At 74.0% G+C, this 82,396-nt stretch carries 78 protein-coding genes, 4 tRNA genes and 1 pseudogene; 42 read left to right on the top strand and 41 right to left on the bottom strand.

Annotation, left to right across the window (positions count from 1 at the left end; all coding sequences use genetic code 11):
• Positions 1 to 214: 214 nt before the first annotated feature.
• A complete protein-coding gene (gene hisS, locus KOV94_RS19070; protein WP_218052890.1) occupies positions 215 to 1,582 on the bottom strand; it encodes a histidine--tRNA ligase in 1,368 nt (455 codons plus the stop codon).
• Between the two features lie 107 nt (positions 1,583 to 1,689).
• Complete coding sequence (locus KOV94_RS19065; RefSeq protein ID WP_218052889.1) at positions 1,690 to 2,415, bottom strand: MBL fold metallo-hydrolase; 726 nt, start codon at positions 2,413 to 2,415, stop codon at positions 1,690 to 1,692.
• A 152-nt stretch (positions 2,416 to 2,567) separates the two neighbouring features.
• On the opposite strand from KOV94_RS19065, the gene KOV94_RS19060 reads away from it, so the two are divergent.
• Positions 2,568 to 3,341 (top strand): peptidylprolyl isomerase, encoded by a 774-nt coding sequence (locus KOV94_RS19060; protein ID WP_124343191.1) that lies wholly within the window; start codon positions 2,568 to 2,570, stop codon positions 3,339 to 3,341.
• A 353-nt stretch (positions 3,342 to 3,694) separates the two neighbouring features.
• Positions 3,695 to 5,377, top strand: a complete 1,683-nt coding sequence (locus KOV94_RS19055; protein WP_218052896.1) for a DUF349 domain-containing protein — start codon at positions 3,695 to 3,697, stop codon at positions 5,375 to 5,377.
• Positions 5,378 to 6,020: 643 nt separating this feature from the next.
• On the opposite strand, the gene KOV94_RS19050 is transcribed toward KOV94_RS19055, so the two are convergent.
• The 20 genes from KOV94_RS19050 to KOV94_RS18955 all read right to left on the bottom strand — a co-directional run bounded on the left by KOV94_RS19050 (position 6,021) and on the right by KOV94_RS18955 (position 26,035).
• Positions 6,021 to 8,354 (bottom strand): RelA/SpoT family protein, encoded by a 2,334-nt coding sequence (locus KOV94_RS19050; protein WP_218052888.1) that lies wholly within the window; start codon positions 8,352 to 8,354, stop codon positions 6,021 to 6,023.
• A gap of 148 nt (positions 8,355 to 8,502) precedes the next feature.
• Positions 8,503 to 9,084 carry an adenine phosphoribosyltransferase gene (locus KOV94_RS19045; protein ID WP_218052887.1) on the bottom strand — a complete coding sequence of 194 codons (582 nt, stop codon included), beginning with the start codon at positions 9,082 to 9,084 and terminating at the stop codon, positions 8,503 to 8,505.
• Positions 9,084 to 10,184 carry a protein translocase subunit SecF gene (gene secF, locus KOV94_RS19040; protein WP_124344102.1) on the bottom strand — a complete coding sequence of 367 codons (1,101 nt, stop codon included), beginning with the start codon at positions 10,182 to 10,184 and terminating at the stop codon, positions 9,084 to 9,086. The genes KOV94_RS19045 and secF overlap by 1 nt, the downstream gene beginning before the upstream one ends.
• Positions 10,184 to 12,109: a protein translocase subunit SecD gene (gene secD / locus KOV94_RS19035; RefSeq protein ID WP_218052886.1), complete on the bottom strand. Its 1,926-nt coding sequence runs from the start codon at positions 12,107 to 12,109 to the stop codon at positions 10,184 to 10,186. The genes secF and secD overlap by 1 nt, the downstream gene beginning before the upstream one ends.
• 82 nt (positions 12,110 to 12,191) lie before the next feature.
• Entirely contained in the window at positions 12,192 to 12,623 is a 432-nt protein-coding gene (yajC, locus tag KOV94_RS19030) for a preprotein translocase subunit YajC (protein ID WP_268904344.1), read from the bottom strand.
• Between the two features lie 99 nt (positions 12,624 to 12,722).
• Positions 12,723 to 13,778 (bottom strand): Holliday junction branch migration DNA helicase RuvB, encoded by a 1,056-nt coding sequence (gene ruvB / locus KOV94_RS19025; protein WP_218052885.1) that lies wholly within the window; start codon positions 13,776 to 13,778, stop codon positions 12,723 to 12,725.
• Positions 13,771 to 14,376, bottom strand: a complete 606-nt coding sequence (ruvA, locus tag KOV94_RS19020; RefSeq protein ID WP_218052884.1) for a Holliday junction branch migration protein RuvA — start codon at positions 14,374 to 14,376, stop codon at positions 13,771 to 13,773. Before ruvA ends, ruvB begins: the two co-directional genes overlap by 8 nt.
• Before the next feature lie 76 nt (positions 14,377 to 14,452).
• Positions 14,453 to 15,019 (bottom strand): crossover junction endodeoxyribonuclease RuvC, encoded by a 567-nt coding sequence (gene ruvC / locus KOV94_RS19015; protein ID WP_124343892.1) that lies wholly within the window; start codon positions 15,017 to 15,019, stop codon positions 14,453 to 14,455.
• Between the two features lie 54 nt (positions 15,020 to 15,073).
• On the bottom strand, positions 15,074 to 15,829 hold the full coding sequence (locus KOV94_RS19010; protein WP_124343893.1) for a YebC/PmpR family DNA-binding transcriptional regulator: 756 nt from the start codon (positions 15,827 to 15,829) through the stop codon (positions 15,074 to 15,076).
• 9 nt (positions 15,830 to 15,838) lie between these two features.
• Entirely contained in the window at positions 15,839 to 16,444 is a 606-nt protein-coding gene (gene pdxT / locus KOV94_RS19005; protein WP_162352088.1) for a pyridoxal 5'-phosphate synthase glutaminase subunit PdxT, read from the bottom strand.
• 11 nt (positions 16,445 to 16,455) lie between these two features.
• Positions 16,456 to 17,700 (bottom strand): pyridoxal phosphate-dependent aminotransferase, encoded by a 1,245-nt coding sequence (locus KOV94_RS19000; RefSeq protein ID WP_124343895.1) that lies wholly within the window; start codon positions 17,698 to 17,700, stop codon positions 16,456 to 16,458.
• Positions 17,701 to 17,814: 114 nt separating this feature from the next.
• The gene (locus KOV94_RS18995) at positions 17,815 to 18,504 is read right to left on the bottom strand and encodes an NUDIX hydrolase (RefSeq protein WP_218052883.1); all 690 of its coding nucleotides are present in this window, start codon (positions 18,502 to 18,504) and stop codon (positions 17,815 to 17,817) included.
• Positions 18,501 to 19,424 carry a pyridoxal 5'-phosphate synthase lyase subunit PdxS gene (gene pdxS / locus KOV94_RS18990; RefSeq protein ID WP_124344150.1) on the bottom strand — a complete coding sequence of 308 codons (924 nt, stop codon included), beginning with the start codon at positions 19,422 to 19,424 and terminating at the stop codon, positions 18,501 to 18,503. Before pdxS ends, KOV94_RS18995 begins: the two co-directional genes overlap by 4 nt.
• 123 nt (positions 19,425 to 19,547) lie before the next feature.
• Entirely contained in the window at positions 19,548 to 20,243 is a 696-nt protein-coding gene (locus KOV94_RS18985; protein WP_218052882.1) for a hypothetical protein, read from the bottom strand.
• Positions 20,240 to 21,469 (bottom strand): glycosyltransferase family 4 protein, encoded by a 1,230-nt coding sequence (locus KOV94_RS18980; RefSeq protein WP_162352092.1) that lies wholly within the window; start codon positions 21,467 to 21,469, stop codon positions 20,240 to 20,242. The genes KOV94_RS18985 and KOV94_RS18980 overlap by 4 nt, the downstream gene beginning before the upstream one ends.
• Positions 21,466 to 22,428 (bottom strand): phosphatidylinositol mannoside acyltransferase, encoded by a 963-nt coding sequence (locus KOV94_RS18975; protein ID WP_124344147.1) that lies wholly within the window; start codon positions 22,426 to 22,428, stop codon positions 21,466 to 21,468. Before KOV94_RS18975 ends, KOV94_RS18980 begins: the two co-directional genes overlap by 4 nt.
• On the bottom strand, positions 22,425 to 23,036 hold the full coding sequence (gene pgsA / locus KOV94_RS18970; protein ID WP_124344146.1) for a phosphatidylinositol phosphate synthase: 612 nt from the start codon (positions 23,034 to 23,036) through the stop codon (positions 22,425 to 22,427). The genes KOV94_RS18975 and pgsA overlap by 4 nt, the downstream gene beginning before the upstream one ends.
• A gap of 7 nt (positions 23,037 to 23,043) precedes the next feature.
• The gene (locus tag KOV94_RS18965; RefSeq protein ID WP_308160664.1) at positions 23,044 to 23,691 is read right to left on the bottom strand and encodes an HIT family protein; all 648 of its coding nucleotides are present in this window, start codon (positions 23,689 to 23,691) and stop codon (positions 23,044 to 23,046) included.
• 3 nt (positions 23,692 to 23,694) lie between these two features.
• Entirely contained in the window at positions 23,695 to 25,707 is a 2,013-nt protein-coding gene (gene thrS / locus KOV94_RS18960) for a threonine--tRNA ligase (RefSeq protein WP_218052881.1), read from the bottom strand.
• 253 nt (positions 25,708 to 25,960) lie between these two features.
• Positions 25,961 to 26,035 (bottom strand) — tRNA-Val (locus KOV94_RS18955).
• Positions 26,036 to 26,284: 249 nt separating this feature from the next.
• Here KOV94_RS18955 and KOV94_RS18950 point away from each other — a divergent pair.
• Positions 26,285 to 26,713, top strand: coding sequence for an SsgA family sporulation/cell division regulator (locus KOV94_RS18950; RefSeq protein WP_124344144.1), 429 nt, complete (start codon positions 26,285 to 26,287; stop codon positions 26,711 to 26,713).
• A gap of 147 nt (positions 26,714 to 26,860) precedes the next feature.
• Here the strand turns inward: KOV94_RS18950 and KOV94_RS18945 are convergent, their stop codons facing one another.
• Complete coding sequence (locus KOV94_RS18945; RefSeq protein WP_218052880.1) at positions 26,861 to 27,721, bottom strand: aminotransferase class IV; 861 nt, start codon at positions 27,719 to 27,721, stop codon at positions 26,861 to 26,863.
• A gap of 40 nt (positions 27,722 to 27,761) precedes the next feature.
• Positions 27,762 to 28,838: a chorismate-binding protein gene (locus KOV94_RS18940; protein WP_372449507.1), complete on the bottom strand. Its 1,077-nt coding sequence runs from the start codon at positions 28,836 to 28,838 to the stop codon at positions 27,762 to 27,764.
• 145 nt (positions 28,839 to 28,983) lie between these two features.
• Between KOV94_RS18940 and KOV94_RS18935 the strand changes: the two genes are divergently transcribed.
• The 3 genes from KOV94_RS18935 (at position 28,984) to KOV94_RS18925 (ending at position 29,275) form a co-directional block, all read left to right on the top strand.
• A tRNA-Gly gene (locus KOV94_RS18935) sits at positions 28,984 to 29,055 on the top strand.
• 56 nt (positions 29,056 to 29,111) lie between these two features.
• Positions 29,112 to 29,182, top strand: a tRNA-Cys gene (locus KOV94_RS18930).
• Positions 29,183 to 29,200: 18 nt separating this feature from the next.
• Positions 29,201 to 29,275: transfer RNA gene (locus KOV94_RS18925), tRNA-Val, on the top strand.
• A 111-nt stretch (positions 29,276 to 29,386) separates the two neighbouring features.
• Here the strand turns inward: KOV94_RS18925 and KOV94_RS18920 are convergent.
• The 3 genes from KOV94_RS18920 to KOV94_RS18910 form a co-directional block, all read right to left on the bottom strand.
• Complete coding sequence (locus tag KOV94_RS18920) at positions 29,387 to 29,554, bottom strand: hypothetical protein (protein ID WP_160142931.1); 168 nt, start codon at positions 29,552 to 29,554, stop codon at positions 29,387 to 29,389.
• Positions 29,555 to 29,884: 330 nt separating this feature from the next.
• Positions 29,885 to 30,937, bottom strand: a complete 1,053-nt coding sequence (locus KOV94_RS18915) for a zinc-dependent alcohol dehydrogenase family protein (protein ID WP_218052879.1) — start codon at positions 30,935 to 30,937, stop codon at positions 29,885 to 29,887.
• 135 nt (positions 30,938 to 31,072) lie between these two features.
• Entirely contained in the window at positions 31,073 to 31,645 is a 573-nt protein-coding gene (locus KOV94_RS18910) for a M15 family metallopeptidase (protein WP_218052878.1), read from the bottom strand.
• Between the two features lie 196 nt (positions 31,646 to 31,841).
• On the opposite strand from KOV94_RS18910, the gene KOV94_RS18905 reads away from it, so the two are divergent.
• Positions 31,842 to 33,293, top strand: a complete 1,452-nt coding sequence (locus KOV94_RS18905) for a peptidoglycan DD-metalloendopeptidase family protein (protein ID WP_308160663.1) — start codon at positions 31,842 to 31,844, stop codon at positions 33,291 to 33,293.
• On the opposite strand, the gene KOV94_RS18900 is transcribed toward KOV94_RS18905, so the two are convergent.
• Positions 33,265 to 34,371 carry an FUSC family protein gene (locus tag KOV94_RS18900; RefSeq protein ID WP_218052877.1) on the bottom strand — a complete coding sequence of 369 codons (1,107 nt, stop codon included), beginning with the start codon at positions 34,369 to 34,371 and terminating at the stop codon, positions 33,265 to 33,267. The two genes, KOV94_RS18905 and KOV94_RS18900, sit on opposite strands and share 29 nt — an antisense overlap.
• Before the next feature lie 146 nt (positions 34,372 to 34,517).
• On the opposite strand from KOV94_RS18900, the gene KOV94_RS18895 reads away from it, so the two are divergent.
• Entirely contained in the window at positions 34,518 to 34,877 is a 360-nt protein-coding gene (locus KOV94_RS18895; protein ID WP_218052876.1) for an ArsR/SmtB family transcription factor, read from the top strand.
• The gene (locus KOV94_RS18890; protein ID WP_218052875.1) at positions 34,874 to 36,538 is read left to right on the top strand and encodes a SulP family inorganic anion transporter; all 1,665 of its coding nucleotides are present in this window, start codon (positions 34,874 to 34,876) and stop codon (positions 36,536 to 36,538) included. Before KOV94_RS18895 ends, KOV94_RS18890 begins: the two co-directional genes overlap by 4 nt.
• 67 nt (positions 36,539 to 36,605) lie before the next feature.
• On the opposite strand, the gene KOV94_RS18885 is transcribed toward KOV94_RS18890, so the two are convergent.
• On the bottom strand, positions 36,606 to 37,811 hold the full coding sequence (locus KOV94_RS18885; RefSeq protein ID WP_218052874.1) for an AI-2E family transporter: 1,206 nt from the start codon (positions 37,809 to 37,811) through the stop codon (positions 36,606 to 36,608).
• 206 nt (positions 37,812 to 38,017) lie between these two features.
• Between KOV94_RS18885 and KOV94_RS18880 the strand changes: the two genes are divergently transcribed.
• Complete coding sequence (locus KOV94_RS18880) at positions 38,018 to 39,862, top strand: bifunctional metallophosphatase/5'-nucleotidase (RefSeq protein ID WP_218052873.1); 1,845 nt, start codon at positions 38,018 to 38,020, stop codon at positions 39,860 to 39,862.
• Between the two features lie 381 nt (positions 39,863 to 40,243).
• Here KOV94_RS18880 and KOV94_RS18875 read toward each other — a convergent pair whose 3' ends face one another.
• Positions 40,244 to 40,414, bottom strand: coding sequence for a hypothetical protein (locus KOV94_RS18875; protein ID WP_218052872.1), 171 nt, complete (start codon positions 40,412 to 40,414; stop codon positions 40,244 to 40,246).
• A gap of 186 nt (positions 40,415 to 40,600) precedes the next feature.
• Here KOV94_RS18875 and KOV94_RS18870 point away from each other — a divergent pair, with 186 nt between their 5' ends.
• Together KOV94_RS18870 and KOV94_RS18865 are read left to right on the top strand one after the other, a co-directional pair.
• Positions 40,601 to 41,134, top strand: a complete 534-nt coding sequence (locus tag KOV94_RS18870; protein WP_218052871.1) for a hypothetical protein — start codon at positions 40,601 to 40,603, stop codon at positions 41,132 to 41,134.
• A gap of 391 nt (positions 41,135 to 41,525) precedes the next feature.
• Positions 41,526 to 41,792 (top strand): nuclease, encoded by a 267-nt coding sequence (locus KOV94_RS18865; RefSeq protein ID WP_124342449.1) that lies wholly within the window; start codon positions 41,526 to 41,528, stop codon positions 41,790 to 41,792.
• A 46-nt stretch (positions 41,793 to 41,838) separates the two neighbouring features.
• Here the strand turns inward: KOV94_RS18865 and KOV94_RS18860 are convergent, their stop codons facing one another.
• On the bottom strand, positions 41,839 to 42,240 hold the full coding sequence (locus tag KOV94_RS18860; protein WP_124342448.1) for a four-helix bundle copper-binding protein: 402 nt from the start codon (positions 42,238 to 42,240) through the stop codon (positions 41,839 to 41,841).
• A 132-nt stretch (positions 42,241 to 42,372) separates the two neighbouring features.
• On the opposite strand from KOV94_RS18860, the gene KOV94_RS18855 reads away from it, so the two are divergent.
• The 9 genes from KOV94_RS18855 (at position 42,373) to KOV94_RS18815 (ending at position 50,254) form a co-directional block, all read left to right on the top strand.
• Positions 42,373 to 42,822, top strand: coding sequence for a MarR family winged helix-turn-helix transcriptional regulator (locus KOV94_RS18855; protein WP_162352105.1), 450 nt, complete (start codon positions 42,373 to 42,375; stop codon positions 42,820 to 42,822).
• 18 nt (positions 42,823 to 42,840) lie between these two features.
• The gene (locus KOV94_RS18850) at positions 42,841 to 43,815 is read left to right on the top strand and encodes a hypothetical protein (protein ID WP_218052870.1); all 975 of its coding nucleotides are present in this window, start codon (positions 42,841 to 42,843) and stop codon (positions 43,813 to 43,815) included.
• A gap of 32 nt (positions 43,816 to 43,847) precedes the next feature.
• On the top strand, positions 43,848 to 45,287 hold the full coding sequence (locus KOV94_RS18845; RefSeq protein WP_308160662.1) for a PP2C family protein-serine/threonine phosphatase: 1,440 nt from the start codon (positions 43,848 to 43,850) through the stop codon (positions 45,285 to 45,287).
• Positions 45,288 to 45,360: 73 nt separating this feature from the next.
• Positions 45,361 to 45,708, top strand: coding sequence for a hypothetical protein (locus tag KOV94_RS18840; RefSeq protein ID WP_218052869.1), 348 nt, complete (start codon positions 45,361 to 45,363; stop codon positions 45,706 to 45,708).
• A gap of 163 nt (positions 45,709 to 45,871) precedes the next feature.
• Positions 45,872 to 46,924 carry a glycosyltransferase family 2 protein gene (locus KOV94_RS18835; RefSeq protein WP_218052868.1) on the top strand — a complete coding sequence of 351 codons (1,053 nt, stop codon included), beginning with the start codon at positions 45,872 to 45,874 and terminating at the stop codon, positions 46,922 to 46,924.
• Positions 46,925 to 47,219: 295 nt separating this feature from the next.
• A complete protein-coding gene (locus KOV94_RS18830; protein WP_218052867.1) occupies positions 47,220 to 48,119 on the top strand; it encodes a hypothetical protein in 900 nt (299 codons plus the stop codon).
• Complete coding sequence (locus KOV94_RS18825; protein ID WP_218052866.1) at positions 48,116 to 48,523, top strand: phage holin family protein; 408 nt, start codon at positions 48,116 to 48,118, stop codon at positions 48,521 to 48,523. Before KOV94_RS18830 ends, KOV94_RS18825 begins: the two co-directional genes overlap by 4 nt.
• The gene (locus tag KOV94_RS18820) at positions 48,520 to 49,164 is read left to right on the top strand and encodes a DUF3618 domain-containing protein (RefSeq protein ID WP_124343106.1); all 645 of its coding nucleotides are present in this window, start codon (positions 48,520 to 48,522) and stop codon (positions 49,162 to 49,164) included. Before KOV94_RS18825 ends, KOV94_RS18820 begins: the two co-directional genes overlap by 4 nt.
• 127 nt (positions 49,165 to 49,291) lie before the next feature.
• On the top strand, positions 49,292 to 50,254 hold the full coding sequence (locus KOV94_RS18815; protein WP_124343107.1) for a manganese catalase family protein: 963 nt from the start codon (positions 49,292 to 49,294) through the stop codon (positions 50,252 to 50,254).
• Between the two features lie 6 nt (positions 50,255 to 50,260).
• On the opposite strand, the gene KOV94_RS18810 is transcribed toward KOV94_RS18815, so the two are convergent.
• A complete protein-coding gene (locus KOV94_RS18810) occupies positions 50,261 to 53,050 on the bottom strand; it encodes a cation-translocating P-type ATPase (RefSeq protein WP_218052865.1) in 2,790 nt (929 codons plus the stop codon).
• A gap of 155 nt (positions 53,051 to 53,205) precedes the next feature.
• Here KOV94_RS18810 and KOV94_RS18805 point away from each other — a divergent pair, with 155 nt between their 5' ends.
• The 3 genes from KOV94_RS18805 to KOV94_RS18795 all read left to right on the top strand — a co-directional run bounded on the left by KOV94_RS18805 (position 53,206) and on the right by KOV94_RS18795 (position 54,669).
• Positions 53,206 to 53,727 (top strand): hypothetical protein, encoded by a 522-nt coding sequence (locus KOV94_RS18805; protein WP_235843454.1) that lies wholly within the window; start codon positions 53,206 to 53,208, stop codon positions 53,725 to 53,727.
• Between the two features lie 134 nt (positions 53,728 to 53,861).
• Positions 53,862 to 54,308, top strand: a complete 447-nt coding sequence (locus KOV94_RS18800; RefSeq protein ID WP_235843455.1) for a DUF6325 family protein — start codon at positions 53,862 to 53,864, stop codon at positions 54,306 to 54,308.
• Positions 54,309 to 54,345: 37 nt separating this feature from the next.
• Positions 54,346 to 54,669, top strand: coding sequence for an SHOCT domain-containing protein (locus tag KOV94_RS18795; RefSeq protein ID WP_124343110.1), 324 nt, complete (start codon positions 54,346 to 54,348; stop codon positions 54,667 to 54,669).
• 127 nt (positions 54,670 to 54,796) lie between these two features.
• Here KOV94_RS18795 and KOV94_RS18790 read toward each other — a convergent pair whose 3' ends face one another.
• Complete coding sequence (locus tag KOV94_RS18790; protein ID WP_218052864.1) at positions 54,797 to 56,386, bottom strand: MFS transporter; 1,590 nt, start codon at positions 56,384 to 56,386, stop codon at positions 54,797 to 54,799.
• A 143-nt stretch (positions 56,387 to 56,529) separates the two neighbouring features.
• Between KOV94_RS18790 and KOV94_RS18785 the strand changes: the two genes are divergently transcribed.
• Complete coding sequence (locus KOV94_RS18785; protein WP_124343112.1) at positions 56,530 to 57,357, top strand: alpha/beta fold hydrolase; 828 nt, start codon at positions 56,530 to 56,532, stop codon at positions 57,355 to 57,357.
• Positions 57,358 to 57,403: 46 nt separating this feature from the next.
• Here the strand turns inward: KOV94_RS18785 and KOV94_RS18780 are convergent, their stop codons facing one another.
• Positions 57,404 to 57,625 (bottom strand): CDGSH iron-sulfur domain-containing protein, encoded by a 222-nt coding sequence (locus KOV94_RS18780; RefSeq protein ID WP_168677083.1) that lies wholly within the window; start codon positions 57,623 to 57,625, stop codon positions 57,404 to 57,406.
• Entirely contained in the window at positions 57,622 to 58,647 is a 1,026-nt protein-coding gene (locus KOV94_RS18775) for an iron-containing redox enzyme family protein (protein ID WP_124343114.1), read from the bottom strand. Before KOV94_RS18775 ends, KOV94_RS18780 begins: the two co-directional genes overlap by 4 nt.
• Positions 58,648 to 58,864: 217 nt before the next feature.
• On the opposite strand from KOV94_RS18775, the gene KOV94_RS18770 reads away from it, so the two are divergent.
• From KOV94_RS18770 to KOV94_RS18760, 3 genes are read left to right on the top strand one after another with little or no spacing between them, the layout of a single operon-like run.
• Positions 58,865 to 59,242 (top strand): SHOCT domain-containing protein, encoded by a 378-nt coding sequence (locus KOV94_RS18770; protein WP_124343115.1) that lies wholly within the window; start codon positions 58,865 to 58,867, stop codon positions 59,240 to 59,242.
• 11 nt (positions 59,243 to 59,253) lie between these two features.
• Positions 59,254 to 60,012, top strand: coding sequence for a potassium channel family protein (locus KOV94_RS18765; protein WP_225916995.1), 759 nt, complete (start codon positions 59,254 to 59,256; stop codon positions 60,010 to 60,012).
• A 54-nt stretch (positions 60,013 to 60,066) separates the two neighbouring features.
• On the top strand, positions 60,067 to 61,143 hold the full coding sequence (locus KOV94_RS18760; RefSeq protein ID WP_218052891.1) for a carboxylate-amine ligase: 1,077 nt from the start codon (positions 60,067 to 60,069) through the stop codon (positions 61,141 to 61,143).
• 65 nt (positions 61,144 to 61,208) lie between these two features.
• Here the strand turns inward: KOV94_RS18760 and KOV94_RS18755 are convergent, their stop codons facing one another.
• Positions 61,209 to 61,388 carry a chromosome partitioning protein gene (locus KOV94_RS18755; RefSeq protein WP_124343116.1) on the bottom strand — a complete coding sequence of 60 codons (180 nt, stop codon included), beginning with the start codon at positions 61,386 to 61,388 and terminating at the stop codon, positions 61,209 to 61,211.
• A gap of 9 nt (positions 61,389 to 61,397) precedes the next feature.
• On the opposite strand from KOV94_RS18755, the gene KOV94_RS18750 reads away from it, so the two are divergent.
• The 3 genes from KOV94_RS18750 (at position 61,398) to KOV94_RS18740 (ending at position 62,787) form a co-directional block, all read left to right on the top strand.
• On the top strand, positions 61,398 to 61,889 hold the full coding sequence (locus tag KOV94_RS18750) for a flavodoxin family protein (RefSeq protein ID WP_308160659.1): 492 nt from the start codon (positions 61,398 to 61,400) through the stop codon (positions 61,887 to 61,889).
• A gap of 120 nt (positions 61,890 to 62,009) precedes the next feature.
• A complete protein-coding gene (locus KOV94_RS18745; protein ID WP_124343118.1) occupies positions 62,010 to 62,240 on the top strand; it encodes a hypothetical protein in 231 nt (76 codons plus the stop codon).
• 1 nt (position 62,241) lies between these two features.
• Positions 62,242 to 62,787, top strand: coding sequence for a hypothetical protein (locus tag KOV94_RS18740; protein ID WP_218052862.1), 546 nt, complete (start codon positions 62,242 to 62,244; stop codon positions 62,785 to 62,787).
• 16 nt (positions 62,788 to 62,803) lie between these two features.
• On the opposite strand, the gene KOV94_RS18735 is transcribed toward KOV94_RS18740, so the two are convergent.
• Both KOV94_RS18735 and KOV94_RS18730 read right to left on the bottom strand, forming a co-directional pair.
• The gene (locus KOV94_RS18735; protein ID WP_200829722.1) at positions 62,804 to 63,565 is read right to left on the bottom strand and encodes a deoxyribonuclease IV; all 762 of its coding nucleotides are present in this window, start codon (positions 63,563 to 63,565) and stop codon (positions 62,804 to 62,806) included.
• 67 nt (positions 63,566 to 63,632) lie between these two features.
• A complete protein-coding gene (locus KOV94_RS18730; RefSeq protein ID WP_218052861.1) occupies positions 63,633 to 64,868 on the bottom strand; it encodes an NAD(P)/FAD-dependent oxidoreductase in 1,236 nt (411 codons plus the stop codon).
• Positions 64,869 to 65,023: 155 nt separating this feature from the next.
• On the opposite strand from KOV94_RS18730, the gene glgX reads away from it, so the two are divergent.
• Genes glgX through treZ form a run of 3 tightly spaced genes read left to right on the top strand, consistent with a single transcriptional unit; the run spans position 65,024 to position 71,592 of the window.
• Positions 65,024 to 67,276: a glycogen debranching protein GlgX gene (gene glgX / locus KOV94_RS18725; protein ID WP_218052860.1), complete on the top strand. Its 2,253-nt coding sequence runs from the start codon at positions 65,024 to 65,026 to the stop codon at positions 67,274 to 67,276.
• Positions 67,273 to 69,798 carry a malto-oligosyltrehalose synthase gene (gene treY, locus KOV94_RS18720; RefSeq protein WP_218052859.1) on the top strand — a complete coding sequence of 842 codons (2,526 nt, stop codon included), beginning with the start codon at positions 67,273 to 67,275 and terminating at the stop codon, positions 69,796 to 69,798. The genes glgX and treY overlap by 4 nt, the downstream gene beginning before the upstream one ends.
• 3 nt (positions 69,799 to 69,801) lie before the next feature.
• A complete protein-coding gene (treZ, locus tag KOV94_RS18715; protein WP_218052858.1) occupies positions 69,802 to 71,592 on the top strand; it encodes a malto-oligosyltrehalose trehalohydrolase in 1,791 nt (596 codons plus the stop codon).
• 61 nt (positions 71,593 to 71,653) lie between these two features.
• Here treZ and zapE read toward each other — a convergent pair whose 3' ends face one another.
• Complete coding sequence (zapE, locus tag KOV94_RS18710) at positions 71,654 to 72,745, bottom strand: cell division protein ZapE (RefSeq protein WP_371852365.1); 1,092 nt, start codon at positions 72,743 to 72,745, stop codon at positions 71,654 to 71,656.
• A gap of 368 nt (positions 72,746 to 73,113) precedes the next feature.
• On the opposite strand from zapE, the gene KOV94_RS18705 reads away from it, so the two are divergent.
• The 8 genes from KOV94_RS18705 to KOV94_RS18670 all read left to right on the top strand — a co-directional run bounded on the left by KOV94_RS18705 (position 73,114) and on the right by KOV94_RS18670 (position 80,681).
• Entirely contained in the window at positions 73,114 to 74,775 is a 1,662-nt protein-coding gene (locus KOV94_RS18705) for a nitrite/sulfite reductase (protein ID WP_124343125.1), read from the top strand.
• The gene (locus KOV94_RS18700) at positions 74,772 to 74,963 is read left to right on the top strand and encodes a hypothetical protein (RefSeq protein WP_124343126.1); all 192 of its coding nucleotides are present in this window, start codon (positions 74,772 to 74,774) and stop codon (positions 74,961 to 74,963) included. Before KOV94_RS18705 ends, KOV94_RS18700 begins: the two co-directional genes overlap by 4 nt.
• Positions 74,960 to 75,679 carry a phosphoadenylyl-sulfate reductase gene (locus KOV94_RS18695; RefSeq protein ID WP_124343127.1) on the top strand — a complete coding sequence of 240 codons (720 nt, stop codon included), beginning with the start codon at positions 74,960 to 74,962 and terminating at the stop codon, positions 75,677 to 75,679. Before KOV94_RS18700 ends, KOV94_RS18695 begins: the two co-directional genes overlap by 4 nt.
• The gene (cysD, locus tag KOV94_RS18690) at positions 75,676 to 76,626 is read left to right on the top strand and encodes a sulfate adenylyltransferase subunit CysD (protein ID WP_218052857.1); all 951 of its coding nucleotides are present in this window, start codon (positions 75,676 to 75,678) and stop codon (positions 76,624 to 76,626) included. Before KOV94_RS18695 ends, cysD begins: the two co-directional genes overlap by 4 nt.
• Entirely contained in the window at positions 76,626 to 78,062 is a 1,437-nt protein-coding gene (locus KOV94_RS18685) for a sulfate adenylyltransferase subunit 1 (protein ID WP_218052856.1), read from the top strand. Before cysD ends, KOV94_RS18685 begins: the two co-directional genes overlap by 1 nt.
• A gap of 35 nt (positions 78,063 to 78,097) precedes the next feature.
• Entirely contained in the window at positions 78,098 to 79,324 is a 1,227-nt protein-coding gene (cobA, locus tag KOV94_RS18680) for a uroporphyrinogen-III C-methyltransferase (protein ID WP_225916994.1), read from the top strand.
• 62 nt (positions 79,325 to 79,386) lie between these two features.
• Positions 79,387 to 80,199: a dihydrofolate reductase family protein gene (locus KOV94_RS18675; protein ID WP_308160657.1), complete on the top strand. Its 813-nt coding sequence runs from the start codon at positions 79,387 to 79,389 to the stop codon at positions 80,197 to 80,199.
• Positions 80,196 to 80,681: a hypothetical protein gene (locus KOV94_RS18670; protein WP_124343132.1), complete on the top strand. Its 486-nt coding sequence runs from the start codon at positions 80,196 to 80,198 to the stop codon at positions 80,679 to 80,681. Before KOV94_RS18675 ends, KOV94_RS18670 begins: the two co-directional genes overlap by 4 nt.
• A 153-nt stretch (positions 80,682 to 80,834) precedes the next feature.
• On the opposite strand, the gene KOV94_RS18665 is transcribed toward KOV94_RS18670, so the two are convergent.
• Positions 80,835 to 82,121: a carboxylate--amine ligase gene (locus KOV94_RS18665; RefSeq protein ID WP_218052853.1), complete on the bottom strand. Its 1,287-nt coding sequence runs from the start codon at positions 82,119 to 82,121 to the stop codon at positions 80,835 to 80,837.
• Positions 82,118 to 82,396 (bottom strand): annotated as a pseudogene (locus KOV94_RS18660) (NADP-dependent phosphogluconate dehydrogenase); the annotation flags it as partial. The gene KOV94_RS18665 and the pseudogene KOV94_RS18660, both read right to left, overlap by 4 nt.

Raw genomic sequence — 82,396 nt, 5'->3', positions numbered from 1 at the left:
GGTCCGCGCACCCCGATGACGCAGGGACCGGCGGTCTACGAGGTGACGTTCCGCGACGACACGCTCGCGTACACGGTCGTGCGCGTCTGGTGAAGCGGGACGGGCCGCGGCGCGCCCTCGCTGACGCGGCCCGTGCCGCATCCCGGCGCGGGCCGTGCGTCACGACGGCGCCGGTCCGTGCGGCACGGCGACGCACGGACCGGCGCCGTGCGCGTCAGGCCTCGGCCGGGACCACGCGGGGCCACAGGTCGTCCGCCGGCGGCGCCCACGACGCGGCGTCGGCGGGCACCTGCTCGCCCGAGCGGATGTCCTTGACCTGGTCGCCCTCGTCGCCTCCCGGCTGCCCGAGGAACCACACGAAGGGGATCCCACGACGGTCGGCGTGCCGGATCTGCTTGCCGAACTTCGCCGCCGACGGCGCCACCTCGACGGGGATCCCGCGCGACCGCAGCGCGGTGGCGACCGCGTCCGAGCGCGACCGGTCCGCCTCGTCGGTCACGGCCACCAGCACGGCCGACGGCACCGAGCGCGTCGCGCGGACCAGCCCCGCGCCGAGCAGGCGCGACACCAGACGCGAGACGCCGATCGAGAGACCGACGCCGGGGTAGGTCGTCGCACCGTCGGACGCGAGCGTGTCGTAGCGCCCGCCGGAGCAGATCGACCCGAGCTGCTCGTGCCCGACGAGCACCGTCTCGTACACGGAGCCCGTGTAGTAGTCGAGCCCGCGCGCGATCTTGAGGTCCGCGACGACGACGCCCGGGGCCCGCTGCGCCGCGGCGCGCACGAGCGCGCCGAGCTCGTCGAGGCCCTCGTCGAGCAGCGTGTGCTCGGCACCGTGCCGCGCGGCGACCGCCCGGACGGCGTCGACGACGGACTCGTCGTCGCCCTGCACGGACGCGAGCTCGAGGCACGCCTGCGCCTGCTCCGGGGTCGCGCCCGCCTCGGCGACGAGCAGCTCCGCGACCGCCGCGCCGCCGATCTTGTCGAGCTTGTCGATGCCGCGCAGCACCGCGTCGACGTCGGTCAGCCCGAGCCCGCGGTAGAAGCCCTCCGCGACCTTGCGGTTGTTCACGAGGATCCGCACGGGCGGCAGGCCGATCTCCTGCAGCGCACCGAGCGCGTCGGCCATGACGAGCGGCAGCTCGACCTCGTAGTGGTACGGCAGGTCGCCCGCCGCGACGACGTCGATGTCCGCCTGGACGAACTCGCGGAACCGGCCGTCCTGGGGGCGCTCGCCGCGCCACACCTTCTGGATCTGGTAGCGCCGGAACGGGAACGCGAGGTGCCCGGCGTTCTCGAGCACGTACCGCGCGAACGGCACCGTCAGGTCGAAGTGCAGCCCGAGGCGTCCGCCGCGGTCCGGGTTCGCCGCGTCCTCCTGGAGCCGCGACAGGACGTAGACCTCCTTCGACGTCTCGCCCTTGCGCAGCAGCTGGTCGAGCGGCTCGACCGCACGCGTCTCGATGCCCGCGAACCCGTGGAGCTCGAACGTCCGCCGCAGGACGTCGAGCACGTGCTGCTCGACCATGCGGCCGTCGGGCAGCCACTCGGGGAATCCGGACAGGGGTGTGGGTCGCGCCATGGGGTGGAAGTCTTCCAGACCTGCCGCGGGGGTCGCGTCCGCATCCCGCGGCCGGTGCACCGTCCCGCTGTCGGCTCCCCGGCGGGGCCGTCGGGAGGTCGCCGCGGTCAGCCGCGCGCGAGGAACGGGTTCGTCGCGAGCTCCGTCGCCATGTCGCTCGTCGGGCCGTGCCCCGGGACGACGACGGCACGCGGGTCGAGCCGCGCGACGACGTCGCGCAGCGTGCGCGCCATGGTCGGTCCGTCCCCACCGGGGAGGTCGGTGCGGCCGATCGTCCCCGCGAACAGCACGTCGCCCGTGAGCACGACCGGCTGCCCGTCGCCCGCGTCGAGGAGGTACAGCGTCGACCCCTCCGTGTGCCCGGGCGCATGACGCGCGACCACCGTCACCTCGCCGACCTGCCACGTGACGTCGGCGCTGCGCGGGTCGGTCGCGTCGGCGCCGAACGGCTCGAGCCGCGCCGGCCGGTGGTACGCGTGCACGTCCACCCCGGCCGCGGTCAGCGCCTGGCCGAGCGGACCCGACGGGTCATGCGCGGCGCCGCCGAGCGCGCCGAGCGTGCCGAACGGGTCCGCGAGGCGGTACGCGTCGGCCGCGTGCACGCGGACCGGGACGTCCAGCGTCTCCGCGAGCGCGCCCGCGTCCCACGTGTGGTCGGCGTGCCCGTGCGTGACGAGCACCGCAGCCGGCCGCAGGCCGCGCGCCGCGATCTCCGCGGCGACCGCCGCGGCGACGCCCGCCCCGGGGTCGACCACGACGCAGGCGCCGTCCTCGGCGACGACGACGGTGCACCGGGCCGCGAACACGGGGGCCACGAACGAGAGAAGATGCATGGCCCGCACCGTAGCCCGCGACGCCCGTGGCGCGTCCGCGCGTCGGTCGTTGCCTCGACCAGGGCCCGGGCTGCCTAGACTGTCCGGGGTTCCTTCGTGCGGTGCGGCAGGTCGACGCCTGTCGTGCCGCACCGTCGACGCGAGGAGTGTGCGTGTCCAGCAAGCGCGAGCGCGAGTACGAGCGCCGCCGGTACGAGAAGTGGCAGGAGCGTCAGACGCAGGCGCGGGCGCGCCATCGTCGTCAGCGCGTCATCGCGGGATCCGTGGTCGGGGTGCTGGTCCTCGGCCTCGGCATCGGTGCCGCGGTCGCCCTGACACGCGACGACGCCCCGCCCACCGCCGACGCCACGACACCCCCGGCCACGACCCCGGACCCGGGCGCGACGTCACGCACGGGCAACGGCGGCGTGGTCCCCGACCCCGCCGCGGCCGAGGGCCGCACGTGGACGGGCGAGCTCGCGCTGTCGCAGGGCACCGTCGGCTTCGAGCTCGACGGCGCCGCCGCGCCGCAGGCGGTCGCGAACTTCGTGACGCTCGCCGGCGAGGGCTACTTCGACGGCACGTCGTGCCACCGCCTCACCACGCAGGGCATCTACGTGCTGCAGTGCGGCGACCCCACGGCCACCGGGACCGGCGGCCCGGGCTACTCGTGGGGCCCGATCGAGAACGCGCCCGCCGACGACCTCTACCCGGCGGGCACGATCGCGATGGCCCGCCAGGGCGGCAACGGCGAGTCCATGGGCAGCCAGTTCTTCCTCGTGTACGAGGATTCGCAGATCCCGTCGGACTCGGCGGGTGGATACACCGTGTTCGGCCACATCACGTCCGGCATGGACGTGCTGCAGGCCATCGCTGACGCGGGCACCGTGGAGGGGTCGGAGACCCCGGTGGACGCCGTCACCATCGAGGGAGTGGAGACCCAGTGACCGAGACCCCCGCATCGACCTCCTCGCCGGAGGACCCGACGCCCACTCCCCCGACCTCCTCCCCTGCCGTCCCCCAGGACGCGACGACGGACACCGCTCCCGCGGACACCGGCACCGCCGACGAGGCCACGACGACCGACGACGCGACCGACGCCGGGTCCGCCACCGACGCCACCGAGCCGCCCGACGACCCGACCGCCGGCGACGTGCCGAGCACCGACACCGCCGACGCGGCAGCCACGACCGACGCCACCCACGAGGCGGCCGAGGTCGCCGCCGACGACGCGGCCGAGACCGGTGCCGACGAGACCGGGACGACCGGCACGGCGGACCCGACGGTCGACGCGATCGAGATGACCGGCTCGGCGGACGCGACCGAGGCGACCGGCCCGGCGGAGGCGACCGGGGCGACCGCCACGGGCGACGCCGCCGACCAGGTGACCGCAGCGGAGACGACCTCGGCCGCGACCGCCGACGAGGTCGCCACCGCCGAGGCCGCCGACGAGGCGAGCACGACGGAGAACGCCGACGAGGCGAGCACGGCGGAGGACGCCGACGAGGCGAGCACGGCGGAGGACGCCGACGAAGCGGCCGGGACGACCGACGAGGCCGCGGCCACGCCGTCGCCCTCGACCGCGGTGCCGACGCCGCGTCCGACGCCCGCGTCGGCGCGCCCTGGCCCGCGACCGCGTCCGGTGCCGCACCCGCCGGCCCACCCCGCGGCCGCTCCCGCCACCCCCGCACCGGCCCCGGTCGCCGCCCCCGACGACAGCGCCGAGGCCGCGCACGCCGCGACGTTCGGCTCGGTCGACGCGGACGGCACGGTGTCGGTCCGCGAGGCCGCGGGCGAGCGCGTGGTCGGGCAGTTCCCGGGCGCGTCCAGCGAGGAGGCGCTCGCGCTCTACGTGCGCCGCTACCTGGACCTCCAGGCGAAGGTCACGCTGTTCGAGGCGCGGCTCCAGGCGACCGACCTGTCGGTCAAGGAGATCGACCAGACGCTCACGCGGCTCACGGAGGAGCTCAAGGAGCCGGCGGCTGTCGGTGACCTGGACGGGCTGCGCGAGCGCCTGGAGTCGCTGCGCGGCGTCGCCGCCGAACGTCGGGCCGCGGCGGACGCCGAGCGGCAGGCGGCACGGCAGGCGGCGCTCGAGGCCCGCACGGCGATCGTCGAGCAGGCGGAGAAGATCGCCGGCACGGATCCGGCGCGGATCCAGTGGCGCCCGGCCGGCGAGCAGCTGCGCACGCTGCTCGAGGAGTGGAAGACCGCGCAGCGCAGCGGCCCGCGCCTCGACCGTCCGACGGAGGAGTCGCTCTGGAAGCGGTTCAGCCACGCGCGCACGACGTTCGACCGTGAGCGCCGGCACTTCTTCGCCGAGCTCGAGGCGCGCAACGCGGGTGCGAAGGCTGCGAAGGAGCAGCTCGTCGCCGAGGCGGAGAAGCTCCAGGACAGCACCGACTGGGGGCCGACGGCGGGCGCGTTCCGCGACCTCATGACGCGCTGGAAGGCCGCGGGTCGCGCGAGCCGGGCGGACGACGACGCCCTGTGGGCCCGGTTCCGGGCCGCGCAGGACGCGTTCTTCGCGGCCCGCGACGCGCACTCGGCGGCGACGGACACGGAGTTCCGCGCGAACCTCGACGTCAAGGAGGCGCTGCTGGTCGAGGCCGAGGCCCTGCTGCCGGTGCGCGACCTCAACGCCGCCAAGCAGGCCATCCGCTCGATCCAGGACCGCTGGGAGACCGCGGGCAAGGTCCCGCGTGCCGACATCCAGCGGGTGGAGGGCCGGCTGCGCGCGGTCGAGTCGGCGATCCGTGACGCGGAGCAGACGCAGTGGCGCCGCACCAACCCGGAGACCCGCGCTCGTGCCGAGGGTGCGGCGGCGCAGCTCGAGCAGGCGATCGCGGGTCTCGAGGCCGACCTCGAGCGCGCGAAGTCGGCGGGCGACGCGCGCCGGATCGCGGACGCGCAGGCCGCGCTCGACGCACGCCGGTCGTGGCTCGAGCAGGTCCAGCGGGCCGCGGAGGACGCGCGCGGCTGATCCGCCGCGACACACCGTCGTCCACAGCCGGAGCCGGGCCGCCCCCACGGGGTGGCCCGGCTCCGTCATGCTGACGCGCGTGACGAGCCTCGACGACCTCCGCCCGCGGCCGCGCGCGCTGCCGACCGTCGTCCGGCGCGGCGACGTGGGCGCGGCCGCCTGGTTCGCGCTGGTCCGCGACGGCGTGCTGCGACCCGTGTGGGGGGACGTCGCGGTCGTCGCCGACCTGCCGTCGTCCCCCGCACTCCGAGGTGCGTCGCTGCTCGACGAGGTGCCGCGCGGCGGGGTCGTCGGGCGCGGGAGCGCGGCGTGGGTGCACACGGGCGGTGTGCCGCCGCCCAAGGTCGAGGTGCTCGTCGCCAGCGGCCGGCGTCGAGTCTCGCCCAGCGAGCGGCGGACGTCCGCGGAGGCGTCGCTCGTGCCGTCCGACGTCGAGGTCGTCGGCGGGCTTCGCGTGACCACGGTGCACCGCACGGGTACCGACGTCGCCCGGTTCGTCGCTCCGGCCCGCGCCCGTCGACTGCTCGTCGACCTCGTCTCCGCAGGCTTCGACCCGGACGCGGCGCTGCGGGAGCTCGACGCGCTGCGCGGACGTCGCGGCGTGCGCCAGGCGCGCGCGCTGCTGCGCGGCCTCGACGACGCGTCAGGCGCGGATGACGGGCTCCTCGGCGGCCTTCGACCCGGTGATGCGGTACACGTCGAACACGCCCTCGACCTTGCGGACGGCGGCGAGCACGGACGCCAGGTGCGACGGCTCGGCCATCTCGAAGACGAACCGCGACAGCGCGACCCGGTCGCGTGACGTCGACACGGACGCCGACAGGATGTTGACGTGGTGGTCCGACAGGACGCGCGTGACGTCGGACAGCAGCCGGCTGCGGTCGAGCGCCTCGACCTGGATCTGCACGAGGAACAGCGTCGAGCTGGTGTGGCTCCACTCGACGTCGACGAGGCGCTCGGGCTGCGACCGCAGGGAGTCGACGTTCACGCAGTCGGACCGGTGCACGCTGACCCCGGCGCCGCGCGTGACGAAGCCGACGATGTCGTCGCCCGGGACGGGTGTGCAGCACTTGGCGAGCTTGACCCAGATGTCGTCGACGCCCTTGACGACCACGCCGACGTCGCCCGTCCGCACCCGACGGGCCGTCGGCCCGGGACGGGCGGTCTCGGCGAGGTCCTCCTCGGCCGCGGGCTCGCCGCCGAGGGAGTGGACGAGGCGCTGCACGACGGTCGCCGCGGACACCTGGCCCTCGCCGATCGCCGCGTAGAGGGCGGACACGTCCTGGTAGCGCATCTCGTTCGCGAGGGCGACGAGCGACTCGTGGGAGAGCAGGCGCTGGATCGGCAGGTTCTGCTTGCGCATCGCCTTCGCGATGGCGTCCTTGCCGTGCTCGATCGCCTCCTCGCGGCGCTCCTTCGAGAACCACTGGCGGATCTTGTTGCGTGCACGGGGGCTCTTGACGAACCCGAGCCAGTCGCGCGACGGCCCGGCCGTCTCGGACTTGGACGTGAAGACGTCGACCACGTCGCCGTTCTCGAGCGCCGAGTCGAGCGGCACGAGCCGCCCGTTGACGCGTGCGCCCATCGTCCGGTGGCCGACCTCGGTGTGCACCGCGTACGCGAAGTCGACGGGCGTCGAGCCGGACGGCAGCGCGATCACGTCGCCCTTGGGCGTGAAGACGTAGACCTCGGAGCCGGCGATCTCGAACCGCAGCGAGTCGAGGAACTCGGTCGGGTCGGCCGTTTCCTTCTGCCAGTCGACGAGCTGGCGCAGCCACACCATGTCGTTGCCGGCGGCGTCGGTCTGCCCGCCCGCGGCGTTCTTCGCCGTCTCCTTGTACTTCCAGTGCGCGGCGACGCCGTACTCGGCCCGGCGGTGCATGTCGTGCGTCCGGATCTGGATCTCGACGGGCTTGCCGCCGGGGCCGATCACGGTCGTGTGCAGCGACTGGTAGAGGTTGAACTTGGGCATCGCGATGTAGTCCTTGAACCGGCCGGGGACCGGGTTCCATCGCGCGTGCAGGGCGCCCAGCGCCGCGTAGCAATCCCGCACCGTGTCGACCAGGACGCGTACGCCGACCAGGTCGTAGATGTCGGCGAAGTCGCGGCCGCGCACGATCATCTTCTGGTAGATCGAGTAGTAGTGCTTCGGCCGGCCCGTGACCGTGGCCTTGATCTTCGCGCTGCGCAGGTCGGCGCCCACCTGCTCGCGGACGACCGCCAGGTACTCCTCGCGCGCCGGGGCGCGCTCGGCGACCAGGTGCACGATCTCGTCGTAGAGCTTCGGGTAGAGCGTCGCGAACGACAGGTCCTCGAGCTCCCACTTGATCGTGTTCATGCCGAGGCGGTGGGCCAGCGGGGCGTAGATCTCGAGGGTCTCGCGAGCCTTCTTCTCGGCCGACGTCGAGGCGACGAACTTCCAGGTGCGCGCGTTGTGCAGCCGGTCGGCGAGCTTGATGACGAGCACGCGGATGTCGCGCGACATCGCGACGACCATCTTGCGGACCGTCTCGGCCTGCGCCGCGTCGCCGTAGGTGACCTTGTCGAGCTTGGTGACACCGTCGACGAGCATCGCGACCTCGGGCCCGAACTCGCGTCGCAGCTGGTCGAGCGAGTACTCGGTGTCCTCGACGGTGTCGTGCAGCAGCGCGGCGGCGAGCGTCGACGGCGTCATGCCGAGCTCGGCGAGGATCGTCGCGACCGCGACGGGGTGCGTGATGTACGGGTCGCCGCTCTTGCGCAGCTGGCCGCGGTGCGCCTTCTCGGCGACGACGTACGCCTGCTCGACGACCGTCAGGTCGGCCTTCGGGTGGTTGGTCCGCGCCGCCTGGAGCACGGGCTCGAGCGCGGGGAACGCCGGGCCGGACCGCTGGCCGAACCGCTGCAGACGGGACCGGACGCGGCTCGACGCGCTCGCCCCGGAGTCGGTCGCGACCTCGGGGACCGCGGCCTCGGGCGCTCGGACGTCGTCGCTCATGCCACCCCTCCCGCGGTCGTCGCCCCCTGGGACGTCTCGGCGGCCAGTGGCGGGACGTCCGACCCGCGGGGACCGGATCGCAGCAGTCTACGTCTGCCCGCAGGCGCGCACCGACACGCGACCGCCCGCGTCACCGCGACGGACGAGGTCAGGGCACCTGCACGAGCGCGTCGACGGGCAGGTCCCCCAGTCGCGCACGTCCGTCGAGTCCGAGCAGCTCGACGAGGAACGACAGCCCGACGACGTCGGCGCCGCACCGCCGGAGCAGCGCCACGGTCGCCGCCGCAGTGCCACCCGTGGCGAGCACGTCGTCGATCACCAGCACGCGCGCGCCCTCGGGCACCGTGAACGGGTGGATCTCGACCGACGCATGCCCGTACTCGAGCTCGTAGTGCTCGACGGCGGTCGGCCCGGGGAGCTTGCCCGCCTTGCGCACGGGGAGCACGCCGGCGCCGAGCGCGGTCGCGACGGGCGCCGCGAGCAGGAACCCGCGGGCCTCCATGCCGGCGACCAGGTCCACGCCGTCCGGAGCGTCGGCGGCGATCGCGTCGACGACGCCCGCGAACGCGGGGCCGTCGGCCAGCAGCGGCGTGATGTCCCGGAACAGGACACCGGCCTTCGGGTAGTCCGGCACACGGCGCACGAGCTCGTCGACGCGCGCGAGCAGCGCCGCACGGCCCGCGGGGGCGCCCGAGAGCGCCCCCGCGGTCGATCCGTCGATGGAGGTCATCACCGGCGCCGCTTCGGCTGCGCGGCGACACCCTGGTGCGCGCCCGGACGGAGCTGACCCGCCGAGTGGATGGTCGCGGCGGCCAGGGCCTCGGGGTCCTCGTCCTCCGACCCGCCCGTGCGCCGCTGCTCGCGTGCCGCGAGCACCTTGCGCGTGTGCTCGCGGATCGCGGGCTCGCGCTCGCGCAGCGAGACCTCGACCGGGGTCGCGAGGAAGATCGACGAGAACGTGCCGATCAGCATGCCGACGAAGAGCGCGAGCGCGATGTCGCGCAGCGTGCCCGCCCCGAGGACGAACGCGCCCACGAAGAGGATCGACGCGACCGGGAGCAGCGCGACGACGGACGTGTTGATCGACCGCACGAGCGTCTGGTTGACCGCGAGGTTGGCCTTCTCCGCGTAGGTGAAGCGGCTCTGGTCGAGCGTGTCGGCCGTGTTCTCGCGCACCTTGTCGAACACGACCACGGTGTCGTAGATCGAGTACCCGAGGATCGTGAGGAAGCCGATGACCGTCGCCGGCGTGACCTCCCAGCCGACGCCCGCGTAGACGCCCGCCGTGATGATCAGGTCGTGGAACAGCGCGACGAGCGCGGCGATCGCCATCCGCCAGTTGCGGAAGTAGATCGTCATCACGATCGTCACGAACAGGAGGAAGACGAGGATGCCGGTGATCGCCTTGCGCGAGATGTCCGCGCCCCACGACGGGCCGATGAACGAGGTCGTCACCTGGTCCTTCGGGACGTCGTACGCCTCGGCGAGCGCGCCCTGCACCTCCTCGACGTCCGCGTTGCTCAGCTCGGCGGTCTGGATGCGCAGGCTCTTGCCGCTGACCGTCGTCACCTTCGGCGACTCGGCCGGCGCGATCTCCTGCACGGTGTCGATCGCCAGCTGCTGGTCGAGGTTCTGGACGTTCGAGACGACGAACTCCGACCCGCCGCGAAACTCGATGCCCGGGTTGAGGCCGGGCTTGATCAGCAGCACCGCCGAGATCGCGACGAGGATCGCCGAGATCGTGTACCAGACGCGACGGCGGCCGACGATGTCGTACGACCGGCGCCCCGTGTAGAGGTCGTTGCCCCACTGGGCGAATCCCTGGGCCATCAGTGCTCGCTCCCCTCGGTGCGCCCGGTCCGGGGCTCGTGCTGCGCGGCTGCGTCAGGCGTCGGTTCGGGCGCGTCGGGCGGCGGTGCCGACCCGTCGCCGGCGGCCGCGCGGGCCGCCGCGCGGCGCTCCGCGATCGTCGGGCCGGACGTCACGGCGGCGCCGCTCGTCCCGACGCCGACCGGGACGCGGTCGCCGTCCTTCTTCGCCGACTTGCCGGTGGTCGACGGCGAGACCACGCGGCCGCGACCGGCATAGCGCACGGTGTCGACGCCCAGGCGGCGCGGGTCGAGGCCGGACGCCGGGTGGCCCTCGCCGAAGAACTTCGTGCGGGCGATCAGCGTCATCATCGGGTGCGTGAAGAGGAACACCACGATCACGTCGATGATCGTCGTGAGCCCCAGCGTGAAGGCGAAGCCCCGGACGCCACCGACGGTGAGCGCGTAGAGCACGATCGCCGCGATGAAGTTGACCGCGTCGGAGGCCAGGATCGTGCGCCGCGCCCGCTCCCACCCGCGCTCGACGGCGGCCTGCAGGGTCCGGCCCTCGCGCAGCTCGTCACGGATGCGCTCGAAGTACACGATGAACGAGTCCGCCGTGATCCCGATCGCGACGATCAGGCCCGCGACACCGGGCAGCGACAGGCGGTAGCCCTGCGTCCACGACAGCAGCGTGATGACGCCGTACGTGAGGACGGCCGCCACCACGAGCGACGCGACCGTGAGAAGCCCCAGCGCCCGGTACTGGAGCAGCGAGTAGACGACCACGAGGATCAGGCCGATGAGGCCTGCGATGAGGCCCTTCTGCAGCTGCTCCGAGCCCAGCGTCGCGGAGATCTGCTCCTCGCTCTGGACCGTGAAGCTGAGCGGCAACGAGCCGAAGTTCAGCTGGTTCGCCAGCGTGGCGGCCGACTCCTGCGTGAAGCTGCCCGAGATCTCGGGCTTGCCGTTGGAGATGATCGTCCCGGGCGCGAGGCTCGGCGCCGAGATGACGAGTCCGTCGAGCACGAAGGCGAACTGGTTCTGGGGCGTCGACAGGCCCTGCAGACGCGTCGTCACCTCGGTGAACTCCGTCGTGCCCTTCGAGCTGAACTCGAGGTTGACGACCCACTCACCCGTGGTCGCGCCGGACTGCGTCGTCCGCAGTCCCGAGCTCGCGCTGTCGATCTCCTTGCCCTCGATCTCGACCGGACCGAGGATGAACTTCCCCTGACCCTCCGGGTCGCAGGTCACGAACGCCTTGTCCGGGTCGCCCGAGGCGCCACCCGTGAGGTTCTTCGGGTCGGTGCAGTCGAGCGCGTCGTACTCCGCCTGGACCGCGGGCGTCACGTAGTACGCGATGTCGCTCGCGTTGTCCGGCGAGGCCTTGGACGGCGTGTCCGACGGCGCCTCCGACGCGCTCGGCGTCGGCTCGGGCGTCGCCGCGGCCTCCGCCGACGCGTCACCCGCAGCCGCCTCGCCGTCCTCGCCCGCCTGGGCGGCCGCCGACTCGGTCGGTGCGGGCGTCGCGGCGTCGTCCGCCGTGGTGGGGGTGGGCGCCCCGGCCACGAGCACGGGACGGAGCTCCATCTGCGCCGACGTCCGGACGAGGTCGAGCGTCTCCTCGCTCGGCGTCCCTGGAAGCGCGACCACGATGTTGTTGCCCTGGCTCGTGATCTCGGCCTCCGCGACACCGGACGAGTCCACGCGCTGTCGGATGACGGCGATCGCCTGGTTGATCGTCTCGGACGTGATCGCGCCGGGGTCCTCCGACACCGGCTTGAGGATGATCTGCGTGCCACCCTCGAGGTCGAGCGCGAGGTTGGGCGTCCACGTGGCGTCGGACGTCTTGGTGCCGGCGAAGATCGTGCCGAAGATGGCGACGATCAGCAGCCCGAGCCACAGGAGCGTGCGGGCCGGCCGGTGACGGCGGGTAGGAGGGGCCAACGGAGTCTTCTCTCGTGCGCGCACCGGTCACGCAGGTGACCGGTGGGGTCCAGGCCCGGGCGTCGTCACCCGGGCCGTGCGGTTACTTGGTGTCCGGCTCGTCGTCCTTCTTGCGCAGGACGGGCGGCAGCGAGGACAGGTCGTCGGGGACGTCGATGACCTCGTCGTTGGCGCGCGCGATGCGGTCGGCATCGGTCACGGCCTCGTCGTCGGTCTCCTCGTCGTCGGCCTCGTCCGTGTACTCGTCCTCCTCCACGGGCGGGTCGACCTTCTTGGCGATCGCGGCGCGGATCCAGCGCGTGCGGTTGCCCGGGGTCGACTCGACGGTGACGACGTCGCCGTCGACCTCCACCACCGTGCCGAACAGGCCGGAGCCGGTCATGATCTCGTCCCCGGGGGCGAGGTTGTTCCGGAACTCCTGCGCCGTGCGCTGCTGCTTGCGGCTGCGGCTCGTCATGAGCCAGAGCAGGCCGAAGGCGACGGCGACGAAGAGGAGGAAGCTGAGGTCCGGCACGAGTACGGCTCCGATCGAGTGGTGTGACTGCGGCAGTCTAGGCGCAGCGGCCCGCCGCTCCAACGTCCGGGCGTGCCGCCCGGTTCCCTCGACCGGCCGTCAGCCGAACAGGGTGCCCGGGCCGGCGACCGGCTCGAGCCCGAGGTGCTCCCACGCGCCGGGGAGGGCGACCCTCCCGCGCGGCGTCCGGCCGATCAGGCCCTCGCGCACGAGGAACGGCTCGGCCACCGTCTCGACCGTCTCGGGCTCCTCGCCCACGGCGACGGCGAGCGTGGTCAGCCCCACGGGCCCGCCGCCGAACCGTGTGCACAGCGCAGACAGCACGGCGCGGTCGAGGCGGTCGAGCCCGCGCTCGTCGACCTCGTACACCTCGAGCGCGGCGCGCGCGGCGCCCAGGTCGAGCGAGCCGTCGCCGCGCACCTCGGCCCAGTCGCGCACGCGGCGCAGCAGGCGGTTGGCGATGCGGGGGGTGCCGCGCGACCGCGACGCGATCTCCGCGGCGGCGTCCGCGGCCAGCGGAGCGCCGAGCAGGCCGGCCGAGCGCAGGAGCACGCGCTCGAGCTCGTGGGTCTCGTAGAAGTCGAGGTGGCCGGTGAAGCCGAACCGGTCGCGCAGCGGGGCGGGCAGCAGGCCCGCGCGGGTCGTCGCGCCGACGACCGTGAACGGCGGCAGTGCCAGGGGGATCGCGCTCGCCCCGGCCCCCTTGCCGACCACCACGTCGACACGGAAGTCCTCCATCGCGACGTACAGCAGCTCCTCGGCGGGGCGCGCGAGGCGGTGGATCTCGTCGAGGAACAGCACCTCGCCCTCTTCGAGGGAGGACAGGACGGCCGCGAGGTCGCCCGCGTGCTGGATCGCCGGACCGCTGGTGACGCGCAGCGACGTGCCGAGCTCGGCCGCGATGATCATGGCGAGCGTCGTCTTCCCCAGGCCGGGCGGGCCGGACAGGAGCACGTGGTCGGGGGCGCGGCCGCGGCGACGCGCGGCCTGCAGGACGAGCGACAGCTGGTCGCGCACGACGCGCTGCCCGACGAACTCGTCGAGCGAGCGGGGGCGCAGCGCGGCCTCGGCGGCACGCTCGAGGTCGTCGGCACCGGACCGGACCAGCGACTCGGCGGGCAGCCGTTCGGTCGCGAGCTCCTCGTCGTCAGCCATGCCCGCCGCCGAGGGTCCGCAGCGCGGCGCGCAGCACGCCCGCGACCTCGTCGGCGGCGACCGGCCCGGGGGCGTCCGCGAGCACGCGCTCGACCGCGTCGCCCGCCGTCCGCGCGTTCCAGCCGAGCCCGACGAGCGCCTCGACCACCTGGTCGCGCCGGTCGTCGGACGCCGACGCGCTCCCCGCGGCGGGCACCGGCGCACCGAGCCGGTCGCCGAGCTCGAGGACGATCCGCTGGGCGCCCTTGCGCCCGATGCCGGGGACCCGCATGAGCGCGGCGAGATCCTCCCCTGCGACCGCGCGGCGCAGGCCGTCGGGCGTGTGCACCGCGAGCATCGCGAGGGCAAGCCGCGGGCCGACGCCCGACACGGTCTGGAGCACCTCGAAGACCTCGCGCTCGTCGGCGTCGGCGAACCCGAACAGCGTGAGGGAGTCCTCGCGGACGACGAGGGACGTCGACAACGTGGCCTGCGCGCCGACCCGGAGCCCCGCGAGCGTCGCGGGCGTGGCCTGCACGAGCATCCCGACGCCGCCGACCTCGACCACGGCCGCGTCGAGCCGCACCGCCAGGACCGTCCCCCGCACCGACGCGATCACCGCGGCGTCCTCTCCGTCGTCGTCACGGCGCTACTCTCGCACACCGACCGAACACCTGTACGACAGGACACGCGCGTCACGCGTGCCGCTTGGCCGCCTGCTCCGCCGCCGCCCACGCGCGCTGCGCGGCCGTCATGGACCCGGGTGCCCGCTGCGGTGCGCCGAGCGCCCCGGCCGGCCGCCACAGGTGGCAGATCGCGAGCGCGAGCGCGTCGGCCGCGTCGGCAGGCTTGGGGATCTCGTCCAGGCTGAGCAGCCGCGCGACCATCGTCTGGACCTGCGGCTTGTCGGCGCGGCCGTTGCCCGTGACCGCGGCCTTGACCTCGCTGGGGGTGTGGAGCGCGACAGGGATGCGGCGACGCGCCGCGGCGACCATCGCGATCCCCGCGACCTGGGCCGTGCCCATGACCGTGCGCACGTTGTGCTGGGCGAACACGCGCTCGACCGCGACGGCGTCGGGCGCGTGCTCCTCGAGCCACTCCTCGATCTGCGCCTCGATCGCGAGCAGGCGCTGGTCGACCTCGTCGTCGACCGGGGACCGCGCCACGCCGACCGCGACGAGCCGGGTGCGCCGCCCGGGCAGGCCGTCGACGACACCGAGACCGCACCGGGTCAGGCCGGGGTCGACTCCGAGGACGCGCACGCTCGTATGGTCGCAGCCTCCCGGGTCGATCCCCGGGAGGCTGCGCGCCTGTCGTCAGTCGTCCTCGAGCTCCGCCATGACGTCGTCGGAGGCGTCGAAGTTGGCGTAGACGTTCTGCACGTCGTCCGAGTCCTCGAGTGCGTCGATGAGGCGCAGGATCTTGCGCGCGCCCTCGGCGTCGACCTCGATCTGCGTCGACGGCCAGAACACCACGTCGGCGGAGTCGTACTCGATGCCGGCGTCCTGCAGCGACGTGCGGACGGGCACCAGGTCGGTCGCCTCGCTCAGCACCTCGAAGGACTCGCCGAGGTCGTTGACCTCCTCGCCGCCCGCGTCGAGGACCGCCTCCATGACGGCATCCTCGTCGGTGCCCTCCTTGGGGACGATGACGACGCCCTTGCGGCTGAAGATGTACGACACCGAGCCCGGGTCGGCCATCTGGCCGCCGTTGCGGGTGAACGCGACGCGCACGTCGGACGCGGCGCGGTTGCGGTTGTCGGTGAGGCACTCCACCAGCACCGCGATGCCGCCGGGGCCGTAGCCCTCGTACATGATCGTCTGGTAGTCGGCGCCGCCGGCCTCCTGGCCGGACCCGCGCTTGAGGGCGCGGTCGATGTTGTCGTTCGGGACCGACGACTTCTTCGCCTTCTGGATGGCGTCGAACAGCGTCGGGTTGCCCGCGGGGTCACCACCGCCCGTGCGGGCGGCCACCTCGATGTTCTTGACCAGCTTCGCGAAGAGCTTGCCGCGCTTCGCGTCGACGACGGCCTTCTTGTGCTTGGTGGTGGCCCACTTGGAATGACCCGACATCGGCTCTGCCTACCCCTGGCTCTCGCGGACGATCTCGACGAACAGACGGTGCACCCGGGTGTCGCCCGTGACCTCCGGATGGAAGGACGTCACGAGGACGGGCCCCTGGCGGACCGCGACGATCCTACCGGCGGCCGGGCCCGACTCGACGCGCCCGACGACCTCGGCGGCCGGACCGACCTCCTCGACCCACGGCGCACGGATGAAGACGGCGTGCAGTGGCCCGTCCTCGACGCCCTCGATCGTGAGGTCCGTCTCGAACGAGTCGACCTGCCGCCCGAACGCGTTGCGCCGCACCGTGACGTCCACGCCACCGAGCGTCTGCTGGCCCTCGATCCCGCCGAGCACCCGGTCGGCGAGCAGGATCATGCCCGCGCAGGACCCGTACGCGGGCATCCCGTCGCGCAACCGGCGCTGCACGGGCTCGAACAGGTCGAACGCGCGCAGCAGCTTGTCGATCGTCGTCGACTCGCCGCCCGGGATGACCAGCGCGTCGACGGCGTCCAGCTCGCGCTCCCGACGGACGGGGACGGCGTGGGCCCCCTCGGTCGTGAGGGCGGCGACGTGCTCGCGCACGTCGCCCTGCAGGGCGAGCACTCCGACGGTCACGGTCACGACGGGCGATCCTAGTTCGCGGTCGCGAGCCGCCCGGACGATGCCCGGCTGGCGGTCGGCCCCTCGGCCGCGACGTGCTCTCGGCGCGTGGACGGCTCGGCGGGCGTGTGCGCGGCGACGGCCGCGACGAGACGCGCGAGCCCCTCGTGCAGCACCGACGGCGACGCGGCGAGGCTGACGCGGACCTGCCCGTGCGCGGCCGGCCCGAACGTCGACCCGGGCGCGACGGCGACGTGCCGCTCGGCGAGCAGCCGCAGCGCGAACGCGTCGGTGTCCGGCGTCCCGACGTCGACCATGAGGTAGAAGGCGCCCTCGGGCCGCACGTAGCCAAGGCCTGCGGCGTCGAGCAGGGCGACGGCCGCGTCGCGCCGCGCGCGGTACTGCGCGACCGCGTCGGTCACGGCGTCCTGCGGCCCGGTGAGTGCGGCGAGGGCCGCGTGCTGCCCGGGCGCCGACGGGCACGCGATCGTCGCCTCGGCGACGTGGCCGATCGTCTCGACCAGGTCGTGCCGCGGCGTCGCGAGGAACCCGGTGCGCCACCCCGTCATCGCGTACGTCTTCGACAGGCTGTGCTGGACGACGACCCGTCCGTCGGTGTCGAAGGCGGCCGGGCTGACGTGGGTCGCGCCGAACGTGACGGCCTCGTAGCACTCGTCGGAGAGCACCCACAGGTCGTGCCGGCGGGCCACGCCCACGAGGCCGGCGACGACGTCGGCCGGGTACACCGCGCCCGTCGGGTTGTTGGGCGAGCACACGACGATCGCCCGCGTGCGCGGGCCCACGGCCGCCTCGACGTCGGCGACGTCGGGCACGAAGCCCCGCTCGGCCGACGTCGGGTAGGTCCGGACGACGGCCCCGACGGAGATCGCGGCCATCGCCCAGTTCGGGAACATCGGGTCCGGCAGCAGGATCTCGTCGCCCGGGCCGAGCAGCGCGGCCATCGTCATGGTGAGCCCGTGCATCGCGCCGTGCGTCACGACGACGTCGTCGTGGTGCGTCGGGCGGCCGCTGACGCGCGTGACCCGCTCGGCGGCGACCTCGCGCAGCTCGGCGAGTCCGGTGCTCGCGGTGTAGCCGGCACGCCCGTCGTGCGCGGCCCGCGCCGCGGCGTCGACGACGTGCGCGGGCGGCGCGGTGTCGGGCTCGCCGATCTCGAGGTGGAGCGCCTCCGGGTCGCGGTGCGCGAGCTCCATCAGGGTGCGGATGCCGCTGCGGGGGATGTGCAGCGTCGGGGACGTCGGGGCCAGGGTGGGCATGCTCTCGACCGTACACAGTCGACGTTACTGGTCAGTACCCCCTGCGGGATGACGCGACGGGACCCGCTCCGTCGCGTGACGAGGCACCGCCCCCCCGTCCCGGCGTCGCACCGCTCAGTGCTCGTGCGCGAGCCCCAGGTGCCGCACCGTGCCGTCCCATCCCGCCGCGAGGTCCTGCACGAGGGCCGCGAGCCCGACGGGGAACACCTCGATCTCGACCGCGGCGAGCTCGTCGAGCGGCCACCAGCGGAGCTCGTCGAGCACCCCGGCCTCGAGCTCGGTCCACCCCTCGCGGCTCAGCTCGCCGACGTCCGTCGAGCGGACCCGCGCGAGGTAGAGGTCCTCGTCCTGGCGGCAGTGCTGCGCGAAGAAGTCGAAGATCGCCGACCGCGTGAGCACCGGACCCTGCAGCGCGGCCGGGTCCAGCACGATGCCGGTCTCCTCGCGCAGCTCGCGGAGCGCCGCGGTGCGCGAGTCCTCGCCGTCGTCGATGCCGCCGCCGACCGTGAACCACCAGCTGCGCTCGGGCTGGTCGACGTCGTGCCCGCGCATGAGCAGCACGCGGTCGTCCTCGTCGAGCAGGATCACGCGCGCGGCGCGCCGGAACAGCAGCCCGTCGGGCCCGGGACGCCACTCGGGGCCGAGCCCGTGCACCGGTCCCCCGCCGTCGGCGTGCCCGCGCGCCGCCACCGGCACGGCACCCTCGCCGGCCGCGACCGTGGCCGCGTCGCCGCCGGGCAGGCCGAGGGCCGCGGACGACGTCACGCCGTCCGCGGCCCCGGGTCCGTGCGGGTCGGAGGTCACCAGCCCCGCTCGGCGAGGCGGTGCGGCACCGGCACGTCGTCGACGTTGATGCCGACCATGGCCTCGCCGAGGCCGCGGGAGACCTTCGCGACGACGTCGGGGTCGTCGTAGAACGTCGTCGCCTTGACGATCGCGGCCGCGCGCTCGGCCGGGTTGCCGGACTTGAAGATGCCCGACCCGACGAAGACGCCCTCCGCGCCGAGCTGCATCATCATCGCGGCGTCGGCCGGCGTGGCGATGCCGCCCGCGGTGAACAGGACGACGGGCAGCTTGCCGGCGGTCGCGACCTCCTTGACGAGGTCGAACGGCGCCTGGAGCTCCTTGGCGGCGAGGTACAGCTCGTCCTCGGGCAGCGACGTCAGCCGGCGGATCTCGTCGCGCAGCGTGCGCATGTGGGTCGTCGCGTTCGAGACGTCGCCCGTACCGGCCTCGCCCTTCGAGCGGATCATCGCGGCGCCCTCGGTGATGCGACGCAGCGCCTCGCCCAGGTTGGTCGCCCCGCACACGAACGGGACGGTGAACGCCCACTTGTCGATGTGGTGCGCGTAGTCGGCGGGCGTCAGGACCTCGGACTCGTCGACGTAGTCGACGCCGAGCGACTGCAGCACCTGCGCCTCGACGAAGTGGCCGATGCGCGCCTTCGCCATGACGGGGATGGAGACGGCCTCGATGATGCCGTCGATGAGGTCCGGGTCGCTCATGCGCGCGACGCCGCCCTGCGCACGGATGTCGGCCGGGACGCGCTCGAGCGCCATGACGGCGACGGCACCCGCGTCCTCGGCGATCTTCGCCTGCTCCGCGGTGACGACGTCCATGATCACGCCGCCCTTGAGCATCTCCGCCATGCCGCGCTTGACCCGCGCGGTGCCGACGGTCGGCTCCTGCGTCGTGGTGGTCGGCTGGGTGTTCTCGCTGGTCACGTCGAGCCTCACATGATGTGGTGCGGGTGGAGGGCCGGGCGTCCGCCCGTCCTCCCATCGTAGTCGCTCGCCGAGCGGCTCCCCGGCGCCGTCCATGCTCCGGGCCGCGGTGTGGTGCGTCTCTCAGACCGCGGCGGACGGCCCCTCGACGCCGGGTCCGGTCGCCCCGCCGACGCGCCCCTCGGACGCGCGCGCACCGGGCCGCCCCAGCGCCGCCGGCCACTCGTCGTCGAGCTCGAGCGTGCGCGGCGCGGGCGCGTGCCCGGCGAGACGGAAGAGCCGCACGAGCGGACCGCGCCGCGCGCGCAGCGTCTGGGCCACGGCCTCGTTGTGGAACCGCCGCGCGAGCTGCACGCGGTACCAGGCGGACCCGAGGCTGCCGAGCAGCTCGTCCCCGTCCGGGTCGGCACGCAGCGCGGCGACGTCGTCGGGGTCGCCGAGCGCCTCGCGCAGGGTCGCGGACAGCTCGCTCTCGACGCGCCCGCGCGCGTCGGGGTCGCCCGACGACGACGCTGCCTCCTCCGACAGCAGGTCGCGCATCCCCGGCGGCAGCGCGCCGGCGTCGTTCGTCGACGTGCCGGTCGACAGCGACGCCCACGCGGCCTCCGCGACGAGCACCGAGCTCACGGGGTCGAGCTGCCCGGACGTCGCGAGACCCGCGGCGACGGTCGCCCGACGCAGCAGCTGGGCCTCGACGACCGCGCGCGACGCGGCGACCTTGCGGTGCAGGCGGTCGAGCCGCGACGCGGCGACCCACGCCCACCAGAGGCCGAGCGCCACCACCAGGACGACGACGACCGTGACCTCGGACCAGCTCACCGCTCACCCCACGACCGGCGCAGCTCGAGGAGCCGCGCACCCCGCACCGACGACGGGTCCTCGCCGACCGGCGCGTCCCGTCCGGCGACGACCATCTCGTACACCGCGTGCACCTGGTCGGTCACGACCGACCAGTCGTACCGCCGCACCGACGTGCGCGCGGTCTCGACGACGCGGGCGCGCAGGTCCGCGTCCCGCAGCACGCGCACGAGCGTGCGCGCGAGGTCCTCGCTGTCGCCCGTGCGGAACAGGACGCCCGCGGCGCCGTCGTCGAGCACGCGCGAGAACGCACCGAGGTCGCTCGCGACCACCGCCGTGCCCGCGCTCATCGCCTCGACGAGCACGATGCCGAAGCTCTCGCCGCCCGTCTGGGGCGCGCAGTACACGTCGACGGACGCGAGGAGCCGGGCCTTGTCCTCGTCCGAGACCCCGCCGAGGAACTCGACGGCGCCCGCACGGTCGCCCAGCACCTCGCGCGCCTGCTCCGGCCCGGAGTCGCCGCGACCCGCGACCAGGAAGCGTGCGCCCGGCAGCTCGTCGAGCACGCGTCCCACGGCGCCGAGCAGCACCGGCAGGCCCTTGCGCGACTCGTCGAGCCGGCCCAGGAACGCGACCGTCGGCGCCGACGGCGTGCCCGTCCAGCGCGCGTCCGGACGCGCCTGCGCGAACGCGTCGACGTAGACCCCGTTCGGGATGACGACCGCGTCGCCCCCGAGGTGCTCGACGAGCGTCCGGCGCGCGTCCTCCGACACCGCGATGCGCGCGGAGATCTTCTCGAGCGACTGGCGGACCAGCGGGTACGCGACCTGCATCGAGCGCGAGCGCACCTGCGACGTGTGGAACGTCGCGACGACCGGGCCGTCGGCGATCCACAGCGCGAGCATGCTGAGGCTCGGCGTCACGGGCTCGTGCAGATGCAGCACGTCGAACTGCCCCGCGGCCAGCCACTTGCGCACGCGCGCGGCGGTCATCGGCCCGAACGTCAGGCGCGCGACCGAGCCGTTGTAGCGGACCGGCACGGCCTTGCCTGCGGCGGTGAGGTACGGCGGGACGGGCGTGTCGTCGTCCGCGGGCGCGAGCACCGAGACCTCGTGCCCACGTGCGAGGAGGGCCTCGGCGAGGTCGCGCACGTGGAACTGCACGCCGCCGGGCACGTCGAACGAGTACGGGCAGACGATCCCGACGCGGAGCCGGCGTCCGTCGCCGCGCCCCCGGCCGAGCCTCACGACCCGCCCTCGGACGCGGCGACCGTCGCCGCGTACCGGGCCGGGTCGAGGTCGTCGACGAACACCCGCTGCAGCATGTGCCAGTCCTGCGGGTACTGCCGGATGCCGTCGGCCAGCGCGTCGACCCACGCCTGCGTCATGACGCGGATCTGCTCGGCCCGGGGCAGGCCCTCGGGCACGGGCACCACCGGGCTGAACTCGATCGTCACGCCCCACGGCGAACCGGCAGCCCGGCGCCGGGCGCCGCGCAGCCGCTCGTAGCGGACGAGGACGGGGAACAGCGGCACACCGGTCGACACCGCGAGCGCCGCCGGCCCGGCAGCGACGCGTGCGCGGTGCCCGAACAGGTCGACCTCGACGCCCTTCGCGGTGAGGTCGCGGTCCGCGAGCAGCGGGATCACGGCGGCGCTGCCGCGTGCGGCGCGGATGAGGTCGCGGAACACGTCGCCGCCGCCGGACAGCGGGATGATCCGCAGCCCGATGCTCTCGCGGAACGCGACGAACTCCTGGAACAGCTCCTCGGGCTCGAGGCGCTCGGCGACCGTCGTCACGGGTGCGAGGTGCCGGGTGGCCCAGGCGCCCGCGAGGTCCCAGTTCCCGACGTGGCCCAGCGCCATGAGGATCGGGCCGTCGGCGTCGAGGTACGGCTGCGCCCGCTCGCGGTGCACGGCGCGCACCCGGGCGTCGACCTGCTCCTGCGAGACGCCGACCAGCGCGAACGCCTCGGTGAAGTAGCGCATGTAGGAGCGCATGCCGGCACGGCTGAGGCGCCGCAGAGCGCGCGCGTCGAGGTCGGGCCGGGCGCGGCCGAGGTTCTTCTCGAGGCGTCGGACCCCGCCGCCGCGACGCAGCCAGGTCACGTCGGCGGCGAGCCGCGCGGCGCCCCGCAGGACGGGGCCGGGCACCTTGCCGGCGTACCGCCACGCGAGCCGGTAGAGACGGGCGATGTCGACGTTCACTCGGTCACCCCGACGGCCTGGCGGTGCACCTTCGCCATCCGCTGCACGACGGTGACCGCCGACGCGACGGCGAGGAGCCCGAGGACGACCGTCAGCACGACGGTCGGTGCTCCGAGCCCGACGGCGGCGGTCGCGACGAGCGCGACGAGCAGGCGGTCCGCGCGCTCCGCGATGCCGCCGGACGCGGACATGCCGAGCCCTTCGGCACGTGCACGGGCGTAGGGCACGACGGAGCCCAGGACGAGGCAGGTGAGCGCGAGCACGGCCGTGACCTCGTCGTCGCCGCGCCCGAAGAACCACAGGACGAGACCGGCGAAGATCGCGCCGTCGCCGAACCGGTCGAGCGTCGAGTCGAGGAACGCGCCCCACGGTCCGGAGCGGCCGGACTGCCGCGCCATGACGCCGTCGAGGGAGTCGGTGAGCGCGAACAGCCCGATGAGCAGCGCGCCGAGGAACAGATGGCCGGTCGGGAAGGCCCACAACGCCGTGACCACGACGACGAGGGTGCCGGCGATCGTCACCGCGTCAGGCGAGACGCCCAGGCGCAGCAGCGCGGACGCGAGGGGCGTGAGGACGCGTTGCATCGCGCCCCGGAGTCGGTTCAGCACGTGCCGGTCATCCCTTCGCGTCCACGTCGGCGCCGGTGCCGCCGGTCTCGGCGCCCGGCCACGCCGCCGCGAGGCGTGCCCGCGTGTCGCCGAGCAGCTCGGGCAGCGCGCGGCTGCGTCCGACGATCGGCAGGAAGTTCGAGTCGCCGCCCCAGCGCGGGACGACGTGCTGGTGCAGGTGGGCGGCGATCCCGGCGCCGGCGACGTCGCCCTGGTTCATGCCGAGGTTGAAGCCGTGCGGGCCCGAGACCGCACGCAGCACGCGCATCGCCGTCTGCGTGAGCGCGGCGACCTCCACGACCTCGTCGCCGGTGAGGTCCGTGTAGTCGGCGACGTGGCGGTACGGGCAGACGAGCACGTGCCCCGAGTTGTAGGGGTACAGGTTCATGACGACGTAGGCGGTCTCGCCGCGCGCGACGACGAGACCGTCCTCGTCGGACAGCGACGGGATGCGGCAGAAGGGGCACCCGGGGCCGGCGTCGGCGTCGGTCGGCTTGTCCTGCCCGCCGATGTACGCCATGCGGTGAGGCGTCCAGAGCCGCTCGAAGCCGTCCGGGACGCCCGCGAGGTCGCCCGGCCGGTCGGTCCCGGAGGTGCCGGGGCTCGCGACGACGTCGTCGTGCGCGGCCCCGGCACCGGGGTCGGTGGTGCTCACCCGTCAGACCTGCGCGCGCTCGCGCACGGCCGTGACGATCCGCTCGACCGCCTCCGCGACGGGCACGCCGTTGTCCTGACGGCCGTCGCGGTACCGGAACGACACGGCACCCGCGTCGGCGTCCTCGCCACCGGCGATGAGCACGAACGGGATCTTCTGCGTCGACGCGTTGCGGATCTTCTTGCCGAACCGGTCGTCGGAGCGGTCGATCTCCGCGCGGATGCCCTCCGCGCGCAGCTGCGCGACGACCTGCTCGAGGTACGGCTCGAACGGCTCGGCGACCGGCACGGCGAGCACCTGGACGGGCGCGAGCCACGCGGGGAACGCGCCCGCGTAGTGCTCGGTGAGGACCGCGAAGAACCGCTCGATCGACCCGAACAGCGCGCGGTGGATCATGACCGGCCGCTGGCGCGAGCCGTCGGGCGCGGTGTACTCGAGCTCGAACAGCTCGGGCAGGTTGAAGTCGAGCTGGATCGTCGACATCTGCCAGGTCCGCCCGATCGCGTCCTTGGCCTGCACGGAGATCTTCGGGCCGTAGAACGCGGCGCCGCCCGGGTCCGGGACGAGGTCCAGGCCGGACGCCTCGGCGACCTGGCGCAGCGTCTCGGTCGCCTCCTCCCAGACGTCGTCCGACCCGACGAACTTGTCGGGGTTCTTGGTCGACAGCTCGAGGTAGAAGTCGTCGAGGCCGTAGTCCTTGAGCAGGTCGAGGACGAAGGTGAGCAGGCTCGTCAGCTCGTCCTTCATCTGCACCTTGGTGCAGTAGATGTGGGCGTCGTCCTGCGTGAACCCGCGCGCGCGGGTCATGCCGTGGATCACGCCCGACTTCTCGTACCGGTACACCGTGCCGAACTCGAACAGCCGCAGCGGCAGCTCGCGGTAGGACCGGCCGCGCGAGCGGTAGATGAGGTTGTGCATCGGGCAGTTCATCGGCTTGAGGTAGTAGTTCTGCCCCTGCCGCTTGACGTTCCCCTCCTCGTCGAGCTCCTCGTCGAGGTGCATCGGGGGGTACATGCCGTCCGAGTACCAGTCGAGGTGCCCGGAGAGCTGGAACAGCCGCTCCTTGGTGATGTGCGGGGTGTTGACGAACGAGTACCCCGACTCGACGTGCCGCTTGCGCGAGTACGCCTCCATCTCCATGCGGATGAGACCGCCCTTGGGGTGGAACACCGCGAGCCCGGACCCGATCTCGTCGGGGAAGGAGAACAGGTCGAGCTCGTTGCCGAGCCGGCGGTGGTCGCGCCGCTCCGCCTCGGCGACGCGGTCGAGGTACGCCTTGAGCTCGTCCTTGGTGGGCCACGCGGTGCCGTAGACGCGCTGCAGCTGCGGGTTCTTCTCGCTCCCCCGCCAGTACGCGGCCGCGGAGCGGGTGAGCTGGAACCCGTTGCCGAGCGCGCGGGTCGACGGCACGTGCGGGCCGCGGCAGAGGTCCTGCCAGACGACCTGCTCGCTCTCGCGACCGGCGCCGCGCACGTTCTGGTAGATGCTCAGGCCACCGAGGCCGACCTCGACCGACGCACCGTCGGCCGCCGCGGGGTCGCCCTTGAGGCCGATGAGCTCGAGCTTGTAGGGCTCGTCCTTCAGCTCCTCGCGCGCCTCCACCTCCGTCACGTCCCACCGGCGGAAGGTCTGCCCCTCCTTGACGATGCGCCCCATGACCTTCTCGATCGCGCGCAGGTCCTCGGGGGTGAACGGGGTGTCGACGTCGAAGTCGTAGTAGAAGCCGTCGGTCACGGGCGGGCCGATGCCGAGCTTCGCCTTGGGGTTGATCTCCTGGACGGCCTGCGCGAGCACGTGCGCCGCGGAGTGCCGCAGCACGGCGAGCCCCTCGGGGTCGGCCGCGGTCACGCCCTCGACGACGGCGCCGTCGGGCACCGGGAGGTGCAGGTCGCGGAGCTCGCCGTCGACGCGGGCGACGAGCACGTCGCGGCGGTCGGCGAAGAGCTGCGTGCCCGTGGTCCCCGGCTCGGCGGTCGTGGCGGTGCCGTCGACGGTGAGGTGGATGAGCTCGGGCACGGGTGCTGCCTCCTTGGGTGGGTGCCGGCCGGGCGGCGGGCCCCTCGATGCTACCGGCGCGCGACGACGCGACCGGCCGTGATTCCCCTGCGCACGGTCCTGCGCGCGGGGCCGCACGACGTGCCTTCTCGCCGCGGTTGCGGTGGGCCGAACGGGTGAACCTCGCGCGAACGTCCGTGCCGGCGGTGATCCCCCGCGGAGCCTCGGGACGACGAAGGCCCCGACCAGCGGACTCGCCGGTCGGGGCCTTCGGTGGTGGGCGATACTGGGTTCGAACCAGTGACCTCCTCGGTGTGAACGAGGCGCTCTACCACTGAGCCAATCGCCCGTGACCTCGCCCGGGGGCGACGTCGAAGAGGATGCTACCCAACCTGCGGCCAGATTCCGAACCGGCTTCCGGTCCGCGGAGGGCGTCGTGGACGATACCGTTATCGACACGGGGCCACGAAACGGCCGCTCTCGCCGACGAGGGTGATGGCACAGGTCCCTCCGGGTGAACTCGCGCCCGGGACCGGTCCAATCGGGCATCTGTCCTGCCATGATGGGACCTCCAGCCCTAGCGAGACAGGAGGACCCGATGACGCAGTCGTCGTACGACGTCGTCGAGGTCGTCGCCATGCAGCTGATCGGCTCCGACGCGAGCGTGATCCCGGTCAGCGCCGAGCTCTCCTTCCGCACGTCGGACCCGTACACGGTGCGCGCGGTCTTCACCGGACCCCACACCATGTCGACGTGGCTCCTCGGCCGCGAGCTGCTGTCCCTCGGGATGCTCGCCTCGGCCGACGCGCCCGCGGGGACCGGCGACGTGCAGGTGTGGCGCGACGAAGACCCCGACTACACGCTCGTGTCGCTCAACGGGGTCGAGGGCAGCGCCCTGCTCGCCGCGCCGACCGAGCCCATCACCCGCTTCCTCGCCTCGACGGAGGCTCTCGTCCCGCTGGGATCCGAGAGCGCCCGCATGGAGAGCGAGATCACGGCCCTGATCGCAGCGCTGCTCACGGCCTGACCGCAGCACCACCGACCGGTTCCGTCCACAGGGCGGGGCCGGTCGTCGTGCGTCCGGACGAGCAGCGCACGGGCCTCGCGACGTCGGGTCACCAGCACCCCGGAGCCCGCTGCCGTGCGACTCGGCGGGCGCGCGCGGCCGGCGACCTCACGGGTCGAGGTCGCGCCCCACGTGCTCCTGGAACAGCCGCTGGGCGGCGAGCGACAGCGGTCCCGCGGCCACGTCGACCGCGTCGACGCGCACCGTCGGGGCGATGTTGCGGATCGAGCCGCTGAGCAGCAGGTGGGCGTCGCCCGCGACGACCTCGTCGAGCACCTCGTAGGGCAGCTCGCCGGGCTCGGCCTCGCGGACGGGCAACCCGTCGGCGGCGCCCCACTCGAGCAGCAGCTCGCGCGTGATGCCCGCCAGGCAGCCGCTCGACAGCGGCGGGGTGACGAGCTCGCCGCCGCGCTCGACGAACACGTTCGAGCCCGTGCCCTCGCACAGCTCCCCGACGGTGTTCGCGAGGACCGCCTCGTCGGCGCTCTGCCGGTACGCCTCGGCGAGCGCCACGACGTTCTCCGCGTACGACGTCGTCTTGAGGCCAGCGACGGCCGAGCGCTCGTTGCGCACCCAGGGCACGCGCACGACCCGCGACACCTGCGCGCGCGTGGCCGGACCGGCCAGCACGACGAGCGTCTGCCGCTGCTCCTCGGGGTCGAACCGGTGCGAGCCCAGCGGCCCCGGGCCGCCCGTGAGCGTGATCCGCAGGCGCCCCGCATCGCCGGCGACGGCGAGCACCTCGTCCACGGCCGTGCGCACCTCGTCGAGGTCGGGCTCGCCGAGGCCGAGGCCCAGCGCGGAGCGCCGGAGCCGACGCAGGTGCCGGGTCAGCGCGAACGCCTGCCCCTCGTAGACGGCGCACGTCTCGAAGACGCCGTCGCCGACCGTCAGGCCGTGGTCGACACCGGTGACGAGCGGGTCGGTGGGCTCGCGCAGCGCACCGTCGGACCAGATCACGACGCTCATCTCGCCAGTCTCGCACCCCGCGCGGCAACGGGCGCGCAGGTCACCGCGACGCGAGCGCCACGAGCCGCCGCGCCTTGAGCGCCGTCTCCGCCCACTCGGCGTCCGGGTCGCTCCCCCACGTGATCCCCGCGCCCGTGCCGAACCGCAGCACGCCGTCGCGCCACCAGAACGTCCGGATGCCCACCGCGAGCTCGGCGCGGACGGACCCGTCGTCGCCGACCTCGACCCAGCCGACCGCGCCGCAGTACGGCCCGCGGGGTGCCGCCTCGAGCGCCGTGATGAGGTCGAGCGCGGCCAGCTTGGGCGCACCCGACACCGACCCGGGCGGGTACGTCGCGTCGAGCAGCCGGGCCCACAGGTCGGGAGCGGCCGCCACCACGGGGTCGAGCGTGCCCTGCACGGTCGACACGAGGTGTACGAGGCCCGGGTGCTGCTCCTCGCCGAGGAGCGTCGTCACCTCGACCGTGCCCGGCCGGCACACACGCTGCAGGTCGTTGCGCACGAGGTCGGTGATCATGACGTTCTCGGCCCGGTCCTTCGCGGTGAGGCCGTCGACGGTCACCGCGGTCCCCTTGATGGGCGCCGACGTCACGACGCCGTCCTCGACGCGGAGGAACAGCTCCGGGGACGCGCTCACGACCCACACAGGATCGACGCCGCCGCCGCGGGGCACGTGCACACCACCGGCGAAGGGCGCCGGGTTCCCCTCGGCGAGCACCGCGGCGAGCGCGTGCGCGTCCGGCTCGTCGCCGTCGCCGCCCGCCGCGAGCGGCGCGGACAGCACCCGGCAGAGGTTCGCCTGGTAGACGTCCCCCTCGGCCACCGCCGACCGCACGCGCTCGACCGCGCTCCGGTACGCGTCCTCCCCCATCGACGACACCCAGGCGGACGCGTGTGGCCCGCGCCACACCGGCGCGTGCGAGCGCTCGGAACGACGCGACACGTCGGCGAAGCGCCAGGCCCGCACCGCGCCCTCGAACTCCCCCACGACGGCCCACCAGCCCGGCGTCCGCAGGCGTTCCGGCTGGTCACGGACGTCCACGGCCTCGACGACACCCGACGCCTCGACGTCGCCGAACCACGCGGTCCCGGGGCTGACGGAGGGCTGCTCGTGCACCCGCACACGGTAGCGAGGCGGTCGTCCGACCCCACGGATCCGCATGAACACGCGGCTCCGGGAGCCAGTTGGACTCTGGCCGGAAGACTCGGTTAGAGTCTGGGACGCACACGGAACGCCGGTGAGAAACCGGGGGACGTGCAGCGCGGACGTGGCTCAGTGGTAGAGCATCACCTTGCCAAGGTGAGGGTCGCGGGTTCGAATCCCGTCGTCCGCTCGGAGGCAGACACTCCTGATCGACTGGTCCTCAGTCGCTGAGGACTGCGGTCTCAGGGTGGAGTGGCCGAGAGGCGAGGCAGCGGCCTGCAAAGCCGTATACGTGGGTTCGAATCCCATCTCCACCTCGCAGCATGTCCCCCCACGGGCGATTGGCGCAGCGGTAGCGCGCTTCCCTGACACGGAAGAGGTCACTGGTTCGATCCCAGTATCGCCCACCAGCATCACAGCACGACTGAGGGCCGTCACCGGGCAACCGGGGCGGCCCTCAGTCGTGCGTGCGCCCGTCGACGTCGCGGACGGCGTCCGACGACGGAGCACGCCGGGCGGGTTCAGCGCAGCGTGACCGGGAACGGCCCGCCGACCGCGATCCGTGGTGACGGGGAGAGGTCCGGTGCGCCGGCGGCGAGGAGCACGGAGTAGACGTACAGGCCGTACGTGCCGGGCGCCACGTCCTCGTCGCTGTCGGCGGTGGGGCACGTCGCGAACCACTGGGACACCTCAGGCGAAGGCGTCCTGCACGAGGTCCTCGGCGTCCCGGAGGTCACCGGTCAGCAGGTACGCGTACGCGCACAGCGACGCCCGCACTCGCGCGCCACGACGCCCATGACGTCGTCGCTGCGCCGGCGCGCGTCGTCCATGTCGTCCTCTCCGCCGCAGTGGTGCACCACCTTCCACCACCGAGGACGGACCGGGTGGCAGAAACGTTGTGACCGCCCGCCGTCCTGTCGTCAGCGGTGCCGCTCGGGCCGCGCGCCCGACGTCCTGCGGGCGACCGTCGCCGGGCGCCGGGTCCCGTCCGTGCGGGCGCGGTCGAGCGGCAGCGGTCGTCACGCGGTCATCAGGACCTTGAGGGCGTGCGTGTCGGCCGCGCTGCCGAACGTCCGGTAGGCGGAGAGCACGTCGGACAGCGCGAACCGGTGCGTCACGAACGCCTCCACCGGCAGCTTCCCCGCGGCGACGAGGCGCAGCAGCATCGGCAGGGTCGTGGTGTTCACGAGGCCCGTGGTGATCGTGATGTTCCGGATCCACAGGTCCTGGAGCGCGAGCTCGACCGGCCGGCCGTGCACGCCCACGTTGGCGACGTGCCCGCCGGGACGCACCAGCTCGGTGCACATCGTGAACGTCTCCGGGACGCCGACGCACTCGATCGCGACGTCGACGCCCGCTCCGTCGGTGACGCCCATGATCTCGGCCTTCCAGTCCGCCCGGGCGTCGACCGAGAGCGTGGCTCCGAGCTCCTTGGCGACGTCGAGACGGTGCCGGGCGCGGTCGACCGCGACGACCTGCGCCGCGCCGTGCAGCGCGCACGTCGCGACTGCGGCGAGCCCGACCGGTCCCGCGCCCACGACGGCCACCGTGTCGCCGGGCCGGACGTGCCCGTACTGCACGCCGATCTCGAAGCCCGTCGGCAGGATGTCGGACAGCAGGACGGCGAGCTCGTCCGGCACGGACGCCGGCAGGGCGTGCAGCGAGGTGTCGGCGAACGGCACCCGCACGAGCTCCGCCTGGGTGCCGTCGACGAGGTGGCCCAGGACCCATCCGATCCCGGACGCTCCTTCGGGCGCCAGGCAGTGCGACGGGTTCTGGCTCCGGCAGGACGTGCACACGCCGCACCCGCTGATGCACGACACGACGACCCGGTCCCCCACCGCGTGCCGCTGCACACCGCCGCCCACCGCGACGATCGTGCCGACACCCTCGTGGCCCAGGACGCGCCCGTCCGTCACGGCCGGCACGTCGCCCTTGAGGATGTGCAGGTCGGTGCCGCAGATCGTCGTCGCCTCCATGCGCACGACCACGTCGGTCGGCTCGACCAGGTGCGCGTCCGGGACCTCCTCCCACGCGATCTGGCCCGGACCGTGGAACACGAGCGCCTTCATGGCTCCTCCCCTCCCGACGCGCAGGCACCGTCGCCTGCACCTCTCCAGCGTCGTCCCGCGGGCGACGCGCCGGGCAGGGCCAATGGTCCCCAGGCGCCGCACCCAGGGGCGCGACGGCACGGGAGTCCGTGAGGATCAGCGCGAGTAGACCCAGTGCCACGGCTCGCGCGGCGTGTCCTCCACGAAGCCGTACGTGCCGGCGTTGGCACGCATCCACGCCTGCGCGCGGTCGTCGAGGGCGAGGTCGAGCGCGAGCCCCCAGCCGTGCGGGCTCGTCCCGGGCGCGGCGGCGAGGCCGCCCTGCGAGTAGAGGCCCTTGCGTGCAGCGACGTCGACCTGCGCGTCGTAGGAGCGGTAGGAGTCGGTGATGCCGATCCGCACGCCGTCGCGTGCGGCCGCTGCCGTCAGGTCGCCGAACGCCTGCGCGGCGGGTGCCCAGAGGCGGTGGCCGGTCGAGCCGACGGGCGCGAGCGCGTCGGGCGGGATCCGGCCGTTGCCGTACCGCGCGAGGTCCACCGGGACGCCGGACGCGTCGCGCGCGGTCGACGTCCCCTGCGTCTGCGACACGGCGGTCTCGAGCGCGGCCGCGAACGTCGCCGCCGTCGGCGAGGCGGTCGTCGTGCGGGGCGCCACCGGTGCGGGCGCGACGGCCTGCAGGCTGCCGCGGATCTCCGCCATGCGCTGGGCGATGCCCATGATCGCGTCCATGGTCCTCCTTCCCCCAGGTCGATCGACCGGAGGCCCGCAGGGTTGAGGGGTGCGACGGGCGAACGTCGCAGCGGTCGCGCGACGAGCAGCCCGGCGCCCGTCGGGCGGCCTCGACGTCCCTGCCGACCGGATGAGGTTCAGCGGCACCCGGGCGCGCCGCCGCCGCGAGGCGCACGACTCCACCTACCGTCGCCCGGTGCCCGATCCGACCGAGGTGCCGTCCGTCGACCGGCGCCGACCGCCCCGCGCGCGCCGCGGCGTCGCCGTCCTCGTGGCGGCCGCGCTGCTGCTCCCGCTGCAGGCCGCGGCCGGTGCGGCCGACGACCTGGACGACCGTCGGCGCTCCGCGCAGGAGCAGGCCGAGGGCGCTCGGCAGCGGACCGACGACCTCCGCGCGTCGGTCGAAGGGCTGTCGGCGGACCTCGCGCGGGCCGTCGCGGAGCTCGCCGAGACGGAGACGCGGCTGCCCGCCGCGCAGGAGCAGCTGCGCGCGGCTCAGGCGACGCTCGACGGCGCGGAGCGTCGCGCGGAGATCCTGGCGGCGCGCCTCGTCGACGCCCGCGAGCAGCAGTCCACGCTGCGCGACGGCCTCGCGCGGACCAGCGCCCGCGACGACGAGGTGCGCGCCGCGATCGGGCAGCTCGCGCGGCAGGCGCAGCGCGGCGGCGCCGGCGCCTCCGGACTGGCGGTCGTGCTCGACGCCGAGGACCTGGACGAGTTCAGCTCGCGGATGCAGGCGCTGGAGACGGCGCAGCGCAGCCAGGACCGGCTGCTCCAGGAGCTGACCGCGCTCGCGGCGGCCACGCGCAACCACGAGGCGCGGCTCGCGGCGGTCGCGGACAGGATCGGCGCGCTGCGGGCCGAGGCCGACGCGGAGGTCGTGCGCGCCGACCGGGCCCGCGCGGACGCGGCCGCGCGCGAGGCGGAGATCACGCGCCTGCTCGCGGAGCAGGAGGCCACACGCCGGCGGCTGGACGACATGACCGCGCAGGCCGAGGCCGAGGCGGCCGCGGCCGACCGCGAGCGCGCCGCGATCGAGGCGGAGCTCGCCGGGATCATCGCCGAGCAGCAGCGGGTCGCCGCCGAGCAGGAGCGGGTCCGGGTCGAGCAGGAGCGGGTCCGCGCCGAGCAGGAGCGTGCCCGTGCCGAGGAGGCGGCGAAGGCCGGTCAGCCGCCGCCGCAGCCGCAGGCGCCGCCCGCCCCGCAGCCCGCCCCGCCGCCGGCGTCGGGTGGGTCGGGCCCGGTGTTCACGAACCCCACGTCGATCACGCCGATGCACGTGACGTCGAGCTACGGCATGCGGCTGCACCCGATCCTCGGCTACACGCGCCTGCACGCGGGGATCGACCTGCGGACGTACTGCGGCACCCCGTTGTACGCACCGCGCGACGCGGTCGTGCGGTGGTCCCAGTGGCGCAACGGGTTCGGCAACCAGGTCATGCTCGACCACGGGCCGGTCGACGGGCAGTCGCTCATGAGCAGCCTCAACCACCTCACGCGGTCCACGGTCGCCGCGGGGCAGCGCGTCCGTCGGGGCGACCTCGTGGGCTACTCGGGCAACACCGGCTTGTCCGGTGCGTGCCACCTGCACTTCGAGGTGTACCGGAACGGGTCGACGGTCAACCCGGCACCGCTGCTCGGCCGGTAGCCGCACGGCGCCGTGGCGGGTCGAGCAGGCGCGCGAGCGCGAGCACGAGCACGCCGACCGCGGCCCCGAGGACGGTCTCGACGACGCGGTCGACGACGAGCCGGTCGAGCGTCGTCGGACCGCCGCCGAGCCACGACAGGACGAGCGCCATGGGGGTGATGGCCACGACGGCGATGCCGTAGTGGCGCGCGACGAACAGCTCGGTGACCACCTGGAGGGCCGCCACCCAGGCCACGAGGACCCACGGCGACGGGTCCCCGGCGAGGATCGCGGCCGCGACGAGGACGCCGAGCAGGGTGCCGGCGACGCGCTGCGCCGCCCGTCCGACGCGTGCCACGGGCGTGGGCCCGACCAGGGGGACGGTCGCGGTGACCGCCGCCCAGTACGGGTGGCCGAGGCCCGCGGCGAGGGCGATCGCCCCGGCGGCGAGCGGCGCGGCGGCGTGCACCGCGACGTCGACGACGACCGTGCGGCTCGCGAGCGCCGCGCGCAGGGGCGACGGTGCGGGGGCGGGTACGCGAGGGCGGCGTGACGTCGGCAACCAGCGGCCGACCTGACCGAGCGCGACGGCGAGCGCCGCCGCCGCGGTGGGCAGCACCACGGCGGGCACGAGGTCGGACGCGGGGTGCGCGTACGACGACAGCGTCCCGACCGCGAAGACGAGGAACAGCGACGGGACGGGCGACCAGCCGAGGACCCGGGCGAGCACGCAGCCGAGGGCGGAGAACACGGCCATCGTGGCGACGGCCAGGAGGGAGCCGGGGGCGACGACCCCGGCGGCGGTGCCGGCGACCACCGCGGCGACGAGCGCGAGCCCGGTCCCGGCCTGCAGGCGCGCGCGGGCGGCGTAGTCGAGCTGCTTGCCGTACACCGAGCACATCGCGCCGAACGTCGCGAAGGGGGTCCACCCGGGATGCCCGAGGGCGAGGCACGCGACGAGGGGCACGGTGACGCTGAGGCCGACGCGGATCGCGGGCCAGTGCGCGTGCCCGTGCGGCCCGACGGTCAGGAGCTCGCGGCGCAAGGACGACAGGGCCTGCCGTGCCCGCGCCCGTCGTGGAGCGTCGGGAGGTGCCATGAGGCCGCCACTCTACGAACGTCGCGGGTCGGGCGCGCGACGGGGTGGTCCCGGGTGGTCGCGGGTGTCCCCGGCGCTCGTCGTCCGGGACGGACTCCGTCCAGCGATATGATGGATCCATCACATCGTCAAGGGACAGGACGCGCATGCCTTCCTCGCCGCCGCTCAACGAGGTCAAGGCGAACCTCTTCAAGGGCCTGGCGCACCCCGTGCGCATCCGCATCCTCGAGCTCCTCGCGGCGGGGGACGACGTCCCGGTCTCGACGCTCATCGCCGAGACCGGGCTCGAGGCGTCGCACCTCTCGCAGCACCTCGCGGTCCTGCGCCGCTACCACCTCGTCGAGTCCGCGCGACGCGGCAGCGCGGTCGACTACCGCCTCGCGTCCGCGCACGTCGCCGAGCTGCTGCGCGTCGCGCGCGAGCTCCTCGGCGAGATCCTGCGCTCGACCCAGGACCAGCTCGCCGCGGTCGCCGACGAGTCCGCGTCCATGACGGCCCCGCGGTGAGGGCCGGCTCCGGCCTCCGGACGCTGCTCCCGGGACGGCACGACTACGCCGCCCTGCGCACGTCCTGGCGGGCCGACCTCCTGGCGGGGGTCACCGTCGGCGTCGTGGCGCTGCCGCTCGCGCTCGCCTTCGGCGTGAGCTCGGGCGTCGGCGCAGAGGCGGGCCTGGTCACAGCGATCGTCGCGGGTCTCGTGGCCGCGGTGCTCGGCGGGTCGCACGTCCAGGTGTCCGGCCCGACCGGCGCGATGGTCGTCGTCCTCGCGCCGATCGTCGCGACGCACGGCGCCGGCGCGGTGCCCGTCGTCGCGCTGCTGGCCGGTGCGCTCGTCGTCGTCGCCGGCGTGCTGCGCCTCGGGCGCCTCGTCGGCATGATCCCGTGGCCGGTGATCGAGGGGTTCACCCTCGGCATCGCGATCCTCATCTTCCTGCAGCAGGTCCCCGCCGCGGTGGGCGTGCCCGCCGCCGGACACGACGCCAACGCCGCGGTCGCGGCGCTCCAGTCCCTCGGCGAGGCGACCGCGCCCGACGCGCTCTGGTCGGCCGGGGTGGTCGCCTCCGTCGTCGCCGTGATGCTGCTCGCTCCGCGGGTGCACCCCGCGGTGCCCGGGTCGCTCGTCGCGATCGCCCTCGTCACGGTCGTGACCGCGGTGGCGCACCTGCCCGTCGCGACGATCGGCGCGCTCCCCGCCGGGCTCCCCGCGCCCGCGTGGCCGACGGTCGACCTCACGACGCTCGCCGGGCTCACCGGCCCGGCTGTGACGGTCGCCGCTCTCGCGGCCATCGAGTCGCTGCTGTCGGCGCGCGTGGCCTCGTCGCACGCGAGCACCGGACCGTACGACGCCGACCGCGAGCTCGTGGGCCAAGGTCTCGCCTCGGTCGCGTCCGGGCTCTTCGGCGGCATGCCCGCGACGGGCGCGATCGCCCGCACGGCCGTCAACGTCAGCTCCGGCGGCCGCACGCGCGTCGCGGCGGTCGTGCACGCGCTCGTCCTGCTGGCGGTCGTCGGCAGCCTGAGCGGGGTCGTCGCGCACGTGCCGCTGCCCGCGCTCGCCGGCGTCCTCATGGTCACGGCGGTCCGCATGGTCTCCGCGCGCGGCGTGCGCCTCGTCGTCCGGTCGACGCGGGCGGCAGCCGCGCTGTTCACGCTGACGGCCGTCGTGACGGTCTCGGTCGACCTCGTCTACGCCGTCGGCGTGGGGATCGTCGTCGCGGCCGCGCTCAGCCTGCGCGCGATGGCGCGCGCCGCAGGCGTGCACCGGGAGGAGCTGCCCGGACCACCCGTCGCCGGCGACGAGCGGATCGCGCTGTTCCGCGTCGAGGGTGCGTTGTTCTTCGCGGCCGCCGAGCGCGTGCTGGAGCGGGTGGCGGCGATCGACGGCGTGAGCGTCGTGGTCCTGCGCCTGTCGCAGGTGCAGCTCCTCGACGCGACCGGCGCACAGGTCCTGGGCGAGCTCGTGGCCGGGCTGCACCGCCGCGGCGTGACCGTCCTCGTCAAGGGGCTCCAGCCGGACCACCTCGGCCTCGCGCGCCGCGTCGGGGTGCTCGACCCGCTCGACGACGACCAGGTGTTCGCGCACCTGGACGAGGCCGTCGGGCACGCGCGCCGGGTCGTGGCGCTCGACACCCGGCTCGCCTCCGCCGTCGGCACACCCGCCGCCTGACGCGAGCGCGCGGGCGGGCGGGCGCACCGGCGCCGACGGGCGCGCACGACGGACGAGCCGCGCGCCGTCATGCGCGCGACGCGGGCTCCACGACGGCCGAGCTCGCCGCGAGCGCGTCCCGCTTCTTGGGCCGGGCGAACCGGGCCGGCAGGTCGGGACCGTCCCACACCTGCACCGCCCGCCAGATCGAGGCGGCGATCGGCACGGCCAGGACGGCGCCGGTGAGACCGGCGAGCACCGTGCCGGCGGTCAGCGCGAACAGGATGACGAGCGGGTGCAGCTGCAGCGCGCGGCCCATGACGATCGGCTGGAGGAAGTCGCCCTCGACCTGGTTCACCACGACCACGATCGCGACGACGATCAGCGCCTCGACGGGCCCGACCGCCACGAGGGCGACGAGCGCGGAGAGGATCCCGGCGAGCGTCGCGCCGACCAGCGGGATGAACGCGAGCAGGAAGACGAGGACCGACAGCGGGATCACCAGCGGCACGCCCACGATGGCGAGGCCGATGCCGATGGCGACGGCGTCGACGGCTGCGACGATCGCGGTCCCGCGGATGTAGCCGCCCAGCGTGCTGACGGTCGTGACGCCGATGCGCCGGCCCCGCTCGTACCGGTGCCCGTCGAAGGGCCGGAGCAGGAACTCCCAGATCGTCGGGCCGTCCTTCAGGAAGAAGAACAGGACGACGACCATGATGAAGAAGCCGGCGACGAAGTCGACGGTCTGCGAGACGCCCGCGACCGCGCCCGCGCTGACCGCGTCGGACTGCAGCAGGCCCGTGACCGAGTCGCGCACCGACTGGATCTGCTCCTCGGTGATGTCGAACGGCAGGCCCTCGACGTAGGCCTGGAGCTCGTCGAAGCCGTCGAGGGCCTGGTCGCGGAGCGCGTCCCACTGGTTCACGACCGCCCGCACGACCAGCCAGAGGATGAGCGCCAGCAGCGCGACGAGCGCGACCAGCGCGATCCACGTCGCCGCGAGCGACGGCAGGCCCTTGCGGCGCAGGAACGTGACGAGCGGTGAGATCGCCGCGGCCAGCACGAGCGCGATGAGCACCGGGATGACGACGAGCGTCAGCCGCGTCACCACGAACACGAGGACGGCGACGAGCGCGATGATCGCGAGCACCTGCAGCGAACGCGTCCCGGCGCGTCCGACGCCGTCGGACCAGAGGCCCGACGCGCCGCGCACCGGGCGGGGCGGCGAGAGCTCCTGCCGGTCGGTGTCGCGGGTGCGGGGGTGCTCCCGCGAGCGGCGGCCGAACGGAGCCATCGAGGACCTCCAGGTGGGACGAGGGGTCGGAGCCCCCGACGCTACGGCGCGCGGCCCGTCACCGCGCGACGGGCGCCGACGTCACCGCCGCGCCGCCTCGCGGTCACCGTCGGGCGGCCGGCCGACGTGTGGCTGTCACCCGTCCGGAGTACGGTGCGCCGCGTCACCGACCGGTGCGCACCGCCACACCCCAGGAGGTCTCGCCCATGCGCTCCCCCACCCCACGGCGCACCCGCCGACGCGTCGCCGTGGTCACCGCGACCGCCGCGCTCGCGCTCGCCCTCGCGACGCCCGCGACCGCGGGCGACACCGCCGACCACGGTCGCGGTCACGACCGCACCTACTCGATCACCGTCATGGGCACGAGCGACCTGCACGGCAACGTCCTCAACTGGGACTACTTCAAGGACGCCGAGTACGACGACAGCGCGCACAACGACGTGGGCCTGGCGAAGATCTCGACGCTCGTCGACCAGGTGCGTGCGGACCGCGGTGCCCGCAACACGCTGCTCGTCGACGCCGGCGACACGATCCAGGGCACGTCGCTCGCGTACTACTACGCGAAGGTCGAGCCGATCACGGAGGGCGGCGTGCACCCGATGGCCGCGGCGATGAACGCGATCGGGTACGACGCGGCGGCGCTCGGCAACCACGAGTTCAACTACGGCATCCCGCTGCTGCGCACGTTCCAGCGGCAGCTCGACTTCCCGCTGCTCGGCGCGAACGCGACGTCGGCGCGCACCGGGAAGCCCGCGTTCGCGCCCTACGTCATCGAGACCCTGCACCCGCGGGGCGGCAAGCCCGTGCGGGTCGGCATCCTCGGCCTGACCAACCCGGGCATCGCGATCTGGGACAAGGCGAACGTCGAGGGCCAGATGCAGTTCGGCGGACTCGTCGAGGCCGCGCAGCGCTACGTCCCGGAGATGCGGCGCAAGGGGGCGGACGTCGTCATCGTGTCCGCGCACTCGGGCGCGGACACGTCGTCGTCGTACGGCGACGCGCTGCCGTTCCCGGAGAACGCCGCGACGCTCGTCGCGCAGCAGGTGCCGGGCATCGACGCGATCCTCGTCGGGCACGCGCACCAGGAGATCCCCGAGCGGGTGGTCACGAACACGGCCACGGGCAAGCCGGTCGTGCTGTCCGAGCCGCTGCGCTGGGGCATGCGCCTGTCGACCTTCGACGTGGACCTCACGTTCCACCGCGGGAGGTGGACGGTCGACGGCGTCGAGGCGGACGTGCTGAACGCGAACACCGTCCCGGAGGACCCCGAGATCGTCGACCTGCTCGCCGACGAGCAGGCCACGGTCGTCGCCTACGTCAACAGCGTGATCGGCACGTCGACCGAGGCGATGTCCGCGGCGACCGCGCGCTACGAGGACACCGCGGCGCTCGACCTCATCAACCACGTCCAGGCGCAGGCCGTGCAGGCCGAGCTGACGGGGGCCGACGCCGACCTCCCGGTGCTGTCGATCGCCGCGCCGTTCAACCGGGAGGCCGCGATCCCCGCCGGAGAGGTGTCGGTCCGCGACGTCGCGGGGCTGTACATCTACGACAACACCCTCATGGGCATCCGGCTCACGGGTGCGCAGGTGAAGGCGTACCTGGAGAAGTCGGCGGAGTACTTCAAGCCCGTCACCGCCGCGGGCACCTACGCGTCCGCGGACCTCACCAACGCCCCCACGGCCACGGCCCCCAACGGCACGCCGGACTACAACGACGACGTCATGCGCGGGCTGGACGCGCCGCTCACGTACGACATCGACCTCGGGCAGCCCGTGGGCAGCCGCATCACCGGGCTCGCCTACGACGGCACACCCGTCACGGACGGCCAGGATTTCGTGGTCGCGATCAACAACTACCGGCAGTCCGGCGGCGGCAGCTTCCCCGGCGTCACGAGCGCTCCCGTGCTCGTCAACCGGCAGGTGGAGATCCGCCAGCTGCTCATCGACTGGGTCACCGAGCAGCAGGTCATCGACCCGGCGACGTTCAGCTCGACCAATCCGGACTGGCGTCTCACCTTCGGGGAGCAGCCGCTCACGATCACGCCGTGACCTCGCGCGGGTGCGGTCGTCTCCGTCGGGTCGACCGCACCTGCCGTCCCGACGCCGCGCGTCGTCGGTACAGTGCTGACGAGTGCCTGCCGGAGGGGAGGCGACCGTGCGAGCGCACGGCGTCGGGACACCGCGAGTGCCAGCAGGTGACCAGGCGAGCGCACCGCGCGGCCCGCGTCGCCGGGGCGTCGTCGCGCCGACGGGCCCCCTCTCCGCGGACGCGCTGGTCGCGCTGCAGCGGACCGCCGGCAACCGGGCGGCCCGCCAGGCGGTCCGCCGTCAGCCTTCGCCGACGACTGCTCACCCGGTCGTGCAGCGCGCCCCGTACGGGCTCGACCTGCCGACGAGCCGGACCGCGTACGTCGACCAGGCCGCGCAGCTCTACCGGTCGAAGAAGGACCTGCCGCTCGAGGACTTCGTGAAGGCGGTCATGACGACGATCGCGGGCGAGCTCAAGGCCGCGGGCGTGCCGCTGTTCGCCTGGACCCTCGTGACGGACGCGGGGGCGGCCGGCTCGTTCGACTCGGAGACGTGGAAGGTGAAGATCAACACCGCGAGCTTCACCTCCGGCGACACACCCCCGCGCGTGCTCGGCGACCTGGACCCGCAGGAGGTCACGGAGGTCGTCGGCACGCTCTACCACGAGTCGCGGCACGCCGACCAGGACGTCGTCGTCCTCCGCTCGCTGCTCGCCCAGAAGCAGACCCCGCGCAGATCCACGCGACGACGAAGATCCCGGTGGCGGTCGTCGAGGCGGTCCGCGCCACGACCTACGCCAAGCCCCTGGACGCCGACCAGGTGGCGCACGCCGAGCGCATGTTCGACGTCATGTACGGCAAGCACAAGGAGCTGCTCACGCTGCTCATGCAGCACTCCGACGCGTTCACCGGTCTCGACACACTCGCCCAGCCGGGTTCCGTGCTCGCCGACGGCGCCCCGCACGTCGCCGTCTTCACGACGTGGCAGACCGACGTGCTCCGGCCGAAGCTCACGGCGATGGCGGCCGCGAAGCGCCCGACGACGACCGAGAAGACGCTGCGCGAGCGGCTGCAGGCGATCGACACCGCGATCGCCCGGCTGTCCGCGGCCTGGACGAAGGTCACCCGGGCGAAACGGCCTGTGGCGTCGGACACCTCGGCGGTCCGGACGCAGGCCGGGAAGCTCCGCGACGCGGTCCTCGCCGCCTACCGGGGCCTCGAGGGCGAGGCCGACGCGTTCCGGGTCGAGGCGCAGGTCAAGGCGGCGTTCGCCACGAAGCTCGCGAAGCGGTGACCGCCGTCCGCCGCCGCGCGGCGCGCTCGCCGGCCCGTCCACGCGCTGCTCGGGACCTGCGGACGGTCGCGCGTCCGCCATCCGACCGTCCTTGACAGCATGCGGACGCCGTTCTCACACTCGAACCATGTCCGTCGTCCGGCCCCTGTCCGAGAACCCGCGTGCCGCGGGCGCCTCCGACGTGCTGCCGACGATCCGGTGTCTGTGTCGAATGTGTCGCTGACGACCTCGTAGTCAGCCGGTCCGCGTCGTCCCCGCAGGTGTCCTGCCTGGTCCGAGGGTGCGGACCCACGCGTCGACCGCACGCACCGCCGCTCCCTCGCCCGGGCCGCACGCCCGTGAGCGCGGAGCAGCACCCGACACCGCCCCACCGGACACCCCGGAGCCTCCCGTGCCTCAGCCCACCACCCGCGTCGACGTCCTGCCCATCCAGGAGGTCGTCGCCACCGCCTCCCCGACCGCCTGGCGCGACGGCATCGTCGTCGTGCAGGGCGACGCGCTCGTGACGGTCGCCCTGCTCGACGGCGGCACCCGCACCCTGACGACGCGTGCGACGCCCGAGCCCGGCGAGCCGGTCGCCGTGCACCCGGTCGCCGAGCTGCTCGCCGTCGGCGGCGTCTGGTTCGCGGCGCGGCCGACGGACGACGTCCGCTCCTGAGTCCGTCAGGCCGGCCGCGCTGCCCGTCGGGCCGGCCGCGCTCGCCTCAGGACGTGCTCATCGACCCCATCGCCGTGCGGCACGCGTCGACCATGGCACGGCACGCCGCGGCGCAGATGCGGCAGTGCTCGGACATCTCGGCGTGCATGTCGCACTCGGCCGCGCAGGCCTCGCCCATCGCGACGCACGCGGCCATCATCGACGTCATGACACCCATGTCGTAGCCCGCGGGCCGCATCATCATGCGCATCGTCGTGGTGGCGACGTCGCACGTGCTGGCGCACATGGACGCACATCGCCCCATGCCCTCGCCGCCGTCGGCGTCCGCGCACATCGTCGCCGCCATCGCCGCCGCGGAGCACGCCTCGATGCACGGCTGCATCGCGGTCATGTCCATGCCGGTCGTCTGCGTCGGCATGGACTTCATCATGTCGGCCATCATGCTCATCGCTCGTCCGCCCTCTCGCTCGTGTGCGCGCTGACCCTCGCGACGCTACGCCGGGCGGGTGGACGCGACCAGACCCGGGCACCGGGGTCGGACGTCCCGCGGTGTACTTCACTGGTGAAGTACTTTGACGGCATGGTCGACGCACACGTCCCGCCCCTCACCGCGCAGGAGGAGCAGCTGCTGCGCGCGCTCGCGCGTGCGGTCGTCCGCGTCCCGCGCGCGTTCGAGCAGGACCTCGGCCGGGCCGTCGGGCTGCGCACCACCGAGTACTTCACGCTGCTGCACCTCAGCGAGGCGCCCGACGGGCTGCGGATGGGCGAGCTCGCCGTCGAGTCCGGCCTGTCGCTGGCCGGCGTCACGCGCGTCGTCACCGCGCTCGAACGCCGCGGTCTCGTGGTACGGCGCCCCAGCACCGCGGACGGTCGCGGCTCCGAGGCGGTCCTCACCGATCCCGGGCGCGCACTCCTGGCCGAGGCGCGGCCGGCCCAGGTCGCGAGCGCGCGTCGACGCGTGCTCGACCGGGTCGAGGGGCTCGACCTGCAGCCCTGCCTCGACCTGCTCACCCGCATCGGCCGAGACTGACACGTGGAACGGGACACCATGACGACCGAGACCACCGAGTACGCCCGCTTCGGCCCCTGGGTCGACGAGGTGACGACGCCCGACGACGTGCCGCGGCTGTACCGCGACCACCCCCTCGACCTCACGTCGACCCGGCTGGTCCTCAAGGTGCCGCGCAACATCGCGCGACGCGACGCGCACCCCGGCATGGACCTGTACGACCACCTGCTCGTCCTCGACGACGCGCGCCTCACCGTGCTGAGCCGGACGGTCACGACCTCGCGGCGGGGTGCACCGGCCCCCACGCGCCCCTACGACGTGCGGGAGATCGCGCTCCGTGACGTCGCCGCCGTGCACGACGTCGTGAGCATGCTCGACGCGAGCCTCACCCTCCACCCGCGGACGGGCCGACCGCTGACGGTCAGGTACAACGGCTCGTCCCGGCAGACCGTCGACCGACTGGTCGACGCGCTCCGCGACTCGTTCCGGGCCGCACCCGCCGGATCGGTCGGCCGCCGCCTCCTCGACGCCGCCCACCTCACCGCCGCTCCCCCGCAGGACGTCCGCCTCGGCGGCGACGACACCGCCCTGCGCGCGGACGTCCTCGCGGTGGCGCGCCGGCACGCGCAGCTGCGCGCGTGGGCGTGGCACGAGCGTCGCGTCGTGCACCGGTACGGCCGCGGGCTGCGGGCGGCCGCGCACCGGCTGACGCACGCGGTCTCCCCGATGACGCTGCACGGGGCCGTCGTCGCGGGCGACGACCGGGCCCTCGAGGTGGTCGGGCGTCGCGCGTGGCTCGTGCGCGGCCGGACTCCTAAACACTCGGCGTCCCGGCTCGTCGTCGGCCTGGCGACGATCGACACCGTCACCGCGCAACCGCACCCTGCGTACCAGGACACCGCCACGGTCACGATCCGGGCCGGGGACTGCGCGCTCACCGCCGACCTGCCGGAGAGGTCGGCGGCGCACGTGCTGCTGTCCGGCGTCGCTGACCGTCACCCGGCCGTGAGGTGAGCACGTGACGGGCCGTGACATACGGTGAGGCGGTGAACGCGCACCCGTCGGCCCGCGAGCGTGCGGTGGTGCGGCATGCGACGGCGGCCGACGCCGGTGCGGCAGGGCGGGCGCCGATGCTCGCGCGGGTCACCGCCGAGCTCGCCTCGACCATGGACGCCGACGTCGCGGCCGACCGCCTCGCCCAGCTCCTCGTGCCGGCCCTCGCGGACTGGTGCGTCGTCACCCTCGTGGACGACGAGGAACCGCGGCCGGGACGTCGGCGCCTGCGCGACATCGCGACGTGGCACACCGACCCCGCGCTGCGCGCGGTCGTGGCCGAGTACGCCGCCGCGCGGATCGGCGCGATGTCCGAGCACGCGTTCCTCCTCGACGCGATCCGGCGCGGCGAGCTGGTCGAGGTCCGCACGGGCGCCGCCGTCGCGCTCAAGGGCGTGCTGCACCCCGGTCGGGTGCACGGGCTGGTCGACACGCTCGCCCCGACGTGGCTCGTGGTGCTGCCGCTCGTGCGGGCGGGCCGCACGATCGGTGCGCTGTCGATGTTCGGCGCGGCACGCGACGCACTCGGGCACGACGAGCTCACCACGCTGCGCCAGGTGACCGCAGCGGCGGCGCTCGCGCTCGACAACGCGCGCCGCTTCCGGCAGCAGCGTGACGTCGCCGAGGCGCTGCAGCGCGCGCTGCTCACCGAGCCCGTCGAGCCCGACGACCTCGAGGTCGTCGTCCGGTACCGGCCCGCCGGCGAGTCGACGCACGTCGGCGGCGACTGGTACGACGCCTTCCTGCAGCCCGACGGAGCGACGATGTTCGTCATCGGCGACGTCGCGGGGCACGACATCGAGGCGGCGTCCGTGATGGGACAGCTGCGCTCGATGCTCCGCGCGATCGCCGTCACGACCAAGGACGGTCCCGCGGGCGTCCTGGCCCAGCTCGACGCGGCGATGCGCACGTTGCGGATCGGGACGCCCGCGACCGTCGTCGTCGCCCGCCTCGAGCAGACCCCCGAGGAGCGCGAGCGTGGCGTGACCCGCATCCGGTGGTCGTCGGCCGGCCACCTGCCGCCGATGGTCGTGGCGTCCGACGGGTCGGTCGTCGTGCTCGAGGCGCGCGACCACGGACCGCTCCTGGGCATCGTCCCGGACAGCCCTCGCAACGAGAGCGAGGTCGTCGTCGAGCGCGGCTCGACCCTCCTGATGTACACGGACGGGCTCATCGAACGGCGCGACCGCGACCTGCGCGCCGGGCTCGCGGAGCTGCGCCGGACGCTCGAGCGGGTCGGTGACGAGCCGCTCGAGTCGCTGACCGACGCCCTGGTCGCCGAGCTCCCCGCCGATGCCGGCGAGGACGACGTCGCGCTCGTCGCCGTGCGGCTGCACCCGCAGGACGTCCGCGCGCCGCACGACGACGACGGCGTGCCCGACGACCTCGCCGCCCGAGCGCAGGTCACGGTCGCGCCCGACGCGGCCTCCTGACCTCCGCGTGACCGCCCCGGACGAGGGCACGCTCGAGGTGCCGGGGTCACCGACCGGCCCTACATTCCGTGCCATGACCCAGACGACGCTCGCACCTGCACCGTCACAGCTCCGTGTCCCGTCGCGCGGTCGCCTCACGGGCGTCCGGGTCCGTGACTTCCGCCGCGGCGCGTGGACCGGTCCCACCGACCGCATCAGCCGCGCCGACGTCCTGCTGCAGCGCACCCCCGACGGGGACGTCGCGGTGCTCTCCCGCACGGGTGCGCTGCTCGGCCTCCTGCCGACCTCGTGGGTCCGGTCGGTCGACTTCGACCTGTGGACCGCGGAGCGCCGCGGTGCGACGGCCGTCGCGCAGGCCTACCTGGGCGGCACGCGCGAGGAGTCGGACCTCTTCGTGCTGCTCGGGTGGACGGGCCGCTGACCCACCGGCTCCCGCGACGGGCGTGGTGGCGGCCACCGCTGCGCCGGTCGTCGCCGCACTGCGACCCACCGCCCACCCCTCGGGACGCGCTCCCGGCCGGACCCTCCTAGCCTGAGGACGGGTCCAGCTCCGGTGCCGCACACCGCGGGACGGGGGCGGGCCCATGGAGCTGCGGACAGGCGCCGACGGTGGCACCGGGACGCACAGGACGGCGGTCGCCGCACGGCCCGGCCGGGTCGGCGAGCCGCACGACGCGCGCTTCCTCGACGCCGAGTACGTCCTGCCCCTGCGCTGGGAGCGCGACGACGACCTCGCCGACCTCACCGCGTACCTGCGCGACCTCGCACGGCACGTGCCCGTCACGGTCGTGGACGGCTCGCCGCCCGCGCGGTTCGCGGCGCACGCCGCCGCCTGGGGCACGACCGTCCGGCACGTGCGGCCCGCGCCGTGGCCGGGCGCGAACGGCAAGGTCGGCGGCGTCATGACGGGCGTCCGCCTCGCGCGCGCCGACGCCGTCGTGATCGCGGACGACGACGTCCGCTGGACCCCCGCGCAGCTGCGCACGGCCGTGGGGATGCTCGCCGACGCCGACGTCGTGCGCGTGCAGAACGTGTTCCGGCCGCTCCCCTGGCACGCGCGATGGGACACCGCGCGCGCGCTGGTGAACCGCGGCCTCGGCGAGGACTTCCCGGGGACGCTCGTCGTCCGCCGCACGACTCTGCTGCGCGCGGGCGGGTACGCAGGCGACGTGCTGTTCGAGAACCTCGAGCTGCTGCGCACGATCCGCGCGGTCGGCGGGACCGAGCGGCGCGCCCCCGGGCTGTTCGTCGCGCGACGCCCGCCGTCGACGCGGTACTTCTGGTCGCAGCGGGTCCGGCAGGCGTACGACAGCCTCGCGCAGCCGTCGCGCCTCGTCGCCGAGGCCGCCGTGCTGCCCGTGCTGGCGTGGTCGGCGCTCCGCCACCGGCCCGGCCCGGCGGTCGTCCTGGGCGCTGCCGCCGTGCTCGTCGCGTGGCGCGGGCGCGAGCGGGCCGGCGGCGCCGCCGTCTTCCCCGCGACGTCCGCCGCGCTCGCCCCCGTGTGGGTGCTCGAGCGAGGCGTCTGCTCGTGGCTCGCACTCGGTCGCCGCGTCACGGGAGGGATGCCCTACGGGGGGCGGCGACTCGTGCGCGCAGCGTCGCGGCCCCGTGACCTGCGACGACGCTGCACGCTGTGAGAGCGGGCGCCGGCGGGCGCGCGGCCGCGGCGTCGTCCGAATGGCGGCCGTCGCGAGGCTGGCCTAGCGTCGAAACGTCGGGCAGCGCACAACCGTCCGGCAGACCGTCCCCCGGGGCAGGACAGGCACCCGGGTCGCGGCACGAGTCCCCCCGCCGAGCGCACGAGCGCCGGCATCCCGTGCCCACGACGGTCCATCCGCGGCAAGAAGGTTCGCGCTCCGTCGACTCCTCGACCTGAGCGCGAGCTGCGCCCACGTCGAGGTCGCACCCACCGATCCCGAGACGAGGCGCATCATGGCTGACCCGTACACCAGCACCAACCCGGGCGGGAGCACCGTCCCCAGCGGCGGGAGCACGACGTCCGGCACCGCAGCGACCGGCGGCAGCACCGCGTACCCCAGCGGGACGACGTCCGGCACGACGTCCGGCAGCACCTTCGGCAGCACCGGGACGACGTCGGGCACCACTGGCGGCTCCGGCTACGGCGGCTCGGGCGGCTCCGGCGGCTCGCCGTCCGGTGGCTCGACGTCGAGCACCGCCGACACGGCCCGCGAGCAGGCGCAGCACCTCAAGGAGTCCGCGACCGAGGCGGGCGGCCAGCTGCTCGGCGAGGCCAAGGAGGAGGCGCGCGCCGTCGGGCAGGAGGCGCGCCGCCAGCTCGGCGACCTGTGGCACCAGGCCCGTGGCGAGGTGGCCGACCAGGCCGGGACGCAGCAGCGCCGCCTCGCGGGCGGTCTCTCCACGACCGGCCAGCAGCTCACGCAGATGGCGTCGTCGTCGCAGGAGCAGGGTCTGGCGACGGACCTCGTCCGCAACGTCGGCGAGCGGCTGGGCGACCTCGGCGACTGGCTCGACGGGCACGGCCCCGACGAGCTGCTCGACGAGGTGCGCCGCTTCGCACGGCGCCGGCCCGGCACGTTCCTCCTCGTCGCCGCGGGCACGGGCATCGTGCTCGGCCGTCTCACGCGCGGTCTGAAGGACGCGTCGTCGGACGACACCTCGGGGTCGTCCCGCAGGACGCCGGGCACCAACCCGGTGCGCGTGAGCGCGGTGCCGGAGCGGTCGACGTCGGCCGCGTACGCGCCGACGACCACGGCGTACGCGCCGACGACCACGGCGTACGAGCCGACGACCCCGCCCCCGACGGCGTCCACGACCACGACGCCGGACCCGCTGACGGGTGAGCTGCGATGAGTGAGACCGGCTCCGCTCCCCCGCAGCCGTCGGTCGGCGAGCTCGTCGGCGAGATCTCGCGCGACCTGTCGACGCTGATGCGGCAGGAGGTCGAGCTCGCGAAGGCCGAGGCCCGCCAGGCCGTGCAGCACGCCGCCAAGAGCGGGTCGATGTTCGCCGGTGCGGGCGTCGCCGGGCACTTCGTGCTCCTGTTCCTGTCGATCGCGCTCTGGTGGGCGCTCGGCGACGCGATCGGCCACGGCTGGTCCGCGGTGGTCGTGGCCGTCGTCTGGGCGATCGTCGCGGCTGTGCTCTTCGCACGCGGTCGCGCCGAGTCCAAGCGCGTCGAGAGGCTGCCCCGCACGACCGACACCGTCAGCAAGATCCCGAACGCCCTGCGAGGCCAGGAGGAGAAGAACGCATGAGCACCGACCCGGAGCAGATCCGTGAGGACATCGAGCGCACGCGTGCGGAGCTCAGCTCCGACGTGGACGCGCTGACCGACAAGGTCAGCCCGAGCCAGGTCGTCCACCGGCAGACCGAGAAGGTCCGCACGGCGGTGGGCGGCGTGAAGGACCGCGTCATGGGCAGCACCTCGGACGCCGCCGGCTCCGCGAGCCAGGCCGCGCACGACGTGCGGGACCGTGCGTCCGGCATGGTGTCGTCCGTCGGCGACACGGCCGGCCACCTCCCCCAGGCCGCGAAGGAGAAGGCGCAGGGCAACCCGCTCGCCGCGGGCCTGGTGGCCTTCGGCATCGGGTGGCTCGTCTCGTCGCTGATGCCGGCGAGCCGCAAGGAGCAGGAGCTCGCCCGCACCGCCAAGGAGCAGGCCGCCCCGCTCGTCGAGGGCGCCAAGGGCGTCGCGCAGGACGTCGCGGGCAACCTCAAGGAGACGGCGCAGGAGGCCGCGACCGCGGTCAAGGACCGGGCGACCGAGGCCGGCCAGACGCTGCGCCAGGACGGCCAGGACGCGGCGGCGGACCTGAGGTCGCAGGCGGGCGGCGCGACCGAGGAGGTGCGCGGCGCGCACGCCGAGGGGTCGCCGACGTCCGGCACGGGCGTCTGACGGACGCGGGCGGCGGGTGCTCCCCCGGCCCCGCTGCCCGTCGCCGGCCCGGCGCCGATCGTCGGGCGGGTCGAGCTGAGCAACGCCCGCGGGCCGGGTCCGGTCCGCTCCACCGAGGAGGTCCACCGTGTACCTGCACGTCCAGAGGCTCATCAACGAGATCGAGGCCGACGAGCCCGACCCGGCCGCCGCGAACGCGCTCCAGGAAGGTCTGGGCGGTCAGTTCGGCGAGATGCGGACGATGATGCAGTACCTGTTCCAGAGCATCAACTTCCGTGGACCCGCCGGGAAGCCGTACCGCGACCTGCTCCAGGGCATCGGGACGGAGGAGATCAGCCACGTCGAGCTCATCGGGACGACCATCGCGCGCCTCCTCGACGGCTCTCCCCGCTACCACGGCAAGAAGACGGACCCGCTCGACCAGCCGGGCAGCGGTGGTGACACGCCCCTGCGTCTCGCGCTCGACGAGAGCAACATCCACCACTACCTCGTCGCGGCGCAGGGCGCGCTGCCCGTCGACGCCGCGGGCAACCCGTGGAGCGGGTCCTACGTCTACAACTCGGGCAACCTCGTGCTCGACCTGCTCTACAACCTCATGCTCGAGTCGACGGGTCGGCTGCAGAAGTGCCGCATCTACGAGATGACGGCGAACAAGACGGCGCGCTCGACGATCTCGTACCTCATCGTGCGGGACCAGGCGCACGAGAACGCCTACGCGCGTGCGCTCGAGACGCTCGGCGTCGACTGGGCGAAGGTGCTGCCGATCCCGAAGACGAACGCGGAGAAGTTCCCCGAGGTCAAGAAGCTGCTCGACCTGGGACTGCAGAGCAAGCAGTACTCGTTCGACCTGACGGCGGCCTCCGAGGCCGGTCGGATCTTCCAGGGCATGTCGCCGTCGAAGGACGGCACGACCCTCGACGCGTCCGAGCAGGCGCCCGCGGGGGTGCCGTCGACGATCGCCGAGGAGCGGTTCGAGGAGTTCTCGCCGGGTCTCGACCCGGAGCTGCTCGCGCTCATCCAGGCGACCGCGGACATCGAGATGGCCGAGGTCCAGCCGCTGTACGGGCCGGTCCCGCCGACGGCGGGCTGACCCGGTTCAGCGCTCCGTCGTGCGCGCCCGCACCGGGCTGACCGCCTCCTGGGGGGTCAGCGGTGCGGGTGTCGCACGACGGCGCCGCATGAACGCCTTGTCGATCTCCGCGACGAGCGGCAGCAGGAGCGCGAGCCCGATCGCCGCGAACCACTGCGGGCTCGTGAGCGACTGCGTCGTGAGCCACCCCTGCAGGAAGTCGAGCTCGGTGGCGAGCACGACGAGCAGCACCGGGACCGTGAGCACCTTGACGGCCGACAGCACGGGCGGCAGCAGCCCGGACTCGGGCTCGCGGCGCAGGACCAGGCCGGACAGGGTCGACCCGAGGCCCATCACGACGAACGCCATCGTCATGGACGCGCTCGGCTGGTCCTTGGACAGCTCGTCGGGGCCGAGGACGAGCGGCACAGCAGTCGCGAGGCACAGGACGACGCCGTAGAGGACCCAGCGGCCGATCGCGCGCCGGTTGCCGATCCCGAGCCTCGGGTCGCGCGGCGGGCGGCTCATGATCTCGGGCCCGACCGGGTCGAGCATGATCGCGATGACGGGCCCGACGCAGACGAAGAAGTTGAGGAACAGCACCATCATCGGCGTGAGCGCGACGCCGCCGTTGAGGTCCGCGATCGTCGCGAGCAGGAACAGCAGGACCAGGCCGATGAGCTGGCTCATCTGGAACCGGATGTACGCGGTGATCTTCTGGTAGATGCTGCGGCCGAGCTCGACGGCGTGCACGAGGGTCGAGAAGTTGTCGTCGGTGAGGACGAGGCGCGCGGCCTGCTTGGTGACCTCGCTGCCGGACCCCATGGCGACGCCGATGTCGGCCTGCTTGATCGCGGCGGCGTCGTTGACGGCGTCGCCGGTCATCGCGACGACGAGCCCCTGCCGCTGCATGAGCTGCACGAGCCGCAGCTTGTCCTCGGGGGTGACGCGGCCGAAGACGTGCAGGTCGGGCAGCCGGGCGAGCAGCTCGTCGTCGGTCATGCGGGCGAGCTCGGCGCCGCTGATCGCGCCGGGCGGCAGGCCGAGGTCGGTGCCGATCGCGGACGCGGTGACGGCGTGGTCGCCGGTGATCATGCGGACGTCGATGCCCGCGCGGTGGGCGATCTCGACGGACACCTTGGCCGACGGCCGCAGGGGGTCCATGATCCCGACCATCCCGACGAACACGAGCTGCTGCACGTACGCCATCGGGTCGGCGACGATGCCCGCTTCGTCGGCCGGCGTGAGGATGCGCACCGCGAACGCGAGCGTGCGCAGGCCGGACTGCGCGAGCCGGTCCTGCTCGGCGTCGATCGCGGGCCGCAGCTCGGCGATGTCGACGAACCGGCCGGGCGCGGCGAGCGCGTGCGTGCACCGCTGGAGCACGACGTCCGGCCCGCCCTTGACCACCTCGACGAGCACGCGTGGCTGGTCGCGCCAGGGCATCCAGTGCGCGGACGCCATGAACTTGTAGGCGGAGTCGAACGGCACCTCGGCGACGCGCGGATAGGTCCGCCGGCTCTCCTCGGCGTCGACGCCCAGCTTCGCCGCGAGCACGACGAGGGCGGCCTCGGTGGGGTCGCCGACGACCGCACCGTCGTCCGAGACGAGCGCGTCGCTCGCGAGGCACAGCCCGTACGCGAGCGGGGTCAGGTCGGGCACCTCGGCACCCGCGGGCGACAGGATCCGACCGGTCTTCGCGTAGCCCGCACCCTCGACGGTGTAGTGCTGCCCGCCGAGCCAGAGCGCGGTCACCGTCATCTCGTTGAGCGTGAGCGTCCCGGTCTTGTCCGAGTTGATCGCGCTCGTCGCGCCCAGCGTCTCGACGTCCGCGAGGTTGGCGACGATCGCCTTCGCTGCGGCGAGCTGCTTCGCACCGTACGCGAGCATCGCCTGGACGAACGTCGGCAGACCGGTCGGGATCGCGGAGATCGCGACGGCGGTCGCGAGGAACAGCAGGTCGCCGATCGGGTCGCCGCGCAGCACGCCGATGACGACGATGAGCGCGACCGCGGACCACGCGATCGCGCCGAGCACCTTGGTCAGTGCGTCGAGCTCGCGCTGCAGCGGCGACCTCGTCTTCTCGACCGACGACAGCAGCGTCGCGATGTGGCCGATCTGCGTCGTCATGCCGGTCGCCGTGACGAGCAGGGTGCCGGTGCCGCGCGTCACCGCGGTGTTCTGGAACGCCATGTTGGCGCGGTCGCCGAGCGGCACGTCCTCGTCCGCGAGCGGGTCGGTCGCCTTGCCGATCGGGGCGCTCTCCCCCGTCAGCGCCGCCTCCTGCGTCTCCATCGTCGCGGTGCGGACCAGCCGCCCGTCCGCCGGCACGATGTCCCCGGCCTCCAGCTCGACCACGTCGCCCGGCACGAGCTCGTGCGCCGGGACCAGCGAGATTGCGCCGTCGCGCCGCACCTTCGACATCGGCTCCTGCATCGTCGCGAGCGCGTCGACGCTCTTGCGCGCCTGCATCTCCTGCCGCGTCCCGATGACGACGTTGAGCAGCACGAGGAACCCGACGATCGCCGCGGTCGAGAACTGCCCGATGACGAGGCTCACGATCGCGACGGCGAGGAGCATGAGGTTCATCGGGTCGCGCACCTGCCCCAGCAGGACCGACCACACCGACGGCGGCGCCTGCGCGGTCAGCGTGTTCGGGCCGTACTGCCGCTGGCGCATGCCGACCTCGCCGTCGGCCAGGCCCGTGCGCGGGTCGGTGCCGAGCGCGCGCGCGACCTCCTCCGCCGTGAGCGCCCACCAGCGCGTGTCGTTGCCGGACGTGCCGGGCGTTGCCGGCGCCTGAGTCGACTGGGTCACGACCACCCTCCCTGGGTCGACCCGGCGCGAACCGGGCCCGCGGTGCCTCGTCCTTCCGGCCGACGCTAGGACGACGTGCCGGTCGGTCGCCTCACTCGTCGCAGGTGATGCCGTGCCACCGGGACGCCTCCGGGCGCCGGGTGCAGACTGCCACTGTGACGACCGACAGCACCCGCCCCGAGCAGGCCGTCCGCGCGCTGTCGCACGCGCAGCAGCACCGGCGACGCGCGTCGCACCTGTACGGCCTCGTGATCACGGGCTCGGTGCTGGCGGCCGCGCCGGAGAAGTTCGGGCTCGCGCGCCTCGCGATCGCGCTCGTCGGCACCTTGCTCGTGTACTGGGCGGCCGAGACGTACGCGCACTGGATCGCGCTGCGTTCCCTGCTCGGCCGGCCGCTGCACGGGCACGAGCGCACCGAGGTCGTCCAGGACGGCCTCCCGCTCGTCGCGGCGTGCCTCGTGCCCGTCGTGGTGCTGCTCGTGGAGGCCGCCATCGGCGTCGAGACGTCGCGCGGCGTGGAGATCGCGCTCGTCATCAACGTCGCCCTGCTCGGGTTCGTCGGCTGGAACATGGCCGGCGGCGGCGGGATCACGGGCTGGCGGCGGCTCGTCGCGAGCGTCCTCACCGCCCTGCTCGGGCTCGCGATGGTCGCGCTCAAGCTCTCGCTCCACCACTGACGACCGCTCCGCCGCACCTACCACCCGCCGCGGGTGATGTGCGTGTGCCGGCGCGCGACGAGAGTGACGAACCCGTGGACCCGTCGAGGCGCCCACGGGCACGCGCGCAGCGGGCACGACACGAGGAGGACGACGTGAGCGACGTGGAGGACACGACCGAGGAGCTCGGGCCGATCGACTACCTGGTCGTCGAGTTCCCGAGGAACAAGCTGGACGGGACCGCGTTCCCGCTGCTGGTGGACCTGGTCGACCGCGGGATCATCCGCGTGCTCGACCTCGTCTTCGTGGAGAAGGACGAGGACGGCGAGGTGCACGCGCTCGAGCTGCACGAGGCCGCGTCCGGCGAGGTCGACCTCTCGTTCTTCGAGGGGGCCGCGTCGGGCCTCATCGGGGACGACGACGTGGCCGAGGCCGCGAAGGCGCTCGAGAACGGCTCGGCGGCGGGGATCCTCGTCTTCGAGAACCGGTGGGCGGCTCCGTTCGCGTCCGCGCTGCGACGCGGCGGCGGCCAGCTCGTCGCGAGCGGCCGCATCCCCGTGCAGGCGATCCTCGCGGCGCTCGACGACCTCGACGCCGCCTGACGGACCCAGGTCGGACGAACCGGAGGAGGAGGAGACCATGCCAGGACTGATCCGCGGGGTGGCCCGCACAGCCGTCGTCGCGGGCACGGCGAGCGCCGTGTCCGGACGCGTGCACCACCGCCAGCAGCAGCGCTGGGCCGACCAGGCCCAGCCCCAGGGTTACGCCGAGCCGCAGGGCTACGCGCAGCCGGCCTACGCGCAGCCCGTGTACGTCGCGGCGCCGGCGCCCACGCCCGAGACCGAGAGCCCGGACATGGACACCAGGATCGCGCACCTCAAGCAGCTCGCCGAGCTGCGCGACCAGGGCGTGCTGACCCCGGCCGAGTTCGAGGTGCAGAAGGCGCAGATCCTCGCATCGTGACGGTCAGGCGGAGCCCCTCGGCGACGACGCCGGGGGGCTCCGTCGTGCCTCACGCGGGGGGCGTCGTCATGTTCCCGCGGACCGAGCGGGGAACGTGCACGGCCGCCGGCCAGCCGCCGGTCAGCGGTCAGCCGAACGCCGCGCCCTCGACGGCGCTGTTCGGGGCGGGGTCGGGCAGGCGGCGCATCCGGAGCGCGTTGACGAGCCCGAGCAGGCCGGCGACGAGCGGCAGCAGCAGCGCGACCTGCAGCGCCCGCGGACGCACCTCGTCGTTGATGCGGACGATCTCGTCCTGCACGGCCGGCGGCTCGTCCGCGAGCAGCTCGGTGAGCTGCGTCGTGCTCATCAGCTGCGCGTCGTCGTCGAGCGCACGCGACACCTGCTCCTGCTGGGCGCTGTCGAGGACCGTGCTCGCGTCGGTCTGCGCGGTGAAGCCGACGGCCAGCGCACCCAGCATGAGCGCACCGGCGAACGCGAGGCCGAACGAGAGCCCGAACGACCCCGCCGCGGAGTTCACGCCGGCGGCCTCGCTCACGCGCTCCTCGGAGATCGGCGACAGCGTGTAGTTGTTGAGCTGCGACACGAGCAGGCCGAGGCCCGACCCGACGACGAGGAGCGGGACGACCAGCCACCATCCGCTCGACGCGCGCGGCACGACGGGGATCAGCGCGCCGACCCCCACGACCCCGAGCGCGAACCCCGCCAGCACCAGGTCGGCCGGGCGGCGCGCGCCCGCACGCTTCCCGGCGAGCAGCGCGACCGCGAACATGCTGAGGGACAGCGGCGCGAGCGACAGGCCCGCGGCCATCGCGTCGTACTCGAGCACCATCTGCAGGAAGATCGGCAGCGAGATCATGAGCCCGCCGAGCGCGATCTGCTGGAGCATCTGCTGCGAGACGCCGACGCGGAACAGCGTCGAGCGGAACAGGTCGGGGTCGAGCAGGACGGGCCGCCCCGCACGCTTGCGGCGCAGCAGCCAGCGGACCAGCACGACCAGCGCGATCGCGCCGACGCCGATGAGCGCGCCGACAGCCTCGCCGCCCTCCTGCCAGACGAGCACACCGAGGACGATGCCGCCCATCGCGAGCGCGGACAGCACGGCGCCCACGACGTCGACGGACCGGTCGCCCGTGTACGGGACGTCCTTGACGAGCCGGATGCCGGACAGCACGACGGCGATGACGACGGCCTCGAGCGCGAACGCGACGCGCCACGACAGGTAGGTCGTGATGAAGCCGCCGAGGAGCGGGCCGACCGCCGCGGCGATCGACGCCGACGCCCCGACGAGCGCGTAGACCCTCTTCTGCGCGGGTCCGCTGAAGTTGCCGTGGATGAGCGACTGCATCGACGGCAGCAGCAGCGACGCACCGAGACCGCCGACGACCGCCCAGAAGACGATGATCGCGGTGAGCCCCTGCGCGAGCGTCATCGCGATCGCGCCGGTCGCGTAGCCGAGCAGGCCCACCACGTACGCGCGCTTGCGCCCGACGAGGTCGCCGACCTTGCTGCCGATGAGGATGAACGCCGCGGAGACGAGCGCCTCGAGCGCGATCGCCGACTGCACGCCGCTGACCGTGGTGTCGAGGTCCCGCACGACCGCGGAGATCGACACGTTCATCAGCGACGTGTCGACCACGAGCACGAACATCGCCATCGCGAGCAGGAGCGCGAGGCGGCGGTCGAGCGGTGCTCCGGACGGTGACGCCCCTGCGCTCATGGTCTGCCATCCCGTCGTCGGCACGTCCGGACCCTCAGCGTCCTGCCGCCGCGTACCCCCGGACGTCACCCGCGGCGGGTGGTCCTGCGGCCGCGCGGTGCCGATCGCGGGCGCGGCGGCGTGCGACCTGCCAGGATCGGGCCGTGGTCGACCTGGCTGCCGGCTGGACGGAACGGACCGTCCGCGTGGACGGGCGCCGCGTGCTCGTGCGGTGCGGGCCGCACGTCGAGGGCGCGGTGCCGATCCTGCACGTGCACGGTTTCGCGATCTCCGGGACGTCGTTGCTGCCGACCGCCGAGCGCCTCGCCCACCGCGCGTGGAACGTCGTGCCCGACCTGCCGGGGTACGGGCGCAGCGAGAGCCCGCCGTCGACGCTCGGCATCCCCGCGCTCGCCGACGCGGTGCTCGAGGTCCTCGACGCGCTCGAGCTCGAGCAGGTCGTCCTGGTCGGCAACTCGATGGGCTGCCCGGTCGTGCTCGAGGTCGCGCACGTCGCGCCCGAGCGCGTGCACCGCGCGGTCCTCGCCTCCCCCGCGGGCGGCATGTACAACCAGCCGTTCGTCCGGGGCCTGTGGCAGCTGCTCAAGGACGCGGGCCGCGAGAGCCCGGCGATGGCGCGCACCGCGGTGCCCGACTACCTGCGGTTCGGACCGGTCAACACGCTGCGCCTCTTCGACGAGCTCGTCCGGTTCCCGTCGCAGGAGCGGATCCTGCGGCTCGACGTGCCCGCGCTCGCGGTGATCGGCAGCCGCGACCCGATGATGCCGCCGCCGTGGCGGGTGTTCGAGGTCGCGCGGCTCGCGCCCGACCACGTCACGCTCGCCGTGATCGTCGGCGCGGCTCACGCGATGAACTTCAGCCACCCGGGCGAGCTCGCGCACGTCATCGGCGCGTGGCTGGACGACGTGCCGATCGTCGACGACCCCGACGAGCCCGGCGAGTCGCGCGTGCTGCAGGTGCCGCGGGACTGACGACCGGGAGCGCCTGCAGGCGTCACGACCTCAGGTCGTCACGGTCTCAGGGCGCCTCGAACCCGATCGCCTTGTGGCTCCCGTCGCACCACGGCTTGATCGCCGACGCCCCGCAGCGGCACAGCGCCACGGTCGCCCGGTGCTTGACGACGGGCTCGCCGCGGTCGTCGACCACGGGCACGTCCCCACGCACCAGCAACGGACCGTCGGGGCACGCGACGATCGACCCGCGCACGGGCGTCGCGCCGTGCTCGTCCGCGGCGCTCATGCCGCGACCCGCAGGGACGACTCGCCGCGCTCCCACGCGCCGACGAGGTGCGCGGCAACGAGGTCGTCGAGGAACAGGCACACGCACGCGCCGAAGAGGATGTCCGGCACGAGCTCGGGCTCCTGCTCCGCGAGGCCGCCGGCCAGGTCGCGGCCCGCGATCTGCTCGTGCACTGCGTCGGCCTCGACGTGCTCGTCGAAGTACTCGGTCACGTCGTCGCCGTAGCCGTGCCGGCGGAACCCGTCGCCGTACAGCCGGTTCGGCAGCGACGACGTCATCTCGAACGCCGCGAGGTGCCCCGCGATCGCGCCGCGCAGCCGACGGTGCAGCCCGAGCAGCGACATCGCGTTGACCGCGGCGAGCGTCACGGCGGGGACGTCCTCGACGTACCGGCCGAAGGTCGGCTCGAGCCCGACGCCCTGCATCGTGCGGGCGAACAGCGCGCTGTGCATGCGGTCGGGCGCGCCGCCGCCGTACTCGTCGGCCTGGATCTCGACGAGCGCGGCCTTCGCGGCACCCGCGAGGCGCGGCACAGCCCACGTGTGCGGGTCGGCCTCCTTGAGCTGGTAGAGCGAGCGGTGCACCAGGAGCTCGTGCAGCTGCTCGTCGGTCGCCTGGCGGCCGACGTACCGCGACAGGCTCGGGCCAGGTGTCGGCGCGGTCAGTGCGAACAGGGTGTCGGCGACCGCGCGCCGGTCGGCCGTGACGCCGTCGGGCACCGTGACCCGGTGGCGCAGCTCACGTTCGAACGCCTCCTCGAGGACCGCCCGCGCACGCAGCAGGTCCGGCGCCCACTCCCACGCCTCGTCGACCCCCTCGACGCCCGCGTAGTGCAGCTCGTAGAGCACGAACAGCGTGAGCTGGACGTCCTCGTCCGTCAGGAGGTCGGTGCTGTGCTCGACGGCACGCCGCGCGGCCTGCACGAGACGGTCGTCCGCCGGGGCGTCCGTGCGCGGTGCCGCCGCCGTCAGGGCGTCGAGGACGGCCGCGCCGAGCGGGCCGCGGGGTTGGGGCGACTTCATCGGGTCTCCGAGGTGGCCGGGTACGGCCACGCCTCCGAAGCCGTCGAGCAGGTTCCAGCCTCACACGCGCGGGCGACCCCCGCACGGCGAGCCGCTCACCCTCCGCGTGGGCTCTGACCAGCGACGATCACCCACGACGGGTGAGGAAAGTGCCCACCCGGTCGCGGGATCGTGGACCTGGCCGGGGACCCGCCGGCGAGGACCGAGGAGGCACGCGATGGATTCGTTCTGGGACTGGTTCTGGCTGCTGGTGTGGTGGTTCGTCTTCTTCATGTACCTGGTGCTGCTGTTCCAGATCATCGGCGACCTGTTCCGCGACCGGACGCTCGGTGGCTGGGGCAAGGCGCTGTGGGTGATCGGGCTGATCTTCCTGCCCTTCCTGACGGCGCTGATCTACATCATCGCCCGCGGCCGCGGGATGGCCGAGCGGCAGATGGCGCAGCTCCAGGAGCACCAGGCGGCGACCGACGCCTACATCCGGCAGACCGCGCAGACGTCACCGGCGAGCGCGATCGCCGACGCCAAGAAGCTGCACGACCAGGGCGTGATCAGCGCCGAGGAGTTCGCGCAGCTGAAGGCCAAGGCGCTCGCCTGACCCGCCCGGCGATGGACGGGAGGGGCCCGTCGCCGGGCGGGTCCGCGGGCCGCACCCGACGCGTGGTGCGGCCCGCGAACGCGCCCCCGGACGACTTCGGGGTCGTGCTGGGCCTGCTGTGCGTCGTGTACCTCGTGTTCGTCCTGACCGCCGAGCCGTGGACCAGCTGGTTCGTCGTCCTCGGCTACCTCGGGGCCCTGTTCTTCGCGGTCCGGACGTCGCGTCCCGGGCCGCGGCTCCGGCTCGCCGTCCGCGTCGTGCTCGTGGTCTCGGCGGTCGCCACGGTCGCTGCGCTCACGCTCCTGCCGCAGGAGCCGGCGACCGGCGTCGTCAACGGCGTGTTCTGCGTTCTGCTGGGCGTGACGCTCGTGACGATCCTCGGGCGGATCCTCACCCGCCGCGAGGTCACGCTCAGCACGATCGCCGGGGCGCTGAGCGCGTACCTCATCCTCGGTCTGTTCTTCGCCAACGTGTTCGGGGTGCTCGCGTGGCTCCTGCCCGAGCCGTTCTTCGCGGCCGGGCAGCCCGCGGACCAGCAGTCGCTCCAGTACTTCTCCTTCACGACGCTGACGACCGTCGGCTACGGCGACTACACCGCCGCGAGCTTCGCGGGACGCGGCGTCGCGACGTTCGAGGCGCTGCTCGCGCAGGTCTTCCTCGCGACGCTCGTCGCGCGGCTCGTCGCGTCGTACCGGCGTCAGCCTGCACCGTTCGGCAGCCCCGACGGCGCCGACGCCGCCGACGACAGCACCGACCGCGCGGACCGCTGAGCCGCTCGCCGAGCGCCGCACGGGCCGCTCCCCCACACTTGCCGCGTGCGAACCATGGGTGTCGAGGAGGAGTTCCTGCTGGTCACGCCCGACGGCGTGCCGTACGCGGTGGCGCCGACGGTGCTACGGCTCGCGGCCGACCTGCCGTCGGACCCGCGACCGGGCGGCGACCTGGAGAAGGAGTTCAAGCAGGAGCAGGTCGAGGTCTCGACGCACCCGTGCACCGACCTCGACGACCTCCTCGCGCAGGTGCGGGACGGCCGCGCCCGCACCGATGCGGTCGCCCGCCAGGCCGGCGCGCGCATCGCCGCGATGGGCACCGCGCCGCACGTCGTGGAGTCGACGGTCATCCCCGACCGGCGCGCGAACGAGATCCGGGCCCGCTTCGGTCAGACGGCCCGCGAGCAGCTCACGTGCGGGTGCCACGTGCACGTCGCGGTCGCCGACGACGACGAGGGCGTGCACGTCATCGACCACCTGCGCGCCTGGAACGCGGTGCTCCTCGCGCTCAGCGCCAACAGCCCGTCGTGGCTCGGGTCCGCCACCGGGTACGCGAGCTACCGCTCGCAGGTGTGGGGCCGCTGGCCCACGGCCGGCGCGACCGCCCCGTTCGGCGACGCCGCGACCTACCGCGCGGTCATCGCCGAGCTGCTCCGCTCCGGCACGGCGCTCGACGACGGGATGATCTACTTCGACGCCCGCCTCTCGGCGCGCTACCCGACGGTCGAGGTCCGCGTCGCCGACGTGTCCCTCGACCCGCAGGACGCCGTGCTGCAGGCGGTCCTGGTGCGGGCGCTCGCGGAGACCGCGGTCCGGACCGACCCCGACCCCGCACCCGTGCGCGCCGAGATCCTGCGGTCGTGGACGTGGCGCGCCGCGCGCTCCGGCACGACCGGCGAGCTCGTGAGCCCCACCACCGGTGAGCCGCGGCCCGCCGCGGACGTCGTCGCCGAGCTCGTCGACCACGTGCACGACGCGCTCGTCGCGACCGGCGAGCTGGACTGGGTCCGGGCGCGCGTCGCCGACGTCCTGCGTCGCGGGAACGGGGCCGTGCAACAGCTCGCGTGGCGCGCGGAGGGCGCCGACGACGACGCGGTCGTCCGCCGGGCCGCCGACGTCACGCTCGGCTGACCCGGCACGGGCACCGGCCGGGTTCCGCTGTGGCCCACGAGGGCCGCGTGCCGGCCCGTCGGCCGTCAGCCGGGGATGCCGCGCTCCTCGTCGCCGGAGCCGGCGGCCTCGCTCGCGTCGTCCTCCAGCGGCTCGGTCGTCGGCGCCTGGCTCTCGTGCCCCGGCGGAAGCGGGTCCGGGTCGGCACCGAGGGACGGCAGGTCGGGCTGCTTCGGGTCGAAGCTGTCAGGCAGGTTCTCGCTCATCGCCTCACCGTGACACCGCGCACGGCACCGCGCACCCGCACGCCACGGGCTGGTGCCCGACGCCGTCGGTCCGGCCCCGGGGACGGCCGCGCGACGATCCTCGACGCGCAGATCCTCGTCGTGGCGGCGCCCACGTGGGTCGGGCACCCGTCGTCGTGGGCGCAGCGCGCGCTCGAGCGCATGGACGCGATGATCTCCGAGACCGACGACCAGGACCGGCCCGTCGCGTACGACCGGGTCGCGGGCGTCGTCGTCACCGGGAACGAGGACGGCGCGCACCACGTGATCTCCGAGATCGTCGGCGGGCTCGGCGACATCGGGTTCACGATCCCGCCGCAGGCGTGGACGTACGGGAACCAGGGACCTGGCCCCGGACCGGACGACCGCGACACCGACCACGGCCACGACTGGTCGGCGTCGACCGGTCCCGCCATGGCGGGCAACCTCGTGGCCGTCGCCCGGGCGCTCGCCGCGAACCCGCTCCCGGCCCCCGCGTCCTGACGGCACCGGTCGCGGCTCGCCACGCACGGGCCGACGATGGACGTCGGGTGGAGAAGCAGCCCGCGGGCGGTCCGGCCGCCCACCCGACGACGCCCCGACGGGGCCGCGGAGGTGCGCACCATGAGCTTCGAGCAGGAGTCCGGCCAGCTGACCGGCACGAAGGACAAGGACTACAACATCCTGTGGTTCACCCAGACCTGCCTCGACAACGTCCTGCGGCTGGAGACGTACGCCCAGGACGCCGAGCGCGACGGGGACACCGAGCTCGCGGAGTTCTTCCGCCGGGCCCAGGGCGAGAGCCGCAAGGGCGCCGAGCAGGGCAAGCAGCTCCTCGCGTCGCGGCTGCGCTGACGTGGGGCAGCACACCACACCACCGGTCGACCTCCGCCTGGTGCAGATCTACCTGAGCGACCACCTGACGGGCGCGTCGGGCGTGATCTCGCGCGTCGGGTGGATGGTCGAGCGGTACGCGGGCACGTCGGCCGAGCCGGTCCTGCTGCGGCTCCTCGAGGAGCTGCGCCAGGAGCGGCGGGTCGTGCGCGGGCTCGCCGAGCACCTGGGACTGCGGCTGTCGCCGTGGAAGCCCGCGGCGGCCGTCGCGGCGGAGCACGCGGGTCGGCTCAAGGTGAACGGCCGGCTCACGTCGAGGTCGCCGCTGTCGCTGCACCTCGAGCTCGAGGCGCTGCGCTCGGGCATCTCGGGCAAGCGGTCCCTGTGGGCGACGCTCGAGGTCTGGTCGGGCACGCTGCGGCTCGACCGCGCACGGCTTGCCGGCCTGCGCGCCCAGGCGGACGACCAGGTGCGCGCCGTCGACGAGCTCGCGGAGCGCGTCCGGACCGTCGCGCTGGCGACCGAGGCGGCGGTCCCCGACGTCACGGCGGACGCCTCACCGATCTGACGCGCGCCGTGACGGGTCAGCCCGCGAGCGCCGCCCGGAGGAACGCGATGTCCTCGGCCTGCCGCTCGGCGGGCGTCTCGACGACCGCGTCGCACCCGGCCTCCCGCACGACGTGCGCGATGAGCTCGGGCGGGATGGTCCCGGTCGCGAAGTTCGCGTGCCGGTCGCGGCTGGACCCGGCCTCGTCGCGCGAGCTGTTGGCGTGCACGAGGTCGATGCGCCCGGTGATCGCGCGCAGGCGGTCGACGATCGTCTCGAGGTCCTCGCCCGCGGCCCACGCGTGGCACGTGTCGAGGCAGACGCCGACGTCGTAGCCGCCGATCTCGTCCCAGAGCATCGCCCACCGGTCGAGCGTGCGGGCGCACGCGTTCTCGCCGCCCGCGGTGTTCTCGACGAGCACGCGCACGGGGTAGGTCGCGCGCTCGAACGTCTTGCGCCAGTTGTCGATGCCGACCGCGACGTCGTCGCCGTCACCGACGTGCCCGCCGTGCACGATGAGCCCGCGTGCGCCGAGCCCGGCGGCGGCGGCCGCGTGCTGCGCGATCATGTTGCGGCTCGGGATGCGGATGCGGTTGTTGGTCGACGCGACGTTGACGAGGTACGGCGCGTGCGCGTAGATCCCGAGCCCGCTCGCGACGAGCGCGTCGGCGTCGTCGCGCGGCACGGGCTTCTTCCAGCCCTGCGGGTCGGCCAGGAAGATCTGGACGGCCTGGGCGTCGACCTCGGCGGCGGCGGCCACCGGGTCGGCGTCGCGGACGTGGGCGCCGATGAGCACCACGGTCGTTCTCCTTCGGTGGGAGGCGTCGGGCAGGGGTCAGGCTAGCCGCCGCCTCCGACGTCGGCCGTCAGGGGGCCGTGAGCGAGCCGAGCGGCACGTCGGGGTCGGCCAGCCGGTCGCGGTCGACGACAGCGCCCGACCGGATGAGCGCCTGCACGTCGTCGACGACGTCCCACACGTTGACGTTCATGCCCGCGACGACGCGCCCCCCGCGTCGCCAGAAGGCCACGAGCTCGCGCGCCGCGAGGTCGCCCCGCACGACCACCTCGTCGTACCCGCCGTGCGGCGCGTGCCCGACGTACTCCATGCCGAGGTCGTACTGGTCGGTGAAGAAGTACGGGAGCCGGTCGTACGGCTCGTCGCGGCCGAGGATCGTCGCGGCGGCCGTGGTCGGCTGGTTGAGAGCGTTCGCCCAGTGCTCGACGCGCACGTGCGTCCCGAGCAGCGGGTGCGCCGCACGGGCGATGTCGCCCACGGCGAGCACCTGGGGGTGGGACGAGCGCAGGTGCTGGTCGACGACCACGCCGTCCTCGACGTGCAGCCCGGCTGCCTCGGCGAGCGCGGTGCGCGGTGCCGCGCCGATGCCGACCACGACGAGGTCCGCGGGCACGACCGTGCCGTCCTCGAGCGCGACCCCGCCGACCGAGGTGCCGTCTCCGGCGGCGACGATCTCGGCGACCTCCGCGCGCGTGCGCAGGTCGACGCCGTGCTCGCGGTGCAGACCGGCGAAGAGATCGGCGAGCTCGGGTCCGAGGACGCCGACGAGCGGGAGGACGTCGCGGACCAGCACGGTGACGTGCGCCCCGGCGCCGCGCGCCGCCGCGGCGACCTCGAGCCCGATCCAGCCGCCGCCCACCACCACGACACGCCGGTCCGGCGTGAGCGCCGCGCGCAGGCGGTCGCTGTCGGGGAGCGTGCGCAGGTACGCGACGCCGTCGAGGTCCGCCCCGGGGACGCCGAGCCGGCGCGGCTCGGAGCCCGTCGCGAGGACGAGGTGGTCGAAGCCCGTCCGGGTGCCGGCGTCGTCGACGACGTCCCGCGCGCCGAGGTCGAGCGCGGTGATCGTGGTGCCGGTCCGCAGGTCGACGTCGTGCGCGGCGTACCAGCCGGGCTCGTGGACGAACGCGGAGTCGCGCTCCTCGCTGCCCGTCAGGTAGCCCTTGGACAGCGGCGGCCGCTCGTACGGGCGGTCCGGCTCGGCGCCGAGCAGCGTGACGCGGCCGTCGTACCCGCCCTCCCGCAGCGCCTCGACGGTCTTGGCACCGGCCAGGCCGGCCCCCACGACGACGACCCGACCGGACACGACGACCTCCTGGGGAGACGTTCAGGTGTCCCGTCGGCGTGCGGGCACCGTGCCCAGCGCAGCAGGTCAGGCGCGTTCCCGCAACGGCTCGGGGTGTGCGCAAGTCCACCCTGCTCCCCCGCGCCGGATCGGCGTGCGGCTGGCACATTGGGCGGATGCTGATCTGGCCGGGACGCCCCTATCCCCTGGGCGCCACCTACGACGGGACCGGGACGAACTTCGCGCTGTTCTCCGAGGTCGCCGAACGTGTCGAGCTCTGCCTCTTCGACGCGGACGGGACCGAGACGCGCGTCGACCTCACCGAGGTGGACGCCTTCGTCTGGCACGGCTACCTGCCCGCGGTCGGCCCCGGGCAGCGGTACGGCTACCGCGTGCACGGGCCGTACGACCCCGCGCAGGGGCTGCGCTGCCACCCGTCGAAGCTGCTGCTCGACCCGTACGCGAAGGCGATCGACGGGCAGGTCGACAACGACCCGTCGCTCTACACGTACCGGTTCGACGACCCGACCGCGACGAACGACGACGACTCCGCGCCGCACACGATGAAGTCCGTCGTGGTGAACCCGTACTTCGACTGGGGCCACGACCGGCCGCCGCAGCACCAGTACCACGAGTCCGTCATCTACGAGGCGCACGTGCGCGGCCTCACGCAGCTGCACCCGGCGGTGCCGGAGGAGCTGCGCGGCACGTACTCGGGCCTCGCGCACCCGGCGGTCGTCGAGCACCTCGTGTCGCTCGGCGTGACCGCGGTCGAGCTCATGCCCGTGCACCAGTTCGTCAACGACCCGGTCCTGCAGGACAAGGGCTTGTCCAACTACTGGGGCTACAACACGATCGGGTTCTTCGCGCCGCACAACGAGTACTCGGCGTACGGCGAGACGGGCCAGCAGGTGCAGGAGTTCAAGGCCATGGTCAAGGCCCTGCACGAGGCCGACATCGAGGTCATCCTCGACGTCGTCTACAACCACACCGCCGAGGGCAACCACCTGGGCCCGACGCTGAGCTTCCGCGGCATCGACAACGCGAACTACTACCGGCTGGTGGACGACGACCAGGCGCACTACTTCGACACCACGGGCACGGGCAACTCGCTGCTCATGCGCTCGCCCAACGTGCTGCAGCTCATCATGGACTCGCTGCGCTACTGGGTCACCGAGATGCACGTCGACGGCTTCCGGTTCGACCTCGCGGCGACGCTCGCCCGGCAGTTCCACGAGGTCGACCGCCTGTCCGCGTTCTTCGACCTCGTGCACCAGGACCCCGTCATCTCGCAGGTCAAGCTCATCGCGGAGCCGTGGGACGTCGGCGAGGGCGGCTACCAGGTCGGCGGGTTCCCCCCGCTGTGGTCGGAGTGGAACGGGAAGTACCGCGACACGGTGCGCGACTTCTGGCGCAGCGAGCCGTCGACGCTCGGCGAGTTCGCGAGCCGCATCTCCGGCTCGTCGGACCTGTACGAGCACACGGGCCGCCGGCCGATCGCGAGCCTCAACTTCGTCACCGCGCACGACGGCTTCACGCTCGCGGACCTCACGTCCTACAACGAGAAGCGCAACGACGCGAACGGCGAGGGCAACGCCGACGGCGAGAGCCACAACCGGTCGTGGAACTGCGGCGTCGAGGGCCCGACGGACGACGCCGACGTCCTGGACCTGCGCTACCGCCAGCGCCGCAACTTCCTCGCGACGCTCCTGCTGTCGCAGGGCATCCCGATGATCCTGCACGGCGACGAGCTGGGCCGGACGCAGCAGGGCAACAACAACGTCTACTGCCAGGACAACGAGCTGTCGTGGGTCGACTGGGACCTCGACGAACGGCAGACGGGCCTGCTCGAGTTCACGCGACGCGTCGTGCGGCTGCGGCAGGACCACCCGGTGTTCCGTCGCCGCCGGTTCTTCGCGGGCAAGCCCGACGAGGCCGACCGGTCGGACCTCAAGGACATCGAGTGGCTCGCGCCGAACGGCGAGCACATGAGCCCCGAGCAGTGGAACAGCGACCTCGCACGCGCGGTCATGGTGTTCCTCAACGGCGACGCGATCGCGGAGCCGGACATGCGCGGCGAGGAGATCGTCGACGACTCGTTCCTCGTGCTGTTCAACGGGGAGCCGGAGGCGGAGACGTTCGTCGTGCCGTCGCACCGGTACGGCGACTCGTGGACGGCGGTCTTCGACACCGACTCGCAGGTCGCGCCGGGCGAGACGCTCGACGCGGGCCAGGACGTCACGCTCGCGCACCACTCGGTCGTCGTCCTCACGCGCCCGCCGCTGCAGACGAAGCCGTCGGCGTCGGGCATCGGGGTCGTCGCGGACGCGTCGCACGAGGCGGCGCGCGTGCGCCGGCAGGGTGACAGCGGCCGGACGGCCGACAGCGACGAGCCGCGCCGACGCTCGCGCAAGGCGCCCGGCGCATGACCGAGGCCCGCACCTCGGCCTCGCGCCCGACGCCCGCCCGTCGGCTGCCGGGACCGGGACGTCCCGTCCCGGTGTCGACGTACCGCGTGCAGCTCGGCGCGGACCTCACGCTCGACGACGTCGCCGCGCGCGTCCCGTACCTGGCCGCGCTGGGGGTCACGCACGTCTACCTGTCCCCCGTGCTCACGGCGGCACCGGGCTCGACGCACGGCTACGACGTCGTCGCGCACGACGAGGTGTCGCCGGTGCTCGGCGGGCTCGCGGCGCTGCGCCGGCTGTCCGCGGTCGCGCACGAGGCCGGGCTCGGGCTGGTCCTCGACATCGTGCCGAACCACATGGCGGTGCCGACGCCCGTCTGGCACAACCGGCCGCTGTGGTCGGTGCTCGACAAGGGTGCGGAGTCGCCGTTCGCGTCGTGGTTCGACGTGGACTGGTCGGCAGGGGGCGGCGACGTGCTCATGCCGGTGCTGGGCGACCGGATCGGCGCCGTCCTGGCGCGCGGCGAGCTCCAGCTCGACGAGGCCGAGATCCCCGGCGAGGGCGTGCGGCCCGTGCTGCGCTACTACGACCACGTCTTCCCCGTGCGGGCGGGCACCGAGGCGCTGCCGCTCGCCGAGCTGCTCGAGCGGCAGCACTACCGGCTGGCCTACTGGCGGGTCGCGGACGAGGAGCTCAACTACCGGCGGTTCTTCGACGTCGGCACGCTCGTCGCGGTGCGCGTCGAGGACCCCGAGGTGTTCGACGCGACGCACCGGCTCGTCCTCGACCTCGTCGCCGACGGCACGCTCGACGGACTGCGCATCGACCACCCCGACGGCCTGGCGGACCCGACGGGCTACCTCGCGCGGCTGCGCGAGGCGAGCGGCCAGGCGTGGGTCGTCGTCGAGAAGATCCTGCAGGGCGACGAGAGGCTCCCGGGCGACTGGGACACCGCGGGCACGACCGGTTACGACGCTCTGTGGCGCATCCAGCAGACGTTCGTCGACCCGGGCGGCGCCGCGGTCCTCGCCGGGACCATGCACCGCCTCACGGGCGACACGTCCGACGCGTTCGCGTCGATCGCCGAGCACGCGAAGCGCGAGATCGTCGACGGTCCGCTGTACGCGGAGGTCCACCGCCTCACGGCCCTGGCCGCCGACATCTGCACCGAGGACCTGCGGCTGCGCGACCACACGTGGCGCGCGCTCGAGGAGTGCCTGGTCGAGCTGCTCGTCGCGTTCGACCGCTACCGCGCGTACGTCGTGCCGGGTGAGCACGTGCCGGCGGAGTCCGTCGAGGTCGTCGAGGCGGCTGCCCGGGAGGCCCGCGCGCGCCTGTCCCCCGAGCGCGGCGAGACGATGGACGTGCTGGTCGACCTGCTGCTCGGGCGCGAGGTCGGCAGCGCAGGCCTCACCCGCGGTCGGCGTCGCGACGAGCTGATCGTGCGCTTCCAGCAGACGTGCGGCGCGGTCACCGCGAAGGGCGTCGAGGACACCGCGTTCTACCGCTGGACGCACCTGGTCGGCCTGTGCGAGGTCGGCGGCGAGCCCGAGCGGTTCGCGCTGACCCCCACGGACCTCGCGGCGTGGGCCGCGGACCTGCAGGTGTCGTCGCCGCTCGGGATGACGACGCTCTCGACGCACGACACCAAGCGCGGCGAGGACACGCGCGCACGGCTCGGCGTGCTGTCGGAGCTGCCGCTCGAGTGGTCGGCCCTCGTCGACGCGCTGCGCGCGGCGTCCGCGCTCTTCCGCGGCACGCTGCTCGACGGGCGCACCGAGAACCTGCTGTGGCAGACGCTCGCGGGCACGTGGACGCCCGACGGCCCGATCGCGGCCGACCGGCTCACGGAGTACCTGACCAAGGCGATCCGCGAGGCGAAGTCCCGCACGACGTGGACCGCGCCCGACGAGGCGTACGAGCGCGCGGTCCTCGACACCGCCCGAGCGGCGCTCCAGGATCCGACCGTCCGTGACCTGATGGCGGCGTGGGAGGTGCGCACGCGACCCGCGGTGCGCGCGGCGACGCTCGGCACCAAGCTCGTGCAGCTCACGCTGCCCGGCGTGCCCGACGTCTACCAGGGCACCGAGGTCCCCGAGCCGACCCTCGTCGACCCCGACAACCGCCGGCCGGTCGACCACGACGCGCTCGCAGCGCGGCTCGCCCGCCTCGACGACGGCGCCGGACCGCGCGACCTCGCCGACGAGAAGCTGCTCGTCACGGCACGCGCCCTGCGGCTGCGCCGGGACGTGCCCGAGGCGTTCGTCGGGCCCGAGGCCGGCTACGTGCCGCTCGCGCACTCGTCGGGGCACAGCCTCACGTACGCCCGGACGGTGGGCGGCGACCCGCGGGTCGCCGTCGTCGCGACGCGCCTCCAGGCGTCCGTCGACCGTCTCGGCGGCTGGGGCGAGCACACCGTCGCCCTCCCCGAGGGCGAGTGGCTCGACGTGCTGACGGACCGGCCCGTCACGGGCGGGGTACGCGAGGTCGGTCCGCTGCTCGACCGCCTGCCCGTCGCGCTGCTCGTCCGGACGGAGGGCTGACGCGTGCGCCCGCACGTGTGGGCACCCGACGCCCGGAGCGTCGACCTCGTGCTGCCGGAGACGCGCGAACGCCTCGGCATGCTCCCCGACGGCGACGGCTGGTGGACCGTCAAGCGCGACCTGTCGCACGGCACCGACTACGCGTTCGCGCTCGACGGCGGCGGTCCTCTGCCCGACCCGCGCAGCGCGTGGCAGCCCGACGGCGTGCACGGGCCGAGCCGCGTCTTCCATCCCGGCCGGTTCACGTGGACCGACGAGGGGTGGAGCGGGCTCGACGTCCGCGGACGCGTGGTCTACGAGCTGCACGTCGGCACGTTCACGCCGGGCGGGACCCTCGACAGCGCCGTTGACGCCTTGCCGGAGCTCGTGTCGCTCGGCGTCGACGTCGTCGAGCTCATGCCCGTCGCGCCGTTCGACGGGCCGCGCGGCTGGGGCTACGACGGCGTCGGGCTGTACGCCGTGCACGACGCCTACGGCGGCCCGGAGGCGCTGCAGCGGTTCGTCGACGCCGCGCACGGCCTCGGGCTCGCGGTCTGCCTCGACGTCGTGCACAACCACCTCGGCCCGTCCGGCAACTACACCGGCCTGTTCGGCCCGTACGCGACGGACGCCCACCACACGCCGTGGGGCTCCGCGATCAACCTCGACCAGCCCGGTGCGCACGTCGTGCGCCGGTGGATCGTCGACAGCGCGCTGCGCTGGTTGCGCGACTTCCACGTCGACGCGCTGCGCCTCGACGCCGTCCACGAGCTGCGCGACGACTCGAAGCAGCACCTGCTCGCGCAGCTCTCCGACGAGGTCGCCGCGCTGTCCGAGCGCGTCGACCGGCCCCTGTCGCTCGTCGCCGAGACGGACCTCAACGACGTCGTCAGCGTCGCCCCCACCCCCACCGGGGGCTGGGGCATGACCGCGCAGTGGGCCGACGACGTGCACCACGCCCTGCACGCGCTGCTGACCGGTGAGCGGCACGGCTACTACGTCGACTTCGGCACGCCCGCCACGCTCCGGCACGCGATGACCCGCGTGTTCGTGCACGACGGCGGCTTCTCGACGTTCCGCGACCGGGAGTGGGGCCGGCCTGTCCCGAGCGGGACCGACGGGCACCGGTTCGTCGTCAGCACGCAGACGCACGACCAGGTCGGCAACCGCGCGATCGGCGACCGGCCCGCCGAACGCCTCGACGCCGGCACCCTCGCCGGGTCCGCCGCCCTGCTGCTCCTGTCCCCCTTCACGCCCATGCTGTTCCAGGGCGAGGAGTGGGGCACGCGCACCCCGTTCCAGTTCTTCACGTCGTTCCCCGACCCCGAGCTGGGCCGGCTCGTGAGCGAGGGACGCCGCTCGGAGTTCGGCGGGCACGGCTGGGCCGACCTGTACGGCGGACCCGTCGAGGTGCCCGACCCGCAGGACGAGGCGACCTTCCGGCGGTCTGTCCTCGACCGGTCCGAGCGCTCCGAGCCGCCGCACGACCGGCTGCTCGACTGGTACCGCGAGCTGATCGCGCTGCGCCGGTCCGTCCCCGTCCTGGCGTCGGGCGACCTGGCCGCGACCGACCTCACGTGGGACGGCCCGGACTCCTCCGACGGTCCGTGGCAGGGCGTGCTCGTGCTGCACCGTGGCGCGGCGCGTGTCGTCGTCAACCTCACCGACGCCGAGGCCCGCGTGCCGCTCCCCTCCGACGCGCCGCTGGACGTCGCGGCCGCGTGGGAGCCGTGCACGCTCGAGCCGGGCAGCGAACCGCACGTGATGATCCCCGCCCGTTCGGTCGCCGTCCTCGTGCCCGCCCTGGCGGACTGACCGTCGGCGTCCGGTGCCGTTGCGCGCGGGCGCGCGCCCGCGACGCCCCCGGACCGCCGCGTCAGGCGGTGACGCGGGCCGCGCCGTCGGCGGCCAGCGCGCCGAGGCGGGACAGGGCGCGGTAGTACTTCTTGCGGTAGCCGCCGCGCAGCATCTCGGCCGAGAACAGGTCGTCCTCGCCCCCGCCGCCCAGCAGCACGGGCACGTCGCGGTCGTAGAGCCGGTCGACGAGCACGACGAGGCGCAGTGCGACGTCCTGCGTCGGCACGGGCGCGACGCCCGTGAGGCCGACGAGCTCGACGCCGTCGAGCAGCGCGCCGTACCGGCTGGGGTGCACGCGGGCGAGGTGGTCGAGCAGCGCGGGGAACGCGTCGAGCGTCGCGCCGGGGACGTCGGCGACGGCGCGCTGCACCTCGGCGTCGGCGAGCCCTTCGGCGTCGGTCACGACGGACCGGTGCCGGTAGTCCTGCCCGTCGACGCGCAGCACCTCGAACCGGGCGGCGAGCGCCTGGATCTCGCGCAGGAAGTCGTCCGCGGCGAACCGGCCCTCGCCGAGGGACTCGGGCAGCGTGTTCGACGTGGCGGCGAGCGCGACGCCGCGGTCGGCGAGCTCGCGCAGCAGGCGGGACATGAGGACGGTGTCGCCGGGGTCGTCGAGCTCGAACTCGTCGATGCAGACGAGCTTCTTGCCCGCGAGCGCCTCGACGGTCGGCAGGAACCCGAGAGCGCCGACGAGGTTGGTGTACTCGACGAACGTGCCGAACGCGGCGTCCTGGGTGCCGACGGCGTGCGCGAGGGACGCGAGCAGGTGGGTCTTGCCGACGCCGAAGCCGCCGTCGAGGTAGACGGCGGGCGCGGTGCGCCGGGACGCCCGCCGGAACAGGCCGCCACGACCGGACGCCCCGTCGGTGATGGTGCGGGCGACCGCGCGCAGGCGGTCGACGGCGTCGCGCTGCGAGGGGTGCGCCGCGTCGGGCACGTAGGTGTCGAACGACTCACCGGCGAAGTGGCGCGGCGGGACGAGCTCGGCGAGGAGCCGCTCGGGCGGGACGACGGGGGTGCGCTCGGTGAGCGAGGCCGGTCCCGGGTGCGCGCCACCGGGGCGGGCGGCGGGGTCGACGGCTGTCACGACGGACAAGCCTACGTCCGGCATCCGGGACGCACGCGCGGGGGTGAGCGGTGTCACTGCTGGGCACGTGGGCAGGCGCGTTCGCGCGGCTTCTACACCCGGACTGGACGTCCGTCCCACATGCCGATGCGCTCGTCTCACCATGCGGAAGCCTTCTCCCGTGTCACCCGTTCGTCTGACAGCCTCGTCGGGTGATCGCGACCGGGTCCCCCGCCATGTGTCGGTGCTGCTGCGCCGCCGCGGGCCCGGCCATGTCGATGTGCTGCTGTCCGCGGAGAGACTGACCCCGCCCCACGTCCCCCACGCTCGGGCGCGCGGTCTGCGCCCCGAGTCCCGTCCCCCCGGCGGTGGGTGCAGCACGCACGTCCACGATCCCCCGGAGGTAGCGCCCGATGGCGCAGACCAGGATCGCCCCGCCCGCCGCTCGCCACGAGGGCCAGTGGGCGTTCGACGAGCAGCGCGAGCCGCTCAACGGCAACGAGAAGCTCAAGCAGGAGGACGACGGTCTCCACGTCCGCCACCGCATCGAGACGATCTACGCCCAGCAGGGCTTCGACTCCATCCCCGGTGACGACCTGCGCGGTCGGATGCGCTGGTGGGGCCTGTACACCCAGCGCAAGCCCGGGATCGACGGCGGCAAGACCGCGACGCTCGAGCCGCACGAGCTCGAGGACTCGTACTTCATGCTGCGCGTCCGCTGCGACGGCGGCACCCTCACGCTGGGCCAGCTCCGCACGGTCGCGGGCATCTCGCGCGAGTTCGGCCGCGACACCGCGGACATCACGGACCGGCAGAACATCCAGCTGCACTGGGTGCGCATCGAGGACGTCCCGGAGATCTGGCGTCGCCTCGAGTCCGTCGGGCTGACGACGCAGGAGGCGTGCGGCGACGTCCCGCGCGTCATCATCGGCTCCCCCGTCGCGGGCGTCGCGGCCGACGAGATCGTCGACGGCACCCCCGCGATCGAGGAGATCCACCGCCGCTACATCGGCGACCCGGCGTTCTCGAACCTGCCCCGCAAGTTCAAGACGGCGGTCAGCGGCTCGCCGCACCAGGACGTCGCGCACGAGATCAACGACGTCGCGTTCGTCGGCGTCGTGCACCCCGAGCTCGGTCCCGGGTTCGACGTGTGGGTCGGCGGCGCGCTGTCCACCAACCCGATGCTCGGCAAGCGGCTCGGCGCGTTCGTCACGCTCGAGCAGATCCCCGACGTGTGGGTCGGCGTCGTGAGCATCTTCCGCGACTACGGCTACCGCCGGCTGCGTACGCGTGCCCGCCTGAAGTTCCTGCTCGCCGACTGGGGGCCCGAGCTGTTCCGGCAGGTGCTGGAGGAGGAGTACCTCGGCTGGACCATGGCCGACGGTCCCGCTCCTCCCCCGCCGCCGACCGGCCGCCGCGACCACGTCGGCGTGCACCCGCAGAAGGACGGCCGCTTCTACGTGGGCGCCGCCCCGACCGTCGGGCGCGTGTCGGGCCCGCTGCTCGACGCCGTCGCCGACCTCGTGGACGCCGCCGGGTCCGACCGGGTGCAGCTCACGACCGAGCAGAAGCTCGTGGTGCTCGACGTCGCCGCCGACCGCGTCGACGCGCTCGTCGAGGGCCTGGAGGCGCTCGGGCTGCAGGTCCGCAACGCGTCGACGTTCCGTCGCGGCACGATCGCCTGCACGGGCATCGAGTTCTGCAAGCTCGCGATCGTCGAGACGAAGGCCCGTGCGGCGCTCATCATCGGTGAGCTCGAGCAGCGCCTGCCGACGTTCGACCAGCCGATCACGATCAACGTCAACGGCTGCCCCAACTCGTGCGCGCGCATCCAGACGGCCGACATCGGCCTCAAGGGCGCGCTCGCGGGCGGCGAGGAGGGCTACCAGGTCCACCTCGGCGGCGGGCTCGGCCTCACCAGCGGGCTCGGCAAGACGCTGCGCGGCCTGCGCGTCCCGTCGTCCGAGCTCCCCGACTACCTCGAGCGGGTGACGCGGAAGTTCGACGAGCAGCGCCTCGAGGGCGAGCTCTTCGCCGAGTGGGTGCAGCGCGCGGCGGAGGAGGACCTGCGATGACCGACTCCGGACAGCGCGCCGTCCCGTACTACTGCCCGTTCTGCGCGAGCGAGGACCTGTGGCCCGCGGGCGAGACGCACGGCCAGTGGGAGTGCCGGTCGTGCGCCCGCGCGTTCGCGCTGCGGTTCGTCGGCCTGGCGTCCGCCGCGACCACCACCCCGGCAGCCCCGACGGGAGGAGACCGATGAGCACCGCGACCCCCGCGATCGCCGACCTCACGCCCGACGAGCTGCGCGCGTTCGCCGAGCAGGCGGGCCGCGAGCTCGAGGGTGCGCACCCGAGCGAGATCCTGGCGTGGGCGGGCCGCACGTTCGGCGACGACCTCGTCGTCGCGTCGTCGATGGGCGACGAGGTGCTCGTCGACCTCGTCGCGAAGGCGGTCCCCGGCGCGAACGTCATCTTCCTCGACACGGGCTACCACTTCGCCGAGACCATCGGCACGCGCGACTACTACGCCGACTTCACGGACATCCGGCTCCGCACGGTCCTGCCGCTGCGCACCGTCGCGGAGCAGGACGCCGAGCACGGCCCGCGCCTGCACGACCGCGACCCGAACCTGTGCTGCGCGCTGCGCAAGGTCGAGCCGCTCGAGCGCGGCCTCGCCCCGTACACCGCGTGGGTCACGGGCATGCGCCGCGAGGACGCCCCGACCCGCACCGACATCCCGGTCGTCGGCTGGGACGCCAAGCGGTCGAAGGTCAAGCTCAACCCGATCGCGGCGTGGACGCAGGCCGACGTGGACGCCTACGTCGCCGAGCACCACGTCGTGCTGAACCCGCTGCGGCAGGCCGGCTACGCGTCGATCGGCTGCGCCCCCTGCACGCGTGCGACGGCCCCGGGCGAGGACCCGCGGGCCGGACGCTGGTCCGGTACCTCCAAGACGGAATGCGGTCTGCACACATGACGACTGAGGCCACGGCTCCCCCCACCGCGGCGGCACCCTCGCAGCGACCGACCCAGCGCCTGACCCAGCTGGACGCGCTCGAGTCCGAGGCGATCCACGTGATGCGCGAGGTCGCCGGCGAGTTCGAGCGGCCCGTGCTGCTCTTCTCGGGCGGCAAGGACTCGATCGTCATGCTGCACCTGGCGCGCAAGGCGTTCTGGCCCGCGCCCGTGCCGTTCGCGGTCATGCACGTCGACACGGGCCACAACTTCCCCGAGGTCATCGCCTACCGCGACGCGACGGTCGAGGAGCACGGGCTGCGGCTCGTCGTCGCGAGCGTGCAGGACGCGATCGACGACGGCCGCGTCGTGGAGCGCCGCGACGGCTCGCGCAACCCGCTCCAGACGGTCCCGCTGCTCGACGGCATCACCGCGCACCGCTTCGACGCAGTGTTCGGCGGTGGCCGCCGCGACGAGGAGAAGGCACGCGCCAAGGAGCGGATGTTCTCGCTGCGCGACGAGTTCGGGCAGTGGGACCCGCGCCGGCAGCGTCCCGAGCTGTGGGACCTGTACAACGGCCGCCACAAGCCGGGCGAGCACGTGCGCGTCTTCCCGCTGTCGAACTGGACCGAGCTCGACGTGTGGCGCTACATCGAGCGCGAGCGGATCGAGCTGCCGTCGATCTACTACGCGCACGAGCGCGAGGTGTTCCTGCGCGACGGCATGTGGCTCGCGCCCGGCGAGTGGGGCGGCCCGCGCACGGGCGAGACGCTCGAGACCCGCACGGTCCGCTACCGGACGGTCGGCGACATGAGCTGCACCGGTGCCGTCGAGTCGACGGCCGCGACCGTCGCCGACGTCATCGAGGAGGTGGCCGTGAGCCGCCTCACCGAGCGCGGGGCGACCCGCGCCGACGACCGGGCCTCGGAGGCCGCCATGGAGGACCGCAAGCGCGAGGGCTACTTCTGATGACGACGACCACCGAGCTCGCCTCCTCCGACCCGACCGTGCACGCGCAGCGCGACCTGCTGCGCCTCGCCACGGCCGGCTCGGTCGACGACGGCAAGAGCACCCTCATCGGCCGCCTGCTCTACGACACGAAGTCCGTGCTGGCCGACCAGCTGAGCGCGGTCGAGCGGGCGACCGCCGCGCGCGGCGGGTCCGAGGTCGGCGCCGTCGACCTGGCGCTGCTCACCGACGGCCTGCGCGCCGAGCGTGAGCAGGGCATCACCATCGACGTCGCGTACCGGTACTTCTCGACGGCCCGGCGCGCGTTCGTGCTCGCCGACACCCCCGGTCACGTGCAGTACACGCGCAACATGGTGACCGGCGCGTCCACCGCCGAGCTCGCGATCGTCCTGGTCGACGCGCGCAAGGGCGTGCTCGAGCAGACCCGCCGGCACGCGACCATCACCGCGCTGCTGGGCGTCCCGCACGTCGTGCTCGCGGTCAACAAGATGGACCTGGTCGACTTCGACGAGGCGACGTTCCGCACCATCGCCGACGACTTCGCCCGGTACGCCGACGCGATCGGCCTGACCGACGTGCGGGCCGTCCCGCTGTCGGCGCTCGCCGGCGACAACGTCGTCGACCGCTCCGACCGCACGCCCTGGTACGACGGCCCGACGCTGCTCGAGCACCTCGAGTCCGTCCCCGTCGGGCGCGACGCGCACGCCGAGGCGTTCCGGTTCCCCGTGCAGGTCGTCATCCGGCCGCGCAACGCCGAGCACCCGGACTACCGCGGCTACGCGGGCCGGATCGCGTCGGGGGTGGTGCGTGTCGGCGACGACGTCACCGTCCTGCCGTCCGGCAAGACGAGCACCGTCACGGGCATCGACACGTTCGACGGCCCGCTCGACGAGGCGCACGCGCCGCAGTCCGTCACGCTGCGCCTCGCCGACGACGTCGACGTGGCCCGCGGCGACGTGCTCGTGCCCACGCGCGAGACGGTCACCGTCGGCGCCGACCTGGAGGGCACCGTCTGCTGGCTCGCCGAGCGGCGCAGCGTCCTCGGCGCGCGCGTCCTCGTGCGCGTCGGCACGCGCACCGTCCGGGCGCTCCTGCGCGAGGTCAACGCCCGCCTCGACATCGACACCCAGACCGTCGAGGTGTGGGACGGCGTCGACACCCAGTACACGGTCGACGCGACCGACACGTCGTCGGACACCGCGCCGCGCGCGCTCACGCTCAACGCGATCGGTCGCGTGCGGCTGCGGCTCGCCGAGCCCGTCGTCCTCGACGACTACGCGACGCACCGCAGCACGGGCGGCTTCCTGGTCGTCGACCCCGCCGACGGGACGACGCTCGCCGCGGGGATGATCGGCCCGACGCTGCTCGACCGCCTCACGCCCACGCCGCCGCCCAGCGCGGCCGACGACGACTGGCTCGCCGGAGCCGGCATATGACGGACGCGCCGCCCGCGACCGGCAGACTGGACGACATGCCTCGTCATCCCCTGCTGCTGGACGTCGCCGGGCGGCGCGTGGTCGTGGTCGGCGGCGGTCCCGTCGCGGCGCGGCGCGTGGCGCGGCTCGTCGACGACGGCGCGGACGTGCTGGTCGTCGCGCCGCGCCTGTGCGAGGACCTGGCGGATGCGGTCGCGCGCGGGCTCGTGCACTGGGCGGAGCGCGAGTACGCGACCGGCGACCTCGACGGCGCGTGGCTCGTGCACACCGCGACCGGTGAACCGGCCGTCGACGACGCCGTCGCCGCGGACGCCGAGGCGGCGCGCACCTGGTGCGTGCGTGCCGACGACGCCGCTCGCTCCACCGCATGGACGCCCGCGGTTGCGCGCGTCGACGACGTGACGGTCGCCGTGTCCACGGGCCGCGACCCGCGCCGTGCCGCCGCCCTGCGCTCCGCGCTCCGGGTGCTCCTGGACACCGGCGAGCTCCCGCTGCGGCACCACCGCCGCGACCCCGTCGGCACCGTCACGCTCGTCGGGGGCGGTCCGGGCGACCCGGGTCTCGTCACGACGCGTGGCCGGCGCGCCGTCGCCGAGGCCGACGTGGTCGTCGTCGACCGCCTCGCACCGCGCGCGCTGCTCGACACGCTCGACCCCGACGTCGAGGTCGTCGAGGCCGGCAAGTCCCCGCACTCGCACACGCTCACGCAGGAGCAGATCAACGAGGTCCTCGTCGAGCGCGCCCTGCGCGGCCTGCGGGTGGTCCGGCTCAAGGGCGGCGACCCGTTCGTCCTCGGCCGCGGCGGCGAGGAGGTGCAGGCCTGCCTCGCGGCGGGCGTGCCCGTCGAGGTCGTGCCGGGCGTGACGAGCGCGATCGCCGTCCCCGGCGTGGCCGGCGTCCCCGTCACGCACCGCGGGGTGTCCCGCCAGGTGACGATCCTGTCCGCGCACGACAGCGCGCCCGACTGGCCCTCGATCGCCGCGCTCGACGGCACGCTCGTGCTGCTCATGGGCGTCGGCCGGCTCGCCGAGCACGCCGCGACGCTCGTCGCGCACGGCAAGGACCCCGCGACGCCCGTCGCCGTCGTCGAGAACGGCACGCTGCCCGGGCAGCGCACGACCGTCGGCACGCTCGCGGACATCGCCGACCGCGCCGCCGCGCGTGGCGTCGGCAACCCCGCGGTGGTCGTCGTCGGCGAGGTCGCCGCGCTCGCCGACGTCCTGGGCCCGCACGACCGCGCGACCGGCCGCCTGCCCGCCTGACGTGCGGTTTCCCACACCGCCCCGGCTGTCCTGCCCCGCCGACCTGGCCTAGCGTGAAGGCCGTGCTGGAGACCGACGACCTGCCCCCGCTCGACGTCCTGCTGCCCCTCGAACGCGCCGGTGAGCGCCTCGAGCCCCGCCCCGACGAGGCCGAGCTGCTCGCCCTCTTCACCGACCGCCTGCCCGTCGACCCACCGCGCGGCGTGCACGTCCGGGTCAACATGGTGAGCTCGGTCGACGGCGCCGCGACCGGCGTCGACCAGCGCAGCGGCACGATCAACGACCGTGCCGACTTCCGGGTGTTCCGGACGCTGCGGGCGCTCGCCGACGTCGTGCTCGTCGGCGCGCAGACGGCCCGGGTCGAGCGCTACACCGCGCTCGACGTGCCCGACGGCCTCGCCGAGGCGCGCCGTGCCTTCGGCCGGGCCCCCGAGGTCGAGCTCGCGATCGTGAGCGCGAGCGGGGACCTGCCGCCGGGGCTGCTCGACGAGGAGCGGCCCCCGATCGTCGTCACGACGAGCGCGAGCCCGCGCCTCGACGCGCTGCGCGAGCAGATCGGTCCCGAGCGCGTCATCGTGACCGAGTCCGACGCCGGTGTCGTCGACCTGCGGGTCGCGCTCGCCGCGCTCGGCGCCCGCGGCCTGTCGCACGTGCTCGCGGAGGGTGGGCCCACGCTCCTCGGTCAGCTGCTGGAGTCCGACCTGGTCGACGAGCTGTGCGTGACGACGAGCCCGCTGCTCGTCGGCGGCCCCGCGCCGCGCATCGTGCACAGCACCGACTGGTTCGAGCCCGCACGTCACCTGCGGCCGCTGCACCTGCTGCACGGCGACGGTGTGCTGCTGGGACGGTGGCAGGTGGTTAGGCTCGGCGCGTGACCGACACGATCCTGGTCCTGGTCGAGGACACCCTGACCGCGTCCGACGTCGAGCACCTGCTGTCGCTGCACGACGGCGAGGAGCTCGCGTACCGGGTGCTCGTCCCCGCCGACAGCGACCGCCCGCTGCTCTCGACGATCATCGACAACCTCAGCCTCGGCGAGCTGCGCGAGGCCTTCGACCGCGCACGCGGCAAGGAGCCGAGCGTCCGCGAGGCCCGCGCGACCGCCGCCGAGCAGCTCGCGGGCAGCGTCGCCGCGTTCACCGCCGCCGGGCGCACGGCGACGGGCGAGATCACCGAGGACGACCCGATCCCCGCCGTGCGTGCGGCCGTCGCCGCGGGCGGGGTCCGCGAGGTCGCCGTCGTCACCTATCCGCACGCGCTCGAGGACACGTTCCACCGCGACTGGGCGTCGCGGGCCCGCGAAGACCTCCAGGTGCCCGTGCTGCACCTGTACGCGGGCACCAGCGAGCTCGGCTGACCCGCTCGTCCACCCCGGTCCGTGTGGTCCCGGCAACCGCTCGCCCCCTGACACGACGACGGCCCGTCCGCGAGGATCGCGGGCGGGCCGTCGTCGTGGTCGTCCGTCGCGCCGGGATCCGCACGACGCACGGCGCGGACCGGACGGTCCGGCTCAGAAGCCGGTGTCCGTGACCTCCGGGTAGTACCGGCGGAACTTGCGCACCTGGTTGAGCTTCGCAGCCCAGACGTACGCCCGACGGCGCGGCGACAGGTCCTTGCCGTAGGCGAGCGGGTGCGCCGTGGCACGGGACCGCACGAGCCGGCGCACGCGCGCCGCGAGCTGCGGCTCGCGCACGTACTTCAGCAGCAAGCGGTGCGGCACGATCGAGTAGAGGACCTCGCGCTCGACGACGACCGGCTCGACGGCCCGGCCCTCGACGTGGTCCTCGACGACGAACCGCATGGGGTTCGCTCCCGCGGCCGTCACGTAGTAGTTGTTCCGCCCGATCCGCGGGTTGACCTCGAAGAACCGGAACAGCCCGGTCCGCGGGTCGACCTTGACGTCGAAGTTCGCGAAGCCGCGGTAGCCGGTCGACGTGAGGAAGCGTCGGGCCTGGTCGAGCATCGCGTCGTCGCGGTAGGTGATCATCGCGGCCGGGTTGCCCAGGCCGGACGGCGTGTGCTCCTCGAGCAGCACGTGCGCGCTGCACAGCAGCGTGATCTCGCCGCGGCTGTCGACGTACGCGGTGATGGACCGCATCTGCGTGTCGTCCCCGGGCACGAGCTCCTGCACGACGAACCGCCCGCGGAAGCCGGCCGCACGCAGCGCACCCCACAACCACACGAGCTCGTCGGGCGTCGCGATCTCGAAGACCTTCTTCTTGCCCTCGAACTCGACGTCCTGGTAGTCCGCGCTGCTCGCCGCCTTCGCGATGAGCGGGTAGTCGAGGTCCACGGGTGCGGGCGCCCAGCCGGCCTCGTCGGCGGACGTGAAGTCCTGGACGATCGTGCGCGGCACCGAGATGTCGAGCCGCTCGCAGATCTCCGCGAACGTCGCCTTGTCGGAGATCTGGTCGAGCAGCTCCTGCGAGAGGAACGGCACGACGTAGTACGGCTCGAGCTCCGTGCGGTGCTGCACGACGACCCGGACGAGCCAGTCCGAGTTCGCCATGAGCAGCAGGCGACGGTCGGGCATGCGGCGCGCGACCTCGAGCAGCCGGTCGACGAGCTGCCGCGGGTCGTGCCCGTCGGCGACGATCTCGTGGTCGACGATCCGCGAGTGCGCGACGGGACCGAGCGCGGCCCCCGCGACGACGACCGACCGCACGCCGTAGGCCTCGTGGAACGAGCGGGCCATCGCGTAGACGCCGATGTCGGCGCCGAGGATGACCGGCTGGAGCGGACCACCGCCGCCCCGGTTCGTGCCCGGGGCGGCGGTGGTCGAGACGGGCTCGCTCACGCGTCCTGCTCGGTGCGGTCGAGGGACCACGCGGTGTGGAAGGTGCCGTCCTTGTCGGTGCGGCGGTAGGTGTGGGCGCCGAAGAAGTCGCGCTGCGCCTGGATCAGCGCCGCGGGCAGCCGCTCGGCGCGGACCCCGTCGTAGTACGCCAGGGACGAGGAGAACGCCGGGGTCGGCACGCCGTGCAGGGCCGCGCCCGACACCACGCGCCGCCAGGCTTCGACGCCGTTGGCGACGGCGCCGGTGAAGTACTCGTCGGCCAGCAGCAGCGGCAG

The sequence above is a fragment of the Cellulomonas algicola genome (assembly GCF_019024305.1).
Taxonomy (GTDB): Bacteria; Actinomycetota; Actinomycetes; order Actinomycetales; family Cellulomonadaceae; genus Cellulomonas; species Cellulomonas algicola.
The sequence above is the reverse complement of the archived record's forward strand: the minus strand, read 5'-3'. Positions and strand labels throughout refer to the sequence as shown.

Excerpts from the sequence above, each read along its gene's own strand:
- KOV94_RS18900 (WP_218052877.1), bottom strand. The coding sequence starts at position 34,371 with ATGGCACCTCCCGACGCTCCACGACGGGCGCGGGCACGGCAGGCCCTG.
- secF (WP_124344102.1), bottom strand. The coding sequence starts at position 10,184 with ATGGCCCAGGGATTCGCCCAGTGGGGCAACGACCTCTACACGGGGCGC.
- KOV94_RS18760 (WP_218052891.1), top strand. The coding sequence starts at position 60,067 with ATGGGTGTCGAGGAGGAGTTCCTGCTGGTCACGCCCGACGGCGTGCCG.
- KOV94_RS18945 (WP_218052880.1), bottom strand. The coding sequence starts at position 27,721 with ATGAGCGTCGTGATCTGGTCCGACGGTGCGCTGCGCGAGCCCACCGAC.
- KOV94_RS18860 (WP_124342448.1), bottom strand. The coding sequence starts at position 42,240 with ATGAGCATGATGGCCGACATGATGAAGTCCATGCCGACGCAGACGACC.
- KOV94_RS18695 (WP_124343127.1), top strand. The coding sequence starts at position 74,960 with ATGAGCACCGCGACCCCCGCGATCGCCGACCTCACGCCCGACGAGCTG.
- KOV94_RS18700 (WP_124343126.1), top strand. The coding sequence starts at position 74,772 with ATGACCGACTCCGGACAGCGCGCCGTCCCGTACTACTGCCCGTTCTGC.
- KOV94_RS19065 (WP_218052889.1), bottom strand. The coding sequence starts at position 2,415 with ATGCATCTTCTCTCGTTCGTGGCCCCCGTGTTCGCGGCCCGGTGCACC.
- KOV94_RS19050 (WP_218052888.1), bottom strand. The coding sequence starts at position 8,354 with ATGAGCGACGACGTCCGAGCGCCCGAGGCCGCGGTCCCCGAGGTCGCG.
- KOV94_RS18835 (WP_218052868.1), top strand. The coding sequence starts at position 45,872 with ATGGAGCTGCGGACAGGCGCCGACGGTGGCACCGGGACGCACAGGACG.
- KOV94_RS18885 (WP_218052874.1), bottom strand. The coding sequence starts at position 37,811 with ATGGCTCCGTTCGGCCGCCGCTCGCGGGAGCACCCCCGCACCCGCGAC.
- KOV94_RS18820 (WP_124343106.1), top strand. The coding sequence starts at position 48,520 with ATGAGCACCGACCCGGAGCAGATCCGTGAGGACATCGAGCGCACGCGT.
- KOV94_RS18685 (WP_218052856.1), top strand. The coding sequence starts at position 76,626 with ATGACGACGACCACCGAGCTCGCCTCCTCCGACCCGACCGTGCACGCG.
- KOV94_RS18825 (WP_218052866.1), top strand. The coding sequence starts at position 48,116 with ATGAGTGAGACCGGCTCCGCTCCCCCGCAGCCGTCGGTCGGCGAGCTC.
- cysD (WP_218052857.1), top strand. The coding sequence starts at position 75,676 with ATGACGACTGAGGCCACGGCTCCCCCCACCGCGGCGGCACCCTCGCAG.
- KOV94_RS18705 (WP_124343125.1), top strand. The coding sequence starts at position 73,114 with ATGGCGCAGACCAGGATCGCCCCGCCCGCCGCTCGCCACGAGGGCCAG.
- KOV94_RS19055 (WP_218052896.1), top strand. The coding sequence starts at position 3,695 with ATGACCGGCTCGGCGGACGCGACCGAGGCGACCGGCCCGGCGGAGGCG.
- KOV94_RS18770 (WP_124343115.1), top strand. The coding sequence starts at position 58,865 with ATGGATTCGTTCTGGGACTGGTTCTGGCTGCTGGTGTGGTGGTTCGTC.
- KOV94_RS18850 (WP_218052870.1), top strand. The coding sequence starts at position 42,841 with ATGACGACCGAGACCACCGAGTACGCCCGCTTCGGCCCCTGGGTCGAC.
- KOV94_RS18765 (WP_225916995.1), top strand. The coding sequence starts at position 59,254 with ATGGACGGGAGGGGCCCGTCGCCGGGCGGGTCCGCGGGCCGCACCCGA.
- KOV94_RS18775 (WP_124343114.1), bottom strand. The coding sequence starts at position 58,647 with ATGAAGTCGCCCCAACCCCGCGGCCCGCTCGGCGCGGCCGTCCTCGAC.
- KOV94_RS18895 (WP_218052876.1), top strand. The coding sequence starts at position 34,518 with ATGCCTTCCTCGCCGCCGCTCAACGAGGTCAAGGCGAACCTCTTCAAG.
- KOV94_RS18855 (WP_162352105.1), top strand. The coding sequence starts at position 42,373 with ATGGTCGACGCACACGTCCCGCCCCTCACCGCGCAGGAGGAGCAGCTG.
- KOV94_RS18780 (WP_168677083.1), bottom strand. The coding sequence starts at position 57,625 with ATGAGCGCCGCGGACGAGCACGGCGCGACGCCCGTGCGCGGGTCGATC.
- KOV94_RS19045 (WP_218052887.1), bottom strand. The coding sequence starts at position 9,084 with ATGACCTCCATCGACGGATCGACCGCGGGGGCGCTCTCGGGCGCCCCC.
- treY (WP_218052859.1), top strand. The coding sequence starts at position 67,273 with ATGACCGAGGCCCGCACCTCGGCCTCGCGCCCGACGCCCGCCCGTCGG.
- cobA (WP_225916994.1), top strand. The coding sequence starts at position 78,098 with ATGCCTCGTCATCCCCTGCTGCTGGACGTCGCCGGGCGGCGCGTGGTC.
- KOV94_RS18755 (WP_124343116.1), bottom strand. The coding sequence starts at position 61,388 with ATGAGCGAGAACCTGCCTGACAGCTTCGACCCGAAGCAGCCCGACCTG.
- KOV94_RS18745 (WP_124343118.1), top strand. The coding sequence starts at position 62,010 with ATGAGCTTCGAGCAGGAGTCCGGCCAGCTGACCGGCACGAAGGACAAG.
- glgX (WP_218052860.1), top strand. The coding sequence starts at position 65,024 with ATGCTGATCTGGCCGGGACGCCCCTATCCCCTGGGCGCCACCTACGAC.
- KOV94_RS19000 (WP_124343895.1), bottom strand. The coding sequence starts at position 17,700 with ATGCCCACCCTGGCCCCGACGTCCCCGACGCTGCACATCCCCCGCAGC.
- KOV94_RS18790 (WP_218052864.1), bottom strand. The coding sequence starts at position 56,386 with ATGAGCGCAGGGGCGTCACCGTCCGGAGCACCGCTCGACCGCCGCCTC.
- KOV94_RS18910 (WP_218052878.1), bottom strand. The coding sequence starts at position 31,645 with ATGGACGCGATCATGGGCATCGCCCAGCGCATGGCGGAGATCCGCGGC.
- KOV94_RS19010 (WP_124343893.1), bottom strand. The coding sequence starts at position 15,829 with ATGTCGGGTCATTCCAAGTGGGCCACCACCAAGCACAAGAAGGCCGTC.
- zapE (WP_371852365.1), bottom strand. The coding sequence starts at position 72,745 with ATGCCGGACGTAGGCTTGTCCGTCGTGACAGCCGTCGACCCCGCCGCC.
- ruvB (WP_218052885.1), bottom strand. The coding sequence starts at position 13,778 with ATGGCTGACGACGAGGAGCTCGCGACCGAACGGCTGCCCGCCGAGTCG.
- KOV94_RS18950 (WP_124344144.1), top strand. The coding sequence starts at position 26,285 with ATGACGCAGTCGTCGTACGACGTCGTCGAGGTCGTCGCCATGCAGCTG.
- KOV94_RS18795 (WP_124343110.1), top strand. The coding sequence starts at position 54,346 with ATGCCAGGACTGATCCGCGGGGTGGCCCGCACAGCCGTCGTCGCGGGC.
- KOV94_RS18830 (WP_218052867.1), top strand. The coding sequence starts at position 47,220 with ATGGCTGACCCGTACACCAGCACCAACCCGGGCGGGAGCACCGTCCCC.
- KOV94_RS18840 (WP_218052869.1), top strand. The coding sequence starts at position 45,361 with ATGACCCAGACGACGCTCGCACCTGCACCGTCACAGCTCCGTGTCCCG.
- KOV94_RS18880 (WP_218052873.1), top strand. The coding sequence starts at position 38,018 with ATGCGCTCCCCCACCCCACGGCGCACCCGCCGACGCGTCGCCGTGGTC.
- hisS (WP_218052890.1), bottom strand. The coding sequence starts at position 1,582 with ATGGCGCGACCCACACCCCTGTCCGGATTCCCCGAGTGGCTGCCCGAC.
- KOV94_RS18915 (WP_218052879.1), bottom strand. The coding sequence starts at position 30,937 with ATGAAGGCGCTCGTGTTCCACGGTCCGGGCCAGATCGCGTGGGAGGAG.